Below are 115,343 nucleotides of genomic sequence, written 5' to 3' on the forward strand. Positions count from 1 at the left end.
TGGAAGGCGGCCTGCATGGTGATGTGCTCTTCCGGGGTGATGTCGTGGGCAGTGACGAACACGTCGCGCACGTCCTCGGGGATGGCGCTGATGTCGTGCACGGTGCCGTGCTCGGCGATGCGCTGCATCAGTTCCTCGCTGTAGAAGCCCTGCTCCTTGGCGACCTTCTCGAAGAGCGGGTTCACCTCGACCAGGATGTTCTTGTCCATCACCTGGCGCACGAAGCTGACCGCGAAGAGCGGCTCCACGCCGGAGGAGGCGTTGGCGATGATGGAGATGGTGCCGGTCGGGGCGATGGTGGTGACGGTCGCGTTCCTGATCGGATCGGCGCCGGCCACGTCGTAGATGCTCCCCTTGAAGTTGGGGAAGGGGCCGCGGGTCTTGGCGAGTTCGCGGGAGGCAGTCTTGCCTTCCTCGTTGATGAACTGCATCACCTTCTCGCCCAGCTCCACGGACTCCTCGGAGCCGTAGGGGATGCCGAGCATGATCAGCATGTCGGCCCAGCCCATGACGCCCAGGCCGATCTTCCTGTTGGAGCGGGTCATCTCGTCGATCTGCGGCAGCGGGTAGTTGTTCACCTCGATGACGTTGTCCAGGAAGTGCACGGAGGTGCGCACGGTTTCTTTCAGCTTGTCCCAGTTCACCTTGCCGTGGGTGACGAACTTGCCCAGGTTGATGGAGCCCAGGTTGCAGGACTCGTAGGGCAAAAGCGGCTGCTCGCCGCAGGGGTTGGTCGACTCGATCTCGCCGATGTGCGGGGTCGGGTTGTCCTTGTTCAGGCGGTCCAGGAAGATGATGCCCGGCTCGCCGTTCTCCCAGGCCTGTTTCACGATGCGGGCGAAGACTTTGCGGGCGTTCAGCGTGCCGGCGGGCTTCTTGTCGCGCGGGTTGAACAGGGTGTAGTCCTTGTCCGCGTCGACCGCCTTCATGAACTCCTCGGTGATCCCGACCGAGATGTTGAAGTTGTTCAGCTGGCGCTGGTCGTTCTTGCACATGATGAAGTCCATGATGTCGGGATGGTCGACACGCAGGATCGCCATGTTCGCGCCGCGGCGGGTGCCGCCCTGCTTGATGGTCTCGGTGGCCACGTCGAAGACGCGCATGAAGGAGAGCGGGCCACTGGAGATGCCGGTGGTGGACATGACCACGTCGTTGGCCGGGCGCAGGCGCGAGAAGCTGAAGCCGGTGCCGCCGCCGGACTTGTGGATCAGCGCGGTGTACTTGACCGACTCGAAGATTTCCTCCATGCTGTCGCCCACCGGCAGCACGAAGCAGGCGGAAAGCTGCCCCAGTTCGCGGCCTGCGTTCATCAGGGTCGGGGAGTTGGGGAGGAACTCGAAGTTGGTCATCATGTTGTAGAACTTGTCCGACAGCGCGGAGATGTCCGCCTTCTTGTCGAACACGGCGTCAGCCTGCGCGATGGCGGTTGCCACGCGGCGGAACATGTCGGAGGCAGTCTCAAGGGGTTTCCCGGCCTGGTCCCTCTTCAAATAGCGCTTCTCGAGCACCGTCAATGCGTTCTTGGTGAGACCCGGGATTTGACCCTTCTCGACTGTTTTCTTCATAACCTTTCGTCCTCCTTGAGATATTCAACGTGTAGCCATGTCATTTGCCTGGGGCCCTACATTTTGTGGGCGGCCAGAAATAAACCACAAGATGTATGACGAAGTCAAGCGTTAATAGATTAAAATTTCGGCCTGTCATAAAAATCGAAATTGCCGGCGTTTATACCGCTCCGCCATTTACAAGCGGGGCGCCGCTGTGCTATTGATGTGACGTCAATTTTCCTGCCGGGAGCCTCCATGACCCAGTGTGATTGCAACAGCCAAAAAGAGTCGCTTGAGTCCCAAGTCAAGTCGCTCAAGGACCTGATCGAGGTCGCCAAAGCCGTGGTGTCGACGCTGGACCTGGACACGGTGCTGCAGGCCATCCTGACTTCTGCCATGAGATTTGCGGAAACTCCGGCCGGCAGCGTCGCGCTCTACTACGACGCCAAGCGTGAACTGAGCCTGCACGCGCACTCGGGGCTGACGGCGGATTTTGTGAAGAAGGAGCGCTGGGAGGTGAGTGCCGGCGGGCTGACCGAGCAGGTGCTCCGGGCGGGGGAGATCTTCTATATAGAGGACACCGAAAAAACTCCCTTCTTCAACAACCCGATTGCGCTGAACGAGGGGATTCGTTCGCTGGTCTGCGTGCCGCTCATCTTCCAGGAGCGCATTGTCGGTATCCTCTACCTGGACGATTTCGCCCCGAGGCAGTTCGACCGCGAGAAGCTGAACCTCCTCTCCGTCCTGGCCTCCTTTGCCGCTATGGCGATCCACAACGCCACGCTGCACAAGCAGACCAAGCTTTTGGCGATCACCGATTCGCTTACCGGTCTGCACAACCACCGCTACTTCAAGCAGTACTTCCGGCAGGAGATGGCGCGCGCCAAGCGCTACCACAAGCCGTTCTCCATCATCATGATGGACGTGGACGACTTCAAGTCCTACAACGACAGTTACGGCCACGCCGCCGGCGACCGCCTCCTGGAGCTGATGGGAGAGCTGATTATGCAGACCATCCGCGGCGTGGACGTCGCCTTTCGCTACGGCGGCGAGGAGTTCATCGTGCTGCTGCCCGAGACCCGGCTGGAGCAGGCCATCCTGGCCGCCGAGCGCCTGCGCGACGCTGTGCAAAACGGTACCGCCACGAGGCTCGTCGAGGGGACCAACCGCGGCGTGACGGTGAGCATCGGGGTGGCGAGCTATCCCGAAAACGCCGACAAGATGGACGAGCTGTTCAACATCGTGGACTCCCTGCTCTACCTGGCCAAACGCTGCGGCAAGAACAAGGTCTACCACCAGGAAAGTCTCCAGATCCCAACGACATGAAAAGACATCTCCTCGCACTTATCTTCGGCGGGCCGCTTCTGGCGGCCCTTTTGCTTCCCACCTCCGCTAAAGCTTCGGCCTTCGCTGAAGCTACGGCCGGCAAGACGGCCGACGAGTCGGTTGAGGGGGAGGTGGGCACGTCTCGCTTCGCTGACAAGGCTTTGGTCCTTGTCGCGGCGGCGGGAGAGACGATGGTTCCGGCGGCTACGGCTCCGGTTGTGACGGCTCCTGCCCAGACGATACTCCTGCGGCTCGAGGCGCCCTTCAAACCGCAACTTTCCTACGGGGACCAGGTGCTGGCGGAGGACACGGTCTGGCGCGGAGAGGTGCTGGTGGAGGGGGCGGTGACGGTAGCCTCCCAGGCAACTCTCACCGTGGAACCGGGGACGGTGGTGCGCTTCAAAAAGAGTGAGGGGCACAATCCGGCCTTGGTTGTGCAGGGGCGTATCGCTGCTTCCGGTACCAAGGAGGAACCGATCCGTTTCACTTCGAACTTCGCCACTTCGGCCGCGGGGGACTGGCTGGGGATCACGCTGCTGGGCAGCGAAAAGAAGAATGTCATGGAGAACTGCCGCATCGACGGAGCCCAAACCGGGCTGGAGGCGCTCTTCTCCAACCTGACCCTGAAAGGGGTGCGCGCCGAGCGATGCGCCCTCGGGATGCGTTTCCAGGACGCCCTGGTGCAGATGGAAGCCGGCGGCGCCTCGGACTGCGATGCGGGCCTGGTCTTCGCCAACAGCGAGGCGACCCTGCGTGGTCTGAACCTGATCGGCAACCGGGTGGGGATCTCGGCGCAGAAGAGTTCCATCTACCTGCAGGACGCCAGTCTCGCCATGAATCGCTCTGCGCTGTCGTGTGACAACTGCCGGGTCAAGCTGGCCGGCGGGGCCGTGCTGGACAACGGACGCGGCGTGACCCTTTTGGAGAGCGAGGGGAGTGTCAGCGGCATGAAACTCGCGCGCAACACTGATTACGGCATCTCGCTGACCGGGTCGCGGGTCCGGGTGGAGGGGAACCTGATCACCGGCAACGGCACGCAGGGAATGATCGTTTTCGACGGCGCGGCCGTGGCGTGGGGCAATATCATCAGCGGCAACAGCGGGCACGACATCTACAACGCCGGGACCGAGGAGTTCCGCGCTCCCAACAATTTCTGGGGCGAGATCGGCCCGAGGATCTACGACAACGGCGGCCGCGGCAAGGTGAGCATCGTGCCACAGCTCAAAACAGCGCCTAACGGCAATTGAAAAACCTCAAACCTGTCACAGGGAAAATCTGAGGAAATCTGAGAAAAGCAGGCAGTATATTGAACGTTGAACATCTTTTGGGAGAGAGCATGACACGCACAAACGGCCGCGCGGCCGACGCACTGAGAGAAGTAAAAATCACCCGCAACTACCTCAAACACGCCGAAGGCTCGGTACTGATCGAGTTCGGCGATACCAAGGTCATCTGCAACGCGACCGTCGAGGGGAAGGTGCCCTCGTTCCTGAAAGGGAAGGGGACCGGCTGGGTGACCGCCGAGTACTGCATGCTGCCGCGCGCCACCCACACCCGCAACCAGCGCGAGTCCGCCAAGGGGAAACTCTCGGGACGCACCCACGAGATCCAGCGCCTGATCGGCAGATCGCTGCGCGCGGTGGTGGACATGGAAAAGCTGGGTGAACGTTCCATTCTCATCGACTGCGACGTGATCCAGGCCGACGGCGGCACCCGCACCGCTTCCATCACCGGCGCCTACGTGGCGCTGGCCGACGCGCTGCAGACCCTGGTGAAGAACGGAGAACTGGCCGAGAGCCCGCTGCGCGAGGCGGTGGCCGCGGTGAGCGTTGGCATCGTCGACGGCGTCCCCTTCCTCGATCTCGACTACCCCGAGGACTCCAGCGCCGAGGTAGACATGAACTTCGTGATGACCTCGTCCATGCGCTTTGTCGAGGTGCAGGGAACCGCAGAGGCGGAGCCGTTCACCCTCGAGCAGATGGACGCCATGCGCAGCCACGCCATGCTCGGGCTGTCCCGGCTCTTCGAATTGCAGCAGGAGGCGCTTCAGGCATGAAAGAGCTGCTGGTCGCGTCGGGCAACAAGGGGAAGTTGAAGGAGTTCGCCGAGCTGTTGCGCGGGGTGGTGGGCACCATCCTGTCTCCTGCCGATTTCCCGGAACTGCCGGATGTCGTCGAGGACGGCGACACCTTCGAGGCCAACGCCATCAAGAAGGCGCTCTCCGCGGCGCAGTTCACCGGGAAGCCGGTACTGGCCGATGATTCCGGCCTCTGCGTCGACTACCTCGGCGGGCGTCCCGGCGTCTTCTCGGCGCGCTTTGCTGGTGAGCACGCCAGCGATGCCGACAACAATGCGCTCCTTCTGAAGGAGATGGCCGGCGTGCCGCGCGAGGAGCGCACCGGTGCTTTTCACTGCGTCATCGCGCTCTGTCTTCCGGACGGGACCTGCCAGACCTTTGATGGCATGCTCGCCGGTGAGATCCTAGAGGCACCGCGTGGCGAGGGGGGCTTCGGGTATGATCCGCTGTTCCTGGTACCCGAGTACGGGCAGACCTTCTCGGAGCTCCCGATGGAGGTGAAGAATTCCATCAGTCACCGCGGGCGCGCCATGCAGATGCTGAAGGAGGCGCTGTCCTTGCAACAGGGGTAAGGCAAGCTGCTTAACGCAAAGGCGCCAAGACGCGAAGATGAGGCAAAGGCGAAAGACTGGATTTAACGCAAAGCCGCCAAGACGCAAAGGGTGAAGCAAAGGCATAAAGCGTGGTGGAAAAGCAGAGACAAAGATACCAAGGGACAGGACAAAGTGCTCCTGGTTGTCTTTGCGACTTTGCGGCATTGCGTTAAATTGGGGGGCGTTTCAAGATGTGAAAAAAATGCTGCGGGGGCTCAAAAAAAGGGCTTGCGCGGCATCAGAGGCTATGCTATAAACGTGGTTCTTGAATCGGGGTGTAGCGCAGCCTGGCTAGCGCACCTGCCTTGGGAGCAGGGGGCCGGAGGTTCGAATCCTCTCACCCCGACCACTCATTGCAGGCTTTACTTCTGCGCCTGTAGCTCAGCTGGATAGAGCAACGGCCTTCTAAGCCGTAGGTCAGAGGTTCGAACCCTCTCAGGCGTGCCACAATTGAATATGGTGGGTATGGTGAAGCGGTTAACACAAACGACTGTGACTCGTTCATGCGTGGGTTCGAATCCCACTACCCACCCCAACCTATAAGAACAACCCCGTTTACCAGCGGGGTTTGTTGTTTCAGCTGTTCGATTTTGCGAGAGTGGCGGAATTGGCAGACGCACCAGACTTAGGATCTGGCACCGCAAGGTATAGGGGTTCAAGTCCCCTCTCTCGCACCACAAAGTTGTAAGATGATGTGCGGAAACGTAAGTTAAGCCCTGAGAAATCAGGGCTTTTTCTGTTTTGGCTTGTTCGGTGTAGTCCGGTGATGTAAGATAAAATTCGGTTGTTTTGATGGTAGTCGAAGCCTAAGGTACCATCAAGCCCCAAAATGGATACCATCAAACCCGGAGGTTCTTATGCCGAAGCGGATTCAGCCACTTACCGACATGAAGATCAGGGCTGCCAAGCCCAAGGACAAGGAGTTCAAGCTGTCGGACGGCTTGGGGTTGCATTTACTTGTGACCCCTTCAGGAGGAAAGCTGTGGCGCCTTCAATACCGGTTCGCTGGCAAACAGAAACTGCTGTCTTTCGGCGCGTACCCAACCGTTTCGCTGACTGATGCCAGGAAGCGGCGGGACGACGCCAAGGAACTCTTGGAACAGGGTACCGATCCAGGTGAGGTGAAGAAGGCAAAGGCCGCGGCAGTTGCGGCAGCCGCCAGCAACACCTTCAAGGCAATAGCTGAGGATTGGTACGCAGGGCTCAAAGAAGACTGGTCTGAGAGTCACGCGGTCCATGTGAGGCGCTGGCTCGACCAGAGGATTTACCCCGTCATCGGTGACAGGCCAATTTCCTCCCTCGAAACCGTGGAACTCGTTCAGATCCTGAAGGCAGTCGCCTCAAGCAGTCTCGAAACAGGCCACCGCATCAAGACCATCTTCCATCAAGTATTCCGCCATGCCACATTCACTGGGAAGCTCAAGCACAATCCCGCGACCGACTTCAAAGGTGCAATCAAACCGAAGAACCCCAAGGGGATGGCCGCACCGGTGGAGCCCAAGGACGTGGCCCCGATGTTGAGGGCTTTCGAAGGCTTCCGGGGCTCTTACGTGGTGCAGTGCGCGCTGAAACTTGCACCGCTGTTGTTTTGCCGGCCTGGCGAGCTGCGTCAGATGGAGTGGGCAGAGGTCGACCTGGACGCGGCGATCTGGAGTATCCCCGGAGAGAAGATGAAAATGGGGCTGCCCCACCTCGTCCCGCTGTCCACTCAGGCCTTGTCAATTCTGAAGGACATCAGGGTGCTGACCGGTCACGGCCAGTACGTGTTTCCCTCCGCGAGATCCTTCACCCGCTGCATGAGCGAGAACGCGGTCAATGCCGCTCTGCGCAGGATGGGGTTCGAGAAGGACGAGATCACCGGCCACGGGTTCCGCGCCATGGCACGAACCATGATCCGAGAGCAACTGCATGTCGAAGCGGAGTTCATCGAAATTCAGCTAGCTCACAAAACCAAAGCCCCCAACGGAACAGCCTATGATCGGGTTGCTTTTCTCAAAGAGCGCAGACAGATGATGCAGAACTGGTCCGATTATCTGGACCAGCTCAAGGCCGGTGCTAAAATCGTCCGTTTCGAAGCTAGGGCCACAATGTAGGTCGATACCGATTTGGCTGGATGGCCGATAGGCCGTCAAACCGCCTTTCCTGGGCGGTTTCCCGCAGGCTAATACCAGGACATGCGACAGGAGGCATGTGATGCCCATTCCAGGTGATCTTTACCCCATGCTGCTCAAGTACCTGTCCTCGTAACGAACTATCTTGAAAAGTACCTGACGAAGGAACAAATAAGGCGATTCGAGGCCGTGCACTTTGTACCAGGAGCACCTTATTTACCATCCCGCCCAAAAAACCTATAGAAATCCGCCTAAATCAAATAGCACCTGCATCTAGCTGTGATAACTGAGCGCAGGTGCTATTTTTACTTTCCCCCAAAAAAATCTCTATTGGTTGTTCCCATCGAATGTGGCCGGACCACAGCTAATGCGCGGCAGGCACACCACAGGGAACGTCCTTCCTAAAGCAGCCCTCCCACGTCGGTTGCTGGCCTGCACAAGAAAGGCAGGAAACATGATCACCATAGTGATGGTATCCGCCACTGAGCCGGAATATCCACCGTAGGGGAGGTAAGACATGGACAACGCCATCCAGCTTTATCGAATGAAGGATCTCACGAGCATGCTCAAGCGATCCAGAACGCAGATCTACGACGACATTGCAGCCGGTAAATTCCCCCGCGGGATTCTCCTCGGCGAACGCACACGCGCTTGGACGCGGAAAGAGCTCGAGGAGTGGCTGGCGGGCAGGCCGGTCGCCTAAACTATGGATCGGCGTTGAATTTTGACCCAGAATTGGCGCTCAAGGCGGACCCATGCAAAAAATGAAAAGGCTCAATCCTTAGATTGTTAACGAATTAGGCGGGAATCGTATCCATATTTTCCCTTCATTTAACTGGCGGAAGTTGATCAGCGCTGCCGGTCCAACTTCCTGGTTGTGACCTTTCACTTCCACTTAGTCCCGCTTCCAAGGTGGGCTTCCCTCGTTATTAACACTTAGCCTCAAACTGGCAAAGCTCGGTAATCTTAGTCGGCCATGGATATGTAACACATGGGGTACAGTGAGAAGGCATATTATTTTTTAGTAGTCTCTTAAGATGTTCGCTGTCATCGCCTACCGCCATCCAAGCTGTCCGGCAGTCCTCCCAATATTGCTGGTAGTTCGCCCATCCACGTTTGACAAGCGTGTTGTCGAATACGAAGAATGCGCTAGGTAGTAGGAAGTGGCATAGTTTACTGGCAAACATAGGGCCGTCGACTCCCTTGATGTCTTTGGCTACCAGGAAGAGGGGCTCAATATCCTTCCAAGTGACGTTTTCGATAGTTGGTAGAATAAGTTGTTGCCCCACAAGGATGTTGAATCGTTCACGGAGGATCGGTAATAGCTGCTGTCCTTTCTCTCTAATAGACTCCTTTGTGTGGTCTGCAGTCCCACGTATTGCCTTCCATTGCGCAAGGCTGTCCATCAAAAACGACCAACATCGGGTGTCGATACCGCTTGAGCGATATTCTTCCATCTTGCTATACAAATCATTGTGGAACAGCCAGATGCCTTTACTACCTCTACGCTGGTTGAGTCGACGAAATACAATGTCGATTCCCTGTTGTAGATTTACTGCCGTAACTTGTTTCACAGTCATACGGACCTCCCGTTCCACCCTTGTACAACGTCGTGGGGGCGCAGCGGCAAGCGAAGCGCAGCCCGTATGCCGCCTCCTGGTTGAAGCTATTTGCGTTTAGCTGTTCTCTTCAGCTCTGCATGTGTCGTAATGCTTCCAGCGAAAAAAGCACAGACCATATTTGTGAATAGACTCAGAAGGTCCTTAACGTCAGTGGGAAGTTCACTCTTTCCTTTGGTACACTTTTCTAAACAGTGACGAAAAGGCAGAAGATCCTTATCAGTTACTGTTGCGCTGATATTATGACTGAACTTATTGCGCAGTGAATTCAGGTGTTTGATGGCTGGATTGAAGTCGTATGGTTCTGGGAAAGGTAACTTTGAAACAAGAGAGATCTTCTGTCCAAAAGTAAGTTTTGCCTCTTGCCAGCCGAAGGAAGCGCTAGTGCAGGTTGCAAGATAGTTATCAAGGTAGTGCTCTATGATCAAATGGCAACTTAGCAGATAACCGAGAGTATCGTAGTCAACCGTTTCTATCCTCTGCCATGTGACTTTACCGTCTGTGAAGCCTCCCACAAGTGGTGGTAATCCATGCTTTGTCATTTATCCTCTCGTATTGTTTGGACCTATTTGTTTTTTTCTCCGCTTCAACAGTTGAGGGCTGACCGGCCGGTTTTGCTATGGCCGGTCCAGCTTTTTGTTGAACTGTTAGTCGACCAGATCAACAAATTGGCAGTTCCTGCTCCACGACCTCCCCATTTTCGACTCGAAGTTCAATAAAATGATCTTTCTTTACTTCTCTACTTCCGATTTGAAATTGACCTGAAAAAGCTATAGATTTATGGAACTCAATTAAATTCACATAGAGATTCAGAAGATAACCAAGAAAGTTCAAGTCGAAGTGGGGAGTGTGCTCCAGAATTTTTTTCTTGAGATAATTTTGGTCTTTCCATTTGCTGGCTTTATATCTACACACTGTCTTAACGAATTTGAAAAACCTTTCCATGTCCGCCCAATGTCCTGAATCCGGAAAATTGTTCATCCATTGGTAGAAACTGTATTCAACAGGATTTTTTATTCTAAAAAGGCTCACGTTGGTTTCCCTTTTCATAAGATAACGGGGTACCCGGTTGACCGGCCATCAGGCCGCGTCTAACTGGCTGGTTGAACTATACTTGCCGCTGAGATTGTCTTATCTTGTCATACACTGTCCTCGCGTTTTCGATATTTACAAAAGCGGGCGGAGCATTCCGACCGCCTCCGGGGATGGAACTTACGGAAGATATCATCAAGCAGGGAAAGGGCCGGTAGTTCCAAAAATAATCGTACCGGTGCGATCTCCTTTTTCTGAGAGTGATATTTCACACAGCGTTTTCAAAGAAAGCGACCTGAGACTACGACTGAAAAGCCCGCCACTGATCAGAACGCGCTCGTTAGTGATGGCATAGTTTTCTCACGAGACTTTGTATCTGCAAAGAACCGCCCAATGACCATATAAAGACCGACCAGCACAAAAGGGATTCCCCAAAGCTTAAAGAAGAACGGCGCATTGGTGGCAATCACGGAACTTTCCCAAAATATGGCAAACCCGCACCAAAGGTTGCTAAATGGAATGAAAAAGATGTCTCCTGGAGACAAACTACAGGTACTCTCAAGTCAGAAAAATTCAGGCCTACAAGAAATCAACAAACAACATCATCCCCGTAACTCACTGTATTAAAGCGTTTGTCTCTCGGAGCAAATGTTCCATTTGGCCTGATGAGCGGTTTTATGCTCAATGACCTGCGCCACTTTCACCGCACCAAATGTATAACTTATTTTTAACTGTGGTCAATGTCCAAGATTTCATTCTAACTGTTGCCTGGAAGAGATTAGCGGGGCGGAACTCATCTCTAGGTACGCGACCATTGTGCCCCTGCAGTCGAATCCTCCTTAGATGTAGGTCCCTTACCATTTTGATCCTCTTGTATCCCGTGGGATCCACTTGATAGTTTTACCCACGCGATAGCGATTCCTTCATAGGATTGAGAAAGGCGTATTCCCCGTGATGGAAGTTTTCGGACGAAGATGCCTCTATTAGATGGGGAGGATTTATGAAACAGAAAAACATCGACTCTCGGCGCGCTTTTGAGGTTGTTCAAGGTGGCAAAAATAGTGGTGGTTCGAACCAGCTTGCCCTTAGCCGACTCATTGAGCGCGCAGGCACCATAGCTCATCAGTGGTCGAATGGCGAAATAGGGCCTAAGGGCCAGTTGCGCCTGGTCGAGGCGTTCCGCGAGCGTATGCCTGGGCTTCCTGATGAGGTGATCCAGATCAGCGGCCCGGCGATTCTTCAGGCGATCGTCGACCGTGCGGGGGAGGGGGGGGGGGACCATGAGGTTATTGCTTTTCTTGCCCACGTCCTCGCGACGCCGAGGTCGCCTAGGGCGAAGGCCGAAGGAGAGGGGTTTGAAGGGGAGGTTCAGCGGGTCCGCGCCGAGCTCGCACTGATATCCGAGAACTGGGGGCTGCACGTCGACTCTGATGGCGGCTACATCGACGTTTTGGGCGAACCGCGAATGCCGGCGGGGGGGCAGGAAGGGGAGGGGGGAGAACTACACCCTGTGTACCTACCACACCACCGCATTGCCAGGATCCACCTCCATGGCCCTGAAACGGAGCAGATTACCAACGCAAAATTTATTGCGATGGCGCCGCGCCGGGTAGAATGGCTAATTGACTTGATCACGCGGTTGATGGCGGCACTACCAAATAGGGGAGGGAAGAATGGGTGTGATCCAGCTGGCTAAGAAGTGGCGGGAAGAGAAGGGATACATCGACAAAGGCGGCGTCATCGTCATCTTCGATGGTACTGTTAATAGCTGGGTCAACGAACTCAGCGATCCGAAGCACTGGGCACCCGGCTGCATCGCCGTCGATGAAGCGGGAAACCAGTGGATAACAAAGGACGGTAATCCGCAGGGCGGTGCCGAGCGGTGGGAGCCGCCGAAATAGACGAAAAGAAGGGCCCGGGTTATTTGCCGGGCCTTTCGTCTTTTAGATTTCTTCTTCTGGGGGCTGTGGATTCAGGCGAGGGGGCAAGGTGCTGCGTGCACCATGTGTTCCTCGAAGTTGCGCAAATACCTTTCTACCAGCGGCCTATTACCCTTCATCACCAGCAGGTTCTCCGCGTTTTTGACCTCAGCAGCTTTGGTGAAATTAAAACTCCCAGTGATCAGCACCCGCTTATCGATGATCATGATCTTGTTGTGCGCGATCGCGTGCCGATCGTCGATTAAGACCTGAACGCCAGCGTTTCGTAGGAACGTCGCGGAAGTATAGCGTTCCGAGCGTTGGCTCTTGTCTAGAACCACCACCACTTTTACCCCTCTTTTATACGCTCCGAGCAAGGCTTTGGCGATCGGAACCGACGTGAAGCTGTAAGCCTGCACCAGGATCTCAGTTTTGGCTCCGGCGATTTCTTGGACAACAGCCTCAGTTGCTCCACCTCGTGGGGAGAAGAAGACTTCAACTGTGCCCATCGAAGGCATAGGCGTAGCGAAGGCCAGATTGGTGACTATAGCGAGAATGATAAAGAGAATTCCGGGCTTCAATGGGCGCATAACACCTCCTTGTGATTAACGAAATAGCTTGCCACTATACCTTAAAAATAATATAAAAATCTTGGCCAATGTCAGTTAGTAAGGAGAACCGCATGCAGAGCAAGTACGCCCATTTATCCAAGGAAGAGCTGATTGCCCAACTTATGAAACGCGATGCCGAGCGCAAGCTTGGACTGGTTTGGGAGCGCAACGCAATAGAGCACGACAGAGCATTGAACGGAGACTTTGTTGCTTTAAATCTTGTTCCTGATCTATCGGTAGGAGGAGCACCTTACCAAAATCTTGTGATTGAAGGGGACAATTTTGATGCGCTTAGGTATCTCAGTATCGCCTACCGAAGCCGGGTAAAGTGCATCTATATTGACCCCCCGTATAATACCGGCAACAAGGATTTCATTTATAATGACCGTTTCGTCGAGAAAGATGATGCATGGAAACACTCCAAGTGGCTCGAGTTTATGTATCGTCGACTGGTACTGGCGCGGGACCTCCTTAAAGAAGACGGAATCATTCTTGTTTCGATCAATGACGAGAACCGCGCCAAGCTAGAATTATTATTGGACCAGGTTTTTCCCGGACGGCGGCTTGGGAGTTTTGTCTGGCGAACAAAGGATACTGGAAACGATGCTGGAGGAAATTTTAGCCAAGTGCACGAACATGTGCTCGCGTACGCGAATCCTCAGTTCACGTTTAACGGAAAATCTCTAAATCTGGAGAAATACCGGTATGAGGACAAAGATGGCTACAAATACACCCTCAACCCCATTACCAAAGCGCATACCTATAAGGAAAGGGAAAACACCTATTATCCTATCCAGGATCCTAAAACCGGCTACTGGTACCCTTGCGATCCCAATGCTGTCTGGCGTTTTGCCACCAAGGCCAAGCTAAAACCAGGACAAAAGATCCGCACTGAAACCATCGAAGAACTCATCGAGAAAGACCTGATCTTCTTTCCCGCATGCAAACCTTCAGAGGTCATGCAGTGGGAGAGTATGGAAGAGCTCCTTGAGTCGATTCGTAAAGGGAAAGGACCTGTCCTTCCAAAGAAAAAAACACCGCTTCTGCGCGAGGAACTCCCGGATTTAGCGTTCTGGGTCGGTAAGCCAATAGCTCCAGGGCGTCCGTCGAAAAAAGGGTATCTCCATGTAAAAGACAGCCTCATTGCGCCAATAAGCAGTTGGATCGCGGGCCTGAACGAAGAATTGAATTTAACTGAAGAAGAAATGGAGGGAGAAATCGAGTATCTCCGGTCAGCTCGGGGGGGGGAAGGGACGGATACCATCAATGAAATTCTCGGAACTAAGGCGTTCAGTTTCCCAAAGCCGCCATCACTGATCCGTGGGCTCATAAGCCAGGCTACTAAAGAAGATGACATTGTCCTCGATTTCTTTGCCGGGTCAGGAACCACCGGCCACGCGGTGCTCGGGTTGAATGCAGAAGATCGGAAAAACAGGAAGTTCATCCTAATTTCCAATACCGAAGCTACCTTGGAAGCCCCGGGTAAAAACCTGTGCCGCGATGTCTGCGCTAAGCGAATATCGCGCGTTATTGAGGGGTACAACGGCAAACCTGGCACCGGAGGAGATTTTGCCTATATGGTGGCTCAGCGCATCCCCTTCGACAATCTGCTGCTAGATATCCAGCACGGCCAGGTCTGGTACACCCTACAACTGGCCCACAACCAGGGTGTAACTCCCTTTATCGAAAATGCCCCTTTCCAACAAGCGCATGGAGCGTCTACGGTGATTTATATCCCTGAACTCAATCCGGACAGCCGTGCCGCCGTGGTCTCTGCAGCAAACGAAACAAAAATTCCGATGGTCATTTATACCTGGCAGCCCGGGGCACTTGCTCAGAGCATCTTCAACGAGCATGTTTGCGTTGAGCAAGTTCCCGAGTATCTCACCGAGCGCTTTTTGGGGGGGATCGCATGAGCAGTGTGACGACGCCGAAAAGGTTCCAGCAAGATGCCATTGATAGCGCGGTAAAGGTCCTATCCTCTTGTCTCTCTGACCTAAAAAAAGTCGAAGGGACAGCAAATGAGAAAGCCAGCCGAGAGCTTCTTTTTGCAAACCGGGGGTGCATACTGATTGAGGCGCCAACAGGGACCGGAAAGACGCTGATGGCAGGCAACGCCATCGAACAGCTTGCCCTGAAGCACAAGGTGATCTGGTTCTGGTTTGCCCCTTTTGCCGGCCTTATTGAACAGACCATCAAGTCTATCCGAAGGGAGTGCAGGAACTTGAGGGTGAAAGACCCCACTGTAGAGAGGACGCTTGATAACTTACGTTCTGGCGACATTTTCGTGACTACCTGGCAAAGTGTGGCCGTAGCCAATGCTGAAAGTCGGAAGATACGGCAGGAATCTGAAACTATGATGTCACTTGATCTTTTTATTGATCAAGCGAGGGCTCTTGGTTTTCACATCGGAGCAGTTATCGACGAATCTCACCACTCTTTCCGTGGCCAAACCCAAGCATCCGCATTTTTCCATGACGTACTGGAACCATCTGTTGCGATTCTTGCGACAGCTACTCCGAAAGATCATGATGTCGAGGACTTCACGCGCAAAAACGGGATCAAGAAGCTTAATCGTATTGCCATTGCGAGGTCACACGGAGTCGATGCCAATCTCATCAAGAAGGGGGTCAAAGTAGCCGTATTTAAGGCCCCACAGCCCGGCACTGAGGGGTTGATCAACTTTGAACAGACCGCGATCAGGTGCGGCGTTGCCGCGCACAAGCGCATAAAGGATCAACTAACCGAACAACAACTTCCGGTCACACCCCTGTTGCTGGTTCAGTTTGACAAGGACAAAGACCACATCATTCAGTGGCTGAAAGACCTCGGCTTTAACGAGGACGGCATCAAGGTTCACACAGCGAAAGAACCTGACAAGGACCTCATGACTATCGCCAATGACGAGCGAGTCGAGGTGCTGCTGTTCAAGATGGCCGTCGCTACCGGTTTTGACGCACCACGAGCCTTCACCCTGGTTTCTCTGCGCACTTCGCGCGATCCCGACTTCGGTACTCAAATCGTCGGCAGGATAATGCGCGTCGACCGCCGCCTGCAGCCTATCCAGGATCTCCCGGAGACGTTGAGGCATGGGTACGTCTTCCTCGCCTATAATGAAGCCCAAACGGGTCTCTCGACGGCTGCAAATCGCATCAACGCCATAAAAGACGAACTCGCTGAGATCACAGACAATATCGCGATTGTGTCTGTCGGTAATGAGGAGCCTGTGGCACACGCCACCGAAAAGGGGCAACTGCCGGTGTATATCCCTGAGCCCACACCGCCCCCCCCCGTGGAGACCGAAAACCAGCCGGTACAGGTCCCCCCTGTGACAGAGACGGCAGAGCAGCAGGTTTTGGAAGGGTTCGAGCTGGTGCCGCAATCGTGGACCTCAGGGGGGGCAGTTCCTTCGGCCACGTCAGAACGTAAGACAGCTGTGCAGTTTGGCGGATACTCGTACCCGTTGCGCACAGACCTTATATTCCCCAAGGCGTTTCGCAGGGCCATCATTGCCCCCGATCAAACCAACCTTCTAGCCGAAGTCGTAAGCCTCTTTAGATTTGACGACGCTCTGATCAATGTAGCTCAACAAAGTGCCACGAGAATCCTAATGGAACAGACGGAGATCTTTGGCAACAGCAAGGAGCGCACAGAAGAAATACAGGCTCTTTTGGCCCAAAAAGAGGTAGACAGGGCGGCTCAGCTCACACTCGAGTTCGCGAATAAGGATGGCATGCTGGACATTCGGAAACTTCACGAAGCCCTCGAAAAACAGCTGAGTGTTGAGTTTGGCAATCGCGGCCTGATCCACTTGCAGACCAAGGAGCAACTGCGGGCGGGCGTCAACAAAATTCTAGCTCTGAGGAAAACTGCTCTGAAAGCCGCAATCATAGAGGCGACAAAACGGCATGTCGAGGTGCAAGACGCAGATCCTATCCCTGAAAGGATCTGCAGCGATACCCAGTTGGACTGTTCGCGTCTAAACGTCTACGGCGTCTATCCATCTGATTTGAATCCGTGGGAAAGGGCCTTTGTTGAGGATCTGGACAATGACATGTCGGACACCGTCCTTTGGTGGCACAGAAACCCGCCTAGAAAGCCATACTCTGTTGGGATTCCTCTCCCTGGACAGGAAAAGCAAAAGAACTTCTTCCCGGACTTTATCGCCGGAATTAACGGACGTACCTTGGGTACCGGAATTCTGCTGGTGGAAACGAAAAGGGACCTGAACGATGAGGAGGGAAATGCACAGGCTAAATCCAAGATCGAGCATCCTGAGTACAAGAAGGTGATGATGCTGTACTGGGAGCGTGAGGAACGATGGATGGTCGTCGAATACGACCCTACCCAAGACAAGAACCTCCTGGACAGGGTTTGGTATCCGGGACTAATGGTAGGGTACTGAGGCGAATCCCGATTTTGTCTTCTAGGGGGTTTTGTGGTTGATCATCTTAGGACAGTCGGATGCACCTGCCCTGATCCTTCACAGCGGACGCACTGTTTCCCGTCTATCTTTCCTTCTCCGTCACACGTCCTACACGGAACCTTACCCCGCTCCGCGACGTGCAGGTGGATCCAGTCCTCCCGCAGCTGCAGGAAGATTTCGCTGCCGTTGTCGATGACCTGGTGTGGCTCATAGCAGGTGTCGCGCCGGCCCCGAATCACGGTGATGGCCAACTCGAAGTCGCTGCGATCAAGGTTGTTGAGATCTGTGAGGTTCGCTTGGAAATCGTAGCCGTTGTAACAGCTGAGCAGGACCTGCGCCGCAGCCTGTCCGCCGTAGGTCGACGTCTGGGCCCGCTCCACGAGCTTATTAACCGCCGCAGCATACACATCGCGGCTCACGAGGCCCTTTTCTTCCTCTGCGACCTGCCCTGCTAGAGCCTTAGCCCCATCTTGTGCATCGGTTTGCATGGTCTTTCCTCCCCCCCTATTTTTTGTCGCTTTTCTGAGCGAAAAAGTTCTGTTCGTGGTCTAGCTGGTTAAGTGCCGCTTCGAGCACCCATTTGGATTTTGGGACGCCTATCCGTTTGCAATGCTCGTCCACGCTGTTCCACACGTTTTCTTTCATCCTCATAATAAACGGCTTGTCGAGCTTTTCGCTGCCGTCCAGGAGCACCGGTTTCCCGCGCTCCCGAATAGGCCAAGAAATAGGGTGTACTTTTTCGTATGTGAAATCGGTTTTTTCCATGATGTATCCTCCTTGGTATGTGTGTATTGTATGGTATATGCAAATGAAAGAGATAAAACAAGCCATACTTCCGCGTTAAGGAAAAAGCAAGGCGCGCGCCTGGCTCGCTTCGATCAGAATGGCACCTCTCCATCCTGTACTCCTGCCCCAGCAGGCGCTCCTGCAGCCGGGCGTTTCCCGTTAGTCTGCCTGGTCCGCGGTCATGATGATGGCCAGGGTGAGAAAGTGGGGAACGTTTCTCACTTTGCTCTCCGGTGTGTCGGCCTGTACGCGGCTGGCGGGTAGAGAGAGCTCACCCTTTGCGACAGTGTATCGTCCGTCTGGATCGACCTCGTAAACATCGAATCGGCTGTCTTCTCCCTCGATCTTGAACTTTGACAACGTACCTCCCTTTGTTGTATCAACTCCTCGCCCTCGAGCATCCAGGCGTAATCCGGAGTCTCTTCGTGCTCGTATAGGTCGTCAAGGACGCTGCGCCAATATTCCTCGTCGCATAGCGGTATTTCGCACTCAAGGTCCAGTTCGTATTCCTCTGCTTCCATCGTTCCCTCCTTGTTGATCCACTTTCTTGTTGCGAACGTCGAAGTTGTGCACTCCGTGGGCAGCGTTTTCCCCGCCTTTTTCGCGAGGGCCTGCCCGTACTTCAAAGCTCTCTCACTTGGCTCTTAGTCTGCAGCCTTCGCCGACGGCCCAGCGTATCCGTTCTTCGCAGGCGCGCGGTCACAATTAGTATTGTGCAGTGCGGCAACAGTTGGGGCATTCGCCCTCTTGATACAAAGAGCGGATCCGCACAAAAAAATTCCAAAATAGATATGTCAATTTGAGGTACACCCCAAAACAGCAGGCAGGACATCCTATATTTGCTGTCAGGATAGGGTCTTTTTGAAATTAAGTTGACATGTGAAAGGAAATGTCTTAGAGGAAATCTGACACTTTTGTAGGAGGGACGCGTGAAAGGACAAAAAGTAGGGTATGTCAGGGTATCAACCGAGGACCAAAATACCGATAGGCAGCTCGAGGGAGTGGAACTCGACAAGACCTTCACCGACAAGATCTCGGGAAAGGACACGAACCGGCCCGAGCTTCAACGGATGCTCGAGTTCGTTCGCGAAGGCGACATCGTCATCATTCACAGTATGGACCGTCTCGCGCGTAACCTCGACGACCTGAGGAAGATGGTGAAGGACCTCACCGGCAAAGGGATCAAAGTTCAGTTCATCAAGGAGAACCTGATCTTCACCGGCGAGGACTCTCCGATGTCGAACCTTCTCCTCTCCCTCCTGGGCGCCGTGGCCGAATTCGAGCGCGCGCTGATCCGTGAGCGGCAGAGAGAAGGAATCGCGGCTGCGAAGAAAAGGGGGGCGTACACCGGCCGGAAGAGGGCGCTACAGCCTGAGCAGGTAGTTGAACTGAAGCGTAGGGTAGGGGAAGGGGAGAAGAGGGCGGTGCTGGCACGCGAGCTCGGGATCTCGCGCGAGACCCTGTACCAGTATCTGCGGGCCTAAAGCGATATGACAAGAACAGCATATTTTGCAAATATGACTTCTTTGCCATACTGTCAGGGCTCGTGACCGAAAAACGTTGCATGCCTAAATCCTGTGCAAAAAGCTAGGCGGCCGAAACTGTCTGAGGTAGGCCCGGCGATCAGAGACAAAATGAGACAGCTTTCCACAGCGATTGTGGAAGGGGAGGGGAGGAGAGAGTATGTCGATGGCGGAAGTTCAGAGCCTGTCTTTCCTGATTTTGTCTTCTAGGGGTCGTTGAGGGGTGCTGACCTCTCGGTCCTCCCCCGACTCCTTCATCTTAATCGTCAAACCCAATCCCGCATCCGATAGAATCGGTCCCAAACGAATCACAGCTGCCGATCGAATCGGTACCAAACGAATCGAAACTGATGCTGCCGAAGTCATCATTACTGATGAAGCCGCTGTCGAACGGGTCGCTAAAGCTAAACGACTCGCCAATGTGATCAGGGTTAAAATCCCCGGCCATCCCCCCTTGTCCGGTGGGATCAATACCACCGTGTATTGTGTCAATAAAGCCATCTGACGGAATAAAGTCGTTGGACTCCATAAAGTCGTGACCAAGAAAAGAGGATTCATCCGATCCTATCCCGATCTCATCTTCCGCAAAGAGAGACTTGTTAAAATCCGAGCTCCAGCCACCCATTAAAGCCGCTCCGGTGACAGCTGCTCCGGCTCCACGGTACGCCTGGCGACGGGATTGTCGCGGTGGCGGCAGGTAAATTTTCGGCCACTCCGTCGGCTCATCCGGTGCTGGCTCTGTTGCCGCAGATACCTTTTCCTTCTCTTTCGACTTTCCGGGTAGAACGATTGCCCCGAAAATGAACGGAATTGAAAACCACCCGATGAGAATCAGCCATATCTGTAAGTCACTCATACCTACCTCCTCGCCGGCGCCGGGCCGGTGATCATCGCGTGCAGCTGGCGCAGAAGACCCACCGCTTGCGGTTTGCTGTTGAGGTGGTTCTTTATGGTCGTGAGAGCGCTCACCGCATCGTCCCTGGTCGGTTTCGCATCTTGCCAATTGCAGGAGACCGACAGCGCTTTGAACACCTCGGCGGCGTACAGAAACCCGCCTTCCCTCAGCGACACATTGTGGGAAACCTCCCCCCGCTGGCAGGCGAGGGCATATCCGCTTTTCTCGCCGCGCACCCACTTCTCGATGGTGAGGTTTGTCATGGTGTCCTTGCCGTCTTTGGAAAACTTGTGCGGCTGGAGCTTGTCCTTGACGGCCACCTGGGAGCGGGAGACCTTGATCATCCGCATGTAGACCTCGACGGCCTCGGCCGGCTCCATGGTGTAGCGGATCTGGGTCTCTTTCAGCATGGTCGTATTGAAGAAGCGGACGACCACGCGGCCTTCCTGGTCGGCATAGCTGTCAGTGAGCTTTTTGCTGACTCGAGGCCGACGCGCTGTTCCTTGCCGGCCTTGTCTCGAAATTTACAGTAGAACGGATAAATGGCTTTTATCACGGTCGGCCCCTCCATGATTTTTCTGCCCTATACAGATAGGAGGGAAATATACGGGAAAAATTCCAAAAAAATGAAAAAAACTTTCTCTGCTCTACTTCTAATTTGTTGCTGTCACGCACAATAAGAAATAGAAGCCGGAAACGAGGAAAGTGCCCTCCCACTCGCCAACACAGCATTGAGGGAGGGTGGCATGAAAGCGGTCAAGATCTGCAAAACAACTGGCGAAGTGAAATTTTTTGAATGCTCGGAACTCAGGAAGGTGAAGGGCTTCGTGGTCGCTGAGATCACCGCCGACGGCTGCTGGGTGCCGAAAAAGAAACCCACTCCCGCCGGCTATATGCTCGCCTCCTGGGGCGACGTTTCCCACCCTGGCGCACAACATCGTGAAGCAGTTCGTGGACATGCCGGCGATCACCGCGGCCCTCAAGGACCCCGAGCTGATCCGGATCGTCGAGACCACCCGCTCCCTGCCGACCGGCTGGGAAGGGCACCATATCTGCCGTATCTGGTTATCTACTTCGCTCAAGTTGGCGATAGGCCCGAGGTCACGAGAGCGCCTGTGATTGGTTTTGAGGCAGCCGCGAACTGAGCAATGCGCCAGAACCGTTTGCCAGGAGATTTTGTGCTCCGGCGATTGAAACGAAAGACATATTCGTCTAGGTACCTCTGTAGATACTTTACTTCATAACGTCCCTGGAACGTTCCAAGGATTAATCGCTTCACTAACGAGGCAACCAGATGGACTCCAGGCAATACAGATTCTTTGTCTTCAGTTTTGGTCTGAAAGATTCTTCTGTGTTGGAGTCCCTCTTTCTCAAGTCCGTTATACCCGGCCCAACCATCGGTAGTAACGGTGCTACCGGAAGTAACATTATTGGCCACGAAAGGAACCAGTTCTTGTGCAGAACATCGAGTAATGACCTGCATTCTAAGCCGGCCCAGCTTCTTTCCTTTCCGCTCAACAGCGATTGCTACAGCAGACTTAAACGGAGAGCCACGGCCTTTTTTGCCACGTACGCCTCCAAGATAGAATTCGTCTACTTCGATAAGCCTTGACATCTGCAGTGGACAAATCATGGGGAGGCTTTTTACACAGGAACCGTAGAAATTTCCGGGTCCACAGTGCATAGGTCTTGAGGGTCTTTCGGGAATAATGTCGCACCTTGATTTCAGCTGCCAGCGCCGCGAGCGCCTCGTCCCATTCAGGGGAATCGGATTTTGGCTCGTACCCAACATCAGAATAATGCGACTTTCGAATGAGTACAGGTTCGGGGATCAAAGCAGACGTAATGTCCCCTGGCGTTGCTGTGTTCGGCTCAGCTTTGTCGCCGTTCTTGTCCAGAGGCACATTCAGCCTTAGCAGGCCGAAATAGAGTGAGATGGCATTGGCGGCTCGATTCAGCTGTACTTGGGACCGATTTTCGGCTCGCAGTTTCTGAATAAATAGACGTACACGCTCTGATTTTGTTTCTGGGGCCGGGGTTTCATTGAAGAATTCTAGGTAGAGGCGAAGCCACCTAACGTACTCCTGTATGAGGGGGCCAGTAAGTTTGCGTTTGTTGAGATGTGCAACATACTTCACATAAAGGGCATTCGGAATTAGAAACATAAGCCACCTCTCATGCTGGAGCTAGGGCAGGTAAACAACGATTCTCGTTATCGCGCTGAACCGGGACAGAATATGTCCCAAGCAAAAGGTGGAAGGTGATCTCAATACGACAATAAGCAATTTTTCATTGACCGAAACCTAAAGCCGTTATAAATTCGGCTTGCTGAAGGTGTCACGGCATGTTGTACAGAAAACCGCTTCATCAAGCCAGCTAGAACATTTATCCCGAGAACAAAGCCTTTTAATACAGTGACCTATCGAAATGGCTCCCTTTGGGACATCTTTGCAGAACGGGATTTTGTCGAACTTGTAAGGACCCGGTGAATAACCGATTTACGAAGATCAGCGGTTCACGCGCGCGTGAACCGCTCAATAAGTAGTTGGCGATGAACAAAGAGGAGGAAGGAATGATAGAAGCAGCATTAAAAGGCGCAGTCTCTGCGGCTCTAGTGGTAGGCATTATGTCCTTTGCCCGTTTTCTCAAGAGTAAGCCGGTTAACCGAGAGGAAAAGCCGGTCGAACCTCAAAGTGAAATTCGTGATGAAAGGCCAGAGTATGTCAAAGAGTTAGAAAAGAAGCTCGACGATCATGGAGTTGAGTCAGAACGAGACTTACTTTAAGCTGACATCCAAGAGGTCCCAACCAAAACGTATTTCGAGGATTTCGCGGTGCCGGGCATTGATAATTGATAAATGGCTAACTGCCTGTGCGGTGTTCCATCCTTCCCTCTATCATGAAGACGGAGGGCCTTTGTCCCGCGTACCGTCAGGGTGAGTTTCGGAACGCGCCCCGGAACAGCCCGGTACTATTACCCCCTGTAGTAAAGCAGGCGGGGCGCAGGAGATATGGGGGCAGCCATTGATAATCGGATAACTTCTCGCCCTGAGGGGAGACCAACAGAAAACGCCAAAAAGCAACGCCCAACCAGCGCCTTGGACGCGGACGGCTGACGCCGCCGGTCAAGGCGGCGCGCCGTTGGATTGAGAAATGATGAAAAAGAATTTTTTCGTAATAGTTGCTGGAGCTATGGCAATTCCGTTCTTCATTTGGGGATGGGACCGCTATCAGGACCAGCAAATCAAAGTCTCCGTCGTTTCTGCAACTCCACTTTATTCCAGCGAAGTTGATGCCGCATATGGTAGCCAAAAGCCTGTCAGGACACTAAAACCCGGAGAAAAGCTGCAAGTAATTCGTGCGACTTACGGAAAGGACTATTGGGCGATACTTGTTGAGACTGATGCTGGGATTCATGCCTGGGTTGCATCAGGGCAGCAGGCGCTTATCATCCCGCGTCCAAAGTGATCCTCTATTGGAGAAATCTGTGTATTGCTGTGACCGTTTTCGAGAAAGTGTGGCAGAGGGGAAGATCGAAAAGGCAAATGATTTGCCTGATGAAACAGAATGGCTTCTTCCAGAGTGGCTACACATCTATTATTGCCCGTTCTGCGGGAGTTTCATAAAAGGTGAAGGATTCGGTACCTATCATGAAGAAGCAAAGAAAGCCAGAATCCAACAAGGACAGATGCACCTGACCGAAAAGCCGTCAGGTGATCTCCCGGCCCGTTAGCTGCAACAAAAATAATGGACGATCACAATGAATGTTACTGATGCTGAATTACGAAATTACGTCGAAAAATTTATTAAGACTCTTGAGGAAACCGCCCAGCAGTATCTTCCAGAGGAGCTTCAGAAGAAGCTTCTACACTTATCCCTTCTCCCGTCCAAAATTACTGGCTACGTGTCCACTCAGTTTGGCGTGGCTATTGAGTACACTCCAAGCGCGAATACAGAAATTGTCATCGTAAGGGGAAGCGCACGAGTCGAAGATTTGTTCCTACAAGCACCCGCTCGTCTGAGGGGTACTGGTCCAATGTTTTCAATAGGTGGCGCTGATACAGGTATCTATAAACTTACCCTGTCTGGTGCCTTCCCCTTCAGGCTCACACGAACCCAAGCCAATGTCTCTATTGGCGATGTACAATTTGAAGCGGGACCGTGGAAACGAACCATCCACTTTGCAGAAGTCTTCGGCGACCGATCATCCGAGATGTGGAGCCTAGAAAAAGCTGTTTTGCGTGCCAAGGATGAGGTCTTGGCTGCCATGGTTGAAGTGAAACGAGCGGATGAGAAACACGTTTCCGTTTCAGAATATATCGACCAATTCAAGATGAAGACGGTACTTGTCCTTGGTGACTATGATGAAGCGGGTTTAGCTCGTCTACAGAATATTTCGCGATGTCTCGCAAAACTAGGTTATGAGCCATTGTTTATAAAAGACATCCCTGATCATCCTCACCAGGATTTGCCACAAAAGGTCGTAGCGATCGGTGCTATATCTCGTTTTGTAGTTGTCGACGATTCATCAAAATCTGGACATTTACTTGAAGTCCAACTGTGCAAACAGAACAACTGGGTTACTATTTTACTTCGCGCTGGTGGCCAGGGTGGCTCTTGGATGAGCGCAGGCGCGGCTCATCTGAGTAATGTAATCCTTGAAAAACCTTACGATCCAGACTTTCCAGATGTTGCCATAACAGAGGTATCTGAATGGTCCGAAAGTAAGCTGAAAGAGCTTCAAGTGAAATTTGACTCCACCTATCCATGGCGTGCCAACACCAACAGCTAACCATCGGCGGCAGACGGTCGTCGCGATAAGGCAGCGCCGCCGCTGCGCCTCACTACCGTTGTACAAAAGGGAAAAATGATGTGGACGAGTTTCATTGAAATCCGCAGAAAGTGTACACTGTGCAGTTGTGACGGACTCTTGAATGAGGGAGCTTTCGTAGTATTTCAGAAAAATGCTCCGCGATCATTCGACATCCTGTTCATCCTTGAAGCACCAAATCGCGATGACACCTACAACCCAAAGAAAGGCTACCTGACGGTTGACCCCAATACAGATCCGTCAGGTAAATTTTTCTGTGATCTATTCACAAACGAACTCAAATTTCCTTTGAACGACCTGTTTGTAACGAATAGCGTCCTTTGTCTGCCAGCGGAGAAATCAGGAAAATTTCCGGTCTCAGCGCTACAAAGAAAAAATTGCCTACTAAATCTACGACTATTAATCGACACATTTAACCCCATGATTGTTTGCCCTATGGGGACTAAGGCATTGAAAGCTACAGACGGAATATGCAACCACGGCCTCAGAACTATGGCGACGGCGGTGGCGAATCCGTTGAATTGGTACGACAGGGTTTTATTCCCTCTGTTTCACACAAGTGCTCAAGCAAGAAATCCTAGAAATGGTCGCATTGAGCCGCAGCAACGTGCAGATTGGCGTAAGCTGCGAGCCGTTTGGGATCAGACACAATGCACAACCAGCGGCGACAGCGGTCTCCGCTGACGTTCCGCTGCTGGCGCCTCGAAACGTTGGACGCAAGAAAAGGAAGATATCATTCTATGCTGCCGCCTTAGTTATAGGGGAGGAATAATCTGCACAAGGTGAGGTGGCTATGACATTAAAAGATGAAGAAGTGTACCGCAGAAAAAAGGAACTACTTGCCAGAGCGTTGCACAAAGCCGATGAAGCCGATCTTCTTGACCGGTCTGCAACGAAAGCCAAGACAGCATCATGGGAGAGTAGTATGAGGGATGGAATGGGCCTTGCGACAAATCAATCTGCATGGGAACCGATAGTCGAAGTTGGAGCCGAAGGCGGCTCCATTACACTTTATGGGCACCCGGACGTAAAAGGGCAATGGTGGTTTTGCCTCGATTGGGATGAACGCACCCTCGCAATGTTTCTTGATGAGATTAACCACGACCTTCTCTCAGACCGTTCAGGAGTTGTCACCGGGTGGGAAGAAGGGCTGAAACTTCTGTACCAATATCCGTGGTGCCATCTTCATCCTTGTTTCGTTCACCATGAATTTCGGAAACTAGTACTTGCTGAAATTGTAGCCAGGCAATCTGAGTTGGATGACTACGAGGTGCAGGCGTGGCAGAGAATATGTTCAGATAGTTCAAATAATACAACTTCAAATAATACAAAAGACGATCAAGTATTCCGTCTTGTGGAAGAGAAGCCACGTCGCAAGATGGCGACTTTGGTTAAGGAATACCTCAAGAAAAAGCGACCGCTGACGGTGGTGAAACTCACTGACGTGTACACACTCGCCCACAACAAAAAGGAACAGGATAGTATCAGGGCAGCGCTGCATAGGGTCAGCGTCGGCACGGCCGTTTTTAAAAACTCTACTCCCTCGACGTCCTATGCAGTCCGTCTTTGCCTTCTCAATAATGAGGAAGTGTTCCTATCCCTACCCGGTGTTCCCACGAGAGAGCTGCGTACTGAAAAAGCGGAAAAACAATACACAAAGGAAATATTCAAAAGATTTGCCGAAAAATACGGGGCCGAAACTATCAAGTATTGGGTTCAATCTGCCCAGCATCGTTCGGTGGTGCAAGCGGCGTGTGGGATGAGGCATGCCAAGAAACGGGATGGCCGGAACTGTATTCTATGCGAGGTGGAAGGAATCGCGGACGGTAGGGACGTTTTCGCTTGCCATGTTGTTTCGAGAAAAGTCCTATTTTGGGAGGCCATAGAGGAGGTAGAGAACATCAAAAAGACTATTTTCACCGATGAGGCCGTTTTGCTGCTCCGAAAGAAGTTGAAGAACAGTCCACGCCATTCCGACTCAGAATATATTGTGACGCTGTGCCGCGAGCACGATAATTTATTGGCCAATACAATCTCAGAGTCAATAGGGAAAAGTCAGTAACAAAAAGGAACCTGAATTTGCAGGAAAGATGTCCCAACGAGAGCAGTGGACCCGATCGCGTTAAACCCGCGCCGGGTCACCGGCCGGCCCGTTGAAGGATAAAAGAGGGAATTATGGACTCGCACTATTGGGAAGGACCAGAAAACAATAAGATTGGATTCGTATTAAGCACTCCCGGCCAAGATGAAGAAAATGCAAAACGCCCAGCTGCAGGCGCGACAGGTGAGAATATGAATTCTATTTTGACCCATTTGCACAATTGGAATGCTGCCCTTTTCCCGAGTACTGATCGGTACCAATATCGTATTACAAATGCATCTACAAAAATTATGTATGCTGGAAAAGGAGATGGTAAAACCCAAGATGAAGACAGTAACATTATCACAAAAACTAATATTGATCGCATAAACGAGCAGATGTCCATCTGTGAGGTCATAATCCTCTGCGGAGCCAAGGCACAATTAATAGAGAACCACATAATAGGCAGAATTGTTGTCAAGGCACCTCATTTGGGAGCAAAGGGATTACACAATGAATACAACAATAGACACCCAGACCTTATAGTTATTAACGACGGGAAACTGCGTGAAATTACTAGACATAAACTATGCGCCGAAAGAATCATAAGTCAGATTGAAGAGCAACTGACGATTAATAACAAAAATAAGTACTAGGGGGAAGAATGAAAACCTTGAATTTGTCCGTTTGCGGACTGTTGCTACTCGTGCTTATGTCAGGGTGTGCGACAATTGATGCAACAACTACTCGCTTCTATTCACCTGACTACAAAAATAACGGAACAATTGCTGTTCTCGCTTCTGCTGCAGAGGTAAATAATTCTTTAGAATTCTCCTTTTATAAAGCAAAGGTAGAAAAAGCGTTTGCATCTAATGGCTATACGATCGTTAGCAGTTCTTCTGAAGCTAAATATGTTGCTTTAGTAGCGTATGGAATTGACGAAGGTCAAAGTGGGGTTGTTTCTACTCCTATATTTGGTCAGACCGGTGGTGTAACTACTACTTTTTCTTCTTTTGGTGCCAGCTACTACACCATGCCAACCTATGGAATTGTCGGATCATCCACCCAATCAGTAAGCAGATATAGTCGAGCAATAGCAATAGATATCGTTGAGACAGCTACCATAAAAGAAGGAAAGCCCAAAAAAGTTTTTGAAATACGGACTAAAAGTGTTGGTTCCTGTAGTTCTATTGCCGGAGTATTCGACGATATGTTGAAAGCTATGTTTATAGATTTCCCCGGTGAAAACGGAAAAGCAATATCTGTTACATTACAATACACCGGTGACTGCTAACCCCTATCAAGGGAATGTTCCTAAAGTGTGCTCTCCAAATCCCAAAAGGGCAGCGTTCAACCAAGCGCGGCAGACGGTCGGCTGACGCCGCCGCTGCGCTCTCAGCCGTTATGTGTTAGAAATCAGCCCAAAGGACGACCTATGGAAGATTCGACAGTAAATTCAATAATTGCCCTCTTAGGCGTGCCTATTGGTGTTCTGACATATTATTTCAACAAGTTATGGATGGAACCGTACTTTGAGTACGAAAAACTACGAGCAAGAATAAACTCAGATTTGCTGTACTACGCCGACGCGGTTGAAATAGACATGAAGAATACAGAGTGCCTACTTTACAAAAAGTATGGTGAGCGTATGAGCGCCTTTCACAGACACGCAGCTGATCTCTTGGCCCTCTACCCTCTGCTGCCCGCATGGCATCGCATCAACTATTTTGAGACTCGGGAGTACCCCGACAAAGCCGTCGGGCAGCTTCTTCGCTACGCCAAACACCCCGACCCATTTGAGGCAAGAGAAGCCGAAAAAGAAATAAAAGGACTCTTGAGATTACCCACGATACTGTCTTAAACTTTCTGCATCCTATTCTTCCGGTGTCATTGTATTCTTTTCTATTGGAGGCATGTTGTGTCTGAAACCAGTCAATCTCTTTACAAAAAAGCTTACGACGCCCACTACAAAGAATGTGACTACGGAAAAGCACTACCAAGTTACAATGCCGTCATAGAAGAATTTCCTGACAGTGCAGAAGCAACATACGCTCGAACTCAGCTTGAAAATCTTGAAAACTCAAAAGACAAATTAAATAAGCAACGCATTAAAAGTGCCGAGGCCCCTCCTGAATCTTTCTATGAGCCCGCTGTTATTCTTACGACTGCTCCGTGGCTAGAAGGATACCGCGTAAAAGAAACAGTAGAAGTTATTACATCTGAGTGCGTACTTGGAATTGATTTTATTTCTGATTTCATCGCAAAAATCACTGACGTAGTAGGTGGTCGTAGTGGCATTACCCAAAATGCACTTAGAAATGCGCGTAAGGCTTGCCTATCTGAACTAAGACAAGAGGCAGGCAAGCTCGGAGCTAACGCTGTCATTGCCGTGACACTGAATTACAACGAATTCAGCGGCCAGGGGAAGTCAATGCTATTTCTTGTGGCGTCTGGAACAGCAGTAAAAGTAGAGAAGATGGCAGATTAGAGCCGCACATAACTTGCGCCTGGACCAGTCTCCACTTCGTTTCGCTTGGTCAGACTTGTGGCGTTGGCCGGAAAAAGACTAGAAAAAACCAGGAAATCATGGGCGCTTTTCAACTCGGCATGAAGATCTATGGTGTCATCGTAATGTACACCGCTTTTACACTGATGGCTGGAAGTTGGATAGGTTCGGTCGTTGCGGCGATGATCATTAGGAAACGATTTCCGGACCTATGGACCAAGCTAGGAAGTCCCACAAACTGGATTTACGGTAACATTACAGCGGTAACATGGTCCTTTGGCGCTGGAAGTAACATCGATAGTCACTTTTTCACGTTTCTGGACAAGAAAATATTTCAAGAAACAGAAAACAAGCCATTCATCCGATATTGCAAACTGCTTCGAATCGGCTGGTATGCGGGGCTGGCGCTATTTCTATTGATGTTTCTAACTGTCGCACCGTATCTGGTGTACATAAATACCTGAAAATAGGGAAAAACGTCCAACCAGCCGATTGGACGCCGACCGGGGCTGAGAGCCGCCCCGGCGCGGGTCAACCGGGCACCCCGTTATATCGCTAATCCCACCTCAAAGCATACTTAGTGTCCTTTAGCAGTTGTAGGTGCTACGCCTGTCGGGTCATCTCTGCCCCTCCAAGATTTTAGGCTCCTCTTATATCTCAAACCAAGATTGTGAGCTCGTGCGTGGGGAGAAGTGGAACCTTCACCGATTCATCACCACCAGGGCGACGGCCCGGAGCTCTACGCCGCGGCGTGCAACCAGGGGCCGAGGGGATCGTGAGCAAGCGGATTGACTCACCGTACCGCGCAGGCCGCCGGACGAAGACTTGGCTCAAGACCAAGGATCCGGAGTACGACCAAGCACTCGCGTGGAAGTGGTGGTTGAAGGTGGGGTGAAGTTCTGATAGATCCTGTCTGGGTAAAACCCATAAGTCGATCAAAGAGGGTACAGCAGGAAATCAAGCACTTACCCGATCATGCAAAGGCTGATTTCGCTGCATAGAAGAGGCAGAGCGGGCTTTCCTCTCCAATAGCTGGACCGCCCGCAGATCCCGGTCCATGTGCATGATGTCGAAGGCATGTTACACCAGGTGTCACCTGGTCGAGCTTGGCAATCGCGGTCTGCAGCGCACCGAAGGACGATCGGCCCTCCTCAGCCATCACCACGATTTCGCCATCGAGCCAAAGCTGGCCAGCCGGCAGGCGCCGGATCTCCGCGGCGATTGCCGAGAAGCTCCACCGGTGGCCGTTGCGGGTGTAGAAGTCCACCCGGCAGCCATCTTTCCGGCAGCAGAGGAGCCGGAAACCGTCCAGCTTGATCTCGTGCAGCCAATCAGGACCTTCAGGAGGGCCAGAAGGGGGGGGAGGAGAGTTGCGTTGACATGGTTGGGAAACAATGTGGGCCATCGTACCCGAAACGGGCGGAAAAGGGCAAGGAGGGGCTTTTTGGGTATATGGCGGACCCTCTCGCGCGGTGGCAAGAACTCCAGTTCTGCCGAAATATGCACCCAGTGGGCGGCTAACGAGCCGTAGACCCGACGAAGCAGACGGCCAATTCCTGCCACGAACTCGCTAAAGGGCGTAAGGGAGAAAGGGGCTAGGCGGGAAAGTCCCGTTAAAAGCGAAATTTGGAGGTTTCAGGTTTTAAGGAGGGCCGAAAGAGGGTGAGACGGGAAAGGAAAGCCCCGGGGAGGCCGGGGCGGTTCGTGTGGCGTCCTGGAGGTCAGTTCGCGCTGGGAAGAAAATCTGAGATGTCGAGTATTTCTTCTAGTTCCTCGTTGGAATACGGAGGGAAAATTTGTTCGTCCGGTTTGTCCATGGTCCTTCTCCTTTTCTCTTTAGCTCCGGGTCCGCCCGGTGCGCGTGCTCTGCTTTTATTGTCCGGTGCAGCAACCCCTAGGCTGCGAGCTAGACGGTTCCAGCGAAGTTCTTTCCGGCAACCAGAGCGCTGCGGCCGCCGTAGACAGTCTGGTGAGCCACCAGGGCCTCGGCGTGCAACTCGATGTAAGCCACTGCCATGTTTTTGCCGAATTTTTTGTAGTATTTGGTCGGCAGCGCAATGATGTGTTTTACGAGTTTCGCCCGAGACCGCAGTTTTTTCGCTCCCCACATCATAATCTTGGCGCAATCTTCTGCCATCTGGTACACGTCAAGCCTTTCCGCCTGGGTGAGCGGCCGCCTGTGGCGATATTCTCTTTCTAAGGTGCGCCTGGTCCGCAGGTAGTCGTACAGCGCGTACTTGTCCTCGGCAATATTGCTGTCGCCGTAGATCTCCAGTGCTGCCTTCTTCGCTTTCTGGAAAGATTCGTCTTGTGCCATCTCCTCACCCTCCCTGCCCGATCGGGCCTTAAGTGGTTGTTGCTTTGTGTAATTATTTGTACGGGTCAGCAACACCAAACGTTCACTTTGTGCCTTTTTTCCCTAAAAAAAAGTTGGCCACCCACGCATTTACGTTGCACAACTGCACATAAATCCCTGTTTTTGTTGCCAAGCTGCACATAATCGAAATTCGCTTAAATTCAAGTGATTCCAAACGCTAAGGCGCTGAAATAGCCACGAAACGGTCCTTTTGGCGAGGAATAGCCCGTAAAAGCCACGCGAAAAGTTGAATAATTACGAGTGATTGCGACAATGGGCCACGCAGGGGCGGGAAACGGCAGAAAAATGGGCATCAGGATCGCCCAGGGCGCGGGGATCGCCGGGATCGAGGAGGGGATCTGGATCGGGCAGGCAGGGAGGATTCGGAGGAAGGAGGCGGGCCGGGCGCACGGAAAGAGGAAAACGGGGGATTTTGAAAAACGCGGGACGCCGGTAGGGTGACGTACGGGGTCCCGCCAGGGAACCCGGGAGGCACCCCGGGTCGGAGGTTTTGCGGAGGTTTTTGGGGAAAGCGAGCGGGAGGGCGAGCCTCCGAGCTGGAGGGCGGCCGCAGCCGGCCGGAGGCGAGGGTAAGGAGGTGGTGTCTTCGGGAAAGAGTGGGACGGAGCGCCGGGAGCGCGACGGGGAGGAGGTGGCGCAGTTGGGCGGGAAGGCGAGGCCTTCGGCAAGGAGGCGCGGGTGGCGCGCCGGGGTGGACCGTCGGGAGGAGGTGCTAGCGGTGAGGCGCTGGCGGGCGGAGCTGGGGAAGTTGGGGCCGTTGGGGAGCGGTTGTGGGAGGTTCGGCGATCGGGCGCCTGGTGGCCAGGTGGCGGTGACCAGGTGGAAGGGAGTGGGCAGGTGGTGAGGCGCGTGGATCGCGCCGCTGGGAAACGGTGGGGATGCTGCGAGAGCGGAGGCCGCAGCCGGAGCTGGGATCGCGGGAGCAGGTGGTGAGCTCGGCGACGGCGGCCGGAGCCGCCGGCTTGGGGCCGGTGCCGCTGCCCGTTCGGGACGCCGGTGCCGTTGCGGGTAAATGGTGGCATTCGGCGGGAAGTGCGTGCAGAGGCTGAGTGCCGTGGGGGCGCGAGGGGCCCAGGGCGGCGGGTGGCGGTGCCTTGCGAGAAAGCCGGAGGTAGAGCCAGGGCCGGTTCCTTGCGAAAGCAGGCGGCGCGGCGGCGGGTATCTATTTCTTCCACAACTTCTACTCTCCTGCCGTCTTGCTGGGGCTGGTGGCTGGCGAGAACGGCGGGGGTAAGGCCAGCGGTGGTGCCTTGCGAAAGCAGGGCCGGTGGAGCAAACGCCAGATTTGGCGTTAGGCGGTGATGCGGTGCCTGCGTGCAGATCCGCGGCGTGCTCCGTGTCGATGCTTGTGCGTTCCAAAGGACTGGAGGACGTGCGCGGGTCGGTGCCTGACGAAAGGGCCGGAGGTCAAGCCAGTGTCGGTTCCTTGCGAAAGCAGGGGGTGGTGCCGGGGGTATCTCTCGTTTCCACATCTTCCGTCTGTTCGCCTCTATCTGCGTGCCTTCGGCCTGCGTTGGTGATCATGCTCCGTGTCGGATCTGTGCCTTGCGAAAAGAGTTGTGGACGTCGCGTCTGCTCGTGCCGTTGATGTTCTGCCTGTGCCGTTGTCCCGCTCCACTTTGGCGTCTAGCAAGCCGCCGTCGTTTCGCTCTACCCTGCCTTCGACTATCTCCCCCTGGTCGTTCGTTCCCCTTCGTCTCTCCATTCGTCCTCTCCTGTCGTGCTGTAGGTGGTGCGGTGGCGGGTTGATGGTGGTGATCTGCTCGGTGTGAGAGTTGTGCGTTCCAGTAGGCTTGTGGACCTGCGCGTCCGGTGCCGTTGGGGTGGGGTGGTGGTGCCTGCGATAGGCAGCGTAGAGCCGGTGAAATGCTCGGTGGGGAGAGTTGTGCCTACGAAAAGGGTGGGGGACCTGCGCGGGTGCAAACAGGCATATTTGGACAGTTGTTTATTAAAGCCGTGGATACCTTTTAGAAAGAGGCATGCAAAAGTGGCGAATGGTATCATTGGTGTACTGATTTATATCTTGTCCAGAAAGGCATGTTTGTACGGCTATTTATTAAAGGTGTGGATACCTTTCAAAATGTACTAAAAGGATTTTTGCTCAGCAGATCGGTGAGTAAAATGGATATATTTGCACAAGTAACATAAGGCCCCCGGAAGAGAAGCTGCTTAAAGCAGCACAGGAGGCCTGAAATGGGTTGGGAATCGCGATTTCTCTTCTAGGGGCTGTTGAGGTTTATCAGATCCCCTAGGAAGATCTTTCCTTAGCCGTAACTATTGGAAAAATAACAGGTGCTACATTGGTGTGTACAAGTGTGAAACTCGTACACATTGGTCGCACATTGGTTCACATGTGATTCACATTGGGCTCTTTCTGCATCCTTTTTTCGACCATGATCCGCAGCAGCTCGAGGCGATACTTGATGTATGCGGTCGGCTGGACCCGAAAACGCTTCTGCAGGTGACCCAGAACTTTACCGATGGTGACCTCTTCACCCTCCCCGGTTTCGAGATATGCGGCTATAAACATGCTAATTGCCCTGCGCTCCCACCTTTTGTACTTGGCAGCGTCGTCGCAATGCTCAACAAGTTGCCCACGCTCCCACTTTCCCAAGCGCTTCAGCTGGATTCTTAGCAGAATCGGGTCGGTCATGAGGGACTTCATCGCCCTCAGCACTTTGATGTGCTCGTCGGTGATTTCGGCAACGTTGCGCGGCACGACGTAGAGCCGCTGAAACACAGCCAGCGCGTTCTGGTGCAAACCACAACGCTTTGCTATCACCTGGTGCGGTGTCAGTTCTCTCTTTTCCATCTTAATGCCCCTCCCTTTTCTCTTTTTCGATCCCCCGCTGCGCCCTACCCCGGGCCGCCCGGCGGATCCCTCCCAGCTCTGCGACTTCAGCTGCCCCCAGGATAAGCGAGTCTTTCAACCAGGTTGTCAGCTCGCGGATCGACATGCCGTACTCATTGCCGCCCAGGGCCGCGTTGTAGTAATTTTCGTACTCCCAGGCCGCCGTTGCTCTCCAGCCGCTTTGCCGCGGTGCCAGCAGCTCGGCCCGATCTTCTTTAGCCACCATGGCGACGCCGGCCTCGATGTACTTCCGGTTGCCCCAGCAGCGGTTCAGGATCGCCACGATCCGCGGATCCTCGACCTGGAGTTCCTGCAACCGTTCCATGGCACCTTTCGGCAGCCTGTTTTCGTTCGTGATATGTCTACCCATTTTTCTTTCTTCCTTTTTTCCAAAGCCCGGTGTTGGGGTAAATTTTGGTGATGTTGCGCAGCAGGGGGCTTCCCTTTTTCCGTTTCTCAAGGGCTACGATGTCGCCGCCCAAAGACCTGGTACGAATGGGGATGTAGAACATTCCCACGCTCGTCTTGCTCGTGTTGTACTGCGTGATGACCCTAAACTTCCTGTGTGTGTATTTCTCGTTTGGCGGCAGCTCGTGCTCGGCCAGCGCGCCAAATTCGCGGAGTTGATGGCCGATGAAGTGCGCGACATTGTTTCTGCGATTCATATCTCGCGCGATTGCCTCAACGAGCTCGCCGTGACCAACCTCATGGCCCCATTCGCGGACGATCTTGAATGCGCGGTAAGTGGTGACGTAGCACACGCCGGACGGCATACTCACCGCTTCGGGCCCTTTGCCGGTGTAAGCGTCCATGCTGTTGATTTCAGGCAGGAGGCGCACAAGAAATTCGACAGGTTCGAAAAACGGCAGTTTCTCAGCGTAGGGATCAGGCGCTTGGATCGGCGGCAGATCGCACTCCCGTTTCACGGACTCCGGACCTTCGCCCCGCTCGATCATTCTGCGACCCTTCAGCTCTTTTGCGGGCATCTGGTTCAGCTCGTTCTGCCGCGCTGCTTTATCCGCGCGGATGAGGAAGCCGAGGACCGTTTTCTCTTGTTCGTGGCCCGGCTCGTGGTGTAAGTCGATCGCCTTCACCACCATATCCAGTTCCTCCTGATCTTGCAGATAATCGCGGAGCCATTCCTGACAGCGGCGGGCAGACACGATGGCGTGAACTCCCTCGTAATATTCGTCCTTTTTGCGGTTGATATACCCCCTCATCTTACAAATGTCGTGCCCCAGGGCGGCGAGGACGAGCAGCTGATAAGTCGAGAATTCTGGGTGTTTGTCGAGCTTCATGGCCATTCTGGCAACGCCGATGGTGTGGTCGATAAGGTTGACTTTAACGTACGGAGATTCGGACCAGAAGAATGTCACAACGGTCGAGATGTCCCCACCCTTGTCCAGCTTCCTAAGCAGGACTTCCGCAGCAGCCTTTCTGTCCTCCCTAAACCACTGGATCTCCCGCCAAAACTTTTCGATTTCCTCGTGCTTGAACATTTCTCACCTCTCACTATCAATTGTGCGAGCCAGCAACGCTTTTTGAGCGGATATGACATCAAAAAAACACTCCCCACGAAGAAAAGATCTGATCAACCCTTCTCTTCTTGCCTTCCTGTTCGGAACAACGCTATATTGCTGAGTATTTTTCAGACAGGAGGGGATTCATGACGAAGGCGGATATAGCGGAAAGAATGCAGAGGGAGCACGGGATCACCAAGCTCCAAGCCGTGGAGTTGGTGGAGAGCGTGCTGGATTTGGTGAAGGACGCCTTGGTGCAGGGCGAGGAAGTGAAAATCGCCGGATTTGGAAAGTTCACCGTGAAGGCGAAGGCGGACAGGAAGGGGAGAAATCCGCAGACGGGGGAGGACATCACTATTGAGGCGAGGCGGATCGTTACCTGGCGGCCGTCTACGATATTGAAGGGGCGGCTTAACTGATCGCTGTGGTCGAGAGCGATAAGCGAAAGAAGCCCGGCTTCCCGCACGATGCTAAGACCAACCTCATCCTTTGCCCTCACTGCGGTAAGAAGACGGACAATCTCTCCTCTCTCTCGAGCTACAAGACGGGTTCCAAGAAGAAAAAAGGCTCAGTTGTGGCGGTTTCTGGTGGTGGTACGAATGGGATCCGGAACAAGCGTTGACGGAAAGCCGCCTCAACCAGTGCGGCTAAGGCGGCCCATTTGCTCTCGGAGAGCGTCAATCCCCGCCTTGGGTTCCCTTCACGAGGGTAAGCCTAGCTTTAGCGATCTGTGCCTTCTCTTCAACGGCTCTGCTTTCCGCCATCTCGCTCCCGGCTCGCAGTGTGATGTAGTCGATGATCTCTTGGCGAGAATTCCAGATCCACGCTTCGAACATTTCCAGTCGTCCGCAACTGCAGCCGAACACCACCTTTTTGCCTTCCAATGCTCCCACTTCGAGTTGAGCTTCGTCCGGATGCTCAAAGACTTTTGCGTGACCTTTTGTCACTTGGGCAATGCCAAGGACGCCATGCGGCCATAGCGAAAGGTCGCTTGATGCATAGTTGAGGGTATGGCAGAACGGGCAAACCGCGTACAACTGCTCTTGTGCGTCAATTGCTAGTTTCCACTCGTAGCTCATTTTCTACCCCCTTCGTGTCGAACTTCTAGTCCCTTCGGCGAAATTTTACCGAAGTTAGCAGCTCGCATTCGCACAGAACACGGTGCTCGTATTCGTCAAGAAATGACATGGAAAAGAGCGGGATAGGAGGGAGTCTGCCGGCACAGTTTAAGAGAGTGACTGCGAGTGCAACTTTGATTTTGCACTCCGAGATGTAGCACTTCATGGGCTGGGCAATGATGTTACTGCCCACCTCCTCATGGAGCCTTAGCTTCAGTCCGAGGACCATCAGTTGCTGGAACTCATCTGGATTTTTTTTCGCCAGGTACAGTAGTGCTCCTGCCTCTTCCGGCTCTAGCTTGTCTAAAGTTATTATATAGTTGTTCATTGCCCACCCGACGATGTCGTACGGGGTCGGTGTTTTACGCGCGAGCATAGTGCACCTCGTGTGTTGGGGGTGTGAGTGGAGATCAGGCCGCATATTTGCAGCGTAAGATAGCAGGCCCAGGACGGCATCGTAATTCTTCGCATGGCCATATTCGTCGCCAGTTCTGGTTAGTGTGATAGGTTGCAGATAGATACGGCGGAACTGCGCGCGCAGCCAAGCGGCGGGGCCAAACGTCAGCCTGTACGACATCGCTGAATGGAATCTTCGTCGTAAAACGTGCTTCTGTAACTTCACCGGCTCTCATCAGGTGCTCAGAGATGTCGACGACTTTGGCCATTCGTGCCTGGGCCTCCATTTGGGGGGACTGGGCATCAAGATATAGCTCAATAGTCTCTTCACATACCACTTCTGCTTCGGCGATAGACTCCATAATTGCTATAGGAAGCGACACGGCCTTTGCAGTTTTCCTCGGTTTCCTTTTCACGTTGTTGACAACATAAAGAAGTTCCGGATCGAGCTCCTCCAAATCTTGGCGGAGGCGGCGATTTATGGTTTGGACACTGCACCCATGGCGCTCAGCCACCTCTGCGAAGGTGTCGCCGTTTAGAATTTGTAGGGCCATCGCTTTTACTTCAGGGGCAATGCGGGGATTTGCGAGGTACGCGGAAGTTCGTTCGTTGAGGCCGCTAGGGTTAAGAGGATTGAGCTCGGCTACAGCCTGATCCCACCCTTCTTCTTTTAAGGCTTCGTAGGATATGTGAGTTACCCGTGGGCGGTAAAGGTCCTCAACCTTCTCGATCTCTTCTCTAGTCGGGTTGTAGCCTAGCTCCCGCAAGGCCGAGGTATAGGAACCAGTCTCGGCAATGCAAAAGCGGCCTAGCGTAGTCTCCTCTGTAGCGAGGGCCTGTTTGAAAAGGAAGGTGATGGCGTAGTTATAAGCCTGAGCGATGTGCTTGTACGGGAAATTGCGGGTAAGAAACAAAACCTTCACCTCGGAAAAGACATCTTCGGAGGCTACTTTATCCGACATTCGCAACCTGATTTTTCTCTCTACCTTGAGCTCGATCTCTCCCCAAATTCTCAACGTCTCAGCAGAAATTGCCATGCGGTAACCCCTTCGCCCTCGGGCCCTCTCGGTGGTGCATTATTGATCAGTATGTTGCATATTATACCATATGATTGTATATACAATCAAGTTTGTGGTTCTGCTCCTGCGGCAGTAACCATGAGTTTACAGTTTAGATCAACGCCTCAGCCCTGCTCGGTGGGGGGGCTCAGATCTCAACCGGCATGCTCTAAACAAGAACGCCAAGCACCCCGGCCCTCGGGGGGGGAGAAACCTTGGCAGCTAAAAACATTAATAAAAAAGACCAACAGCAAAGGCCACCGCGGATCTCTCCTCGGTGGCTTGCTCATTTGTGGTGTCGTGCTGATTTTCGTAAACAGGCAACCCGAGGAAGGAGTGTAGAAATTTTAGGAGTGTGCCTAAACTAAATGTCTTGGCTTAAACCACCGAGGTGGACGTATCCCTCTTACCCACTTTAATATCATCTCCCCGGCCGCCCGGTCGGGGGATCCCCCCCCATTTTCAGTCTCGTCGTTGCCGGCCTGTCCAATACCAAATGTGCCCCCTATCAACACATCTTTCAAGCAATCCAGATAAATTGAACAAAAGTGGCTGAGAGGGCCACTTTTTTCGTTGCTGTCCCGCCCAATAGCTCTTGAAGAGTCCTTCTTCACCCGAATCCTATTTGCTCCCTGGACCGGCCAGTCCAGGGAGTACCTCGAATGGGCATCGGGGCATTGGGATCCGGGGATCTTAACCCCCTTGAAAAAAATCTGACAAGGCTGCACACGCTACCCGCGAGTTTTCCTCGTGATTTCGGGCATTACGTGCCAACGCCGTCACGAGGGAGATTATGATTCCTGTATTAAACACTGCCAAAACCCTCACAGAACCGCACCAGCTTGAACTTTTTGGTTACCACTCACTCCATCGGGGTGGCTTTTTCTCCCTCGTCACCAAAACGAACGTAACACGACAAAAATCCTATCCGATGAATGCCCTTCCTGTCGTTATAAGGTCAGTTAACCCTAAAATCGATACCTACCTCTCCCAGGCTGAATTTTTCCGGCCGAATCGGCGAATCGTTAACCTGGCCCACCTTGGTGTTTCGTTCGTCGACCTGGATTCCTACAAGACGATCACGTACAAGGAAATTTCGTCTGATCAAATGGTCGGAGAATTGCTTCTGCATTGTATTGACTGCGACATACCTATGCCGTCTGTGATTCTATTCAGTGGGCAAGGTTATTACGCCAAGTGGTTTTACACTAGAGCCATTCCGCGCCAGGCGCTGCCTCGCTGGAACGCCCTACAAAATGAGCTCTGCCAACGATTCGTGAAGTTTGGTGCTGATCGGAAAGCGCGAGATGCTTCCAGGATCCTCCGTCTCGAGGGTACCTGTAACACAAAAACGGGTGGCTATTGCCGGGTGATCTGGCCTGACGCTGGCAAAGAGCCAATACACTACGATTTCGATGCGCTTTGTGACGCTGTGCTGCCGTTCTCCCGTGACGAACTCACCGACCTGCGTGACGAACGTGCTGCAAAAAAAGTCATCAGGGATGCGGAAGTCGCCGCTAGGAGGGCCAGCCTTACCTTGGTCAAGGGGGGTGGCAAGGCAGGAAACCTGCGGCGGTTTAACCCACTCCAGCTTTCATGGGACCGTTTGGAGGACCTTCGTGCTCTCGCTAAGCTGCGCGGCGGCGTCCAGGTCGGAATGCGTGACGAGTTCCTTTATCTTGCGACATGTACTCTCGCCCACATTGTCGATCCTGGGACGCTAAAGTTAGAACTGCACCAACTCGCGCATGAGTTTGCGCCGAGTCTCACAATCTCCGAGGTCGTGGGGTATACCTCAACGGCTGTCAAACGCGCAGAAGACGCTGCCACGGGTTCCAAAATCAATTTTAACGGCAAGCTTGTAGATTCCAGATATAAGTTCCGAAACTCCACGCTGGTTGACCGCCTGGAAATCACGCCAGACGAGGAGCGCCACCTCAAAACCATCATTTCCGAAGCAGAAGCTCGTCGCCGTGACGCTGCCCGTAAATACGACCTTCGTCATGCAGCCGGCGCGACCACCCGATCCGAATACCTCGCCCAAGCCGAGCGCAACCGAGAAAGGGCCATCATCCTCCGCAGTCAGGGGCTCAAGATCAAAGTTATTGCGCAGGACCTTAAGGTTAGCGTGAGTGCGGTGGAAAAGTACCTGAAAGCGTAAAAGACAGAAGCACAGGGTCCCCACTTATATACATACGGACGGACTTTACGGGGTCATGAATCAGGTTCTGAGGGGCATTCCTCTAACCGTCAAAATTAGATAGCTCCCTCTCCATGCGGTCTTTGAGAGCCGCTTCTCTTGTTGCACGGGCAGTAGTGATTTCGTCTTTGCTTAATCTCCTGCCTCCAGATTTAGACAACGTTATCTCTCCGGCGGTCTCGGCAGCATGAGAGGCATACAACCAAAAGCGATTGGTGCAATCTTTCATATAACGTATATTATTGTTAAGGCATCGTATTTCGCCAAGAGTGTCTGTAAAACGAGTCTTATATTCGCGCACGACCTTCTTAAAGTACCGCTCATCCAAGACGGTAAGGCGCGGTTCCAACCGCGTGAGAATATCTTCGACGCTGGCTTGTTGATATTCGATAATTTTTTGTCGCGACATCGATTCCATCTGCAACTCAACTATGTAGTTGGACACAAGAAAATAAATCTCTTCACGTCGACGATCTTCCCCCCTGATTTTACGGATGATACGACATATGATCTCAGTGCAAACTAGGGATTGATTGATACTTGTATTAGGCATAACTAAGAAGTGAAGCCATGTGTCAGAAAGGTGCATTGGCAGATAACATTGTGGCTCAGGGATACCCGCCTCGCCTATCTCTTTAAAAAAATCTTCGATTATTTCTGCAAGCATGTACTCCCCCCTCTGTCCCTCGGTTTTCTACCCTTATCGTCCATTATCACCATTTCTTGAAGTGCGCCTGAATTCTGTGAATCGGATTCAAATTCTGACTCAGGATGGGCACCATCGTTGACCCACCACAACATGCGCTCATCTAGCCAGTTACGCATCAAGCTGGTTACGGTTCAGTGCCTTTGCAGGGTAGATTGGTAGCCGGATCACAATAGCCTCATCGACGTGATCAACGAGTGCGAGCTGGCGCCTGAGGAAAATCAACTTCTCCTGAATACGCAAGCGGCACACTACTACAACTTCATCCTGACCAACCTGGGCCAGGGGGGGGGCACGAGGCAAAGATCTCCAACAGCGGCAGACGTAAACGGCTCCGCCAGCGCCTCGGCTCTGCTCGACAAGGGCTCCCTGAGTGTCGAAGAAGTCCAGGCCGTTAACTCTACTAATGGGATCGTGCTTCAGTAGCGCCTGTTTCCCAGTGGGCTTCAGCGGCTCAGGAAGCCGGGGGGACAACGGCCGGCACCTTAGAACGGAAGATGCCGGCTGCACAGATGGCAGCCGGCATCTTCATCCTTCTTGGCGTCTTTTCAAAGCCACCTAAGCCCCGTATGGAGCACTGCATCCATGATGCCTTTCCCTTTTTTCATCTTATCCCAGGTGTTTTCGAGATTCTTCATGCCTTAGTCTCCTGAGTGTGTCCTCCCGCGCGGCTGGGATTTCGAGCAGGTGCAGAACGAGGAACACTAGGACAGCTGAAGGACTGGAGGTCATGGGGGAGCGTACGTGACTTAGCCACGGTCGCCGGGATTGCCCATGGCTGCGGAAGGCTCCCATAGTTCCACCATGGGAGGTATGCCGCCGGGATGAACGCTCACTGGGGGGATGTGTTCGTCTCCGGTATTGTCGTGGGGCGGCTGATTGACATGCAAGCCGCAGCAGTAATTGACGCTGTGAAGAATCATCATTTCCTGTCGGGGGGGCTGTTCACTTGGTGCTTCGGGAAGCGGACTGGCTCGCCCGGGAAATGGAAGATCTGCAGGTTGTTGACTTGCTGGCCAAGGGGAGCTGTTGCTGGCCTCACCAGTAAAGAGAAACAACAGGAAGGGAGGATTGTATGGGTGAGGAGAGAAATAGACGCGCGGCTGCCGGCCCGCGCTGTAGGGTGTGCCACAGAAGGCTTACCTCCAGTGCCACAATCGCGGCTGGGATTGGCAAGCAATGCTCGAGGAAAGAAAGGGGTATCACAAGCAGGTCCCCCAGGCTGAAGATCGGCAGCGCGATGGTAGAAAGCCACCCTGATCAGCTAGAATTCTCGTTTGCTGAAGTCTATATCAAATCGGATTGAGCTTTGCTCCGGAGCTCTTAAGGGTGCAAGCTTCCGGCGTTGAAGGAGCATCGGCATTGTAATTTGGGTTGATGCCGCCAGACTGGAAGACCCAGTATCAAAGTCGATTTGATCTGAGTAAGGGTAGTATCAGCTACTTCTAGTAGCGGGTTTTTATTAATGCATTTTTTGCTTATTGCTGTTATAAAACGTCCGTTGTGGTCCGTTACTGTCGGACATATTTTCTAAACAAAAGGCAGAATGAGCAATGGAGCGTTCCATCGATGGGTTTGGAGGTGGTGGGCCGGCAGATCTTAAAGGAGACCTGCAACACATCCAGGATGTGTCCCTCGCCATTAAGGCAGATAGGAATTACTGGTTTATCAGAACTGACGGTGGGTTCTACTACCGCCTCTTTGTCGAGAAGGGTATCGTGGCCATTGGCTACACCAAAATTCAGGTGCCGGAACCGGCGGACGGGACCACGAAAAAAAGTATCCTTGGTGATGTCCTAGAGCAGGTCCGAAAGCGGCATCCAGAAGCGAAGCGGCCTGGGCAGATTGCCAAGCAGGTCATGACCTTCACAAACCTTATACAGGCGGGAGATGTCGTCATCATCCCAGGAGTTAACTCCACAGTATTAAGTTTCGGCATCGTCGTTGATGATTTGGTTGAGGACGCTGTGATCCGCGAAGGTGACGATGCTTTTGAGCTTCGCACCAGGAAGGTCCACTGGGTTAAGTCGATACCCAAGCGAGCCCTAAATCCTTACCTCTACAGCATGTTCTTTGCTCACCAGACGATCTCCAACGGGAACGAATACGGCAAGTATATCGATAACACGCTCAGCGACTTTTTCGTAAAAGACGGGAAGGCCCATCTGCAGCTCCAGGTTGAAAAGAGCGACGACATCAATGCCCGGGCACTCTTCCAGGCGTGCCTCGACCTTTTGAACCTCACGGATGATTGTCTCCAGTATGTGGGGCTTCCGGAGCGTACGGACAATGTTGAAGTGAAGGTCAACATAAATTCCCCTGGAACCGTAGACTTTATGGCCCACAGTTTCAACGCCATTGCGGTTCTGGGCATCCTGATTTTTGCCGTGACTGGTGCTAATTTCAGCCTAAAAATCGGCGGAAGTGTGGTAGAGTTTAAGACCGAGGGATTGATTTCTAAAGTGAGGGAGTTCCTTGCTCAAAGGAGTAAAAACCAAGCCCTCGACGCAATGGTGAAAGAACTTCAGTCGTTAGAGATGAAGAGCCCGAAGGATATCGTTGAGGTCATCAAAAAAGTGGTGAAATGAGCATGGCCTTTTCAGACATTATGGCAAAAATCGGTATGTCGATGGCCTATTACGGGAGCTTTGGGGCAGCTGCTTCCTTCTTCGCCAAAATAATACCGAACGAGGTGATTGGGGGGGCAGTGGTTCTGTCATCCTTATGCCTTGCGTACATCCTCAAAAGGACCCTGCACATTACATTCATCGGTTCAGGGATGAACCGGCAGACACACTAATGCTTTGATGGTGTTTTTGGTGGTATCACGAACAACTAAATATGTAAAAACGTTAAAAGTTGAGGTGTTATCTAGTTAGTGTGATACCCCTCTCTGCACCATATTGAAATTTTTAGGTAAAGAAGCGGGATTGGTCTTATGGCTAATTCCGCTTTTCCGTTTTTTGGATGAGTGCCCACGCACGGCGCTACCCGCTGCGCTCACCCAATGCTGTGATCGTGGATAACGGTTCCGGTAGTGGGCGCATCCTCCCCTCATGTTTGACACACGAAGAGAGACTGATACATTCTTCGTTGTGGTAATTCGAACACCCCTCCTCCAAATCCCCTAATAACAGTACAGCCTCGTGCAGAGTCATGAAGTGTTGAACCGGTTGTCGTTAAAACATAGTAATGGAGGTTTCCATGAACGTGCGCGATAAAAACTTGGTTCTCTCACCCCGGTGGCTAGTGACTGCAGTGGTCACTTTCCTCTTCGGATTTTCCGTGATGGGCTACCTCGCCTACCGCAACGCCTACGAGGGGCCGCCGGTCCCGCGGGAGGTGCGGGTGACGGACGGCACGGTGCTCTACACCGGCGACGATGTCATGGCCGGACAGCAGATCTTCCAGAAGCTGGGGCTCATGCAGTACGGGACCATTTTCGGCCACGGCGCATACCTGGGCCCGGACTTTACCGCCCAATACCTGCACTTAAGCGGCGAGAAGCAGGTGGGGTACTATGCGGGGCAAGGACTTTCCGCAGCGGATGCGGCAGCCAAGGTGCGCACCGAGTTCAGGGGTAACAGCTACGTCCCGGAAAGCGGCCAGCTTACCTTTTCTCCTGCCAGGGCACGCGCGCACTCGGAACTCATCGACTACTACCGCGGCTGGTTTGGACCGCTGCAGACCCAGCAGGGTTTGAAGCGTCCTTACCTGAGCGACCCGGAGGAAATCAGGAAGCTCACGGCCTATTTCTCTTGGGCCGCCTGGACCAGCACCGCACAGCGCCCCGGCACCGAACACTCCTATACCAACAACTGGCCCCCGGATGATCTTGCCGGCAACCGACCTACATCGGGGGCACTGCTTTGGAGCGTGCTGAGCCTGATCGCCCTGCTCTGCGGCACCGGTGCCACCCTCTTCGTATTCGGGCGCTACGAGTTCCTGGGGTGGCATACGGCAGACGAATATTCGTCGAAGATGGGCGCGCCGGAAAAGGTGCAGCTCACCCCGTCGCAACGCACGGTGGCCTGGTACTTCCTGGTGGTTTCCGGGCTATTCCTCCTGCAGGGGCTTCTGGGCGGTGTGAACGCCCACTATCACGTCGAGCCGGCAGGTTTTTACGGCTTCTCGCTGGGTGACATCCTGCCGTATAACCTCTCCCGCATGTGGCACGTGCAGCTCGCCCTCTTCTTCGTGGCCTCGAGCTTTCTCGCCATGGGGATCTTCCTGACCCCCATGATCGCGGGAAAGGAGCCGCCGCATCAGGAGAAACTGGCACTCGTCCTTTTGGGTGCGCTCGTGGTGGTGGTACTGGGGAGCCTCGCCGGGGAGGCGATGAGCCTGAAGGGGATCCTTTCCACTGGCGGCCCATGGTTCTACGTGGGGTCACAGGGGTGGGAGTACCTTGATCTCGGGCGGTTGTGGCAGATACTGCTGACGGTTGGGATGCTGATCTGGCTGGTGATCCTGGTGCGCGGCATGAGGGAACGGCTGCATGGGGAGCATCCGGGAAACATGCCGTGGCTTTTCGTCTACAGCGCCATCTCCATCCCGCTTTTCTACGCAGCCGGCATGCTGTACGGCAAGACGACCCATTTCAACCAGGTGGAGTTCTGGCGCTTCTGGGTGGTGCACCTGTGGGTGGAGGACTTTCTGGAGCTCTTTACCACCATCATGGTTGCCTACGTCTTCATGCTGATGGGGGTGGTGCGCGTGAGGGTCGCCACCACCATCATCTATCTGGACATCATCCTCTACTCCATCGGCGGGGTGCTCGGCACCATGCATCATCTCTACTTCAGCGGCCAGCCCGAAGTACACATGGCGTTCGGTGCGTTCTTCTCCGCCATGGAGGTCATCCCCCTGCTGCTTTTGACCTACGAGGCGTGGAAGTTCATGGGCCTTGGTGCTCCGGCCGGTACTTCCATGCTCAGCACCACGGCGGACATGTTCCCGCACAAGTGGGCGGTGATGTTCCTGATCGCGGTCGGGTTCTGGAACTTCCTGGGCGCGGGGGTGTTCGGCTTCCTGATCAACCTTCCCATCGTGAGCTACTACGAGATCGGCACCCAGTGGACCGCCAATCATGGCCATGGCGCCATGATGGGGGTGTACGGCATGCTCTCCCTGGGCTTTTTCATGTTCGTGGCGCGTTACTTCGTTCCACTTGACCGGGCAAGCAATCGCGCCATGGCCATCGCCTTCTGGTGCACTAACCTGGGGCTCGCCTGCATGCTCTTTCTGAACCTCTTCCCGGTGGGGCTGCTCCAGTTGAGACAGATCCTCACCACTTCCTACTGGCAGGGGAGGCAGCCGGACTTCTTCACCGATCCCATGGTGCGCGTATTTGAGTGGCTGCGCCTGCCGGGTGACACCCTCTTCATCATAGGGATCTTGCCGGTGGTCTATCTTGCCGTGCGCATGTTCCTGAACCGGAACCGGCCGCGTGTCATGTAGGCATCGCGGTAGCGGCTCGTAGCTCTACTAGTGAAATCATGGGACATTTGTGAATTGTTTCGTGGACAGACGTCGTTGATGGAGGCGTTAAAAAGGAAAGGCAAAGCCCCATAAAGTTCAAGTCCCCTCTTTTGCACTACCTACCATCCACAAAGGGCCGCCCGGTATCGGGCGGCCCTTTTGCGTTGTCTGTTCTTGTCATCGCCCTATCTGCAAGCAGGTCCGAAAATAGCCGGTTTTTTGCGAGCGGATGTTGTATCTTGCTACAAGAGGTGGCGTATGGCACAGCATGAAGAACGGATATGGTATGCAGCACTGAAGGCGAAGGACGCGAGGTTCGACGGACACTTTTTCGTCGGGGTCTCCTCGACGGGCATCTATTGCCGGCCGATCTGCAGGGCGAAACTCCCCAAGCCGGAAAACTGTACCTTTTACACGACGGCTGCCGCTGCGGAGCAGGCGGGTTTCCGTCCCTGCCTTTTGTGCCGGCCGGAACGCGCCCCGGGGACCGCTCCGGTCGATGCCACTCTCGCCCTGGTCCATCGCGCCAAGGTACTGCTGGAAGAAAACTGCGGCAGCGGGGTGAGCGTCGAGGCAATCGCCGAGCAACTCGGCTGTACCGACCGTCACATGCGCCGTGTTTTTTCGGCCGCCTACAACGTCACTCCTGTTCAATACCTGCAAACCTGCCGGTTGCTGCTGGCTAAAAGCCTGCTTACCGATACCGACCTTTCGGTCATCGACGTGGCGATGGCGGCCGGTTTCGGCAGCTTGCGGCGCTTCAACGACCTCTTCAAGACGAGGTACCGCATGGCGCCCACGGCCTTTCGCCGGCAATCCCCCACTACCAAAAGCCGGGATAACGCCATCGTGCTCGCCTTGGGGTATCGTCCTCCCTACCAGTGGCGGCAGATGCTGGACTTTCTCGCCCAGCGCGCCATTGCCGGGGTGGAGACGGTAATCGACGGCGCATACGTGCGCACGGTGCATCTCGTCAGCGCAGAGAAGGGGCACGTGTTTGGCTGGGTACGGGTGGGGCACCGGCCGGAAAGCAACGTGCTGACGGTAACGGTGGACGGCGCGCTGCTGCCGGTACTGACCCAAGTGCTGACCCGGATCCGGCACCTCTTCGATCTGTTTTGCGATCCCGATGCGGTGTATGAAGTCCTTGCCGCAATGAACACCATTAGCCCCAACCTGTGCACGCCGGGAACCCGCCTGCCCGGTTGTTTCGATCCCTTCGAGATGGCGGTGCGGGCGGTGCTGGGACAGCAGATTACCGTGAAGGCGGCCCGCACCCTGGCTGCCAGGCTGGTCTCCGCCCACGGCACCCCCGTGGCGACCGGTATCGAGGGGCTCACCCACGCTTTCCCGTCACCGCAACAGGTCATCGCGCTGGATGGCCCCATCGACGGTCATCTCGGCCCCCTCGGCATCACCGGGGCACGGGCGCGCACCATCCTCGAGTTGGCGCAGGCCATGGTGTGGGAAAAGATAAATTTCAACTTCGGCGCCGAACCGCACACGGAGCTGAAAAAGCTGATGGCGATTCCCGGCATCGGCCCCTGGACCGCGCAGTACATCGCCATGCGAGCCATGGGATGGCCCGATGCCTTTCCCGACACCGATTTCGGGGTCAAAAAGGCATTGGCGCCGCGCACTGCAAAGGAAATATCGGCCTTGGCCGAAACGTGGCGCCCCTGGCGCAGTTATGCAACGGTTAATTTATGGAACTCGCTGTAAGCGCACCAGACGGTGCAGGAGGTGGATAGATGTTTGTCACACGTTATGACTCACCCTTGGGTAGGATCATGCTCGCCAGCGACGGGGACAGCCTGGTCGGATTGTGGCTGGAGGGGCAGAAATATTTTGCGGCGACCCTGGCGGAAGAGACGGAGGAAAAAGCGGACCTCCCGGTATTCGTGGCGGCGCGACGCTGGCTGGACGGCTATTTTCGAGGGGAGCGACCAGCCGTTACCGACCTCCCACTGGCACCCAAGGGGGGAGCGTTCCGCAGGGCCGTCTGGGACATCCTGTGCGAGATCCCCTACGGTGAAGTCGTCAGCTACGGCGACATCGCCAAAAGGATCGCCGCGCGGACCGGCAAGGCGAGCATGTCCGCGCAGGCTGTCGGCGGGGCGGTGGGGCACAACCCCATCTCGATCGTGATCCCGTGTCACCGGGTGGTGGGGGCAGATGGCAGCCTGACCGGTTATGCTGGGGGCATCGGCAAAAAGATCACACTGCTGCAGCACGAGGGCGCGGACCTGTCGCGGTTGCGCACGCCCGCGCGCGGGACGGCTCTTTGAGCGGCAGATCCGTCCAGAACGGGCGGTCCCTCAGTACTCATCGGACATAGAGAGGGCGCGTTCTACCTTCACGGAGAGGGTGGCTTCGCGCAAGGGCTTGGGGATGAAGTCGAAGAAGCCGCGGCGCAGGGCAGTGGCTTCTTCATCGACGGTGGCGGTGGAGGTGATCAGTATCACTGGGACGCTGGCGGTCTCGGGGAAGGTGCGCAGGCTCTCCAGGACGGCGTAGCCATTCAGCTTGGGCATCTCCTTGTCCGTGATCACCAGGTCGAAGCGGTTGGACATGATCTCTTTGAACGCTTCCATGCCGTCGCCGGCACAGACGACGTGGTACCCCTTGCGCCTGAGCGACGAACTGATGAACTGGCTCACCGCCTGGTCGTCGTCCACGATCAACACGCTCTTCTTGTCGGAGGCGGCCGCCGGAGCGGATTTGAGGTAGTGCACCTTGATCGCCAGCATGATCTCCCGGCGGGGGGCCACGAAGGGGACTATGCCCACGTTGTGTTCCTCGGCGATGCTGCGCAGTACCTCGGTAAGGGTCGGATCGCCGATGGCGACGGCGAGTTTGCCGTCCTGATGCTTCAGCGGGAAGATCAGGTTGGCCATGGCCACCCTAGCCGGGACCATCTTGAGCAGGTCGTTGGCATACCGGTAGTGGTGGAAGTCCCCCAGGTATTTCATACCGTGCTGCTGCGCCAGCGCCTGAGCCAGTTCGTCTGGCGTGACCAGTTCCAACTCCTCGAGCACTGTGCCGAAGCGCTTACCTTTCTTGCGTGCGTAAGCTACCAGTCTTTCCACGGTAACGGCGGAAAGTATCCCCCTCTCCACGAAGATCTCTCCCAGCTTCTTCCTGGTGCTGTGCTCGTTGCGCGGTACCGCCTGTTGTGCAAGCTCCATGAGATCCCCTTGGTCGCCGCCGACTCCCGCGTCTGGACGCAAAAAAGCCGGGGCCGAATATCGTGTGATATTTCGGCAACCCGGCTGTCTCGTGGAGACCCTTTAGGCTTTCCGTCCCATCCTCGCGAATGGTTTAGTATTATCGTATATCGCTAATTAAGTTTTTACCGTGCTTACACTCACAAGCACTCGCTTGTCAAGCGTAAACAACTGAGGACACTGGCAAAGAAGGAATCAGCACGACATTGGCGCTGGTTTTTGTGGTTAATAGTGGGAGAAGATTTCCCTTTTCCTGACTTAAGAATGAAGTCGTCGGTCCGATGAGTGAATCTTGATGCAAGAACTGTCAAATAAACTCATCCAGGAGGGACGATGAAACGACTGGCTTTATTCGTGTTGCTGTCCAGCGCCGTAGCTGGCTGTGCCACAACCACCCCCGTGGTACTCAATGACGGTGTCAGGAGCCGCACCTTCATTCCCTGCACTACCGATTCTCTGTGCTTTCGTGACGGGTACAACGTGACCTGGGACAACTGGTGCTCTAACATCAACCGCGACTACCCTGTCTCCTACCGGTTGAAGCAGTTCGAGTACATGTCCAACCGCGTCGAGTACATCCTGCAACCGCGCACAGAGATCGGGCGCGAGGGAGGTGACCTGTGAGATACCACGTCAAGGCACTGGCACTTATAGCCGCCGTCGGGCTGTTTTCGGCCTGCGCCAACTCCGCCACCATGGGCCCTGCTTCCATGCACCGGGACGCTGACAGCTACCAGAAAGAGAGCCTCGCTTCGGACCAGCGCTACATCGTGGACGAGCCGCTGCAGGTTCAGGACAGCCTCACCCAAGTGGGCAAATTCAACGCCCGGATGATCTTCATGACCGACCAGCTGGAGAGAAACGCCGACCGCAAGAGCCTGGAGAATACCTTCATCGTCACCAGTTTCGTCAATCTCGACAACCTCAACGAGACCACTTCCTTCGGTAGGCTGGTCGCCGAGGACGTCATCCACGAGCTCCAGGTGCGCAAGTGGAAGGTCTACGAGGTGAGGCTTGCCAAGGACACCACCGTCAACGAGCACGGCGAGTTTTCCCTGAGCCGCGACATTCAGAAGATCCGGGCCCTGTACAAGATCGGCGGCGTGGTCACCGGTACCTATTCCGTTGCCGACAACCACCTGGTCGTCAACGCCAGGGTCATGGACATCGGCACCGGCCTGGTGATCTCCTCGGGGCAGATCCATCTCCCCAGGAACCACTACATTGACAGCCTGCTTTTCCGCGAGGACAGGCTGAGCACCATGAAGATCGTCGGCGATACCCCCTACAGCTGCCGGGACATCCCGACCTGTTGGGGCGGCCAGAGTCCGGCCGGCGAGGGGAGCCGTAAATGAAACCGGTGCGCCTGGTGCTCCTTGCCCTCATCGCCGGTTCCCTGTTGTCGGGATGCGCGGGTACTCTTCCCGTCAACGTGGGGGGGGACTGCCACAACAAGACCCTGCCCATGCTGCTCGACGCTACCGACATGAAGACCCTGTTCCATGACATGGCCCTGGAGCTGTGCACCGACAAGTGCGCCGACCGACAGACCTGCGGCGCGCCCGCCTCCTGCCAGGAGCCGACCGGGGGGAGGGCGACGGTCATGGTGACCGATTTCGCCGACCTGCAGAGCCTCGTCCCCAGCCAGTCGGGGATGCTCATGGGCGAGCTGATGCGGGGCGGGCTGAATTCGGTGTGCTGCTACAAGATCGTGCAGGCGGAGTTCGCCAAGTACTTCAAGCTGTCCGAAAACGGGCTGGTGGTGCTGACCCGCAGGGCCACCGAGGTGAAGAAAAACGAGTACCAGCAGCCCGAGGCGGTGGTGGGGACCTATACCTACCTGAGCAACAACAAGGTCCTCATCTTCGCCCGCAAGATGGACACCGAGACCGGCACCATCTCCAAGATGGTGACCAGGGAGCTCACCTATTCCTGCGGCGGGAGCTCGGTTATCAACTACACCGTCAAGTAAACGGGGTGCCATGCACAGCTAAACGATAAAAGGCTTACCTTCTGCGAGGTAGGCCTTTTTTATAGATGTTTCATTTTGAGGACTTTCGGTCACAGTGGATCACGTTGTAACTAATGCTCAAACTGATAATCTCTAGCATGACCTCGCTCATATAGTTGCTCACACTCAAGTAGGAAGCATGATGGACATAAAGACCCTGATACTCACCTTGTCGTTCGGAAACGCCATCTTTTGTCTGGTGCTTTACATCTTTCAACGAGCTGAGGCCCGGGAACAAAGGAATAGCGACTGGACGCGGGGCAAGCTGCTCCAGTCATGCGGGTGGTTTCTTCTGTACTGGCGCGGTACCATCCCGGAGCTGCTCAGCTTCACTATCGGCAACATCATCCTTATCCTCGGTTTTGCTTACGAGACATGGGCCATCTTGCGCATAGCGGGAACGACCGTCCCCTTAAGGTTGCGCACCGCCTCCTTCATCGCTGTCATCGCCATCTGTGTCTTGGTCACTCCGCTCCCCAGCCCGCTGCGCATCGCGGCCGCGTCCCTTTGCGCCGCCTTCTTCCTCGCTACCAGCGGTTGGGTCCTCCTGCAGCGCCCAGTCAGGAAATCGCCACTGCGCGCTACTCTTGGGTGGTGCATCTGCTTTCTTGCCCTCATCATTGCTGCACGCGGCATCCTCGCCTTCCCCAGCCATGAGTTCAACCTCTTCACCGACAACCTGATTCAGAAGGTTTCCTTTCTCACCATGCTGGCGGGACTTCTGGTCAACGGATTCGGGATCCTTTTGCTTACCAAGGAGGAGGCAGACCAGGAGATAGCGGAGCTTTCCAGGGAGCAACATGCCATCCTGGAAGCGCTGCCGACGGGGCTTTGCATCCTGAAAGACCGGGTCATCTACCGCTGCAATCCCGCTGTCGAGGCGATGTTCAGTTTTGCTGCCGGAGGGCTGAACGGTCGCGACGCCCGGTGCCTGTTCGAAAGCGAGGAGAAGTACCGGGACTACGGCGGGAAGCTGTATGCCGCCATCGAGGCGGTGGGGCGCTTCTCGGGCGAGGTGGAGTACATGCGCCAAAACGGTGAGACGTTCTGGGCCCTGGATCACGCCGTCAAGGTTTGTCCCGAGCAGGGGGATTCCCTGGTCGTCTTCTCGGTGACCGACATCTCGGCTCAGAAGCGGCAGCAGGAAATGCTGACGCGGCAGAAGGAGGAACTCCAGGAGACCCTAGCCAGGACCAAGCGGCTGGAAGGGATGATCTCCATCTGCATGCACTGCAAGAAGATCCACGACAACAACCAGAGCTGGGAGCAGTTGGAGAAGTACCTGACGGAAAACTCCGACGCCCAGTTCAGCCACGGTATTTGCCCTGATTGCTACAACAGGCATTATTCGGAGCAGGGGGGATGCAATTAGGGACACTGCAGGTGTGAAGAGCAACGGTTGGGATAGAGACAATCAACGCATTTCGACAACGGCGCGATGTGCAGAACCTTTCACTGCGAGGTGAAACCGTTTGCACCGACTTTGGGGGGAGCTGGCCCGGCAGGCCGCTGTAACTGTCGGTAATCACAACCGGCAACACAAATCAGCGTGCGTGGCATGGCTTGTGTAAAAAACAGACGCAGCAGCAACAATCCCTTCAAAGGAGTAGGACCCATGAAAAGAACGTTTGCGATTTATGCGGTGACCGCGATAACCTTGCTTTCATTTGCCAGCCAGGGCATGGCCCGGGGCGGGATGGGTGGTGGCGCTGGCCACGGTGGCGGAATGGGCGCAGGGTCCGGTGCCGGGACTGGTGCAGGAATGGGTGCCGGGACTGGTGCAGGAATGGGTGCCGGGACTGGTGCAGGAATGGGGGCCGGGAGCGGTGCAGGGATGGGAGCCGGGAGCGGTGCGGGAATGGGGGCAGGGAACGATGCGGCCGGTACAGGCGCAGGGATGAACGCCGGCATGTCCGGCGCCGCATCGAGCGGGATGGCCAAGGGATCCAAGGGGACGCACGCGAGTATGGCGTCCCAGGCGAAGACGACCATGCCGCAATCGATGCAGGACCGCGCACTCGCCATGCACCAAACTGCAACACAGACCCCGACTACTCCCTAGCAGGGCACAGCGTAGAGGAAAAATCCGCTTGAAGGGCAAGAACGGGGCCCGACAGCGAACCTCTCGGAACTGGATAAAAAGGCTTACCTCTCACGAGGTAAGCCTTTTTTCGTGTCGGGCGCTGTGTGACTTGGCCGTTCTTCCCGTCTCCTTCTCTCGATGATGGTTGTGAACTGGATATTTTTTAAAGTTATGTAATAGTTGTTGCGTTTGTCCCGCGACGACACCTTTACGCAAACTGTCAGGAGGTTGTCTTCTACTTCAGGCACTGATCACTGTGACAACCTGCTCATCGCCTCATCCCACATAGCTGCAGAAGTCATCCAACAGGAGGTTAAGCATGCAGAAGTTGATTCGCGTCGAGCCGTCCAAGTGTATCGGGTGCAAGAACTGCGAGATGTCCTGTTCCTTCAAGCATCGAGGGGAGTTCGCACCGAGCAAGTCCCGCATCGTGAACGAGGTCTTCATGGAGGAGGCCCAGTTCATCACTGTCACCTGCATGCAATGCAACGACCCGTGGTGCCTGAAGGCGTGCCCAAAGGGCGCCATCGACAAGGACGTCACCTCGGGCATCGTCACCGTCGATGACGTGAAGTGCGTCGGCTGCCGCACCTGCGTCAGCGCCTGCCCGTTCGGCATGATCAAGTACCTGGACGAAACCGGCAAGGCGGACAAGTGCAACCTGTGCGGCGGCGATTTCCCGGAGTGCGTTGCCTTCTGTCCGACCCACTGTCTCATGTATTCGGAGGAGGACCTCCCCTTGCGGGAGAAGGTGTTGCGATTCGCCAGGACCATGAAAGACGGACAGGGGGAGGTGTGATATGGGAAACGGCTGGCACGGTAAACTGCTGCGCGTGAATCTGACCGACAAGAGCTGCACCATTGAGCCGCTCAACCTGGAATGGGCCGCCGCCTACGTTGGCGGCCGCGGCCTGGCGTCGAAGTACCTGGCGCAGGAGGTCGATCCCGCCATCGATGCGCTCAACCCCGATAACAAGCTAATCCTCGCAACGGGGCCGCTCACCGGGACCTACGGGGCGGCCAACGGCCGCTACATGGTGGTGACCAAGTCCCCGCTCACCGGCACCATCGCCTGCTCCAACTCGGGAGGGTACTTCCCCTGCGAGCTGAAGTATGCCGGGTACGACCTGGTCATCATCGAGGGGAAAGCCGAAGCGCCCCTGTACCTGAAGATCCACAACGACAAGGTGGAACTGGCCGACGCCACGCACCTGTGGGGCAAGACCACCGACGAGACCGAGGACGCCATCCGCGCCGAATTCCACGGCGACGCCAAGGTCGCCTGTATCGGGCCGGCGGGCGAGAAGCTGGTCCACTTCGCCTGCATCGTGAACGACAAGCACCGGGCCGCGGGGAGAAGCGGTGTGGGCGCGGTGATGGGGAGCAAGAACCTGAAGGCGGTGGCGGTGCGCGGGACCGGCGGCGTGACGGCGGCTGACAAGGCGGCCTTCCGCGAGGGTGCGCGCGAGACCTTGAAGATGCTGCGCCAGCACCCGGTTTCGGCGCAGGGGCTTCCCGCTCTGGGGACGGCGGTCCTGGTCAACATCATCAACCAAAGCGGCGCGCTCCCCACCCGCAACTCGCAAAGCGGCACCTTCGACAAGGCCGAGGATATCTCAGGGGAACGCCTGGCCCAGACCTATCTCAAGCGCAACAAGGGATGCATGGGGTGCGTCATCGCCTGCGGGCGCGTCACCAGGCTCACCGACCCGCGCTTCTCCGGCAGCGGCGAGGGGCCGGAGTACGAGACCCTCTGGGCACTGGGGGCCGACTGCGGCGTGGCCGACCTGGCCGCCATCGTCAAGGCAAACTACCTGTGCGACGAGTACGGCATGGACACCATCACTATGGGGGCGACGGTGGCCTGCGCCATGGAGTTGTACGAGAAAGGGCTCTTGACCGACGCCGACACCGGCATGCCGCTGAAGTTCGGCGACGCCGACGCCATGGTGCGGCTGGTGGAGATGACCGGCAAGGGGGAAGGGTTCGGCACGAGGGCAGGGCAGGGCTCGTACCGGCTGGCCGAGAGCTGCGGCGCTCCCGAACTCTCCATGTCGGTCAAGAAGCAGGAGTTCCCCGCCTACGACGGCCGCGCCATCCAGGGGATGGGGCTCGAGTACGCAACCAGCAATCGCGGCGCCTGCCACGTACGCGGCTACCTGGTGTCGCCGGAGATCCTCGGTGTCCCGGAGAAGCTTGCCCCGGAGGCGGTCGAGGGTAAGGCTGCCTGGGCCAAGGCCTTCCAGGACGTGACCGCGGTGGTCGATTCCGCCGGGGTCTGCCTCTTCACCACCTTCGCTATCGGCATCCCGCAGGTGACAAGGCTCTTCAACGCGGCGACCGGGCACACCCTGACTGAGGAGCAGATGCTGGAGGCGGGGGACCGGATCTACACCATGGAGCGGCTCTTCAACCTGAAGGCGGGGATCGACCCGTCCCAGGACACCCTGCCCAGGCGCATCCTGAGCGAGCCCTTGCCGGACGGGCCGATGAAGGGGGCGGTGTCGCACCTTCCCGAGATGCTGTCGGAGTACTACCGCGCCCGGGGGTGGGAGCAGGGGATTCCGAGCGCGGAGAAGGTGAAGTCGCTGGGGATTTCGTAAGCACATTCTCCCTCTCCCTTTGGGAAAGGGGCGGGGTGAGGGCGCAGCATCATGCTCCGGAGTCACTTCGTGGCAGCGCCCTCACCCGGCTTTCGGCCACCCTCTCCCGAGGGGCGAGGGAAAAGACAGATGTTCCTGGAGGAACGTGGCATGCAGCAGTTTGATATCGTCATCGTCGGCAATTCGGCGGCGGGGTTGCAGGCGGTGCGCACCATACGCCGTCACTCGAGCCGGGTGAGCGTCGCCCTGGTGGACCGGGAAGCGTGCCCGGCCTATTCCCGGGTGCTGACGCCGTACTTCATCGGCGGCAAGACTGGCAGGGAAAACCTATTCATCGTCGACGAGACTTTCTACCGCGACATGGGGGTGACCACGTTGTTCGGGCAGGCGGCGCTCTCCCTCGATGCCGACCGGCGCGAACTGCGGCTGGCCGGCGGGAGCGTGCTCGGCTTCGGCGCGTTGCTCCTCGCCCTGGGAAGCGAGGCGCGCCAGTTCCAGCCGGGGCTCGAGCGGGTCAGCACACTGCGCCATCTTGCGGACGCGGACCGGCTTGCCGCGCTTTTGCAACGGGCCAGATGCGTCACCGCGCTCGGCGCGGGGCTGGTCAGCGTACCGGTACTCTCCCACCTCCCGCCCGAGGTCGAGCGGCACCTGGTGGTCGGCTCGGACCGGATCTTCAGCCGCCTGCTCGATGCCGAGTCGGCGGCGGTCCTGGAGGAGCATTTCCAGGCGGCTGGGGTGGTGCTACACAAGCGCGAGGATATCACCGGGGTGCGGGAGGGGGAGCGGCTGCGGCTGTCGCTCGCCTCGGGCAAAAGCCTCGACAGCGACGTGCTGCTGGTGGGCAAGGGGGTGCTCCCCAACACCCTGCTCGCCCGGGAGGCGGGGCTTGCCGTCGCCGACGGCATCCTCGTCGACGACTGCTGCCGGACCAGTTGTCCCGCTATCTATGCCGCGGGGGACGCGGCCCAGGGCAGGGACTATGTGACCGGCGCGACCACGGTCCAGGGCAACTGGATCACGGCGGTCGAGCAGGGGGAGGTCGCCGCACGCAACATGCTAGGTCTGCAGCAGTGCTATGAAGGGAGCATGAAGAACAACATCACCGAGGTATTCGGCCTTGACGTGGCGGCAATCGGCTATTGCTCCGACGACGCGCCGCGGACCGTTGTGCACGGCTCGCTGGCCTCGCGCCGCTACCGCAAGCTCTTCCTGGACGGTAAAGAGCGCGTCATTGGCGCCGTGCTAATCGGGGAGACCAACGACTCGGGCGTCTACTACCACATGGTGCGGACGCGGCTCTCCTTCCCGGGGCGGCGGCTCGTGCAGGGGGATGCCGGCTACGGAGCCTTCACCCGGCAGATCGCCTGAGGGGAGACGCAATGGTACGGCTCCAGTTTTACGGCACGCTGCGGCTGGCCCTGTCCGGCAGGGAGTACGCCGAGCTTCCCTGGCAGGAGGGGGACACGGTGGCCTCGCTCCTGGAGCGCTTCCAGGCGACCGAGCGCGTTCCGGTGACGGGGAAACTGTTCAGCGGCGACAACCTGCTGCACATCGGCACCATCATCCTTTTGAACCGCAGGAACATCCTGCACCTGGACAAGCTGGAGACCGAGGTCAAGGACGGAGACGTTCTGGCACTCTTTCCGCCGGGAGCGGGAGGGTGAGTCATGGCTGACGACCGCTACGCCAGGCAGCAGCTGTTCTGGGGAGAGGAACAACAGCGCAGGATCGCATCGACGACGCTGGTGGTGGCAGGGGTCGGCGGGCTGGGGGCCACGGTGAGCCAGGTGATGGCGCGCGCCGGCGTCGGCAGGATGCACCTCATCGACGACGGCACGGTCGAGCTGTCCGACCTGCACCGGCAGAGCCTGTACGGGGAATGCGACCTGGGACAAAAGAAGGTACTGGTGGCGCGGCAGCGGTTGCAGGCGATCAACTCCTCAGTCGAGATCGTCAGCCATGACCTTAGGATAGACGGGAGCTTCCGCGTGCCCGGGGAGGCCGTGGTGGTCGCCGACTGCCTGGACAACTTTGCCGGCCGCTTTGCCCTCTATGCCGCACTGCCGGACGGATGCCGCTTCATCCACGGCGGAGTGCAGGGTGATCGCGGCCAGGTGCTGACCCTCATCAAGGGCGAGTCCCAGCCGCTGCAGGAGATCTATGCCGGGAGCCGCCAGCCGGCGGGACCGATCGAGGTGACCCCCTACAGCGTGTTCGTGCTGGGGGGCTTGATGTGCCACGAGCTCTGTGCCGTCATGGCGGGTGCGCCAAGGCTCCTGAACCGGCTGCTGGTGGTCGACCTCACCGACCTTTCCCTTTCCTTCATCGAGGTGTGAGAACGCCGGACCCGATGGCGCAGGACGCCAGCGTGGATGCACGGTGCCGAAGTGCTTGCCTTTCTTGCGTGCGTAGGCGACCTGTCTTGCCACGGTAACGGCGGAAAGTATCCCCTCTCCACCAAGACCTCTCCCAGTTTTTCCCTGGTGCTGCGCTCGTTGCGCGGCGCCGCCTGTTGTGCAAACTACATGAGATCCCCTTGGCCGCCGCCGACTCCCGCGTCTGGACGCAAAAAAGCCGGGGCTGAATATCGTGTGACATTTCGGCAACCCGGCTGTCTCTTTCCGCCCCATCTTAACGAATTGTCTCGTATTATCGTCCATCGGAAATATGTCTGTAAAACAGGCTTGCACTCTTAGATACTTCCTCGTCAAGGTTAATCGCGGAAGGAAGACTGGCAAAGCGATAAACCATATGCATGAAAGCGTTCAATGTGCAAACCACTGCCGGATACGTCTGCGTGTCGGCGACACGGTCGAGATACGCACAAGGCGGCCCGGCAGGATGAACCTGCCGGGCCTAAGGGAGGTGCCGGGTGTGCCCCGGCACCAATCAGGGTGAGTGGAATACGGGTTAGGGAGCTATCAACGCAAAGGACGGGTCAATGGTGTGGTTCGCGTTAATGTCGCTGAAGGTGTAGGAAGTAAGCGGGCCTTGGAAAACGCCGTCCACCTCCACGTTCAGCACCTTGTACCCCGCGTCTGGAGTGATGGTGTAGGTAATGCTTTCACCGCCATTTACAATGGTTTTCCCGGCCGGGGTAATGGTGCCATTGGGTTCCGTGACGGCGTTGATAGTATAGGTGTTCTCGGTGAAGGTTACCGCAATGTCATGGTTTGCTGCGATCTTGCTGAAGGTATAGCTGGACGGAGTCCCGACGGAGTTGCCGTCCACGGTAACAGCGGCGATGCGGTACCCGCTGTCTGGCGTGAAGGTGAAGGCCGGGCTGGTCCCGGTAAGCACGCTCACGGCCCCGGAGGGGGTGATAGTCCCTCCTGCCCCGGCACTTGCCGTCACCGTGACTGTGGGATTCGCCTCAAAGATCGACTCGATCGTGTGGTTTGCGGTGATGTTGGTGAAGTTGTAGCTCGTCACCGGTCCCACGGATGTACCGTCGACCAGTACATCCTTCACGTGGTACCCCGGGTTCGCGGTGATCGTGCAGTACTGGCTGGCACCGTAGGTGGGGTACAGCGGATAGGCCGGCGACATCGAGCCGTTGGCGCCGATGATCGGGGTTATCGTGAAGGTTTGCAACCTGAACGTGGCGCTCAGGACGTGGTTCGCGGTGACGTTGGTGAAGGTGTAGGTATAGGGTGCGGTGGGGCCCTTCGCCAACGGTTTCCCGTTATCTCCGACCGATACGATCAGGTAGCCGAGGTCCGGGGTTACCGTGTACATGGGGCTGTCCCCCCCTTTGGCGACGGTGACATTGGCGGAAGGAGAGATGCTCCCTCCTGCTCCGGCGGTGGTACTGATGATGTAGGAATCGAAGGTGAAGGAAACCGTGATGGTGTGGTCCTGAGCGGAGACGTTGGTGAAGGTGTAGCTGTTCAGCGCTCCCTTGGAGACGTTGTCCACCACCACGTCGGCAACGCGGTACGCTGCCGCAGGGGTGAAGGTGAAGGTGATGCTCTTGCCGGAAACGACGGACACTGCTCCGGCAGGGCTAATGGTGCCGTTGTCACCGGCAGTCGCGGTGATGATTACGGTGGGGTTCAGCCCGAAAACGGACTGGATGGTATGGTCAGCGGTCACGTTCGTGAAGGTGTAGGTGGACACGGCGCCAACCGACACGCCATCCACCAGGACATCGGTCACGTGATACCCGGGACTTGGCTGAATGGTGTACGTCGCGTTGCCGCCGTAGCCGATGTAGGCTGTGGTGTTGGGATAGTTCACGCCCCCCTCGCCCGCGGACTGGGTGATGGTGTAGGTGATCTGCGTGAAGCTCACACTAATGGTGTGGTCGGCCATGATGTTAGTGAAGGTATAACTATCGGCCGCTCCCTTAGATGAACCGTCGACGACGATGCTGGCCACTTTGTACCCGAGTGCAGGGGTGAAGGTGTAGGTGAGCGATGCACCCGGGGCGATGTTGGTGGTGACGCCTGAAGGCGTGATGGCCCCGTTAGCGCCGGCGGCAGCAGTGATGGTGTAGACATTGAGCGTGAAGGAGACCGCGATGGTGTGGTTGACCGCGGACACCTTGGTGAAGGTGTAGCTGGTGAGGGCCCCTTTGGAGACGCCATCGACGACCACGTCGGCTACCCGGTACCCGGGCGCCGGTGTCATTGTGTAGGTTACGTTGCTGCCGCTCAGCACGGAGCTGTCACCTACAGGGCTGATGCTGCCGTTAGGCCCAGCGCTGGCGGAGATGGTGATGGAGGCGTTTGCTTCGAACTTGGCCTCTATGGTGTGGTTTGCGGTGATATTGGTGAAATTGTATCCGTCCACCGGCCCAAGCGAGGTGGTGCCGTCGAGCACGACGTCGCCGATGTGGTATCCGGCGGCGGGCGTGAACCGGAAGTAGTAACTCGACCCGTAGGTCGGGGAAACCGGGTACGCCGGCGAGATGGTGCCATTGCCGGTGGCAATGGGGGTAAGGGTGAAGGTAGCGAGCTGGAAGCTCGCGGTAAGCGTGTGCGCCTTAAGGACGTTGGTGAAGGTGTAGGTGTACGGCGCTGCAGGGCGCCTGGCGATCTGTACCCCGTTGTCCCCTATGGATACAATGACGTAACCGGTATCCGGAGTTACCGTATAGACGGGGCTGTTGGCTCCCTTGAGGACATTGGTGGTCCCTGCGGGGGTGATATTTCCGCCCGAGGTGGTCGTGCTGGCGGTGATGGCGAAGTAGTCAACCCCGGCCACCAGCGGTTCGAAGCTGGCGCTGATGGTGTGGTCAGCAGAGACGCTGGTAAAGGTGTAACTTGACAGCTTGCCGGCGGAGACGCCGTCCACCTGCACGTCCGCGATCCGGTACAGGCCGATGGGGGTAATGGTGTACGTTATGCTCGCGCCACTGTTCAGTACGCTCTCCCCTACCGGGGTGATGCTGCCGTTCGCATCGGCAGAGGCTGAAATGCGGTAGGTTATCGGAACGAACGCCGCCGTGAGGGAGTGGTTTGCCGTAACGTTGCTGACGGTGTAGCTCTGGACAACGCCGAGTGACTTGCCGTCAAGCTGGACATCAGCAATCCGGTAGCCGGCAGCAGGGGTGATGGTATAGGTGACGCTGCCTCCGTAGGGGACCTCGCTGGTGCCGGCGGGGGTCACGTTTCCGTTTGCCCCGGCTGTCGCAATCACTTCGTAGGTCTTGATGGTGAAGGATGCGGTGATGGTGTGGTTGGCTGTGACGTCGACGAAGCTGTAGCTCGTTATCGGCCCCATGGCAACACCATCGACGGTGACCTGGGCAATGTCATATCCCTGGGCGGCTGCGATACTGTAAACCGGGCTGTTTTCGTGGGGATAGAGCACGCTGTCACCTGCGGAGCTGATGCTCCCTCCGAAGCCGGCAGTGGCGGTTACGACGAAGTAGTCGAGGCTCGCCTCCAGCGGAGTGAAGGCGGCAGTGATGGTGTGATCCGCTGTGACGTTGGCGAAGGTGTAGCTTCTTAACGCCCCCACCGACTTGCCGTCGACGAGGACCGCGGCGACCTTATAGCTGTCGGTCGCGGTGCTGCCGGTGCTGGGGGTGATGGTATAGGTGATGGAGGAACCACTGGCTATGCTGGTCGCCCCTACGGGCGTGATGCTCCCGTTGGTACCGGCGCTGGCGCTGATCTGGTACATGATGGGCGTGAAGGTCGCGGAGATGGTGTGGTTAGACGCGACGTTGACGAAGGTGTAGCTGGTGACGGCGCCGACGGAAGAGCCGTCCACCAGGACGTTGGCTACCTTGTAGTTCGGCGACGGGGTGATGGCGTAGCTATGGGTGGAGCCGCTGACGACATCGGTGGAGCCCGCCGGGGTCACGCTGCCATTGGCGTCCGCGGCGGCAGTGATGGTGTAGATGATGGGGGCGAAGGTCGCCGCGATGGTGTGATCGCCGGTGATGTTACTGAAGGTGTAGCTCGTGGTGGCGCCCACTGACTTCCCATCGACGACGACATCGGCGATCTTGTAGTTGGGGAGCGGCGTGATGGCGTAGACCGCGCTGGTACCGCTGTTCACCTCCCTCGGTCCCACCGGGTCGATGGTGCCGTTGGGGCCGGCGCTAGCCGTTACGGTGTAGACGATGGGGGTGAAGGTTGCGGCAATGGTGTGGTTGGCGGCGATGTTTTCGAAACTGTAGCTTGACACCGCGCCTACGGAAAGTCCGTCGACCTGGACATCGGCAATACGGTAGTGTGCATCGGCGAGGATGGCGTAGACCTTGGCGGTGCCGCTGTTTACGCTGCTAGCTCCGGCCGGATCGATGGTACCGTTTACCCCAGCTGTTGCCGTGATCGTGTAGACAATGGGGGTAAAGGTGGCGCTGAGCGTGTGGCCGGCACTGATGTTGGTGAAGCTGTAGCTCGTAACAGGCCCAACCGAGGCCCCGTCGACGAGCACGTCGGCCACCGTGTAGTTGGCGGCGGCGGTGATGGTGTAGCTTTGGTCGGAACCGGCGTTGACCCCCAAAGCCCCGGCGGGGTCGACCGTTCCATTGGGCCCGGCGCTGGCCGTGATGGTGTACACGATGGGGGCGAAGGTGGCTGCAATGGTGTGGTTAGCGGTTACGTTGGCGAAGCTGTACGTCGCCACCGGCCCCAGGGATACACCGTCCGCTACCACATTGGCCACTTGGTAGTTGGCTGCGGCGCTAATGGAATAGCTCTGGCTGCTACCGCTGTTCACTTGGGTAGTCCCGGCGGGGGTGATGCTCCCGTTGGCTCCAGCAGTGGCCGTGATGGTGTAGATGATGGGGGTGAACGTTGCGGCAATCGAGTGGTTGGCGGTGATGTTTTCGAAGCTATAGCTTGTTACCGCACCTACCGAAACGTTGTCAACCACGACATCGGCCACCTTGTAGTTGGGGGCGGCAGTGATGGTATATATCCGGCTCGTGCCGCTGTTGACACTCGTCGTTCCTGCTGGGCTGACACTCCCGTTGGGGCCTTCAGTGGCCGTGATGGTGTACACGATGGGAGTGAAGGTGGCGGCGATGGTGTGGTTTGCGTTCACACTGAAGAAGGTGTAGCTTGTCACCGCCCCAGCGGAAACGCCGTCGACGACGACGTCAGCCACCTTGTAGTTCAAAGCGGGGGTGATGGTGTAGCTCTGGTCAGTGCCGCTTTTGACCCCGGTTGCCCCCTCGGGGGTGATGCTCCCGTTGGCGCCGGCGCTTGCCGTCACGGTATAGACAATAGGGGTGAAGGTGGCTGCGATGGTGTGGTTCGCGGTCACGTCGCTGAAGGTGTACGAGGTTACCGCCCCCACCGAGGTGCCGTCGACGACGACGTCCTTGACCTGGTAGTTTGCGGCGGCGGTGATGGTGTAGCTCTGGTTTGAACCGCTGGTGACACTGGTTGGCCCTTCCGGCGTGATGGTTCCGTCGGGTCCAGCCGTTGCGGTAATGGTGAAAACTGATCGGGCGAAGGAGGCGGTGATGCTATGATTCGCCGTCACATCGGTGAAAGTGTAGTCCGTGACCGCACCGACCGATGCGTTGTCGACGATAAGGTCCTGAATGGCGTACCCGGCAGCCGGGGTCGCGGTGAAGGATTGGCTGTTCCCGGTCTTGACCGAGACTAGTCCGGAAGGGGAGATGGAACCGGTGGCCGGGTCAGCAACTCCTGCAGTTATGGTGAAGGCGCCATCGAGGGCGAAGGTCGCCGAGATGGTATGGGATTCCTTGACGTTGGTGAAGGTGAACGTGTCAATGGCCCCGAGATCGTTACTGCCGTCTACCAGCACGTCTTCAATGTGGTAGCCGGTATCGGCAGTGATGGTGTAGGTCAAGTTTCCGAATCGGTCCACCAAGGTTATTCCCGCGGGGGAGATGGTCCCGTGGGGGCCAGCCGTTGCGGTAATGGCAACCTGGTTTGCACTGCCGGATGCTGTGACACCGGTGCTCTTCAGTTTGACCAGCCGGTTGTCGTTCATGGCCACGCTGCAGACGGTCCCCGACGTGGAGTCGCACCCTGACCACCCCAGAAACTGGGAGTTTTCCGAAAGGACCGGCGAGAGGTTCACCATAGTGCCGGCGGGGAACCACTGGTTGCAGGTACCTGAACATTTCTCACCGGGGGAGAACCCGACGGTGACGTCATCATTTCCCACCATATTCAGCAGGAGCTTGTAGGTTTTCTTCGGCAACTCCGGGTTGAAAATCTCTGCGCTACTCGCTGCGGAAAGGCCGTTCCAACCGCCAGTGATAAGGACGGTTCCGTTCTGAAGAAGGATGGCCGAGTGAACGTCGCGAACCGAGGTCATGTTTACCGTGGGGACAAAGGCCGCGCTGGCGGGGTCGAAGACCTCGGCACTGTTTAGGTAGCCTTTCTCGTCGCGTCCCCCGGCAACCAGGACCGTGCCGTTGGGCAAAAGGGTGGAGGTGCAGTCGGAGCGCCCTGAGCTCAGTGCAGAGACTGCGGTGAAACTGCCGGTGGCGGGATCAAAGACCTCCGCGGTTTGCAAGATGTTGGCCCCGTTGCGTCCGCCGACGATCAGTACCTTGCCGTCTGCGAGCAGCGTGGCGGAGTGGGCGGAGCGAGGTGTGGTCATGGAACCGGTGACTGCGAATTTACCGGTAGTGGGGTCGAAGATTTCTGCCGTTGCGACGTAGACGTCGTCTTGCAGGCCGCCGGTGATCAGGACCTTGCCATTTTGCAGTAAGATTGCGTTCTGGTTAATCCGCGGCGCGGATTTGGAGGGAAGCGCGACAAAGGAGTCAGTCTTGGGATCGTAAATTTCGGCTGTCGTTGCCGGTGCGTTTCCCGTGGTGCCGCCCGAAATAAGTACCTTGCCGGAGGGGAGCAGGGTGCTCGAGTGTCCGATACGATCGAGGGGTGTTCCTTTGGTCTTGTTGAAGACGCCGGTGGCGGGATCAAATATTTCGGCAGCGTTTACTGTCTCCAATCCATTGCGTCCCCCGACAATGAGGACTTTTCCGTTTGCCATGAGGGTGGCGGAATGATCCTTGCGGGGAAAGAGCATAGGGCGTGCCTTGGAAATAGCTCCGGTCTTGGGGTCGTAGATGTCGGCGGAGTTGAGGCACGAGGTGTCGTTGTAGCCACCGGCGATCAAGACCTTGCCGCTTGGCAGCAGCGTGACGGAGTGGCCGTAACGCATCGACCCCATCTCGGCCTGGTAGGTGAAGTTTTGCGCCAGCGCCGGTTGTGCCGTGAGAGTGACAGCGCATAGGGTAAGAATCAACAGATTGAGCAAAAGCCGAGGCCAGTCGGCAGTTTTGCCGTACCATCTACACCGTGCAATATCCATTCGTGTCTCCTGTTAAATAGTTTAAATGTGACTAAATTGAGTAAGCTGGTTTAGCAGTAAACATGCCAATGTAACGGTGTTCTGTAGGAAGAGTGTTTGTTGTCCATCCGAGCTAGGGATGTAGCGCATGGCAGTTGGGGGGCAAATGGGACTCTGGTTCAGCCTAAAGGCGGATTATTTTTCTATCTATTCCGTACCAGCTCAAAGTCTCAAAGGCAGCACCGGCAGGGTACACGTAAAGTTTTGCGAATTTTTTGTGTCGCAAAACCTTAGTTATTAAATGATTAAAACGTAATCGAATATTTTAATTAGTTGATATGTCGCTTGTTTTTGGTAACTAAAGCCCCCGGTGAAAAAACTGTGCTCTCCGCCACTTGACGGCATAACAATTTTTAATTGGAGAGTTTACCGATACGACTCCAACGGAGACGAGCTGGACGCCGTTGCGCGAACCCTTCTGCACCCCGCCTGAGTGCTTTTTCCTGTACTGCATTACGCCATTACACCATCGGCTCAAGCTCTGCCTGCACCCTGCCGATAAGACAGGCAATCTCAACCGCGCGGAGCCATCACATGCCTCACACCACCAACATACTTGCCGTCGATGACGAGCCCGTATTCCGCTTCCTGCTGGAGCGCCAACTGCGCGAGATCGGCTACAACGTACTGACCGCGGCCGACGGGCTACAGGCGCTGGAGGTCCTCGAGCAGCAGGCGGTCGACCTGGTGCTCTCGGACCTGATCATGCCCCGTTTGGACGGCCTGCAACTGATCGGTATGGTGCAGAAGCTCTATCCCGCGACGCCCGTCATCGTGATCACGGCGCACGGCAGCGTGGAGAGCGCCGTGGAGGCGATGCGGCGCGGTGCCTACGATTACCTGGAGAAGCCCTACAACCCGGACGACCTGCGCATCACCATCCGTCGTGCCCTGGATTACCAGCGCGTGGTGCAGGAGAACGAGCAGATCAAGGGGCTGTTGACCGAGCGCTACACCTTCCAGAGCGTCGTCACGGTGAACCCCGCCATGAAGCAGGTGCTGGAGCTGGCTTCTCGGGTCGCCGCGGCGCGGCAGACCACGGTGGCGATCTACGGCGAAAGCGGTTCGGGTAAGGAGGTGCTGGCGCGGGCGATCCACTTTGCCGGCAACGGGCTTCCTGCCGAGTTCGTTGCGGTCAACTGTGCCGCCATTCCCGAACACCTGATGGAGAGCGAGCTCTTCGGGCACGTGCGCGGCGCCTTCACCGGGGCCGACCGCGACCGTGAGGGGAAGTTCAGCCTGGCCAGGAAGGGGACCATCCTTTTGGACGAGATCGGGGACATGCCGCTCTCCCTGCAGGCTAAGCTGTTGCGGGTGCTCCAAGAGCGGGTCTTCGAGAAGATCGGCAGTAACACCCCCATTCCGGTCACCTGCCGCGTCATCGTCGCCACCAACCGCAGCTTGGCCGACCTGGTCGCGGCGGGGCGGTTCCGGGAGGACCTGTATCACCGGATCAACGTCTTCCCGCTGACCATCCCCCCTTTGTGCCAGAGAAAGGATGACATCCCGATCCTTTGTGGTCACATCCTGGAGCAGCTGCGCCAGCACCTGGGCAAGCCGCTGCCGGGGATCTCTCAGCAAGCCATGGACCTGATGCTGGAGTACCGCTGGCCGGGCAACGTTCGGGAGCTGCGCAACTGCCTGGAGCGGGCCGCCATCCTGACCGACAACGAGATGATCCGTCCCGTCCACCTGGGGCTTACCGGCGCCGCTCCGGAGGCGGTGCAGGAGGCAGGCGGAGATACGGGTGGCGCCGATGCGAGCCGCGTGAGCTATCATCTCACCCTTCCCGTCGAAGAGCTTTCTCTCGACGCATTGAACGAGCAGATCCTGGAAATCACCCTGGAGCGTTGCGGCGGCAACAAATCCAGGGCGTCTCAACTGCTTAAGGTTAACCGTAAGGCCTTTTACCGCAGCTGACCCCGCCTCGATTCGTCCTCCTGGCGCTGTTCCCTCTGTCTTTGGCTCTTCCGGAATTACTCAACTGCATCTTTATCCAGCAACCGTGCACGGCACAGGTGTTCCCCTTTGCGAATGCCGTCGTACAGCCGCGAACCGTGGAGTAGGGTGCCCACGAGGCGCTGTACGTGCACTTGGCCTCAGCTTGCGAAGGCTCACGCAGCAGATCCGAGACATGGATGTGCTGGCCATTAACCACTGCAGATGAACAAGAGTCCTCCCCTTTGCGAAAGGGGAGGACGCGGGGGCTCGTGCTGCGCTACGTGGACACAGATCCTCCCTTGATTTACCGGATGCATCTCTGCCGCGGGCAGGCGGATGTCCCGCTCGCGCACACTCTGTCCCGCTGCGGGACAACCGGGATGTCCCGATTTTGTTCAACGTGCCGGAATAACGCCGGTTATGTTTTTGGCACCGGCTATGCTCATACAAGATCAAGGTGGTCCTAATTGTCCCGCATGGGACAGGGCGACGGTACCGGCCACCAACCTCCCTCCGGGGGGGCTGCCGCCACTACTTCAGACACGGGAGACATGACATGAAAACGATCAGAGATCTTAAAGTAGGGGTCAAACTGGCAGCAGGGTTTGCCTGTGTGGCCATCATAGCTGCGGTTATCGGGTACATCGGCATCAGGGTCACCAACAACCTCAACAGGGAAGGCAAAAGAACCTATGAGACGGTGACAGTCCCCCTGAGCCAGCTGGCGAGCATGGCAGTGTCCTTCCAGCGGGTGAGGATCAATGTGCGAGACGCCCTGGAGACGACCGATACGGTCAAGCGCAAGGAGTACGTGGATACCGCGGTAGCGCTGCGGAGGAAAATTTCCGAGCTGTCAGCTCAGTACGAGAAGACCATCGCTAGTGAGGAGGGGCGCAGGCTCTACAACGAGTTCACTGTGGCGCGTGCGGACTACCTCAAGTACGTGGACCAGATGTTCGAGCTCGATCGTGCAGGAAAGGGCAGCGAGGCTAAGGAGATTCTCCACGGCGTGGGCAAGGATGCCGCCCTTCGCCAGCAGAAACTGCTCGACCAGTTGATCCAGCTGAAGGAAACCCAGGGGCAGCACACCGCGCGCAAAAACGAAGAATCAGCCACCCAGGCCGCGAGGATGATAGCAACATTGCTTGCGCTTGGGCTCATCCTTGCGCTGGTGCTGGGCGTGGTCATCACGAAGCTGATCACCCGCCCGCTGGACAAGGCGGTGCAGGTGGCGAACCGGTTGGCCGAGGGGGATCTGACCGTCGAGGTGGTGGTCGATTCCAAGGACGAGACTGGCCAGCTTCAGCAGGCCATGGGGCACATGGTGCAGGGCCTGCGGGGCCTGGTGTCACAAACCGTGCAGATTTCCAGCAGCATCGCGTCCGCTTCGACCCAGTTGCAGGGTACCTCCGCCCAGATTGCCACCGGCGCCGAGGAAGTCGCTTCCCAGACCGGAACCGTGGCCACCGGCAGCGAGGAGATGGCCGCTACCAGCGCGGACATCGCCCGCAATTGCGTCCTGGCCGCCGAGGCATCGCGCCAGTCCACCGAGTCCGCCAACCAGGGGGCCAAGGTGGTGCAGGAAACCATCGTCGGTATGGAAGAGATCGCCGGCCGCGTGCGCAGCACCTCGAAGACTGTTGAAGCGCTCGGGCATCGTTCCGAGGAGATCGGCGACATCGTCGGGACCATCGAGGATATCGCGGATCAGACCAACCTCTTGGCCTTGAACGCCGCCATCGAGGCGGCCCGGGCCGGCGAGCAGGGACGCGGCTTCGCGGTCGTGGCCGACGAGGTGCGGGCGCTGGCCGAGCGGACCAGCAAGGCGACCAAGGAGATTGGCACCATGATCAAGGCGATCCAGGACGAGACCCGCGAGGCGGTGCGCGCCATGGACGAGGGGGTGCAGGAGGCCGAGAAGGGTGCCGCATCGTCGCAGCGCTCCGGCCAGGCACTGGCAGAAATCCTCAGGTGCATCAGCGAGGTGTCGCTGCAGGTGAGCCAGATCGCCACCGCCGCGGAAGAGCAGACCGCCACTACCACCGAGGTCACCTCGAACATCCAGCAGATCACCGACGTGGTGCAGCACACCGCGAACGGTGCCGAGGAAACCGCCATGGCAGCTGCACAGCTGGCCCAGCAGGCAGACGAACTGCAGACGCTGGTCTCCCGCTTCAGGGTTGTTTAGTGCCCCAGCTGAAGGAAAACCGGGAACCGCGACATTGCCCTCAAGGGCGGCGCGGTTCCCCCCGAAATAAGAACTACGTCCCCCGGATCGGAGCGATGGCGACCGAGACAGGTTGAAACATACAGAGGTGGCGTCATGAACGCGGAACGCAGCCTGAAAATAACCATAGTAAGTACGCTGGCGCTGGTGGTCCTGCAGGGGGGACTCACCTGCCTTTTCCTGGAAAAGCTGAGGGGAGGGGCTGCCGGCCTCGACCTGAGGCAATCGGCCCTGCTGCTCATCGCCGTCGCCTGCACCGTCTTCGGATGGTTCTTGGCCTGGCACTACATGGTCCGGCGCGATGATCCCGGTGTCGCTGAGAGCGGGCCGCACGCCTCACTGCTGCTGCAGTCGGTCGAGGAGGGGGTGGTTTCGGTGGATGGCACCGGGTACGTCACCTTCGCCAACCAGGCCGCTCACGAACTGCTGGGGTACCGGGAGGGAGAATTGGTGGGGCGGGACCTGCGCGAGGTAATGCACCACGGCCAATCTCCCCACTGCAGTCATTGCGCCAAGGAGAGCTGCCTGCTGAACTCCGCCTTCGCCGGCGGCAGCCGGCAGCGTTCACGCAACGAACTGCTCTGGCGCAAGGACGGCAGCTCCTTCAGCGCCGACTTCAGTAGCAGCAAGCTGGCCGGTGGCAGGCGCCCCGGCGCAGTACTCACCTTCCGGGACGTCAGCGCACGGCGGGAGTTCGAGGACCGGTTGCGGCTGCAGGGTGCGGCGCTTGAGGCGGCGATGAACGGCATCATCATCGCCAACAGGCAGGAACGGATCATCTGGGTGAACCAGGCGCTATGCCGGATCCTGGGGCGCACCCCAGAGCAGTTGCTCGGCAAGGATCCGCGCTCGCTCTTCAGCACTGATGGCGACCCCGACGTCCTGGCAGGGCTTGTCGAGAGCCTGGAGGAGAGGCACCCCTGGCAGGGCGAACTGGCGGGGCGCCGCGGCGACGGGACCGTGCTGGAGCAGGAAGTAACGGTTACCCCGGTCCTGGACGAGGCCGGGGAGCCGACCGACTTCATCTGGATCATGCTGGATATCTCACAGCGCAAGGCCAGCGAGGCGGCGCTCCAGGAGAGCACCCGCATGCAGGAAGAGGCCAACCGGCAACTGGTCAGGACGGTGCAGCGCGCCAACGAGTTGGCGGTCAAGTCCGCCCGCGCCTCCGCCGCCAAGAGCGAGTTCCTGGCCAACATGAGCCACGAGATCCGCAACCCCATGAACGCCATCGTCGGCGCGGGGCACCTGCTGCAGGGGACAGAACTCACGCCGCGGCAGAACGAATACCTGCAGACGCTGATGGTCTCGGCGGACCTCCTGTTGGGGATCATCAACGACGTGCTGGACTTTTCCAAGATCGAGGCGGGCAAACTCATGATCGATCGGATCACTTTCTCGCTGCAGGACGTGGTGGCCGAACTGTTGGCGGTCTACGCGCCCAGGGCGCGTCAGCAGGGGGTCGACCTGCGCGTCGAACTGGACGCCCAGATCCCGGAACTGCTGATCGGCGACCCGATGCGGCTTGCCCAGATCCTCAACAACCTCTTGAGCAACGCCCTCAAATTCACCCGCCACGGCAGCGTACAGCTCGCGGTGAAGCTGGCGCGCAAGGAGCCGGGCTCCGCCGAACTGATCTTTGCGGTACGCGACTCCGGCATAGGCATCCTGGCCGAGGACCAGGTCCAGCTGTTCCAGGCCTTCACCCAGCTGGACGGCTCGATCACCCGCAGCCACAGCGGGACCGGCCTGGGGCTCGCCATATGCAAGCGCCTAACCGCCATGATGAAGGGCGAGATCTGGTGCGAGAGCATACCGGGGCTCGGGAGCACCTTCTCGTTCTGGCTCCCCTTCTGCATCGCCTCCGCCGACAGCAAAGTGGAGCGGAAGAAGGGCACGGGCTTCACCCGGTTCCGGCAGCAGCGGGTACTGCTGGTCGAGGATAACCCGTTCAACCAGAAGGTGGCGCTTGCCCTCCTGGAGCGGGGTGGGTTGCAGGTGACGGTTGCCGGCAATGGCGACGAGGCGGTGGACTTGGTGAGGACCAAAGAGTTCGACCTGGTGCTGATGGATGTCCGGATGCCGGTAAAGGACGGACTGACTGCCGCCCGGGAGATCCGGGCGCTGGACAAGCCGGGGACGGAATCGCTACCCATCCTGGCGGTTTCCGCCAACGCCATGGACGACGACGTGGCGGCGAGCCTCGCGGCCGGCATGAACGGGCACATCGCCAAGCCGTTCACGCCAGACTCCCTCTTCGGCGCCATCGCGGTCTGGCTCAATGGCCAGGGGCGCACCTCGGCGGGCGAGGAGGAGCAGGTCGAAGAGCGGCCGACGGTGGCAAAAGTGGACTTCGAGACCGGTGTGCGGCAGACCGGCGGCGACCGCAAACTTTACCGCGACCTCTTGAGGCAGTTCGAGCGCGAGTACCAGAACCAGGGGGCGGAAATCGAGCGCGAGATACGGGCCGGCAACAAGGAGGAGGCGGCTCGGCTCGCCCATTCGGTGAAAGGGATCGCCGGGGTCCTGGCGGCGCAGCCGTTGCACGGGGCCGCGCAGCGGCTGGAGACCGCCCTGAAAGGGGAGGGGGATCCGACCAGGGTGCTCGCCGACTTCCGCGAAGAGTTGATAGGGACCATTGCCTGCCTGCAGGCCGAGGGGTGGCAGAACCTGACCAGCAGCACCCCACGCCGGCCGACGGAGGCGAGCGCCGATAGCCCTTCCAGGGTCAACGCCTGAAGCTCTTTTAGATCACGGGAGGGAAAACGACGAAAGCGCCTGTTCCAGAAGGAACAGGCGCTTTTCTTTTGGGGACAACGGTCGTGCCGCGGGTTTACTTGGCCTTGATCATCTCGATTTCGAGGTTGATGTCGACGTCTTCGCCTACCGCGACGCCGCCGGTTTCCAGCATAGCGTTATAGACCAGGCCGAAGTCCTTGCGGTTGATCTTGGTGCTGGCGGTAACGCCGCTTCTCAGGTTGCCCCACGGGTCCTTACTCTCTTTGGCCGGTCCTTCCACGTTGAGCACCACTTCCTTGGTGACGCCGTGCAGGGTCAGGTCGCCGGTTACTTTGAGCTTGTCCTTGCCGGCCTTGGCCACCTTCTTGGAGGTGAAGGTCATGGTCGGGTACTTGGCGACGTCGAAGAAGTCGGCACTTCTTAAGTGCTCGTCACGCTTGGCCACGTTGGTGTTGACCGAAGCGGTGTCGATGGTGACGGAGACCTTGGACTTGGTGATGTCCTTGTCGTTGATCTCGACGGTCCCCTTGTGCTTCTCGAAGTTCCCTTTCACATTGGAAACCATGAGGTGACGTACCTTAAAGCCGACGTAGGAGTGGTCGGGGTCGATGTTCCAGGTGGAGGCGGAGGCGAGTACGGGAAGTGCCAGGGCGGCTACTGCGGCTATGGTTGCGATGGTCCTTTTCATGGTGGTTCTCCTTTTTGATCCGGTTGTCGGATTCTGTTTTAGTTGTTATCTTTTTAGTTGGCGTCTTTTGATGTTAAACTATTGCGTCAAAAAAAAGCTGCCGATATCTCTGAGTCCGCTATCCCTCCCGTAAGCCGAGTTTCTTGCAAAGTTTGCCCAAGGTTTCCTGTTCTGCATCGGTCAGCACCCCCATCTCGGCGACGATGGCCGCTTCGACCTCGGCGAAGGTGGCTTCGATCAGGCCGCGTCCCTTCTCCGTGAGCAGCACGGTGCAGTAGCGGCGGTCTTCCAGGGAGCGCTCGCGCTGCACCAGCCCCTGCTTTTCCAGGTTGTCGATGACCATGGTGATGTTACCGGTACTTTTCAAAATCTTCGACGCCACGTCGCGCTGGCACATGGAGCCCTTGTGCAGCAGGGCCTCCAGGACGCCGAACTGGCTGATGGTGAGGCCGGCATCGGACATCTTGCGTCCCACCCGTGCGGTCACCGACTCGGTGCCGCGCATCAGCTTGGTGTAGGTGTTCAGCGCGAGTTTTGACTTGGCATCCTGTTTCATGATCTACCTCTCCGTTGAGGTGTACTATTGTTTCGATGATTTAAAGTTAAACCCATGACGATTAAATGTCAAACTATTTTTTTCTGTTTGCTGCCACGAGGCAACTGCGCGCCGGGAGACAAGGGGAAAGCCTCGCCGCCCGAAGGCTCTAGCACAGCACTTCGCGCATCTTGGCGGCGAGTTCAGGGGAGGAAAAGGGTTTCTGGATGAAGTGCACCGAGTCCTCCAGCACACCGTGGCAAGCGATGAGATCCGCGGTGTAGCCGGAGATGAAGAGGCATTTCAGGTCGGGGATCTCGGCTGAGAGGAGCCCGGCGAGCTCGTGGCCGTTCATCTCGGGCATGATGACGTCGGTAATGAGAAGGTCTATCTTGCCGGTGTGATTCCTGGCGAGCTCCACTGCCTCTTTGGGCGAGGTGGAGGAGAGCACGTGGTACCCCTGCTTGGTGAGCATCATGGTAATTATGTTCAGGATGGCGCTTTCGTCCTCGACAAGCAGGACAGTTTCCTCCCCCTCCGGCGCGGGCGGCTCCGGGAGTGGGGCGCACTCCTTTTCCTGCGCGTCCTCGTGGCGCGGCAGATAAACGTTGACGGTGGTACCCCGTCCCACCTCGCTCTCCACGTTCACCCACCCGCCATTTTGCGTGACGACGCCGTAAACGGTGGCAAGCCCAAGGCCGGTACCCGCTCCCGTCTCCTTGGTGGTGAAGAAGGGCTCGAAGGCGTGGGCCAGGACCTCGGGCTCCATGCCGCAGCCGGTGTCGCGGACGCTCACGCACACGAAGTCGCCGGGAGGGACCTCCGCGCTCCCGCCGTGTTCACCGTCGAGGGTGCTGTTAGCAGTCTCGATGACGATGCGCCCGATCTCCTCGATGCTGTCGCGCGCATTGACGCAGAGATTGGCAAGGATCTGGTCCAGCTGCGACGGGTCGATCAGCACGCTCCAGAGCGAGCTTCCCGGCCTCCAGACCAGCTCGACACGTTCTCCGATAAGTCTTTGCAGCATGCTTAGCATGCGGCCGACCGTATCGTTCAGATCCAGCACCTTCGGGGAGATGGTCTGCTTTCGGGCAAAGGCCAAGAGCTGGCGCGTGAGGTTCGCCGAACGCTCCGCAGCCTTGTGGATCTCTTCGAGCCCGGCCCTCAGTGGTTCCCCGGGTGGGAGGTCCATGAGCGCCAGGTTCGCGTGCCCGAGGATCACGCTCAGCATGTTGTTGAAGTCGTGGGCGACGCCACCCGCCAGGCGCCCGACCGATTCGAGCTTCTGCGCCTGGAGCAACTGCGCCTCGAGCCGCGCCTTCTCCTCCTCGGCCCTCCTACGCTCGGTGACGTCCGTGGCCATGATCAAAATGACCCGTTTCCCCCTGCTCACCCTGCCAAGCGGCGTGGCCTGGAAGTCCCAGGTGCGGGTCGAGCCGTCCTTTGCCCTGAAGTCCCACTCTCCGTTGTACACGCTCATCTCGGTCGTGAAGAGCCCGTCAAGGTAAAGCATCGTGGCCGGGTTACGCTCCCGGAAGGCGGCCAGCGCCCAATGCTCAAGAGTGGGGATCTCCGTCATGGCATAGCCGGAGAGCCTGGTCCAGCCGGCGCTCAACTGCAGCACCCGCCCGTCCTCGTCGCAGATCATAATGGGGTAGGGGGAGCTGTCGATGGCCACCTGAAGAAGCGCCTGGGCCTCGCTCAGTTCGGCGGTCCGCTCCTCCACCCGTCGTTCCAGGGCGAGCGCCTGCTGCTCTATTACGCGGAAGGCGATGGCGTTTTTCAGGGCGAGGGCTATCGGGGCTGAGAGCAGGGCGATGATCTGGTTCACCTCCTCGATGCGGTGCAGCGTCTGCAGGTCGAAGAGGAGCAACAGGCCGATGGTCTCGCCCGCAGCCACGAGGCGGTAGCGCACCATGGAGCGAATCCCGGCGCGGTGCAAAGGGGCGCAAAGCGGATGGTGCTCGCTCAACCGGTCCGGGGTGAGCGGGAGTTGCTCCGGAGAGCTCTTGTAGCAGAAGAGATCCAGCTCCTCGGGGGTGAAGAGGTCCGCCCTGCGCTGCGGGCTTACGTTCAAAAGCTCGTGCCCCGGAGAGCGCGTCTCGTCGTGCAAAAGCACGATCACGGTCCTTGCCCCGGTCAGCTCGCGCAGATGCTCGGTCAACACCGCCCCCAGCTCGTGGGGGGACGACGAGACGAGCAGTTCGGCGATGACCTCGACGGCCATGAGCTGGGCTGCGGGCGAGAAGTCCCGGTGTTCTTGCTCCTTCACTGCTTTTCCCCCTCCATGATCGTCATGGCCCGGGCCTCCGCGTCCATCAGTCCGGTGAGCAGCGTGTCGAGCTCCACCCTCTCGGAGCGCCAGGGAAGACCGCTGTAGGCGGAGAAGGCCTCCATCTGCCGGACGGGAACCGGTACCATCCCCGTGTCGAGGTAAACCAGCACGGAGCGGTGCTCTTTGAGCAACTCACGCGCCGCAGCAGCGTCAGGCCCCAGTGCCTCTTCCATGACCTCTCTCCAGCGTTCCGCCCATTCCGGCAACACCAGGAAGGCCTCCTCGCGCATCAACTCGCGGTAGCGCTTCCTGCCGACCAGCAGCTGGGCGCAGTTGATCGAGTCCGTCCGGGCCGCCCGGAACTCCCGGGCAAGGTCGAGCATCCCCGCGCAGCAGTCGCCGTACACCAGCACGAGCCGGTCGCACGCCCCGCAGCGCTGCCGCAGTTGTTCGCGCAGCGTGCGTTCCAGGAGGGGAGGGGCCATGTGCAGCATGGAGTCGAGGAAGAAGAGCTCCCCCCCGATCATCTCGTCCCGGTGCAGTCGGGAAAGCTCGTCGCGCAAGACCCCGCAGGCAAGCCAGACCGTTTTCCTGATCACGTATTCCCTCCGGGGCTGGCTTTGTAGCTGGCGACACTCTCTTTCAGGGCCTTCAGGTTCGCCGCGGGGGTGTTCTGGGGGAGGTCTCCCCCCGAATTTGCCAGCACGAAGTGCCCCTCCGGCGCGTGAGCGGACAGGCGGTCGAGGGCGAGGCGGCTGATTTCGCAGGCGCTTGCGGAGGCGAAGGCGAGGTTGTCGAGGTTACCGATCAGGTTGAACCCGGCAGGAGTGAGCCGGCGCGACTCGGCGGGGTCATCCTTTGAGCCGATGATGGCGCCGACCACTCCCGGCAGCCCGGGGATGAGGTCGAGGGTGTGGTTCAGGCGCCCCCCGGTGCTGCTGACCACCTTGGGGCCGTTGATCGCGCCGAAGGTGGCGGTTAGGTGCGACAAAATGGCGTCGGCAAAGAGCCCGCGCGGCGCGATCTCGGCCGATGCCATCCCTTCGGTGAAGACGAGGCAGTCGGCACCCGCTTCGAGAAGGGTGTTGGCGAGCCCGACGAGAAAGGGGGAGCTGTGGTCGAGGAGCCTGGCCGCCTGCTCCGGCTCGAAGAGGAGCGTCTCCAGCCACTGCTCCAGCCCGGTCAGGAGTGCCGGGAGGATGCCGGGGCCGGGAAGCACCGCGATTACCGGGACTTCCTCCTTGTAGCACCGGGCAAGCCCCCTGGTAGCCTCGATCATCACCGGCAGGCGCGCCGCGGTCGAGGGGGCGGGGAGCGGCAGGGACAGTGCTTCGTTGACCGTTCTTGCCGGGTACCGCCTCACGTTCGGCGTCTGCAGCCCTCCCCAGACGGTTTCCCCGCCAAAGGCTTCCGAGATGGCGCTGAAGTCGAAGGGGGCCAGCACGAGGTCGAAGCCATAGCTCTCCTGGACGGCCCTTTGCCCGGCAAGGTAGGCCGCCGGGTCGCAGTACAGGGTGCGCAGATCGCAGCCGGTGAGCCCAGCACCGTAGGCCCCCAAAACGGCGAAGACCGGCGGGCGATCCACCGGGAGCCCCCCGAGGGTATTCATGACGCGCCGGTACGAGTTCATAGGGCACGCTCCGGTATCCGGGCCTGCTCCTGCAAGCAGGTGAAGAGCTCGTCGGCTCCGACCGCGTTTCTCGTCGTCCCGTCCCCTCCCACCTCGGTCACCAGTTCCGGGCGCCAGTTGAAGACCGCGCCGCCGACGGCAAGCTTGATCCGCTCCTGCTCCCCAGCCCCGTCGATCAGGTCGCGTAGCTTGCGGATGTTCATGGCGGTGGTCTGCATCATCGCCGAAACTCCGATGACACGGGCCCCGACCTCGCGCGCCTTTTCCAGGAACTGCTCAGCCGGCACGTCGTTGCCCAGGTCGACCACCTGCCATCCCGCGGCGTTCAGGAAGAGCCCAACCGTTCTGCGCCCAAGGCTGTGGAAGTCGTCCTCGATGTTGCCGATCACGGCAACCCCCTTGCGGTCCCGGTCCTTCTCGTGGTCGGGAAGGCAGCGCAGCAAGGCGTCCTCGGCGATCTTCGAGGCGATGAAGTTCTGGGCCAGCGACATCGACTCTCCTTCCCAGAGCGTGCCGAGCTGGACGATGGCGGGGTCGAGTACTTCCGCGATGACCCGGGCAGGCGGGATGCCGCAGTCAAGGGCACGTTCGATGATGGCAGCCGCTTTGGTGCGGTCCGCGTTGATCATGGCATCAAGCACCTGCCGGTAAAACTCTTCACAGTCACATGCAGCGCCACTTGCTGACTTCGCCATACGCCTCCCGGCCTGCTACTCTCTCAATAGGCAGCCATTGATTCGCTTGCAATACTCACTGGAGTTAAAACGGATCTGATTCCTTGTGCTTGATGAGTATATATGAGGCTTCCATGCAGTCAATAAACCATCACTAACAGATTGAAGCTGTTTCAGGTCCAGTTCCTGCGGCTTTCCTACGCTGCTTCTCTACGCTGGGGCCAAGTTCGAAGGGGGGCGCGTTGTGTCTTCCATGGATGGGAACGGTGCGGCTGCGGCAGGCACAACTTGCGAAGGCCATCATTTTAATGGAAAATAACGCGGTGCCGTGTTAACCGAAAAACAGCTCAAGGCACATGCCTGAACGCAAAGCCGCCAAGGCACTGAGACGCAAAGAGAAACAAGGGCTTTGACAAAAAAACAGAGGGGAGAAACAGGAACCACCTTGCGAGTCTGTACATTTAGCAGTTCGGCTTTGCGGCTTTGCGTTAACGATTTAGGTTTGCTGCCTTGCGTTGTTAGCCTTTTCCTGTTACGGGAGGTGCCGAAATGAAACGGCTGTTCCTGGTGCTGCTGATACTGGTCGTGCTGCCGCTGTGCCTGGGGGCGCAGGAGCCGCAGGTGGGAGTCATTTCCCTGCGCGGCCCCATCAACCCGGTCAGCGCGTCGTTCCTCAAGGAGAACCTGGACGCGGCGGGGAGACGGGGTGACCGGCTCGTGCTGGTGGAGCTGGATACTCCGGGCGGGCTGGACACGGCCATGCGCGAGGCGGTCCAGGCCATCTTCGCGGCGCCGGTCCCGGTGGCGGTCTACGTGGCCCCCGCCGGGGCACGCGCGGCCTCGGCCGGTGCGGTCATCGGCCTCTCGGCAGATATCCTGGCCATGGCCCCCGGCACCAACATCGGCGCGGCCCACCCGGTTGGCCTGGGCGGTAAACCCGACCCGGTCATGGAGGCCAAGGTGGTCAACGACGCCGAGGCCTACGTGGCGGGGATCGCGGCCAAGCGCGGCCGCAACGTGGAACTGGCCCGGAGCATGGTGCGCCAGAGCATTTCCCTCACCGCCGAGGACGCCCTCAAACAGCGGGTGATCGACCTGGTGGCCCCCTCCCGGCAGGAACTCTTGTCCAGCCTGGAAGGGCGGCGGGTGCAGCGCGGCGGCAAAGAGGTTGTGCTGCACCTGGCCGGTGTACGCGTGGTGAACCACGAGATGGGGACCCGCGACAGTATCCTGAACGCGGTCAGCAACCCGGACGTCGCCTACATGCTCATGCTCCTCGGCATCGCCGGGCTCTTCTTCGAGCTCGCCCACCCGGGGGTGATCCTGCCGGGGGTGATCGGGGGCATTTCGCTACTGCTCTCCTTTTTCGCGCTGCAGACCCTGCCGGTCAACTACGCGGGGATCGGGCTGATCCTTTTGGGCATCATCCTGTTCATCGCCGAGATCAAGGTGGTCTCCTACGGCATGCTCGCTGTCGGGGGCGTGGTGGCCATGGTGCTCGGGTCGCTGATGCTCTTCCCGTCGCCCGAGCCGTACCTGCGCCTGTCCTGGGAGGTGCTGGCGGGGACGGTTACGGTGACCGCGCTCTTCTTCGGTGTGGTGGTGGTCAAGGTGATCCAGGCGCACCGGGAGAAACCGATCACCGGCGTGGAAGGGATGATCGGGGAAGTTGGCGTCGCCGATAGCGACCTCGCGCCGGAAGGGAAGGTGCTGGTGCGCGGAGAATACTGGAACGCGACCGGCGAGGAGCCGGTGCGCCAGGGTGAAAAAGTACAGGTGGTCGCCGTGACCGGGCTCAGGCTGACCGTGCGCAAGGCAGGAACGAGAGGGGAGGGGCGAGCCGGGGTATGACTGGATCTGGCAAAACAAAGGAATCGGGGGACCTGCGGCTGGGGGATGCGCTGTTGGGGCTGCCCTGTCTGCAGCGGCAACGTGCCAACCTGACTGCGGGGGCGCGGGAGGAACAGGCGCATACCGGGGTACAGTGTCCGGTGTGCGGCATCGAGGTCCCCGAGTTGGTGCACCGGACTCAGGGGGCGGACGATAGTGGTCTTTCGGAGCGGGTTCAGGAGAGGTTTCCGGGGTGGCGGCCCGAGGAGGGCCTGTGCCTGCCCTGCCTCGAGCGTTTCAGTCATCCCCGCTGAGCGCTAGTAGTGCTTCGGGATGGGAAGGCACCCTTCCTCGTTGAGGGCGGTCAGGTAGGCGCTGCGCAGGCCGATGAAGGCCTGGGTGAGCCGGTCGATCAGGGTGTTGTGGTTGCACCCGATCAGTTCCAGGAGGCCGTTTTGCTTGTTGGCGATCAGCCGCTCGATGTGCGCCCCCCTGCGGTTGATGTCCACGTGGGTGTGCCCTTGGGCGTGGCTGACGAGGCTCAGCATGGCGTCGGTCACGAAGACGTCGATGGAGTAGACCGCTGCCACCTGGGGATGCTCTTTCAATTGGAAGACCACGCGGATTTCCGGGTGCGGGAACTCGATGCCGGGGAGGTGCTCCGGCCCCATGTAGTAGGACGCCGCCACCGGCAGCACTTCGATGTAGCAGTTGAGTAGGGTGGACTCGATATCGATCGGGGTCTGCACCGGAAGTTTCAGGGCGGCCCGGGAGAACTGTTCGCCGTGTTCGAGATAGAGAGATAGCCGCATGTCATCACCTATAGTAGATCCTGCAGTAGAGGGAATACGTCGGTTGTCACGATAAAAATAATACCGGCCCCCACCAAAAAGCAAGTGGGGGCATGCAATTATCTTGGTGACCTGCCAAGATTGCGACCTACCTGTGGCGGCTGATCGCGGTTGACATGACCCGCCGGTCTATGCCATTAATTTCCCATCGCCCTCATCCCGCTAATCCCCTGCTAAGGTGTCTTGCCCTTGCCCATTTTCCGCTTCATCCAGAGATTCCGTGCCGTCGGCTCCCGCTGCAAGCGGCTGTGCCTTTCCCGGGCCATCATGCCTCTCCTGGTACTGTTGCTGGCGCTGCTCCCTTCGGGGGGGGGCGCCGACACGCTGGGGCGCGGCGGAGTCGGCAAAGCGGTGATCGTCGTCGGCGGGGACTTCAACTATCCCCCTTACGAGTTCGTCGACCACGACGGCAAGCCCGCCGGCTTCAATGTCGAGCTGACCCGCGCCATCGCCGAGGTGATGGGCTTCAAGGTGGAGATTTCGCTGGGGCCGTGGGACGGCATGCGCCGCGCGCTGGAACAGGGGGACGTGGACATCCTGCAGGGGATGGCGTTCTCGCAGGAGCGTACCAACGAGGTCGATTTCTCCACGCCGCACGCGCTCTTGTTCCAGTCCATCTGGATCCGCCGGGACGACCGGCGCATAAAATCCATCGAAGACGTGCGCGGCAAGGAAGTCATCGTGATGAAGAACAGCATCATGCATGACTTCATGAAAGGGTACGACCCCAAGGCGCGGCTCATCCTTACCGACACGCTGGCCGAGGCGCTCAGGCTTTTGAACCAGGGGAGGGGAGACTGCGCCCTGGTGTCGCGACTGACCGGGATGTACCTGGAAAAGGAGATGGGGCTGAAGCGGATCGTGCCGGTGGCCGAACCGATCATGACCCAGGCCTACGGCTACGCGGTGAAGAAGGGGAACGCCGAGGTGCTGGCCCGCTTCAACGAGGGGCTCGCCATACTGAAGCGCTCCGGGCAGTTCCAGGAGATCCACAACAAGTGGCTCGGGGTGATGGAGCAGCAGCCGGTTTCCTGGGGGAGGGTGGTGCGCTACGTAACCTTGGTGTCCCTGCCGCTGCTACTGATCCTGGGGGGGACCGTGGTCTGGTCCCGGACCCTGCAGAAGCGGGTAGCGCAGCGCACCGAGGAACTGGCGCGCGAGGTGGCGGAGAAACAGGCCGCGCTGGAGAAACTGCGCATGCACCAGGACCAGTTGGTGCAGGCCGACAAGCTTGCCTCGCTGGGGACCCTGGTGGCCGGCGTCGCCCACGAGATCAACAACCCTAACGGGCTGATCCTTTTGAACCTGCCCCGTTTCGAGGAGGTGCTGCGCGGCTCGCAACCGATCCTGGACGAGTACCGCGAACAGCACGGCGACTTCAAGCTGGGGCGGCACAGCTACGACCGCCTGCGCGAGGAGCTGCCGCACATGCTCTCCGAGACGCAGGACGCGGCCAAGCGGATCAAGCGCATCGTCGCCGAGCTGAAGGACTTCGCGCGACGGGACAGCGCCGACCTCACCGACCACCTGGACCTGAACCTCTGCGCCCAGGCCGCGCTGCGCCTGGTCGAGAACACTGTTGCCAAGAGTTCGCACCAGATCGTGGCGCACCTGGCCGATGCCCTGCCGCGGGTCAAGGGGAACAGCCAGCGCATCGAGCAGGTGATCGTGAACCTCCTTTTGAACGCGGCCCAGTCTCTGGAAGGGAGCGGCAAGAGCATCCAGATCTCCACCCGGCACGACCGTTTCCGCGACCTGGTGCTGCTCACCGTGCGCGACGAGGGGAGGGGGGTGGAGCCCGAGCACCTGGCGCGGCTCACCGATCCTTTCTTCACCACCAAGCGGGAAGAGGGCGGGTGCGGCCTGGGGCTTTCCATCTCGGCGGGAATCATGAAGCAGCACGGCGGTGCGCTGAACTTCGAGTCGCGCCCGGGCTTCGGCACCACGGTTACTATGGAGCTGCCGGCGCTGCCGGCGGGGGAAAACACGGAACACAGAGGACTCTGAGATCCACAGCGGACACGAAGGGCTGCCCTCTCACCCCCCGCCCCTCTTCCCGGTGGGCGAGGGGAGCATGGGCTGTTCGGTGGTCCTGCGGGCGAAGCATTATGCCCCACACCTTTTTCAGGGAGCTGGCATCAGCGTTCCCGCCCCCGGAGGGGGAGGGACAGGGAGGGGGATTTCCTCTCTACCGGCGTTCCCCCCTTCCAAACTCCCCCCTCCAGGGGAGGAGCATGGACGGTGATATAGAAATGAAGAGGAGTCGCAGATGAGCGAAGCACTATATCCTGCCTTCGGCGTGCTGTTGGTGGACGACGAGGCGCCCTGGCTGCGCAGCCTGCGCATGACGCTGGAGGGACCGGGCGCCATTAGCAATATCACTGCGCTCACCGACAGTCGTCTGGTGATGGGGGAGCTGGACCGGGGCGACATCGGCCTGGTGCTGCTCGACCTGACCATGCCTTACCTCTCGGGGCAGGAACTGCTGGCCCGCATCGCGGAGGAACATCCCGAGGTGACCGTGGTGGTGCTGTCGGGACTGAACCAGATCGAAACGGCGGTATCGTGCATGCGCTTGGGCGCCTTCGACTACCTGGTCAAGACCGACGAGGAGGACCGCATCCTCGAATCGGTGCGGCGCGCAATCCGGATGCAGGAGTTGCAGCGGGAAAACAAGGAGATGCGGCGCCGATTCCTGAACGACCGCCTGGAGTGCCCGGAGGCCTTCGCCCCCATCGTCACCAACAACAAGGCGATGCGCTCTATCTTCCAGTACATCGAGGCGGTGGCCAAGAGTACCCAGCCCATCCTGGTTACCGGCGAAAGCGGCGTGGGCAAGGAACTGATCGCCCGCGCCATCCACACCCTGAGCCGCGGCGACGGCCCGCTGGTCCCGGTGAATGTGGCCGGGCTGGAGGACAACGTCTTTACCGATACGCTGTTCGGGCACAAGAAGGGGGCCTTCACCGGCGCCGACGAGAGCCGCAGCGGCATGGTGGAACAGGCCGCCGAGGGGACCCTCTTTCTCGACGAGATCGGCGACCTCTCGCTGCCCTGCCAGGTGAAACTGCTGCGCCTGCTGCAGGAAGGGGAGTACTACCCGCTGGGCAGCGACCAGCCCAAGCAGCTCCGGGCGCGCATCGTGGTGGCGACGCACCACGACCTTTCCAAGAAGAAGGACGCCGGCGGCTTCAGGAAGGACCTCTACTTCCGCCTGAGGGCGCACCACGTTCACATCCCCCCCCTGCGCGAGCGCAAGGACGACATACCGCTGCTTTTGGACCACTTTCTCAAGGAGAGCGCCGAGGTCTTCGGCAAGAAGGTGCCCAGCTACCCCAAGGAGCTGCTGACGCTCTTGGCCAATTACAGTTTCCCAGGCAACCTGCGCGAGCTGCGGTCGATGGTCTACGACGCCATGAGCGTGCACTCCTCGCGCATGCTCTCCATGAACAGTTTTCGGCAGGCGATGGAGGTGCAGGGGGAGGTCCCCGCGGAACAGGCTGCGATGGGGGAACAGAACGTCTTTTACTCCTGCCCCGATATCCCCACCCTGAGCGCGGCGGTGGACCAGTTGGTGGCCGAGGCGATGCGGCGCTCCGACAACAACCAGAGCATGGCCTCTCGCATGTTGGGCATTTCGCAACCCGCACTCAGTAAGAGGCTCAAGCTGCAGAGAGACGGCAAGGCAGAATAGCGGGGGCAGAGAGCCTCCCCCTGGAGGGGGGAGGTTGGAGAGGGGCGCTGGCAATGGCAGGATTTCCCCCTTCCCCCTCCCTGACCCTCCCCCTCCGGGGGAGGGGAATTGGACCTGCCTATATTCGAGGCATTGTTTTAGGACCGCCCTCACCCCCGGCCCCTCTCCCGATGGGCGAGGGGAGGATGTTTTGCCGCTTTTTTCATCAAACTAACGCCTATCATAAACCGGCTTTCCTGGCGGTCCATCTTCTCGTCCACCTCAAGGGGTATAACTTTCGTTAAGCTTATAATGAATGTTATACCTGCCGTAAAATCCCCTTTCTTCGTTATTTCCCACCTTCTCTCAAACAGCTTTCCATCACTGGTTATACCCCATTGTTTCTAATGTTAGGGTCGTAAATGGCGTATTCGGATAACAATCCGAGTTGTTAGCTGTTTACGCCATGTTTGGCACCGGCTTTGCTGTATATGAAGACACACTGCACGCTTATTCGCGTTCCATCTTTCGAAACGACGGTTGGGTGTGAACGGCCGGCAGGCAAACTGCCCATATCCTGTGCAGCAGCTTTGAGTGACTCGATTGGCAACAAATAGAAAAGGAGCAGCAGATGATCAAGTTTGAAGGGGTCCACAAGTGGTTCAAAAAGCTTCACGTGCTTAACGGGATCGATCTCCACGTCAAACAGGGAGAAGTGGTCGTGGTTTGCGGTCCCTCGGGGTCGGGCAAGTCCACTCTGATCCGCACCATCAACCAGTTGGAGCCGATCGAGGAGGGGAGCCTGATCGTCGACGGCATGGACCTCAGGAGCAAGAAGACCGATCTCAACAAGCTGCGCGCCGAGGTGGGCTTCGTGTTCCAGCAGTTCAACCTGTACCCGCACCTCTCGGTCATCGACAACATCACCCTGGCCCCGATCAAGATCCGCAAGACTCCCAAAAAGGAAGCGCAGGAGCAGGCCATGGAGCTTTTGGAGCGCGTCGGCCTCGCGGTCAAGCGTGACGCCTACCCGACCCAGCTCTCCGGCGGTCAGCAGCAGCGCGTCGCCATCGCCCGCGCCCTGGCCATGAAGCCGCGCATCATGCTCTTCGACGAGCCGACCTCCGCACTCGACCCCGAGATGATCGGCGAGGTTCTCGCGGTCATGCAGGACCTTGCCAGCACCGGCATGACCATGGTCTGTGTCACCCACGAGATGGGCTTCGCCCGCGAGGTGTCCGACCGCGTCGTGTTCATGGACCACGGCATCATCCTCGAGGAGGCACAGCCGGAAGAGTTCTTCCGCAACCCGCAGCACGACCGCGCCAAGCAGTTCCTGAAGCAGCTGCTGTCGCCGATGCACTAGAGAACTTGTTCACCTGTCGAACGCCGCATTCCTGCGACGCGGGTGCCTGTTAATACAGAAATCAAAAGGAGAGTACTGTGAAAAGATTGGCTGCTGTTGTTATGGGTTTGGCCCTGTTGGGTTCTTTCGGTAAGGCGATGGCCGCGGCTCCCGCCGATACCCTTGCTGAGGTTAAGAAGAAAGGCGTTCTCGTTGCGGGTGTCAAGGACTCCCTTCCTCCTTTTGGTTACGTTGACGAGAAAAGCCGCGAGATCGTGGGCTACGACGTGGACTTCGTCAAAGCCATCGCCAAGAAGCTGGGCGTGAAGGTCGAGCTGAAGCCGGTTACCTCCGCTTCCCGCATGCCGCAGCTCACCGAAGGCAACATCGACATCATCGCCGCCACCATGACCAAGAACCCGGAGCGCGCCAAGCAGATCGGCTTCAGCCACACCTACTTCGCCACCGGTCAGAAGTTCATCACCGTGAAGGGCAAAGTGAAGAGCCTGAAGGACCTGGCCGGCAAGAAGATCGGCACCGCCAAGGGTTCCACCTCCGAGCAGAACGTGAAGGCCGCCCTGCCGACCTCCACCGTGCTCTCCTTCGACGACTACCCGCAGGCGTTCCTGGCCCTGCAGCAGGGTAAGGTGCAGGCCGTGACCACTGACGAGGCGATCCTCGCCGGCATCCTCGCCAAAGCTCCCAACAAATCCAAATTCGAGATCCCGAACGTCCAGATCTCCAACGAGCCGTACGGCCTCGGCATGAGGAAAGACGACGCCAAGTTCATCGCCTTCGTGAACAAGACCATCCTCGACATGGAAAAGAGCGGCGAAGCCAAAAAGATCTTCGAGAAGTGGTTCGGCAAAGGTACCGAATTCCAGCTCAAGCGTAACTTTAAGATCGTAGCGGACAAGTAACAAACAGGTTGAGGTTAAGGTTGAGGTTGAGTTAATCGCTCTTCTCTCAACCTTGACCTCGGCGTGTCGTTTAAACAGTAAACCGGGTTGCAGATTGAGCTCCGGTTGAGAAAGGATATTTAGCTGGTAGTTTTTCTCTCAACCTTGACCTCAACCTCAACCTGCCTCTAAGGGGTTTCACGTGCTAAAGTACACATTTGACTGGTCCATCGTCACCTCCGGCAAGTATTTCGAATGGCTGGTTTCCGGGCTCAAGGTAACACTGGAGCTCTCCGCCGTCGGCATCGTCTGCGCCTTTATCCTGGGGCTCCTGATCGCCGTGCTCAAGATGAGCCACTACCGCCCGGTGCGCTGGATCGCCACCGCCTACCTGGAGTTTTTCCGGAACACGCCGCTGCTGGTCCAGATCTTCTTCTGGTACTTCGGCTCGTACAAGGTGCTCCCGGCGGCGGTCAACGAGTGGCTTAACAGCACGAACTTCGAGTTCGCCGCGGCCGCCATCGCCCTAACCATCTATACCTCGGCCTTCATCGCCGAGGACATCAGGTCGGGCATCCTTTCCATTCCCAAGGAGCAGATGGAGGCGGCCAGGAGCGCCGGCTTCTCCTATCTTCGTTCCATGCAGTACATCATCCTGCCGCAGGCGGTGCGCATCACCATCCCGCCCCTGGTGAACCAGTTCCTGAACTTGGCCAAGAACTCTTCGCTCGCGATGAGCATCGGGGTCATGGAACTCACCTACCAGGCGCGCCAGGTCGAGAGCTACACCTTCAAGGGGTTCGAGGCGTTCACCGCCGCCACCGTGGTTTACCTCGGGCTCTCCGTGGTCATCACGGCGCTCATGGACGTGTACAACAAGAAGGTGCTCAACCCGCACCGTGCCTAGGGACGGCGACAGGATAGCAACGAGATCGGCGGATTTTCCCGCGGGAAACGGAGAACACAATGGAAGAAGGACTCAACTTTCAAGTAATCATAGATAACTTCACCTACTTCATGATCGGGCGCTACCCGAACGGACCGCTGGGCGGGCTCGGGCTCACCATGTACCTCGCGGTGGTCTCCTGCATCCTCTCCTTTTTCGGGGGGCTGATCCTGGGGCTTTTGAGCATGTCGCGCTACGCGGTGATCCGTTACCCGGTGAACCTGTTCATCAACGCGGTACGTGGCATCCCGCTCTTGATGGTGATCTTCTGGATGTACTTCCTGCTGCCGGCCCTGATGGGCAAGACGGTGCCGGAAGCGACCACAGTCATCATGGGGCTCACCATCTTCACCTCGGCCTACATGTCGCAGATCGTACGTGCCGGTATCCAGGGGATCCCCAAGGGGCAGACCGAGGCGGCCGTCTCGACGGGCTTGAAGCACTGGCAGGCGATGCTCTACATCGTGCTGCCGCAGGGCTTGAGGAACATGATCCCGTCGTTTGTGAACCAGTTCGTGTCGCTGATCAAGGACACCTCGCTCGCCTTCATCGTCGGGGTTTCCGAACTGACCCACGTCGGCACCCAGATCAACAACCGGACCATGGCCTTCCCGACCGAGATCTTCATCTTCATCGCGGCGGTCTACTTCGTGCTCTGCTTCGCTTTCACCAGCTTCTCGCGCTGGCTGGAGGGACGGCTGGCATGGAGGAAGTCCATCTAGCCGCAACCTGACACAGAATTTGCTGACGCCCCCCTTGGCTTTGCCTTGGGGGGCGTTTTTGTTATGCTAGTGCTCTGGCCGGATGACCGGCTATTGCAGACAGGGGGGCATCATGGAGGTTCAGGTCGTATCGGTTCGTTACCGCATCCCGCTCACGGAAAACCAGACACAGAAACTGCGCCGCACCTGGCCTAACGGCGACCCGTTCTACCCCTACGAAAAGATGGAACGCTACCTGGAACCGCTCCTGGTCGAGGACCTCAACTGGCACCACTACTCGGGAAACTACCTCTACTTCACGGTCTACGGCGACGAGATCGAGGCGACCCTGGCGGACGCGCTCAAGGTGTTCGAGACGAGACTGGCTCTCCTGGAGGGGAAAAAATGACCCGCACAACGTTGACGCTATCCTGCCTGCTGATCCTGCTCCTTTACTGCACGGCACACGCCGAACCGGCCGACCTCGCCCAGCAGATTCTCGCCGAGACCAACGCGGCACGCCAGCACCCACAGCGCTACGCACAATACATCCGCGACTTCAAAAAGTACTTCATCGGCAAGGCGTATCGCCTGCCGGGATCGCTGAACATGGTGATGACGTCGGAAGGGAAGGGGGCACTGAACGAGGCGGCACAGTTCCTGTCACGCCAGCGCCCGCTGCCGGCACTGTCCTGGTCGCCGGGACTGGCGAAGGCGGCGGCGGACCTGGTGCGGGAACAGACTGTTTCGGGGGAGACGGGCCACGACGAGCGCGGCGACATGAAGAAGAGGATCGCGAGGTACGGCTCCTGGCGCTCCTCGTTCGGGGAGAACATCAGCTACGGACCGGACACGGCCAGGCAAGTGGTGATGGGTTTGATCATCGACGACGGGGTCCCCGACCGGGGCCACCGGAAGAATATCTTCGACCGCTCCTTTGGGACCATGGGCGCTGCCTGCGGTCCGCATCCCCGCTACCGCACCATCTGCGTCATGGACCTGGCCAGCGATTTCCAGAGCCGGTAGCGCCGGCGCAACCTACCCCTGGTTGACCAGGAGCGCGAGGCTCAGCCGGTTGCCGGCGGGGAGCTTGCCGTAGATCGAGGTGAGGTGGGCCTTCACGGTGCGCTCCACGATGCCCATGTCAGCTGCGATTTCCAGGTTGGTTCTTCCCGCCGCCACCATCTCGGCCACCTTGCGCTCGGTCGGGGTCAGGGGGGCCAGGACCTGGTCGGCATTTCTCGCTTTTCCCGTCGCCGCGCCGTTCTGCGCAGCTTCCAGGATCAACTGCTGGATCACCTGCTGTCCCATCCACACCCCACCGCTTGCTACCGCGCGCAGCGCTTCAAGAAGGTTGTCACGGGCGATGTAGCTGTTGGCGTATCCCACGATGCCAACCTTCAGGAAGGCGAGCCCCTCCTCGGGGTCGGGACGGTCCGAGAGGAGAAAGATCCGGGCCTTGGGTGCCGCAGTGCGCAGTTCTGCGCAGGCGGCAACGTCCACCAGCTCGCGATGCAACAGCACCAGATCGAACTCTCCCGTTGCAGCCAGCTGCTTCAACTCGCCGAAGGTGCGGCATTCCCTGACCTGGTTACCTTCCGCGACCAGACCCTGCCACCTGTTGGACAGGGATCCGTTGGCACTTGCCAGCAGGATCAGCATGTAATCACCTCTCGCGCAACGCCGAGTACTTCGCCTTGAGAATCGGTTTCAGGAGATAGGAGAGGATGGTTCGCTTGCCGGCCAGGATGTCCACCGTGGCCACCATGCCCGGGATGATGGGGAGCGGCTTGTCCTTGGTGCCCAGGTAGTTGCGGTCGGTCCTGAGGGTCACCGTGTAGTAGCTCTCCCTGGTTTTCTCGTCGATGATGCTGTCGGCGCCGATCTGCTCCAGGCGCGCCTCCAGGCCGCCGTAGATGGTGTAGTCGTAGGCGGTGAACTTGACCATGGCCTTCTGGTTCGGCTTCAAGAAGGCGATGTCGGCCGGCTTGATCTTGGCCTCGATGAGCAGGGTCCCCTCGGTGGGGACGATCTCCACGATGTTCATGCCCGGCTGGATCACGCCACCGATGGTGTTGACCAGGATCCGGTTCACGGTGCCGTTCACCGGGGAGCGCACCAGGGTACGGTCCAGCCGGTCCTTGAGCGCCAGCGACGAGGCGGCTTCCTCGCCGACCTTGGCCACGGTGTCGTTGTACTCGACCTTGGCCTTGTTGGCGAAGTTAAGACGCAGCTCCTTCATGGCGGCGTAGCTCTCGTCGATCTTGGCCTGGGTGCGCGGGATGGACTGCTTGATGGTCTCGATCTCGCCCTTCATCTCGCTCGCCTTGCGCTCGAGCTGCAGCAGCTCCATGTCGGAAACCGCCCCCTTGGCGACCAGGGGCTTGGTGATGTTGATCTCTTTCACGTACAGTGCGTAGGTCTGGTTCAGCTCTCGCAGTCGGGTGTTCAACTCCCTCAGCTCGCTCTGGCGCTGGTCAATCTGCGACTGCTTCACCTCGAGCGCGTGCTTAAGCTCGGAGCGGCGCGATTCGAAGAGGGCCCGCTCGCTGGCGGCGATGCTGGCCGGGACGTCGCTGGGCATCGAGAAGCTGCCGCTGCCAGCCGCTTCAGCGCGCAGGCGGGCCGCCTTGGCCTTGTCGGCGCCGGATTTGGCCTGGCTCTGCTCCAGCGAGGAAATGAAGCGGGTCTCGTCGATTTTCAAAAGGAGCTGTCCCTTCTTGACCGTGTCCCCCACCTTCACGTGCAGCTCGGAGAGGATCCCCCCTTCGAGGTTCTGGATCACCTGGACCTGGCTGGCTGGGATCACCTTCCCTTCGCCCCTGGTGGTCTGCTCCACCTCGGAAACCGCCGCCCACCCGATGAAGATGACGAAGAGCGCCAGCGTGGCCCAGAGTATGGCCCGGCCGCCGCGCGGGGTCTGCACCAGGATCGAAGTCCTGATGTCGGTGACGTAATCGACGTCGTCTTCGGGCATCCTGCGGAATACCCCGTTACCCTTGTTGTTGGCTGCTTTTATCTCCACGTCGTATTCTCCGCTAGATGTTCAGGTGCCCGCGCTGCAGCGCTTCGAGGACGGTTGCCTTGGGGCCGTCGGCGATGACGGTGCCGTTGTCGATGACTATGATCCGGTCCACCAGCTCCAGGAGCGAGGCGCGGTGCGTGATGAGGACCATGGTCTTCTCGCGAGCGTTCTCGGCCAGGTGGTTCTTGAGCCTCACTTCGGCGCGGCTGTCCATGTTGCTGGTCGGCTCGTCGAAGACCAGAACCGGCGGGTCCAAAAGGAGCGCCCGCGCGATGGCCACGCACTGGCGCTGTCCGCCAGAAAGGCCGCGGCCGAACTCGCCTACCTCCATGTCGAAGCCCATCGGGTGTTTCTTGACGAAGTCGCCGACCCCGGCCAACTCCGCCGCGCGCATGATGGCGTGGTCGTCGATATCGGCCGCACCAAGGGTCAGGTTCTCGCGCACGGTCCCCTTGAAGAGCGAGATGTCCTGCGGGACGTAACCCACGTAGTGCCTCAGTTCCGCCGGGTCGATCTGCCTCAGATCAGTGTCGTCCATGGTGACCATGCCGCTGGCCGGCTCGAAGAGCCCCAAGAGGAGCTTACCCAGCGTGGTCTTGCCTGAGCCGATGGGGCCGATGACGCCGACCTTCTCGCCGGGGGCGATCTGCAGGGAGATGTTGTTGAGCGCGTTCACCGTCTGGCCGGGGTAGGCGAAGGTGAGCCCCTTCACCCCGATCCCCCCCTTGAAGCGTGGACGGTGCAGGAATGTCTTGCCGGCCGGGCGCTCCACCGGGAGTTTCATGATGTCGTCGAGAGCGTGGTAGGCCTCCTTGGCGCGGTGGTAGCGGGTGGCGAGGTTAGCCACCTGGGCCACCGGCGCCACTACCTGCCGGGACAGGATCACCAGCGCCACCAGACCGCCCTGGGTCAGTTCGCGCATGGCGATGGCGTACACCCCGGCCACCACCAGGGCAACCACGGCCAGGTTCTGCACCAAGTAGGAGACGTGGTTCACCGAGGAGGAGAGGAAGCGGGAACGGGCGCTCCAGGTGGAGATGTAGCTGACGGCGTCCTCCCAGCTTCTCTGCACGTGGGACTCGGCTCCCAGCATCTTCACCGTCTCCAGTCCGGCGAGCCCCTCGACAAGGATGGCGTTTTTCTGGCTCGACGCGGCGAAGGTGTTCTCGACGGCGCGGCGCAGCGGCGCCTGGATGCAGGCGGAGTAGATGAGCATGAGTGCGATGCTGACCAGGAAGATGGTGAGGATGGCGCCCCCGCCGATGTACCAGATCACGATGAGCCCCAGGATGACGAAGGGGAGGTCGATGACGGCGGTGATGGAGAAGGAGGTGATGAAGTCGAGGATGGTCTCGAACTCACGGAGGTTGTTGGAGAAGGAGCCGATCGACTGGGGGCGCGCCTCCAGGCGCAGGTTCAAGACCCGCTGCAAGAGCAGCGAGGAGATCTTCAGGTTGGCCTTCTTGCCCGCCTCGTCGACGAAGTAGCCGCGCAGCCCCTGCATCAGCACCGAGAAGAGGTAGACCACGCTGACGCCGATGGAGAGGACCCATAGGGTCTCGTAGGCGCTGTTGGGAATGACCCGGTCGTACACGTTGAGGATGTAGAAGGTGCTGACCAGGGCGAAGACGTTGATCAGGAAGGAGGCGATGAGGACGTCTCGGTAGATGCGCCAGGAGGAGGTGATGGCACTCCAGAACCAGTTCCCTTTCCCTTCGTCGCGGGTCACGCTGGTCGACTTGCCGATGCGGTAACGGGGACGGACGAAGATGGCGAAGCCGGTGTAGAGCTTCTCCAGTTCGGCCCGGGTCACCGTTCTCTCGCCGGTCCCTGCCTCGGGAATGAGGATCCTGAAGCTGTCCTTCTCCGGGAGCCGATCCACCACAGCGCAGGCCTGCCGGTTGTGCAACAGCAGGATGGCGGGGAGCTGCAGCTGTGAGATGCGCTCCAGGGGGCGCTTCACCAGCCGCGAGGAGAGCCCGGCGCGCTCGGCGCAGCGGGGGAAAAGCTCGACGGTGGTGCGGTTTTGCACCAGGGGGAGGCCGGCGGTCAGCCCCGTGCGCGACGCCGGCAACCCGTGCAGCTTGGCCACCAACAGCAGCGAGTCGAGAAGGGGGTCATCGTGGCGATCGCTGTCTTCGCCCACGTTCCACTGTGCTTCTAGTTTACGGTTTTCAGTCTCTGGCACGTCTGCTCCTCAAAGCTTTATAAGGGGGCCGCTGAAATGAGTGGGAAATATTCTAGCATAATACCTTTCACATTGGTAAACGTTTTGCGTTATACTTGCGGCTGTCATCCCAGTGTCAATAACTAACAGCTACACTGTCATTCAGCCGGGTCAAAGAAAGGATACTCCATGTTTTACGTAGAAAGAGACGGCGAGGGCAAGATCGTCGCCTTGCACAAAAGCCCCGCCGCGTCGGCCACCGAACAGAAACCCCCGATGGACGAGGAGGTGCTCGCCTTCTTGAACGAGGCCGGGGCCTGGGGGGAGGCGCTTGCCTTTTCCGACGCGGCCACGGTGCGCGTCATCGAGGACCTTGTCGACCTCCTGGTCAAGAAGAACCTGATCAACTTCACCGAACTCCCCGAACAGGCTCAGCAGAGGATCAAGGCGCGCCAGAGTCTGCGCGAGAAGATCTCCTCCACCGACCTGTTGGTGCACGACATCATCTGACGGTGGGGTAGGAGGCCAGGGGCTGCGGCCTGCCGAAGAAGTACCCCTGCATGCCGTCCAGGTTGAGCTCTTTGAGGATGGCTGCCTGCGCCTCGCTTTCCACCCCTTCGGCCACCACCTTGATGTCGATGCTGTGTGCCACGCTGCACAGCGACGCGACGTAGAACCTGCTGTCGTTCTCCCCGCCGGAGAGTTCCCCGGTGTAGGCCCGATCGATCTTCACGTATTCCGGGTGCAGGGACTGCAGGTAGCCCAGCTTGGAGAAGCTGCGGCCGTAGTGGTCGAGGCCGATGCCGTGGCCGCAGGCACGGACCGCGGCGCCGAACTCCCTGATGTTCTGCAGGTGCTGCACCGCAGCGAATTCGGAGAACTCGAAGCTGACGCGGGGGGTGCCGGTCGGCAGCGCCTTTAAATAGGCGTAGAGCCAGTTGCGGAAGGCCTCATCCTCCAGCGAGGTGGGGGAGAGGTTGATGGCGAGCCGTTCCACTCCCAGGCGGCGGTAGTCGACCTTCAGGGCCTCCTCGATAACCATGCGGTCGATGGCGGACACGAGCTTCAGCCGCTCGGCGACCGGCATGAACAAGGCGGCGTCCAGCGCCTTGCCGTCCTCCTGCAACACGCGGGCGAAGAGTTCCAGTTGCAGGAGCTTGCGCCCCGGCCCGTTCTCGATCACCCCCTGCGCGTCGAGCCTGATGCGCCTCTCCTCGAGCGCCCGTACCAGGGCGTCCTTCCAGTGCTGCTGCCCCTGCGGCAGCGTCTCGGTTTCCCCGGTAACCGCCCTTACTTCCCAGCTGTTGGGCCCCTTTTGCAGCGCCGCGGAGAGCGCCAGGTCCGCCTCGGCCAGAAGCCTGGTCAGCGTGGTGCCCCCCTGGTAGGTAGCAACACCCAGGTGGCCGATGTCGTCGGTGAGCGCGATCTTCTCCATGGCGACGCGGCCCAACTGCGTAGTGATCTCGGTGGCGATGATGGCCCCTTCGGCAGGGGAGACGTTGGGCAGGAAGATGCCGAAGTCGCCGCCGGTGAGGCGGGAGAGCGCGGTGTCGGCGTAGGCGTTGACGGCGCTCTTCAACAGTGCGGCGACCCGCTTGACCAGCTCGTCGCCCGCCTGCAGCCCCTTCTTCTGGTTCAGTGCCTCCAGGCCGTGGATGCGCAGCAAAAGAAGCAGCCCGCAGCCGTTTTGCTCCTGGCGGCCGAGGTCGGCGTTGACCTGGCTCTCAAACAGGCGCCGGTTGCCCAACAGGGTGACCGGGTCCTGGTAGGCGCGTTCCTGGAGCCCCTCGGCCGTGGCCGCCTGCTCCTCGAACATCTCCTTTACCTTCACCGTCATCCGGTTCATCGCCTCGACCACGCTTTTGAACTCGCGGGTGCGCGGCAGGGTCTCCTGGAGCTGGTACTCCTTGCGGCACAGGGCGTCGGCCTGGCGCTCCACCGCGGCCAGGGGCTTCAGGAGGATCCTGAGCCCTACCGCCGCCGCCAGCAGCAGGAAGGCCGCGCAGGCGGCGAACCAGATGGTCATGCTGATCACCTCGCTCCACAGGGTCGCGTAGGCGTAGCCGGGATGACTCTTCACCAGGATGGTCCCCCCCTGGTTCCACCCTGCCATCACGTCCGAGGCGGCCTCCGGGGTCTTCAGCGGCACCAGCGCCACGAACCACTGCGGCACGTCCTCGACCCGGACCGGGAGGGTCCGCTCGATGAGCACCTTGCCGCGCGGATCGGAGTAGGTGATCTTCTGGTAGTAGCCCCGGTCGAACAGGGCGCTGATCATACCCTCCACCACGGTGAGGTCTTTCTGAGCCACGTGGGGTGAGATGGAGAGCGCCAGCGAGGTGGCGGTGTCCTGCACGTGGGATTCCAGCTGGTTGGTCAGGAAGGTGCGGGTGTTGGCCAGCTTGGCGTACCAGGTGCCGGTGAACAGCAGCAAAAAGAGCACGACCGTGAAGATGATGAGCTGTCGATACAGTGTCATAGGGTTACCCTTGGTCCGTTACAGTTTGTTCTCGGACATCTTTTGCAGAAGGTCCTGCCACAGCCTGAGCCGGCTGGATTTGCCGGCGGCCTTGCCCATCCCCCTTTGCTTGGCGAGCCACAGCCCGGAGCCGTTGAAGCTCAAAATCGGCATCAGGTCGTTGCGCTTGGAGGCGTGATCTATGGAGTCGACCAGGTTGTCGAGCACGAGCGGCTCGGCCTCGGGGGTGCTGTAGTAGGTGAGTACCATGTGGTGGACGTTGAGGCGCAGCGCTCTGACGTAGGTGATGCGGAGCTTGTCGTCCTCCACCCCCATCGCTTTCAGGGTGAAGTACTTGGCGATGGCGAAGTCCTCGCAGTCCCCCGCCCCCTTGGCCAGAAACTCGATCGGCGTGGCCCAGTAGTCCTCGACCCCCCAGACTTCCCAGTCGCTGGCGAAGCGGATCCTCTCGTTGAAGAAGCGGTTCACCTTGTCGAGCTTGTCCCGGTCGGTGTGGCTCTTGTCCCGCGCGATGAGCTCCTCCCACGCGGTCAGGCGGCGCAAGGCTTCCCTGCCGTACTTCCTCTCGGCCGTTTGCAGCACCGAGCGGTCGACGCTGAAGTTGCCGGCGGGGAGCACGGTGCCGGTAACAACAAGCGCTGCCAGCACGGCGGCCAGGGAAAGCGATGTCAGTCGTTTCAGGTAGATGCCCACGTTGATCCCGGCGCAGATGCCCTTTCTTTAAAAAAAAGCCCGGACCGTCCCTAAAGGTAGCGGCGATCCGGGGCTCTATCATACAGTGCGCTCTCGGGATAGTCTACGGCGTTCCGGCGGCCGTGGTCACCTTACCGTTGTAGTCGGGAGCCTGCAGCCCCAGGGTGGGGAGCAGGCGGGACATGCCGTTCAGCACCCGGAACTCGGCGTAGCGCTGGTCGTACTGTGCGTTGACCAAGCTCGCCTTGGCGTTGATCAGCTCGGCCTGGGTGTCCAGAAGGTCAAACATGGTCCTTCTGCCGATGGACCACTGGGCGGCGAAGGCGTCGGCGGTCTGGCCGGCGGCCTTGACGTAGTCCTCGAGGTACTTGATGCGCTCCTGGGCGGAGCGGTTGGCCTCCCAGGAGAGACGGATCGACTGCACCGTCTGGCGCTTGGTGTTCTCGAGGATTTCCTCCGCCTCGTACACCTCGCTCTGGGTCTGGCCGATGCGCGCCTTGTTCCAGCCGCCGTTGAGGATGTTGAAGGTGAGGGTGGCGGTGCCGAGGAACTCCTCGCGCTGGCCGGGGAGGTCGTTGTAGTCCTTGAGCCAGCGGTAGTCCAGGGCCACGTCGAGGCTCGGGTAGAGCAGGCTCTTGGCCGCCTCGTGCTGCGCGGTCCTCTCCTGCACCCCTTCGCGGGCGGACTTGAGCGCCTGGTTACCGCCGACGGCCAGTTCCTCCGCCTCGTCCTTGTTCTTCGGGAGCAGCGCCACGACCGACTGCGGTTCGGTCAGTTCGCCGGGGACGTAGCCGATCACCGCCTGGTAGTCGGCGAGGCTGTCGGAGAGGTTGGCCTGGGCCGCGGCGAGGTTGCTCTCGGCGAGCGCCACGCGTCCCTTGACCTGTTCGAAGTCGGCGCGGCGGTCGACGCCGGACTCGCTTCTCAGCTTCACCTGGTCATGGATGCGCAGGTGGTTGGTCAGGTTCTCTTGGGCCAGCGCCAGCAGTTTCTCGCTTCTCAATACGTTGATGTACACCTTGGAGGCCAACAGGGCGTTGTTCTCGGCGGAACTCCCCAGTTGGTACTGCTGGGCACGGGCCCGGGCCTCCTGGCGCTCCACTTCGCTTTGGGTGCCGAAGAAGCGGAAGACGTTCTGACGCACGCTCACGATGGCCGTGTTGGGGTAGACGGTACCGAAGGTCGGCTCGTGCTGGCGGGTCACCCCGGCTGCCAGCGAGACGTCCATGGTGGGGAGATAGCCGGCCTTGGCCTGGCGCACTTCCTTCTCCCGCGCCACCTTGTTGTAGTAGTTCGCCCTCACTTCCGGGTTGGAGCGCAGCATGTACTGCACCGCGTCCTGGAGCGTCTCCGCCTGGGCGGCTGCGACTCCGGACACCAACATCCCCAATGCCAATACTGTCACTAATTTCTTGTTTTGTGGCATAGCACCCCTTCCTGTGGTCTCATATTAATTGAAACAAATTAAAATAACTCAATGTATATGCGGTTGATCCATTATATACCGAGTAGTTGCTAATGTCGATACACATATTATGTTCGAATAATAAATTTGCAAATACTATTTTTTATGTCTAATATATGTCCCGCCGCGAGCCAAACATAAAGAATCAGATGGCATTTGACACGGCGGAATTTAATAGTAGCTTAATAGTACCTTTTGGCAAGCCCGTGAGAGTAAAGCAGTAATTTAATGCAATCTAATAAAACCCAAACGGAGAAGAAGATTTGAAACGACATGCATTGGTGATGATGGCAATGGCGTTGCTTCTCGCCTCCCGTCCCGGTCCGTCGGCGGCAGCCGACGCACCGCCAGGAGGGAGCCCGGCAAGCAACAGGGTGGGGACATTCTCGATATCCCCTATGGTCGGTGGGGTTTCCTTTGACGGGGAACAACACCTTGAAACCGCGCCGGTATTTGGCCTGCGCGCCGGCTACAACTTCACCCGCAACCTGGAGGCGGAGGCGCTCTTCGACTACGCCAAGACCCGCTCCACGCTCACCGACAGGACCACGGACTTCCTGCGCTACGGGGCGGACCTGCTGTGGAACTTCCAGCCCGACGAGAAGTTCGTACCCAACATCGCCGTTGGGTACGCCGGCAACCAGCTGAAGTCGGACACCAAGGGTGCCTTCGACTTGGGCGCCGGCTTCAAGTACTTCGTGACCGAGGACATGGCCTGGCGCGGCGACGTGCGGGGCATCTTCATCGACAACAAGATCGATCGCTACGCCATCGAGTACACCACCGGGATCTACATCCCCTTCGGTGTGACCCCGCCGGTGGCGAAGCTCCCGGCACCGCCGCCGCCACCTGAACCGGTAGCGCGCCCGGTCCCCGCGGCGCAGCCGACCCTTAACCTGACGGTGCCGCCGCCGGCACCGGTACCGGTGGCCGCTCCCGAGGTTTCGCTCACTGCCGCTCCCGACAGCATCAAGAAAGGCGAGAAGTCGGTGCTGACCTGGCAGAGCAAGCGGGCCGACAATTGCGAGATGCGCCCCGAGGTCGGCAAGGTGGCCGCCAGCGGTTCCACCACCGTCAGCCCGGCGGCCGACACCATCTATACCATCACCTGCCAGGGCAAAGGGGGCACCGCTTCCGCAAACGCCTCGGTCATGGTGGCACAGCCGGCGGCAGCGGAGAAACGCTTCTGCAACCAGCCCGCGGTGCTGATGATCAACTTCGACACCGACAAGTGGAACGTGAAGCCGCAGTACCACGCCGAGCTGAAGACGGTGGGCGACTTCCTGAACGAGTTCCCCGAGGCCCACGGCGAGATCTCCGGCCACACCGACGGAACCGCCAGCGTCGCCTACAACCAGAGGCTCTCCGAGCGGCGCGCCCAGTCGGTGCGCGACTACATCGTCAAGAACTTCAACATCGATCCCAAGCGGCTCACCTCCAAGGGGTACGGCAAGTCCCGCCCGGTAGCCACCAACAAGACCGCCGTGGGGCGCGCTAAGAACCGTCGCATCGAGGCCAACCTCGTGTGCGAGAAAAACGGTGCCCCGAAGGGAGCGGCAGCCCAGCCGGCAGCAGCCTCCAAAGCTGCGGCGAAGCCCGCAGCAAAGAAAGGTGCTACTGGAAAAAAGCCGTTAGCCCTGGTGCCAGCGCAAGGTAACGTCGCCAACAGCGACGTTGCCCCTGCACAACGCCAGGGCGAACCCGAAGCACGTTTTTTCCCGCAGGCCGCCGATCCGGGTGTGACCGCATCCGGATCGGCCCTCCTGCCCGCAGCACAAAGAAAGGGGGAAGAGGAACCACGCTACTTCCCCCAGGCAGCAGCAGCCGAAGTGAAGGAGGGGGCTGTGTCCCCTCCGCTTCCCCCGGCCAAGCGCCAGGCACCCGACATGGCTGCCTACCCGGACCAGCCGCCTCAGCAGTCGGTGCCGGCGGTACCGGTGCCGGGTAGCGTCCCGGCGGCGCAGATGGTGCCGTCCCCCGGTCCCCTGGTCGATGGAGCCGCGCCGGCGGCCATGATCGCCAAGGCGCCGACACCGCCGGAGCTGCCGGCGGCACAAAGAATGAAGCAGGCAGCCCTGCCTACCCCCGATACCCCCGCCACCGCAGCGCCGAACGCGCTCCCCGCCCCCTCCGTCGCGCCGGCCGCACCCGAACAGGCTGCCGCTACCGAAGCAGCATCCGTCGCTTCCGCACTCAGAAAGCAGGAGCCCGAAGCACCGGCTCCCGATGAAGCGCCCTTCGTGCTCAAGGCCACCACCCCCACCCCCGTGCCCGATGGCCGGATCGCCCTGACCGGCATCACCATCGACAAGGACGGCCTCAGCCTGTACACGAGCGGCAAGGTGAGCGAATTCAGCCTGATCACCATGGTTGAGCCCTTCAGCCTGGTCATCGACCTCTACGGCGCGGTAAACGGCATCGGCCTTCCCAAGGCGCCGGTGGAGAAATTCGACCTCACCAACGTTCGTTTCAGAGAGTTCCCCGACCACCTCCAGATCACCCTCGACGCCGGCCGGGAGGAAATAATCCCCTACCGCAGCTTCAAAACCGACACCGGGTTGAGGATCAATATCAAGCCGAGAAGCAGTCACCACATAGGCCCCTGACGCGGCGCGCAGGCGCGCACCCGGCAGCGGCTCACGATACATGCTCTAAGTAGCTCATCCGTAAGGAGGAGTCTGACATGGACCACGGTATTGCATTGCGATGGAAACAGGCTGTCGTAGTGACGGGATTGGTGTCTCTTCTGGCCGCGCCGGCGCTTTTTGCCGCCGAGGCGCAGCCCCCCGCCCCCCCGCAGGAAGCACCCACCGAGCAGGCGAGCGACCTGGGCCTCGAGCTCAGGTTACAGACGGTGAAGAAGGACCTCCTGGTCATGCTCAACTTCGCCGAGCACTTCATCGCCAGCGGCGAGACCAAGACCGCCGCACAGCTGCAGGCACCCCTCGACGACTACCTAAGGCGCCACGCCGACTACCTGGTGACCCAGGCGGTGGACGGCTCCAACATCGAGATGACCCAGCTTTCTGCCGAGATCGCCCTGGTGAAGACGCGCCTTCTGATCGTGCTCAACTACCGTGACGATGCCGGCAGCGTGCTCACCGAGATGAAGTCGCTCTACGCTCCCTACCAGAAGATGTCGGTGCAGATCCAGGGCAAGACCACCACGCTGGACGAAGCCATCCGCCAGTTGGACACCGACCTGGCACGCATCGCCAAGAAATAACCGCCAAGGAGCCGCCACCATGGACATTCTGGGCCTGATCACCATCAACCCCAACAGCTTCAACATCTGGTCGCTGAGAGTCTCGCTTACCCTGACCACCAGCATCTTCATCATCGCCATGATCCTCGCGGTGCGGGCTTTCCAGCACGCCAAGGCGCTGGACCACAAGCACCTGGACAGCGTCAAGGACCAGCACGCAACCCCTGGGGACACCCTTTCCGAGAGCGTTGCCAAGATGCTTTGGGCCACCAGCCAAAGCGACAACACCACCGGTGCGGCGGCCCCCAAGGAGTTCCTCTACGACGCGACCCGCGAGGTGGCACAGAATAACTTCAACGGCACCTTCGTAAACCGCATCTACATGTGCGCCAACCTGCTGCCTCCTATAGGGCTGTGGGGGACCGTTGCGGGGATGATCGTCATCTTCCTCTACACCGGCGACCCGGGGAGCGCCATCAACAACGGCGCCATCGGGGCGAAGCTGTGGTCCACCTACTTCGCGCTCATGTACTACGTGCTGTTGCAGGCCATCTGCGTCGGCCTCGACGTGATCGCCAAGCGCTCCATCAACCGCGGCCTGCAGGTGAAGATCTAGGAGGGGACCATGCGCTCGGTGGGAACTTCGAGGAACCAGTGGCTCATCTCGTTCACCGACGTCGCCTTTTTGCTGCTGCTGGTGTTCACGCAGATGGCGCGTATGGACACCTCCAGTAGCCAAGTGGCGGAGATGCAGCTCCCCGCACCGGTGGTGGCCAAGAGCCCCGAGCTGGTGGCGATGCAGTCCAACCCCGACTACCACCAGCTCCTGGTGGAGAAGCACGGGGCGAAACCGTACCGGCTGGCGCACATCGTGCGCGGCAAGGAGGCGGCGCGCACCGACCCGCTTTGCTATGACGAGCTTTGCTCGGCGCTCAAGCACCTGCAGGGAAACCGGGAGCAGCCGCGCCCGGTCGTGGTGCCGCTGCCCGAGTCTTACAGCAGCGACCTTCTCTCCGCGGCGGCGGTGGTGAGCAAGTACTGGAGCTCCAACGGCCTTGCGGTGGTGCACACGTCACGTACCGGGGACAAGCCATGACCCTGCGCATCCAGAACGCCTGCGGCCACGGCGGCACGCGGCTTCGGCACATCCTGGTCTGCGCCGAGCACGAACTGCGCCCTCCGGTGCCATTGTGGCTGCGCCTGGTGGTGGTGACTGCGCTGGGGCTGGTGGCATTGTGTGTGAGCCGCTTCCAGATGCCGGGGGCGCCGGTCTCCAAGCGCACCATCATGGACGTGAGCCGGCTGGAGCTGCAGGCTCCCCCGGCGCACCCGAAGCAGGTGCCCCCCATGGAGAAGCCGGTGGTGGCGCAGCAAAAGCCGCGCACCGTGTATGCGCTGGACGTGAAGCCGCCGCAGTACCGCCCGCCGGTATCGGTGGACCGGGAGCATCCAGGGGAGCCCGGGCGGACGAAGAGCGCGCCGCTTCGGCACGAACTGGACTACTCCGCGGAGCAGCCCCGCCCCGCCATCGCCCGTTCCTACGGCTACCAGAGCGGATCGGAGGTGTACATGTACCCGACGGTATCCCGGGAGCGCAAGGGGACGGAACCGTTCGACCTCGCCGCGGGCGATGCCGCCGCGCGGGTCCCGGCCACGAGGTTCAGGAAGGAAGCGAGTGCCGAGGTGGGGGCGCGGCCGACACCCAAGAGCACCTACATCTACCGGGTGCGGGGTGGGCCAGTGAGTGCCGTTGCCGTCGACGACCCGGTCGCCCGGCCGCAGCGCCCGATTCGCGCCGTCGAGGTGGGGGGGAGCGCAGCGGCACCTCGAGTGGCGGCGGTCAGGAGTGCACCGGAAGTGACCATCGAGGAGCCCAAGGGGGCGCAGCCCCTGACGGCACGGCAACGCAGCAAGAGCCCCGCCGGAAGCGGAGCGGGCGGGTCTGAAGTGGCACTGGCGCGCGGAGTCTCGCTGATGAGCCTCAAGATCTGCGACAGCGCGCTGCAGCAGGAGGAAGCGATCAAGGCGGTTTTGAGCGTGGTAGGAGCGCGCGCAAGCTGCACCAGTGACAAAGGTGAGTTCCAGTTCAAGGGGACCAAACGCGTATCGTCCTTCAACCTCATGATCTACCCGTCCAGGGGACGAGAGCCATCCCAGCGATGCGAGGAGTTGGATTATGCCTACGACTGCCTTAAGAAGAACTGACGCCAGACGGATCATCGCATTCATCTTCTGCTGCCTGCTGTGCCTGCTGATGGCGGCCGCCCCCTCCTGGGGCGCCCAAAAGAAGAAGCACGCCGCACCGGCCAAGAAGCAGTATAAAACGGCCGCCGTAGCCGCCCCGGCCGCCGCTCCCCAGGTCAAGGAGTGGGGGCCCTACCTCGACGTCGCCTACGAGCTCACCTACTGGGACAAGAACGAGATCAAGGAGTGGCGTGAAAAGCGCGACCAGGAGATCGGCGAAACGCTTGCCTCCTACATCGCCACTTGGAACGGCAAGCTGATGGCGGTGCAGAAAGGGGAACAGCCGCAGTTGTTCCGCGACCGGGACTACCTGCGCCTCGCCATTGCCCAGACCATCGATTACCTGCAAACCGACGCCCCGGAGAGCCTGGCAGCCGCGGCCAAGACCATGGAGAGTCTGAAGGGTAAGGCATCCATGCCCGAGGTTGCCTACTGGTCCGGCATGGTGAAGGCGCTGCAGGCACTGGAGCGTGATGACGCCGACGACTTCGTCACCCAGGTCTACGGCATCTGGAACGGATCGATCCTCTACATAGAGAAGAACGAAATTGCCACCGGCGCGACCAGCGGCAGCGTCCCTACCAACACCCCCTTCTACTACCGCAACCTGATCAGCCTGGTAGTGAACCGGGCCATCATCGCACGGAAGCTGGACGGTCTTAACGCGCTGGGGCCCCTGTTCGTGATGATGAACGAGCGCAACCTCGGCGAGAAGGACAGCGAAGGGAAGTACACCAAGACCCTGGTGCAGCGTATCGTGGACGGGCTGAACGCGCCCGACTCGGACCGCTTCCGGCTGAACTTCACCGTCGCCGCCATCGAGTCCAAACGCCTGCAGCAGGTGGCAAGCGCCAAGCTCGATGCCGAGGGGATGACCGAGGCGGTTCAAAAGACCTACGAGCGGGCCAGGACCTACAACGACCTCTGCTTCAAGTGGGCGGCGGGCCCGAGGTCGAGCGGCGTGGTCATGGCGGCGGTGGACTACCTGGACATGACCAGTTTCGCCATCCCGCGCCTGGCCGACAACGAGAACGCGGCCGCCTACAAGTTCTTCGCGACGCTGCCGGACCAGGAGGGGAGGAGTGCCCTCCTGAAGTCGATGGCGATCTTCAACGACATCGCGCCGTATTCGGCGGGGGGGTGGGAGCGCGCCGGCTACCAAAGCCGCGAGCTGTATCTCAAGTCGGCGCACCGGCTCTGGCGGGCCATCATGGAGCTTGCCCTGTGGACCGGCGACTTCTACCTGGTCAAGCTGAACACCACCCAGGACTCGCAGAATATCCAGAGTTACGCGACCTCGATGCAGATGGCGCTCAATTCCTACCTGAACTTCCTCACCGCGCAGCAGGGTAGGGGATACAACGACGTGATCCCGGATTCCGCCTACTTCGGTGCCTTCGAGGCGAGCGACAAGGTTTCCTACGCCTACCGCAAGGTGAGTGAGTTCAGCACCGACAACGGCGCCTACAACCTGTGGTTCACGCACCGGCTCCTTTCCGCCGAACTGTTCCCGCTTTCGTTGCGTGAGGTGCGCCAGACCTCCGCCACACTCAAGAAGGACGGGCGCTACAACCTGTACCTCGACTACTACCTGCCGCTGGCCAGTCGCATCAAGCAGTCACCGGCGATCAAGAAGTGGGTGAGCGCGCAGCGCCCCGAGACGGCGACGGCGAGTCTTGCTTACATCACCGCTATCGACAAGCTTTTTGCCGGCACCGCGGCCGCCGACGCGCCCTCGGACACCCAGCTGATCGCATCGTTCCAGAGCATGCGCGAAGAGATGCAGAGGAATCCGGACCACCCGACCCACAACCTGTTGAAGCTCTTCTACCTGGAGGAGATCCAGAAGAACTCCAACTTCACCAAGCTGGTCAAGGAGCCCAACCGTCTGGACCGGCCATTCTAATGCAGTCTTAAAAGTGCCGTACGTGCCCAGCGTCCCTCGCTGCCCACCAAGCGACGTCCGCGAACAAGCGTCCCCCCCTTTTGCGAAGGGGGGACAGGGGGGATTTAGCTCTGGATTTGCCTCCCCCCTAAAATGATAAAAAGCCCTCCATGTCACGGAGGGCTTTTTTTTATCCCATGCTTGGCATTCGCCTAGACACAGGTAATATATCCACTCTCATTGTGCTTTCAGGCGTCATGTTAAAACAAAGTGAGATTTATGTAATCTTGATCACTATGTCAGTGTAGTACCAAGGTACAATAGACATGCTTTACCCTCAGAGATATCTTTACCATAACCAAATTTAGCAGCTCCCTCTCACGCCTCACTATCATAGATACAATGGAGAATGGTCATGGCACAGAACAATCAGGCAGCAGGGCACCAGGTGGTCGGTAAGGTTGTCATTCTGTACGGCACGGTGAAAGCTATATCCCCCGATGGCGCGGTTCGTCTGCTCATGCCGAACAGCCCGATCTTTGCCGATGACCGCATCGTCACCGAGAGCGACGGCAGCGCGTCCATCGTGTTCGACGGCGCGCAGGGGAACCAGCTTGACCTGGGCCGGATGATGAACGTCACCATCGACCACGACGTTTACGGCACCGTCATGTCGGGTGATACCACGGATACCACCGCCGAGGTGGCCCAGATCCAGCAGGCATTGCTTACCGGCGATCAGCCCATCGAACTGGAAGCCCCGGCAGCCGGCGGCCCCGCCGATGCCGGCGGTACCCACCCGGTCTTCATCGTTACCCCCACCGGCGAGGAGGTTCTCCCCACCGGCGGCGTCACCACCACCGGTGTCACCTTCGGGACGACTGGGACCCTCGATTCAGTCATTACCACGGTTCCAACGCCGCCGCTCACGGCAACCATAACCGTCAATCCCATTACCAGTGACAACATCGTCAACAACGTCGAAGCTACCGGCCAGATCCCTGTCTCCGGTACCGTCGGAGGCGATGCCCACCCGGGTGACACGGTCACCATCGTGATCAACGGCAACACCCATACCGGCACCGTTGCCGGCGACAACTCCTACATCATCAACGTACCGGGATCCGAACTGGTCAACAACCCGAACCAGGTCATCACTGTCAGCGTCACCACCACCGGGCCCAACGGCAATACCGCCACCGCGGTCGTCACGCCTACCTACACGGTGGACACGACCACGGCTGACATCCACATCACGAGCATCGCCGGTGACAACATCGTCAACAACGTTGAAGCGGGCAATGCCAACGTCCCGGTGACCGGTACCTTTGGCGGCGGTGTTCATGCCGGTGATGTCATCACTCTCACCGTCGGCGGCCAGACCTACAGCCACACCGTGACCGATGCCGATGTCAGCAGCCACAGCTTCATCGTCAATGTTTCCGGTGCGGACCTGACCAACAACGCAGGCCACGCCATCACCGCTTCGGTATCGACCACCGATGTGGCTGGCAGCACCGCGAGCGCCAGCGACACCGCGGGTTACACTGTCGACAATACCACCGCGGAGATCAGCATAACGAGCATCGCCGGTGACAACATCGTCAACAACGCCGAGGCGGGGAGCACGACTGTCCCGGTAACCGGCACCATCGGTGGCGGAGTCCATGCCGGCGACGTGATCATCCTGACCATCGGGGAGCATACCTACACCCACACCGTCACGGACGCCGATGCCGGCAGCCACAGCTTCACCGTGAACGTTCCCGGCAGTGACCTGACCGGCAACGCGGGGCACCAGGTCACTGCCTCGGTGACGACGACCGACGCGGCAGGGAGCACGGCGAGCGCCTCGGCCGTTGGTGAATATACCGTCGATTCGACGGTTGAGACTCACGTCGATACCGCTCACTCTGTCGGCAGCGTCGACGAGGGCGCCTTGGCCGGGGGGAGCCATCCCGGTACCGGCTACATCGCCGAGGGGAGCCTTGTTTCCAGCGGCGGTACCGGTTCTTACACCTACGCCCTGGTGTCCGACTCGGTCGCGCACGAGGGTACCCTGGTCATCGACCCGGCCACTGGTCATTACACCTACACCTTGAATGGTCCGACGCTCACCAACAGCCCGGATACCTTCACCTACCAAGTGACCGACGCCCACGGCAACACGGCGACCAACACGGTTACCATTACCATCGCCGATGACGCTCCGATCGCTAACGCCGACAGCGGCAGCGTGGTCGAAGGCGCAATCCTGTCCGGCAGCGTGGTCGGCAACGACATACCGGGCGCCGACGGCTCCGTCGTCGTGGTCGGTGTGGCGGCAGGCGTCAGTGCGACGGCGGTGAGCGGCCAGGTGGACAGCGTCATCACCGGAGCCCACGGCACCTTGACCCTGCATGCGGACGGCAGCTACGACTACCACGCCAACCCGAACAGCGAGAACACCAGCGATACCTTCACCTACACCATTCAGGATGCCGATGGCAGCAAGTCCACCAGCACCCTGACCGTCAACCTGACCGATAGCGGCCTCCATACCCAGCTCGATACGCTCACTTCCGTCACCGGTGTCGACGAGGGCGCCCTTCCGGTGGGGAGCCACCCGGGCAGCGGCTACATCGCCGAAGGGAACCTGATCTCCACCGGCGGCGCCGGCCCCTACAGCTACGCGCTGGTCTCCGACTCGGTAGCCCACGAAGGGACCTTGGTCATCGATCCGGCTACCGGGCATTACACCTACACCCTGAGCGGCCCGACCGGCACCAACACCCCGGATAGCTTCACCTACCAGGTGACCGACGCGTACGGAAACACGGCGACCAACACGGTGACCATCACTGTCGCCGATGACGCGCCGGTGGCCAACGTCGACAGCGGCAGCGTCATGGAAGGGGCGACCGTGGCTGGCAGCGTGGTCACTAACGACGTCCCGGGTGCCGACGGTGTGGCCCCCGGCTCCATCGTCGTGGTAGGTGTGGCGGCAGGCGTCAGCGCGACGGCGGTGAGCGGCCAGGTGGACAGCGTCATCACCGGTGCCCACGGCACCTTGACCCTGCACGCGGACGGCAGCTACGACTACCACGCCAACCCGAACAGCGCCAACACCAGCGACACCTTCACCTACACCATCCAGGATGCCGACGGCAGCAAGTCCACCAGCACGCTGACCGTCAACCTGACCGACAGCGGCCTGCATACCCAGCTCGATACGCTCACTTCCGTCACCGGTGTCGACGAGGGCGCCCTGCCGGTGGGGAGCCATCCGGGCAACGGCTACATCGCGGAAGGGAACCTGGTCTCCACCGGTGGCGCCGGCTCGTACACCTACGCCCTGGTCTCCGACTCGGCCGCCCACGAAGGGACGCTGGCCATCGACCCGGCTACCGGGCATTACACTTACACCCTGAGCGGCCCGACCGGCACCAACGCCCCGGACACCTTCACCTACCAAGTGACCGACTCCAACGGCAACACCTCGACGAACACGGTGACCATCACCATTGCCGATGACGCGCCGGTGGCCAACGTCGACAGCGGCAGCGTGGTGGAAGGCGCGTCCGTGTCCGGTAGCGTGGTCGCTAACGACGTACCGGGTGCCGACGGTGTGGCCCCCGGCTCCATCGTGGTGGTCGGCGTGGCGGCAGGCACCAGCGCCACGGCGGTCAGCGGCCAGGTGGACAGCGTCATCACTGGCGCCCACGGCACCCTGACCCTGCACGCGGACGGCAGCTACGACTACCACGCCAACGCGAACAGCGCCAACACCAGCGACACCTTCACCTACACCATCCAGGACGCCGACGGCAGCAAGTCCACCAGCACGCTGACCGTCAACCTGACCGACAGCGGCCTGCACACCCACGTCGACACGCTCACTTCAGTCACCAGCGTCGACGAGGGCGCCCTGCCGGTGGGCAGCCACCCGGGCAGCGGCTACATCGCGGAAGGGAATCTGGTCTCCACCGGCGGCGCTGGGTCTTACACCTATGCCCTGGTCTCCGACTCGGCCACCCACGAGGGGACGCTGGTGATTGATCCGGCCGGGCACTACACCTACACCCTGAACGGCCCGACGCTCACCAACAGCCCGGACACCTTCACCTACCAGGTGACCGATGGGGAGGGGAATACCTCGACCAACACGGTGACCATCACCATCACCGATGACGCGCCGGTGGCACAGATCGACAGCGGCAGCGTGGTTGAAGGCGCGACCCTTTCCGGCAGCGTCGTCACCAACGACATCCCGGGAGCGGACGGCTCGATCGTCGTGGTAGGCGCTGCGGCCGGTGTCAGTGCAACGGCGGTCGCCGGGCAGGTGAATAGCGTCATTACCGGCGCCCATGGCACCCTGACCCTGCACGCTGACGGCAGCTACGACTACCACGCCAACCCGAACAGCGACAACACCAGCGACACCTTCACCTACACCATCCAGGATGCTGACGGCAGCAAGTCCACCAGCACGCTGACCATCAACCTGACCGACAGCGGGCTGCACACCCAGGTCGATACCGTTCATTCCGACACCAGCGTCGACGAGGGCGCCCTCTCCGTTGGCAGCCACCCTGGCAGCGGCTACATCGCCGAAGGGAACCTGATCTCCAGCGGCGGCGCCGGCTCCTACAGCTACGCCCTGGTTTCCGACTCCGCGACTCACGAAGGGACCCTGGTCATCGACGCCAACGGGCATTACACCTACACCCTGAACGGCCCGACGCTCACCAACAGCCCGGACACCTTCACCTACCAGGTCACCGACGCCCATGGCAACACCGCCACCAACACGGTGACCATCACCATCGCCGATGACGCGCCGGTGGCGCATACCGACAGCGGCAGCGTCATGGAAGGCGCGACCCTCTCCGGCAACGTGGTCGCTAACGACGTACCGGGCGCCGACGGCGTGGCCCCCGGCTCCATCGTGGTGGTCGGTGTGGCGGCAGGCGTCAGCGCGACGGCGGTGAGCGGGCAGGTTGACAGCGTCATTACCGGCGCCCACGGCACCCTGACCCTGCACGCGGACGGCAGCTACGACTACCACGCCAACCCGAACAGCGACAACACCAGCGACACCTTCACCTACACCATCCAGGATGCCGACGGCAGCAAGTCCACCAGCACCCTGACCGTCAACCTGACCGACAGCGGGCTGCACACCCAGGTGGACACCGTTCATTCCGACACCAGCGTCGACGAGGGCGCCCTGCCGGTGGGCAGCCATCCGGGTACCGGCTACATCGCCGAAGGGACCCTGGTCTCGACCGGCGGCGCCGGCTCCTACAGCTACGCACTGGTCTCCGACTCGGCGACTCACGAAGGGACCCTGGTCATCGACGCCAACGGGCATTACACCTACACCCTGAACGGCCCGACGCTCACCAACAGCCCGGACACCTTCACCTACCAGGTCACCGATGCCTACGGCAACACGGCAACCAACACGGTGACCATCGCTATCGCCGATGACGCGCCGGTTGCCAACACCGACACCGGCAGCGTGGTGGAAGGCGCGACCCTCTCCGGCAGCGTGGTCACTAACGACATCCCGGGCGCCGACGGCTCCATCGTCGTGGTGGGAGCTGCCGCCGGTACCAGCGCGACGGCGGTAAGCGGGCAGGTCGATTCCGTGATCACCGGTGCTCACGGCACCCTGACGCTGCACGCCAACGGAAGCTACGAGTACCACGCCAACCCAAACAGCGAGAACACCAGCGACACCTTCACCTATACCATCCAGGATGCCGACGGCAGCAAGTCCACCAGCACCCTGACCGTCAACCTGACCGACAGCGGGCTGCACACCCAGGTCGACACCCTCACCTCCGTCACCAGCGTCGACGAGGGCGCCCTGCCGGTGGGTAGCCATCCGGGCAGCGGCTACATAGCAGAAGGGAACCTGGTCTCGACTGGCGGCGCCGGGTCTTACTCCTACGCCCTGGTCTCCGACTCGGCCACCCACGAGGGGACCCTGGTCATCGATGCGGACGGGCATTACACCTACACCCTGAACGGCCCGACGCTCACCAACAGCCCGGACACCTTCACCTACCAGGTCACCGACGCCAACGGCAACATCGCCACCAACACGGTCACCATCACCATCGCCGATGATGCCCCGGTGGCCAACGTTGACAGCGGCAGCGTGGTGGAAGGCGCGGCCCTCTCCGGCAGCGTGGTCACTAACGACATCCCGGGCGCCGACGGTTCCATCGTCGTGGTCGGCGCAGCCGCAGGCGCCAGCGCGACCGCAGTGAGCGGCCAGGTGGACAGCGTCATTACCGGCGCCCACGGCACCCTGACCTTGCACGCCAACGGCAGCTATGAATATCACGCCAACCCCAACAGCGCGAACACCAGCGACACCTTCACGTACACCATTCAGGACGCTGACGGCAGCAAGTCCACCAGCACGCTGACCATCAACCTGACCAACAGCGGGCTGCACACCCAGGTCGATACGGTCCACTCCGACACCACCGTTGACGAGGGCGCCCTGTCTGTCGGCACCCACCCAGGTACCGGCTACATCGCAGAAGGGACCCTGATCTCCAGCGGCGGCGACGGCTCCTACACCTACGCCCTGGTGCCCGACTCGGCCACCCACGAAGGGACCCTGGTCATCGACCCATCCACCGGCCATTACACCTACACCCTCAGCGGTCCGTCGAGCAGCGACAGCCCGGATACCTTCACCTTCCAGGTAACAGACGGCCACGGCAATACCGCAACCAACACCCTCACCGTAACCATCACTGATGACGCGCCGGTGTTGAATGTCACCAACGGTATCTTCCAAAACACCGGTGACACCGACACGACTGCTCATACCGGCGGCACCATTGTCGAAGGCACCCTCGCCACTATCGGTGCCGATCTCAACAATGCGCATGTAACGCTGACGGGGACTCCGCCCAGTGGCCTTACCTCCTATGGCCAAGCTGTTACCTACAGCGTCTCGACGGACGGTTCTACCATCCATGCCACGGCCGACGGCCATGAGGTCTTCACATTGACCGCCCACTCGGATGGTACGTACACCTTCGACCAGCACCAAATGCTCGACCTCGCGGTACTGAACAGCAACCTGCAGGGGAGCATCGGGGCCGGCGGACCGCAGACCGCCTTCTACGTCTACACCGACGGCTCTTCCGGGTTCGATGCCACCGCCAAGCCGTGGTCCCTCCAGATCACCGCCGACGGCCACAGCGTCAACCCGAGTACCCAGGGGATGGGGGTCGACAACAACTGGTTGAACCTCACCAGCAACGCCGGCACCACCGAAACCCTTCACTTCAACTTCGACAATGAAGGGGCCAGCGGTGCGGCTAACTTCGCCTACCAGGCCAAGATCGGGATTAACGATCTCGGCGCCGGCGAGAAGATCGTTTGGGATGCGACCTACACCGATGGGGCAGGACACACTTACACCGACCATGGCGAAGCGACCACCAGCAGCCTCGACTCCACGGGTCACCTGGTGTTCACTGCTCCGCAGAACAACATGTACATTGACCACATCGACTTCACCGGCGGTGCCGGCGCTGTGAGGGTCACTTCCTTCACCGCGTACACCATCGACACCAACGTGACCCAGACTCTGAACTTTGGCTTCACCGCGACCGACGGCGACGGCGATCATGTCTCTGGCAACTTCAGTCTCCTGGCCCAGAACGGTTCCACCCTCACCGGCGACAGCAGCAACAATGCACTTGGCGGTGGCCATGGCGATAACGTCATGTCTGGTGGGGCTGGGGCTGATATCTTTACGGTGAACGGCGGTAATGACACCATAAAAGACTTCACCGCCCATGTGGACAAGATCGTTATCGAGCAAACCCACACCGATGGCCTGTTCCAACACACTGATGGATCCAACACGGCCACTCTGACGATCACCAATAACG

98 protein-coding genes, 4 tRNA genes and 1 riboswitch (2 of these 103 running past the window's edge) are annotated in these 115,343 nt (G+C 58.8%); of the genes, 65 read left to right on the top strand and 37 right to left on the bottom strand.

Features of this window, described 5'->3' with window-relative positions:
• Positions 1–1,565: the 5' portion of a vitamin B12-dependent ribonucleotide reductase gene (locus K7R21_RS00545; protein ID WP_224981255.1), read on the bottom strand. The gene continues 670 nt to the left of window position 1, outside the view; the window shows 1,565 of its 2,235 coding nt (coding positions 1–1,565); its start codon is at positions 1,563–1,565; the stop codon falls past the left edge of the window.
• A gap of 237 nt (positions 1,566–1,802) precedes the next feature.
• Here K7R21_RS00545 and K7R21_RS00550 point away from each other — a divergent pair, with 237 nt between their 5' ends.
• The 10 genes from K7R21_RS00550 to K7R21_RS00595 all read left to right on the top strand — a co-directional run bounded on the left by K7R21_RS00550 (position 1,803) and on the right by K7R21_RS00595 (position 8,357).
• A complete protein-coding gene (locus K7R21_RS00550) occupies positions 1,803–2,873 on the top strand; it encodes a sensor domain-containing diguanylate cyclase (protein ID WP_224981257.1) in 1,071 nt (356 codons plus the stop codon).
• The gene (locus K7R21_RS00555; protein ID WP_224981259.1) at positions 2,870–4,120 is read left to right on the top strand and encodes a right-handed parallel beta-helix repeat-containing protein; all 1,251 of its coding nucleotides are present in this window, start codon (positions 2,870–2,872) and stop codon (positions 4,118–4,120) included. The genes K7R21_RS00550 and K7R21_RS00555 overlap by 4 nt, the downstream gene beginning before the upstream one ends.
• Positions 4,121–4,209: 89 nt before the next feature.
• Entirely contained in the window at positions 4,210–4,929 is a 720-nt protein-coding gene (gene rph / locus K7R21_RS00560) for a ribonuclease PH (RefSeq protein ID WP_224981261.1), read from the top strand.
• The gene (locus K7R21_RS00565) at positions 4,926–5,522 is read left to right on the top strand and encodes an XTP/dITP diphosphatase (RefSeq protein WP_224981263.1); all 597 of its coding nucleotides are present in this window, start codon (positions 4,926–4,928) and stop codon (positions 5,520–5,522) included. The genes rph and K7R21_RS00565 overlap by 4 nt, the downstream gene beginning before the upstream one ends.
• 292 nt (positions 5,523–5,814) lie before the next feature.
• Positions 5,815–5,892, top strand: a tRNA-Pro gene (locus K7R21_RS00570).
• Positions 5,893–5,913: 21 nt separating this feature from the next.
• Positions 5,914–5,990 (top strand) — tRNA-Arg (locus K7R21_RS00575).
• A gap of 12 nt (positions 5,991–6,002) precedes the next feature.
• Positions 6,003–6,078, top strand: a tRNA-His gene (locus tag K7R21_RS00580).
• A gap of 57 nt (positions 6,079–6,135) precedes the next feature.
• Positions 6,136–6,220: transfer RNA gene (locus tag K7R21_RS00585), tRNA-Leu, on the top strand.
• Between the two features lie 180 nt (positions 6,221–6,400).
• Positions 6,401–7,636, top strand: a complete 1,236-nt coding sequence (locus K7R21_RS00590; protein WP_224981265.1) for a tyrosine-type recombinase/integrase — start codon at positions 6,401–6,403, stop codon at positions 7,634–7,636.
• A 535-nt stretch (positions 7,637–8,171) separates the two neighbouring features.
• Entirely contained in the window at positions 8,172–8,357 is a 186-nt protein-coding gene (locus K7R21_RS00595) for a helix-turn-helix transcriptional regulator (RefSeq protein ID WP_224981267.1), read from the top strand.
• Between the two features lie 226 nt (positions 8,358–8,583).
• Here K7R21_RS00595 and K7R21_RS00600 read toward each other — a convergent pair whose 3' ends face one another.
• The 4 genes from K7R21_RS00600 to K7R21_RS20880 form a co-directional block, all read right to left on the bottom strand.
• Positions 8,584–9,234 (bottom strand): hypothetical protein, encoded by a 651-nt coding sequence (locus K7R21_RS00600; protein WP_224981269.1) that lies wholly within the window; start codon positions 9,232–9,234, stop codon positions 8,584–8,586.
• 86 nt (positions 9,235–9,320) lie between these two features.
• Positions 9,321–9,815 carry a hypothetical protein gene (locus K7R21_RS00605; protein WP_224981270.1) on the bottom strand — a complete coding sequence of 165 codons (495 nt, stop codon included), beginning with the start codon at positions 9,813–9,815 and terminating at the stop codon, positions 9,321–9,323.
• A gap of 118 nt (positions 9,816–9,933) precedes the next feature.
• A complete protein-coding gene (locus K7R21_RS00610) occupies positions 9,934–10,305 on the bottom strand; it encodes a hypothetical protein (RefSeq protein WP_224981272.1) in 372 nt (123 codons plus the stop codon).
• A 195-nt stretch (positions 10,306–10,500) separates the two neighbouring features.
• Positions 10,501–10,653, bottom strand: coding sequence for a hypothetical protein (locus K7R21_RS20880; RefSeq protein ID WP_224983391.1), 153 nt, complete (start codon positions 10,651–10,653; stop codon positions 10,501–10,503).
• Positions 10,654–11,305: 652 nt separating this feature from the next.
• Between K7R21_RS20880 and K7R21_RS00620 the strand changes: the two genes are divergently transcribed.
• On the top strand, positions 11,306–12,001 hold the full coding sequence (locus K7R21_RS00620) for a hypothetical protein (protein ID WP_224981274.1): 696 nt from the start codon (positions 11,306–11,308) through the stop codon (positions 11,999–12,001).
• Entirely contained in the window at positions 11,979–12,206 is a 228-nt protein-coding gene (locus tag K7R21_RS00625) for a hypothetical protein (protein WP_224981276.1), read from the top strand. Before K7R21_RS00620 ends, K7R21_RS00625 begins: the two co-directional genes overlap by 23 nt.
• A 71-nt stretch (positions 12,207–12,277) precedes the next feature.
• Here K7R21_RS00625 and K7R21_RS00630 read toward each other — a convergent pair whose 3' ends face one another.
• Positions 12,278–12,814, bottom strand: a complete 537-nt coding sequence (locus K7R21_RS00630) for a phospholipase D family nuclease (protein WP_224981277.1) — start codon at positions 12,812–12,814, stop codon at positions 12,278–12,280.
• A 92-nt stretch (positions 12,815–12,906) separates the two neighbouring features.
• On the opposite strand from K7R21_RS00630, the gene K7R21_RS00635 reads away from it, so the two are divergent.
• Together K7R21_RS00635 and K7R21_RS00640 are read left to right on the top strand one after the other, a co-directional pair.
• Positions 12,907–14,751, top strand: coding sequence for a site-specific DNA-methyltransferase (locus K7R21_RS00635; RefSeq protein ID WP_224981279.1), 1,845 nt, complete (start codon positions 12,907–12,909; stop codon positions 14,749–14,751).
• A complete protein-coding gene (locus K7R21_RS00640; protein WP_224981280.1) occupies positions 14,748–17,240 on the top strand; it encodes a DEAD/DEAH box helicase in 2,493 nt (830 codons plus the stop codon). The genes K7R21_RS00635 and K7R21_RS00640 overlap by 4 nt, the downstream gene beginning before the upstream one ends.
• 41 nt (positions 17,241–17,281) lie before the next feature.
• On the opposite strand, the gene K7R21_RS00645 is transcribed toward K7R21_RS00640, so the two are convergent.
• From K7R21_RS00645 to K7R21_RS00655, 3 genes are all read right to left on the bottom strand, one after another.
• A complete protein-coding gene (locus K7R21_RS00645; protein ID WP_224981281.1) occupies positions 17,282–17,749 on the bottom strand; it encodes a DUF7673 family protein in 468 nt (155 codons plus the stop codon).
• Between the two features lie 16 nt (positions 17,750–17,765).
• Positions 17,766–18,026, bottom strand: coding sequence for a hypothetical protein (locus tag K7R21_RS00650; RefSeq protein ID WP_224981282.1), 261 nt, complete (start codon positions 18,024–18,026; stop codon positions 17,766–17,768).
• A gap of 180 nt (positions 18,027–18,206) precedes the next feature.
• Positions 18,207–18,407 (bottom strand): hypothetical protein, encoded by a 201-nt coding sequence (locus tag K7R21_RS00655; RefSeq protein ID WP_224981283.1) that lies wholly within the window; start codon positions 18,405–18,407, stop codon positions 18,207–18,209.
• Positions 18,408–18,976: 569 nt separating this feature from the next.
• Between K7R21_RS00655 and K7R21_RS00660 the strand changes: the two genes are divergently transcribed.
• Positions 18,977–19,531 (top strand): recombinase family protein, encoded by a 555-nt coding sequence (locus tag K7R21_RS00660; protein ID WP_224981284.1) that lies wholly within the window; start codon positions 18,977–18,979, stop codon positions 19,529–19,531.
• Positions 19,532–19,829: 298 nt separating this feature from the next.
• Here K7R21_RS00660 and K7R21_RS00665 read toward each other — a convergent pair whose 3' ends face one another.
• Both K7R21_RS00665 and K7R21_RS00670 read right to left on the bottom strand, forming a co-directional pair.
• The gene (locus K7R21_RS00665) at positions 19,830–20,426 is read right to left on the bottom strand and encodes a hypothetical protein (protein ID WP_224981285.1); all 597 of its coding nucleotides are present in this window, start codon (positions 20,424–20,426) and stop codon (positions 19,830–19,832) included.
• A gap of 2 nt (positions 20,427–20,428) precedes the next feature.
• On the bottom strand, positions 20,429–20,902 hold the full coding sequence (locus K7R21_RS00670) for a hypothetical protein (RefSeq protein WP_224981286.1): 474 nt from the start codon (positions 20,900–20,902) through the stop codon (positions 20,429–20,431).
• 502 nt (positions 20,903–21,404) lie between these two features.
• On the opposite strand from K7R21_RS00670, the gene K7R21_RS00675 reads away from it, so the two are divergent.
• Positions 21,405–21,584: a hypothetical protein gene (locus K7R21_RS00675; protein ID WP_224981287.1), complete on the top strand. Its 180-nt coding sequence runs from the start codon at positions 21,405–21,407 to the stop codon at positions 21,582–21,584.
• On the opposite strand, the gene K7R21_RS20885 is transcribed toward K7R21_RS00675, so the two are convergent.
• The gene (locus K7R21_RS20885) at positions 21,544–22,098 is read right to left on the bottom strand and encodes an IS1595 family transposase (protein WP_404813615.1); all 555 of its coding nucleotides are present in this window, start codon (positions 22,096–22,098) and stop codon (positions 21,544–21,546) included. The two genes, K7R21_RS00675 and K7R21_RS20885, sit on opposite strands and share 41 nt — an antisense overlap.
• Complete coding sequence (locus K7R21_RS20890) at positions 22,004–22,630, bottom strand: phage integrase N-terminal SAM-like domain-containing protein (RefSeq protein ID WP_224981291.1); 627 nt, start codon at positions 22,628–22,630, stop codon at positions 22,004–22,006. Before K7R21_RS20890 ends, K7R21_RS20885 begins: the two co-directional genes overlap by 95 nt.
• Before the next feature lie 407 nt (positions 22,631–23,037).
• Between K7R21_RS20890 and K7R21_RS00690 the strand changes: the two genes are divergently transcribed.
• The 10 genes from K7R21_RS00690 to K7R21_RS20800 all read left to right on the top strand — a co-directional run bounded on the left by K7R21_RS00690 (position 23,038) and on the right by K7R21_RS20800 (position 29,863).
• On the top strand, positions 23,038–23,250 hold the full coding sequence (locus tag K7R21_RS00690) for a hypothetical protein (protein ID WP_224981292.1): 213 nt from the start codon (positions 23,038–23,040) through the stop codon (positions 23,248–23,250).
• A 367-nt stretch (positions 23,251–23,617) separates the two neighbouring features.
• Positions 23,618–23,932: a hypothetical protein gene (locus K7R21_RS00695; RefSeq protein ID WP_224981293.1), complete on the top strand. Its 315-nt coding sequence runs from the start codon at positions 23,618–23,620 to the stop codon at positions 23,930–23,932.
• A 49-nt stretch (positions 23,933–23,981) separates the two neighbouring features.
• On the top strand, positions 23,982–24,197 hold the full coding sequence (locus K7R21_RS00700) for a hypothetical protein (protein WP_224981294.1): 216 nt from the start codon (positions 23,982–23,984) through the stop codon (positions 24,195–24,197).
• 27 nt (positions 24,198–24,224) lie between these two features.
• Positions 24,225–25,256 (top strand): hypothetical protein, encoded by a 1,032-nt coding sequence (locus K7R21_RS00705; protein WP_224981295.1) that lies wholly within the window; start codon positions 24,225–24,227, stop codon positions 25,254–25,256.
• A gap of 75 nt (positions 25,257–25,331) precedes the next feature.
• A complete protein-coding gene (locus tag K7R21_RS00710) occupies positions 25,332–25,979 on the top strand; it encodes a uracil-DNA glycosylase family protein (RefSeq protein WP_224981296.1) in 648 nt (215 codons plus the stop codon).
• A 109-nt stretch (positions 25,980–26,088) separates the two neighbouring features.
• A complete protein-coding gene (locus K7R21_RS00715; RefSeq protein WP_224981297.1) occupies positions 26,089–27,357 on the top strand; it encodes a hypothetical protein in 1,269 nt (422 codons plus the stop codon).
• A 113-nt stretch (positions 27,358–27,470) separates the two neighbouring features.
• On the top strand, positions 27,471–28,031 hold the full coding sequence (locus tag K7R21_RS00720; protein ID WP_224981298.1) for a uracil-DNA glycosylase family protein: 561 nt from the start codon (positions 27,471–27,473) through the stop codon (positions 28,029–28,031).
• An 8-nt stretch (positions 28,032–28,039) separates the two neighbouring features.
• The gene (locus tag K7R21_RS00725; RefSeq protein ID WP_224981299.1) at positions 28,040–28,669 is read left to right on the top strand and encodes a DUF4136 domain-containing protein; all 630 of its coding nucleotides are present in this window, start codon (positions 28,040–28,042) and stop codon (positions 28,667–28,669) included.
• Positions 28,670–28,810: 141 nt separating this feature from the next.
• On the top strand, positions 28,811–29,236 hold the full coding sequence (locus K7R21_RS00730; protein ID WP_224981300.1) for a hypothetical protein: 426 nt from the start codon (positions 28,811–28,813) through the stop codon (positions 29,234–29,236).
• A 57-nt stretch (positions 29,237–29,293) separates the two neighbouring features.
• The gene (locus tag K7R21_RS20800) at positions 29,294–29,863 is read left to right on the top strand and encodes a heavy metal-binding domain-containing protein (RefSeq protein ID WP_224981301.1); all 570 of its coding nucleotides are present in this window, start codon (positions 29,294–29,296) and stop codon (positions 29,861–29,863) included.
• A 991-nt stretch (positions 29,864–30,854) separates the two neighbouring features.
• On the opposite strand, the gene K7R21_RS00745 is transcribed toward K7R21_RS20800, so the two are convergent.
• The 5 genes from K7R21_RS00745 to K7R21_RS00765 form a co-directional block, all read right to left on the bottom strand.
• A complete protein-coding gene (locus K7R21_RS00745) occupies positions 30,855–31,286 on the bottom strand; it encodes an ATP-dependent DNA ligase (protein ID WP_224981303.1) in 432 nt (143 codons plus the stop codon).
• A 501-nt stretch (positions 31,287–31,787) separates the two neighbouring features.
• Entirely contained in the window at positions 31,788–32,198 is a 411-nt protein-coding gene (locus tag K7R21_RS00750; RefSeq protein ID WP_224981304.1) for a hypothetical protein, read from the bottom strand.
• Positions 32,199–34,605: 2,407 nt separating this feature from the next.
• Positions 34,606–35,070, bottom strand: a complete 465-nt coding sequence (locus K7R21_RS00755) for a hypothetical protein (RefSeq protein ID WP_224981305.1) — start codon at positions 35,068–35,070, stop codon at positions 34,606–34,608.
• Position 35,071: 1 nt separating this feature from the next.
• On the bottom strand, positions 35,072–35,479 hold the full coding sequence (locus K7R21_RS00760) for a hypothetical protein (RefSeq protein ID WP_224981306.1): 408 nt from the start codon (positions 35,477–35,479) through the stop codon (positions 35,072–35,074).
• Positions 35,472–36,608 carry an HD domain-containing protein gene (locus tag K7R21_RS00765; protein WP_224981307.1) on the bottom strand — a complete coding sequence of 379 codons (1,137 nt, stop codon included), beginning with the start codon at positions 36,606–36,608 and terminating at the stop codon, positions 35,472–35,474. The genes K7R21_RS00760 and K7R21_RS00765 overlap by 8 nt, the downstream gene beginning before the upstream one ends.
• A gap of 167 nt (positions 36,609–36,775) precedes the next feature.
• Between K7R21_RS00765 and K7R21_RS00770 the strand changes: the two genes are divergently transcribed.
• On the top strand, positions 36,776–37,048 hold the full coding sequence (locus K7R21_RS00770; RefSeq protein WP_224981308.1) for an integration host factor subunit alpha: 273 nt from the start codon (positions 36,776–36,778) through the stop codon (positions 37,046–37,048).
• A gap of 258 nt (positions 37,049–37,306) precedes the next feature.
• On the opposite strand, the gene K7R21_RS00775 is transcribed toward K7R21_RS00770, so the two are convergent.
• From K7R21_RS00775 to K7R21_RS00785, 3 genes are read right to left on the bottom strand one after another with little or no spacing between them, the layout of a single operon-like run.
• On the bottom strand, positions 37,307–37,708 hold the full coding sequence (locus K7R21_RS00775) for a hypothetical protein (RefSeq protein ID WP_224981309.1): 402 nt from the start codon (positions 37,706–37,708) through the stop codon (positions 37,307–37,309).
• Between the two features lie 25 nt (positions 37,709–37,733).
• Positions 37,734–38,123, bottom strand: a complete 390-nt coding sequence (locus tag K7R21_RS00780; RefSeq protein ID WP_224981311.1) for a hypothetical protein — start codon at positions 38,121–38,123, stop codon at positions 37,734–37,736.
• 34 nt (positions 38,124–38,157) lie between these two features.
• Complete coding sequence (locus K7R21_RS00785) at positions 38,158–39,180, bottom strand: hypothetical protein (RefSeq protein ID WP_224981312.1); 1,023 nt, start codon at positions 39,178–39,180, stop codon at positions 38,158–38,160.
• An 814-nt stretch (positions 39,181–39,994) separates the two neighbouring features.
• Here K7R21_RS00785 and K7R21_RS00790 point away from each other — a divergent pair.
• Positions 39,995–41,362 (top strand): helix-turn-helix domain-containing protein, encoded by a 1,368-nt coding sequence (locus K7R21_RS00790; RefSeq protein ID WP_224981313.1) that lies wholly within the window; start codon positions 39,995–39,997, stop codon positions 41,360–41,362.
• 82 nt (positions 41,363–41,444) lie between these two features.
• On the opposite strand, the gene K7R21_RS00795 is transcribed toward K7R21_RS00790, so the two are convergent.
• Complete coding sequence (locus K7R21_RS00795) at positions 41,445–42,068, bottom strand: hypothetical protein (protein ID WP_224981314.1); 624 nt, start codon at positions 42,066–42,068, stop codon at positions 41,445–41,447.
• Between the two features lie 1,114 nt (positions 42,069–43,182).
• Between K7R21_RS00795 and K7R21_RS20895 the strand changes: the two genes are divergently transcribed.
• The 5 genes from K7R21_RS20895 to K7R21_RS00820 all read left to right on the top strand — a co-directional run bounded on the left by K7R21_RS20895 (position 43,183) and on the right by K7R21_RS00820 (position 49,876).
• The gene (locus K7R21_RS20895; protein WP_224981315.1) at positions 43,183–43,413 is read left to right on the top strand and encodes a DUF6011 domain-containing protein; all 231 of its coding nucleotides are present in this window, start codon (positions 43,183–43,185) and stop codon (positions 43,411–43,413) included.
• Positions 43,414–43,660: 247 nt separating this feature from the next.
• Positions 43,661–44,695: a hypothetical protein gene (locus tag K7R21_RS00805; RefSeq protein ID WP_224981316.1), complete on the top strand. Its 1,035-nt coding sequence runs from the start codon at positions 43,661–43,663 to the stop codon at positions 44,693–44,695.
• Between the two features lie 616 nt (positions 44,696–45,311).
• Positions 45,312–47,567: a nitric-oxide reductase large subunit gene (locus tag K7R21_RS00810; protein WP_224981318.1), complete on the top strand. Its 2,256-nt coding sequence runs from the start codon at positions 45,312–45,314 to the stop codon at positions 47,565–47,567.
• Positions 47,568–47,846: 279 nt separating this feature from the next.
• Entirely contained in the window at positions 47,847–49,310 is a 1,464-nt protein-coding gene (locus tag K7R21_RS00815; RefSeq protein ID WP_224981320.1) for a DNA-3-methyladenine glycosylase 2, read from the top strand.
• A gap of 29 nt (positions 49,311–49,339) precedes the next feature.
• Positions 49,340–49,876, top strand: coding sequence for a methylated-DNA--[protein]-cysteine S-methyltransferase (locus K7R21_RS00820; protein ID WP_224981321.1), 537 nt, complete (start codon positions 49,340–49,342; stop codon positions 49,874–49,876).
• Positions 49,877–49,906: 30 nt separating this feature from the next.
• Here the strand turns inward: K7R21_RS00820 and K7R21_RS00825 are convergent, their stop codons facing one another.
• Entirely contained in the window at positions 49,907–50,776 is an 870-nt protein-coding gene (locus K7R21_RS00825; protein ID WP_224981322.1) for a response regulator, read from the bottom strand.
• Positions 50,777–50,847: 71 nt separating this feature from the next.
• Positions 50,848–50,924: riboswitch (cyclic di-GMP riboswitch) on the bottom strand.
• Between the two features lie 224 nt (positions 50,925–51,148).
• On the opposite strand from K7R21_RS00825, the gene K7R21_RS00830 reads away from it, so the two are divergent.
• The 11 genes from K7R21_RS00830 (at position 51,149) to K7R21_RS00880 (ending at position 59,851) form a co-directional block, all read left to right on the top strand.
• Positions 51,149–51,439 carry a hypothetical protein gene (locus tag K7R21_RS00830; protein ID WP_224981323.1) on the top strand — a complete coding sequence of 97 codons (291 nt, stop codon included), beginning with the start codon at positions 51,149–51,151 and terminating at the stop codon, positions 51,437–51,439.
• Positions 51,436–52,170, top strand: coding sequence for a FlgO family outer membrane protein (locus tag K7R21_RS00835; protein WP_224981324.1), 735 nt, complete (start codon positions 51,436–51,438; stop codon positions 52,168–52,170). The genes K7R21_RS00830 and K7R21_RS00835 overlap by 4 nt, the downstream gene beginning before the upstream one ends.
• A complete protein-coding gene (locus K7R21_RS00840; RefSeq protein WP_224981325.1) occupies positions 52,167–52,787 on the top strand; it encodes a FlgO family outer membrane protein in 621 nt (206 codons plus the stop codon). Before K7R21_RS00835 ends, K7R21_RS00840 begins: the two co-directional genes overlap by 4 nt.
• Positions 52,788–52,968: 181 nt before the next feature.
• Positions 52,969–54,198, top strand: a complete 1,230-nt coding sequence (locus K7R21_RS00845; protein WP_224981326.1) for a PAS domain-containing protein — start codon at positions 52,969–52,971, stop codon at positions 54,196–54,198.
• A gap of 295 nt (positions 54,199–54,493) precedes the next feature.
• Complete coding sequence (locus K7R21_RS00850; RefSeq protein ID WP_224981327.1) at positions 54,494–54,727, top strand: hypothetical protein; 234 nt, start codon at positions 54,494–54,496, stop codon at positions 54,725–54,727.
• The gene (locus K7R21_RS00855) at positions 54,724–54,888 is read left to right on the top strand and encodes a hypothetical protein (protein WP_224981328.1); all 165 of its coding nucleotides are present in this window, start codon (positions 54,724–54,726) and stop codon (positions 54,886–54,888) included. The genes K7R21_RS00850 and K7R21_RS00855 overlap by 4 nt, the downstream gene beginning before the upstream one ends.
• Positions 54,889–55,228: 340 nt before the next feature.
• Positions 55,229–55,708 (top strand): 4Fe-4S dicluster domain-containing protein, encoded by a 480-nt coding sequence (locus K7R21_RS00860; protein ID WP_224981329.1) that lies wholly within the window; start codon positions 55,229–55,231, stop codon positions 55,706–55,708.
• A 1-nt stretch (position 55,709) separates the two neighbouring features.
• Complete coding sequence (locus K7R21_RS00865) at positions 55,710–57,512, top strand: aldehyde ferredoxin oxidoreductase family protein (protein WP_224981330.1); 1,803 nt, start codon at positions 55,710–55,712, stop codon at positions 57,510–57,512.
• Positions 57,513–57,662: 150 nt separating this feature from the next.
• Positions 57,663–58,883 (top strand): NAD(P)/FAD-dependent oxidoreductase, encoded by a 1,221-nt coding sequence (locus tag K7R21_RS00870; RefSeq protein WP_224981332.1) that lies wholly within the window; start codon positions 57,663–57,665, stop codon positions 58,881–58,883.
• Between the two features lie 11 nt (positions 58,884–58,894).
• Positions 58,895–59,179 (top strand): MoaD/ThiS family protein, encoded by a 285-nt coding sequence (locus tag K7R21_RS00875; protein ID WP_224981334.1) that lies wholly within the window; start codon positions 58,895–58,897, stop codon positions 59,177–59,179.
• 3 nt (positions 59,180–59,182) lie between these two features.
• Complete coding sequence (locus tag K7R21_RS00880; RefSeq protein WP_224981336.1) at positions 59,183–59,851, top strand: HesA/MoeB/ThiF family protein; 669 nt, start codon at positions 59,183–59,185, stop codon at positions 59,849–59,851.
• A 574-nt stretch (positions 59,852–60,425) separates the two neighbouring features.
• Here K7R21_RS00880 and K7R21_RS00885 read toward each other — a convergent pair.
• Positions 60,426–67,277, bottom strand: coding sequence for an InlB B-repeat-containing protein (locus tag K7R21_RS00885; protein ID WP_224981338.1), 6,852 nt, complete (start codon positions 67,275–67,277; stop codon positions 60,426–60,428).
• A 573-nt stretch (positions 67,278–67,850) separates the two neighbouring features.
• Between K7R21_RS00885 and K7R21_RS00890 the strand changes: the two genes are divergently transcribed.
• The 3 genes from K7R21_RS00890 to K7R21_RS00900 all read left to right on the top strand — a co-directional run bounded on the left by K7R21_RS00890 (position 67,851) and on the right by K7R21_RS00900 (position 74,223).
• Positions 67,851–69,236: a sigma-54-dependent transcriptional regulator gene (locus K7R21_RS00890; RefSeq protein WP_224981340.1), complete on the top strand. Its 1,386-nt coding sequence runs from the start codon at positions 67,851–67,853 to the stop codon at positions 69,234–69,236.
• A 577-nt stretch (positions 69,237–69,813) separates the two neighbouring features.
• A complete protein-coding gene (locus K7R21_RS00895; RefSeq protein ID WP_224981342.1) occupies positions 69,814–71,445 on the top strand; it encodes a methyl-accepting chemotaxis protein in 1,632 nt (543 codons plus the stop codon).
• Positions 71,446–71,580: 135 nt separating this feature from the next.
• Positions 71,581–74,223, top strand: coding sequence for a PAS domain-containing hybrid sensor histidine kinase/response regulator (locus K7R21_RS00900; protein WP_224981343.1), 2,643 nt, complete (start codon positions 71,581–71,583; stop codon positions 74,221–74,223).
• Between the two features lie 94 nt (positions 74,224–74,317).
• On the opposite strand, the gene K7R21_RS00905 is transcribed toward K7R21_RS00900, so the two are convergent.
• From K7R21_RS00905 to K7R21_RS00930, 6 genes are all read right to left on the bottom strand, one after another.
• Positions 74,318–74,911 (bottom strand): YceI family protein, encoded by a 594-nt coding sequence (locus tag K7R21_RS00905; protein ID WP_224981344.1) that lies wholly within the window; start codon positions 74,909–74,911, stop codon positions 74,318–74,320.
• Positions 74,912–75,029: 118 nt separating this feature from the next.
• Complete coding sequence (locus tag K7R21_RS00910; RefSeq protein WP_224981345.1) at positions 75,030–75,467, bottom strand: MarR family winged helix-turn-helix transcriptional regulator; 438 nt, start codon at positions 75,465–75,467, stop codon at positions 75,030–75,032.
• A gap of 148 nt (positions 75,468–75,615) precedes the next feature.
• A complete protein-coding gene (locus K7R21_RS00915; RefSeq protein WP_224981346.1) occupies positions 75,616–77,718 on the bottom strand; it encodes a hybrid sensor histidine kinase/response regulator in 2,103 nt (700 codons plus the stop codon).
• The gene (locus K7R21_RS00920; protein WP_224981347.1) at positions 77,715–78,320 is read right to left on the bottom strand and encodes a DUF1638 domain-containing protein; all 606 of its coding nucleotides are present in this window, start codon (positions 78,318–78,320) and stop codon (positions 77,715–77,717) included. Before K7R21_RS00920 ends, K7R21_RS00915 begins: the two co-directional genes overlap by 4 nt.
• Positions 78,317–79,351, bottom strand: coding sequence for a uroporphyrinogen decarboxylase family protein (locus K7R21_RS00925; protein ID WP_224981348.1), 1,035 nt, complete (start codon positions 79,349–79,351; stop codon positions 78,317–78,319). Before K7R21_RS00925 ends, K7R21_RS00920 begins: the two co-directional genes overlap by 4 nt.
• A complete protein-coding gene (locus tag K7R21_RS00930) occupies positions 79,348–80,046 on the bottom strand; it encodes a cobalamin B12-binding domain-containing protein (RefSeq protein WP_224981349.1) in 699 nt (232 codons plus the stop codon). The genes K7R21_RS00925 and K7R21_RS00930 overlap by 4 nt, the downstream gene beginning before the upstream one ends.
• Before the next feature lie 528 nt (positions 80,047–80,574).
• Between K7R21_RS00930 and K7R21_RS00935 the strand changes: the two genes are divergently transcribed.
• Positions 80,575–81,876: an NfeD family protein gene (locus K7R21_RS00935; protein WP_224981350.1), complete on the top strand. Its 1,302-nt coding sequence runs from the start codon at positions 80,575–80,577 to the stop codon at positions 81,874–81,876.
• On the top strand, positions 81,873–82,169 hold the full coding sequence (locus tag K7R21_RS00940) for a hypothetical protein (protein WP_224981351.1): 297 nt from the start codon (positions 81,873–81,875) through the stop codon (positions 82,167–82,169). Before K7R21_RS00935 ends, K7R21_RS00940 begins: the two co-directional genes overlap by 4 nt.
• 3 nt (positions 82,170–82,172) lie before the next feature.
• On the opposite strand, the gene K7R21_RS00945 is transcribed toward K7R21_RS00940, so the two are convergent.
• Positions 82,173–82,667, bottom strand: coding sequence for a hypothetical protein (locus K7R21_RS00945; RefSeq protein WP_224981352.1), 495 nt, complete (start codon positions 82,665–82,667; stop codon positions 82,173–82,175).
• A 228-nt stretch (positions 82,668–82,895) separates the two neighbouring features.
• Between K7R21_RS00945 and K7R21_RS00950 the strand changes: the two genes are divergently transcribed.
• From K7R21_RS00950 to K7R21_RS00985, 8 genes are all read left to right on the top strand, one after another.
• Positions 82,896–84,713 (top strand): transporter substrate-binding domain-containing protein, encoded by a 1,818-nt coding sequence (locus K7R21_RS00950; RefSeq protein WP_224981353.1) that lies wholly within the window; start codon positions 82,896–82,898, stop codon positions 84,711–84,713.
• A 262-nt stretch (positions 84,714–84,975) separates the two neighbouring features.
• Complete coding sequence (locus tag K7R21_RS00955; RefSeq protein WP_224981354.1) at positions 84,976–86,400, top strand: sigma-54-dependent transcriptional regulator; 1,425 nt, start codon at positions 84,976–84,978, stop codon at positions 86,398–86,400.
• A 610-nt stretch (positions 86,401–87,010) separates the two neighbouring features.
• On the top strand, positions 87,011–87,745 hold the full coding sequence (locus K7R21_RS00960) for an amino acid ABC transporter ATP-binding protein (protein ID WP_224981355.1): 735 nt from the start codon (positions 87,011–87,013) through the stop codon (positions 87,743–87,745).
• 77 nt (positions 87,746–87,822) lie between these two features.
• A complete protein-coding gene (locus K7R21_RS00965) occupies positions 87,823–88,644 on the top strand; it encodes an ABC transporter substrate-binding protein (RefSeq protein WP_224981356.1) in 822 nt (273 codons plus the stop codon).
• Between the two features lie 181 nt (positions 88,645–88,825).
• A complete protein-coding gene (locus K7R21_RS00970) occupies positions 88,826–89,530 on the top strand; it encodes an amino acid ABC transporter permease (RefSeq protein ID WP_224981357.1) in 705 nt (234 codons plus the stop codon).
• Positions 89,531–89,589: 59 nt separating this feature from the next.
• Positions 89,590–90,291, top strand: a complete 702-nt coding sequence (locus tag K7R21_RS00975) for an amino acid ABC transporter permease (RefSeq protein ID WP_224981358.1) — start codon at positions 89,590–89,592, stop codon at positions 90,289–90,291.
• Between the two features lie 112 nt (positions 90,292–90,403).
• Positions 90,404–90,679 carry a hypothetical protein gene (locus K7R21_RS00980; RefSeq protein WP_224981359.1) on the top strand — a complete coding sequence of 92 codons (276 nt, stop codon included), beginning with the start codon at positions 90,404–90,406 and terminating at the stop codon, positions 90,677–90,679.
• Entirely contained in the window at positions 90,676–91,296 is a 621-nt protein-coding gene (locus K7R21_RS00985; RefSeq protein WP_224981360.1) for a CAP domain-containing protein, read from the top strand. Before K7R21_RS00980 ends, K7R21_RS00985 begins: the two co-directional genes overlap by 4 nt.
• A gap of 12 nt (positions 91,297–91,308) precedes the next feature.
• Here K7R21_RS00985 and K7R21_RS00990 read toward each other — a convergent pair whose 3' ends face one another.
• The 3 genes from K7R21_RS00990 to K7R21_RS01000 are packed head-to-tail and all read right to left on the bottom strand — an operon-like array spanning position 91,309 to position 95,483.
• Positions 91,309–91,932: a response regulator transcription factor gene (locus K7R21_RS00990; protein ID WP_224981361.1), complete on the bottom strand. Its 624-nt coding sequence runs from the start codon at positions 91,930–91,932 to the stop codon at positions 91,309–91,311.
• 4 nt (positions 91,933–91,936) lie between these two features.
• Positions 91,937–93,295, bottom strand: a complete 1,359-nt coding sequence (locus tag K7R21_RS00995; RefSeq protein WP_224981362.1) for an HlyD family type I secretion periplasmic adaptor subunit — start codon at positions 93,293–93,295, stop codon at positions 91,937–91,939.
• 13 nt (positions 93,296–93,308) lie between these two features.
• Complete coding sequence (locus K7R21_RS01000) at positions 93,309–95,483, bottom strand: type I secretion system permease/ATPase (protein ID WP_224981363.1); 2,175 nt, start codon at positions 95,481–95,483, stop codon at positions 93,309–93,311.
• 168 nt (positions 95,484–95,651) lie between these two features.
• Between K7R21_RS01000 and K7R21_RS01005 the strand changes: the two genes are divergently transcribed.
• Positions 95,652–95,972 (top strand): hypothetical protein, encoded by a 321-nt coding sequence (locus K7R21_RS01005; protein ID WP_224981364.1) that lies wholly within the window; start codon positions 95,652–95,654, stop codon positions 95,970–95,972.
• On the opposite strand, the gene K7R21_RS01010 is transcribed toward K7R21_RS01005, so the two are convergent.
• The 3 genes from K7R21_RS01010 to K7R21_RS01020 form a co-directional block, all read right to left on the bottom strand.
• Positions 95,965–97,941, bottom strand: a complete 1,977-nt coding sequence (locus K7R21_RS01010; RefSeq protein ID WP_224981365.1) for a bifunctional diguanylate cyclase/phosphodiesterase — start codon at positions 97,939–97,941, stop codon at positions 95,965–95,967. The genes K7R21_RS01005 and K7R21_RS01010 overlap by 8 nt on opposite strands.
• Before the next feature lie 18 nt (positions 97,942–97,959).
• The gene (locus K7R21_RS01015; protein WP_224981366.1) at positions 97,960–98,634 is read right to left on the bottom strand and encodes a transglutaminase-like cysteine peptidase; all 675 of its coding nucleotides are present in this window, start codon (positions 98,632–98,634) and stop codon (positions 97,960–97,962) included.
• A gap of 103 nt (positions 98,635–98,737) precedes the next feature.
• Positions 98,738–100,012 carry a TolC family outer membrane protein gene (locus K7R21_RS01020; protein WP_224981367.1) on the bottom strand — a complete coding sequence of 425 codons (1,275 nt, stop codon included), beginning with the start codon at positions 100,010–100,012 and terminating at the stop codon, positions 98,738–98,740.
• A 350-nt stretch (positions 100,013–100,362) separates the two neighbouring features.
• On the opposite strand from K7R21_RS01020, the gene K7R21_RS01025 reads away from it, so the two are divergent.
• From K7R21_RS01025 to K7R21_RS01055, 7 genes are all read left to right on the top strand, one after another.
• The gene (locus tag K7R21_RS01025; protein WP_224981368.1) at positions 100,363–102,705 is read left to right on the top strand and encodes an OmpA family protein; all 2,343 of its coding nucleotides are present in this window, start codon (positions 100,363–100,365) and stop codon (positions 102,703–102,705) included.
• Positions 102,706–102,782: 77 nt separating this feature from the next.
• The gene (locus K7R21_RS01030; RefSeq protein ID WP_224981369.1) at positions 102,783–103,325 is read left to right on the top strand and encodes a hypothetical protein; all 543 of its coding nucleotides are present in this window, start codon (positions 102,783–102,785) and stop codon (positions 103,323–103,325) included.
• A gap of 19 nt (positions 103,326–103,344) precedes the next feature.
• On the top strand, positions 103,345–103,920 hold the full coding sequence (locus tag K7R21_RS01035) for a hypothetical protein (RefSeq protein WP_224981370.1): 576 nt from the start codon (positions 103,345–103,347) through the stop codon (positions 103,918–103,920).
• 9 nt (positions 103,921–103,929) lie between these two features.
• The gene (locus K7R21_RS01040) at positions 103,930–104,400 is read left to right on the top strand and encodes a hypothetical protein (protein WP_224981372.1); all 471 of its coding nucleotides are present in this window, start codon (positions 103,930–103,932) and stop codon (positions 104,398–104,400) included.
• Positions 104,397–105,509, top strand: a complete 1,113-nt coding sequence (locus K7R21_RS01045) for a hypothetical protein (RefSeq protein ID WP_224981373.1) — start codon at positions 104,397–104,399, stop codon at positions 105,507–105,509. The genes K7R21_RS01040 and K7R21_RS01045 overlap by 4 nt, the downstream gene beginning before the upstream one ends.
• A complete protein-coding gene (locus tag K7R21_RS01050) occupies positions 105,481–107,454 on the top strand; it encodes a hypothetical protein (RefSeq protein ID WP_224981375.1) in 1,974 nt (657 codons plus the stop codon). Before K7R21_RS01045 ends, K7R21_RS01050 begins: the two co-directional genes overlap by 29 nt.
• 394 nt (positions 107,455–107,848) lie before the next feature.
• A protein-coding gene (locus K7R21_RS01055) for a retention module-containing protein (RefSeq protein WP_224981377.1) crosses the window boundary here: on the top strand, positions 107,849–115,343 show its 5' portion. 95 nt of this gene lie beyond the right edge of the window; 7,495 of the gene's 7,590 nt are visible here — the first part of the coding sequence; the start codon lies at positions 107,849–107,851; its stop codon lies beyond the right edge, outside the window.

Source organism: Geomonas agri (assembly GCF_020179605.1).
Lineage (GTDB): Bacteria > Desulfobacterota > Desulfuromonadia > Geobacterales > Geobacteraceae > Geomonas > Geomonas agri.

What these genes read in the sequence shown, in the direction of transcription:
- K7R21_RS01045 (WP_224981373.1), top strand. Translation starts at nt 104,397, where the DNA reads ATGACCCTGCGCATCCAGAACGCCTGCGGCCACGGCGGCACGCGGCTT.
- K7R21_RS00855 (WP_224981328.1), top strand. Translation starts at nt 54,724, where the DNA reads ATGAACGCCGGCATGTCCGGCGCCGCATCGAGCGGGATGGCCAAGGGA.
- K7R21_RS00825 (WP_224981322.1), bottom strand. Translation starts at nt 50,776, where the DNA reads ATGGAGCTTGCACAACAGGCGGTACCGCGCAACGAGCACAGCACCAGG.
- K7R21_RS00705 (WP_224981295.1), top strand. Translation starts at nt 24,225, where the DNA reads ATGAATGTTACTGATGCTGAATTACGAAATTACGTCGAAAAATTTATT.
- K7R21_RS00630 (WP_224981277.1), bottom strand. Translation starts at nt 12,814, where the DNA reads ATGCGCCCATTGAAGCCCGGAATTCTCTTTATCATTCTCGCTATAGTC.
- K7R21_RS00595 (WP_224981267.1), top strand. Translation starts at nt 8,172, where the DNA reads ATGGACAACGCCATCCAGCTTTATCGAATGAAGGATCTCACGAGCATG.
- K7R21_RS00750 (WP_224981304.1), bottom strand. Translation starts at nt 32,198, where the DNA reads ATGGCACAAGACGAATCTTTCCAGAAAGCGAAGAAGGCAGCACTGGAG.
- K7R21_RS00790 (WP_224981313.1), top strand. Translation starts at nt 39,995, where the DNA reads ATGATTCCTGTATTAAACACTGCCAAAACCCTCACAGAACCGCACCAG.
- K7R21_RS00990 (WP_224981361.1), bottom strand. Translation starts at nt 91,932, where the DNA reads ATGCTGATCCTGCTGGCAAGTGCCAACGGATCCCTGTCCAACAGGTGG.
- K7R21_RS00795 (WP_224981314.1), bottom strand. Translation starts at nt 42,068, where the DNA reads ATGCTTGCAGAAATAATCGAAGATTTTTTTAAAGAGATAGGCGAGGCG.
- K7R21_RS00640 (WP_224981280.1), top strand. Translation starts at nt 14,748, where the DNA reads ATGAGCAGTGTGACGACGCCGAAAAGGTTCCAGCAAGATGCCATTGAT.
- K7R21_RS00895 (WP_224981342.1), top strand. Translation starts at nt 69,814, where the DNA reads ATGAAAACGATCAGAGATCTTAAAGTAGGGGTCAAACTGGCAGCAGGG.
- K7R21_RS00890 (WP_224981340.1), top strand. Translation starts at nt 67,851, where the DNA reads ATGCCTCACACCACCAACATACTTGCCGTCGATGACGAGCCCGTATTC.
- K7R21_RS00780 (WP_224981311.1), bottom strand. Translation starts at nt 38,123, where the DNA reads ATGCTCGCGCGTAAAACACCGACCCCGTACGACATCGTCGGGTGGGCA.
- K7R21_RS00620 (WP_224981274.1), top strand. Translation starts at nt 11,306, where the DNA reads ATGAAACAGAAAAACATCGACTCTCGGCGCGCTTTTGAGGTTGTTCAA.
- K7R21_RS00690 (WP_224981292.1), top strand. Translation starts at nt 23,038, where the DNA reads ATGATAGAAGCAGCATTAAAAGGCGCAGTCTCTGCGGCTCTAGTGGTA.
- K7R21_RS00845 (WP_224981326.1), top strand. Translation starts at nt 52,969, where the DNA reads ATGGACATAAAGACCCTGATACTCACCTTGTCGTTCGGAAACGCCATC.
- K7R21_RS00760 (WP_224981306.1), bottom strand. Translation starts at nt 35,479, where the DNA reads ATGGGTAGACATATCACGAACGAAAACAGGCTGCCGAAAGGTGCCATG.
- K7R21_RS00635 (WP_224981279.1), top strand. Translation starts at nt 12,907, where the DNA reads ATGCAGAGCAAGTACGCCCATTTATCCAAGGAAGAGCTGATTGCCCAA.
- K7R21_RS00975 (WP_224981358.1), top strand. Translation starts at nt 89,590, where the DNA reads ATGGAAGAAGGACTCAACTTTCAAGTAATCATAGATAACTTCACCTAC.
- K7R21_RS01040 (WP_224981372.1), top strand. Translation starts at nt 103,930, where the DNA reads ATGCGCTCGGTGGGAACTTCGAGGAACCAGTGGCTCATCTCGTTCACC.
- K7R21_RS00550 (WP_224981257.1), top strand. Translation starts at nt 1,803, where the DNA reads ATGACCCAGTGTGATTGCAACAGCCAAAAAGAGTCGCTTGAGTCCCAA.
- K7R21_RS00720 (WP_224981298.1), top strand. Translation starts at nt 27,471, where the DNA reads ATGGACTCGCACTATTGGGAAGGACCAGAAAACAATAAGATTGGATTC.
- K7R21_RS00710 (WP_224981296.1), top strand. Translation starts at nt 25,332, where the DNA reads ATGATGTGGACGAGTTTCATTGAAATCCGCAGAAAGTGTACACTGTGC.
- K7R21_RS00880 (WP_224981336.1), top strand. Translation starts at nt 59,183, where the DNA reads ATGGCTGACGACCGCTACGCCAGGCAGCAGCTGTTCTGGGGAGAGGAA.
- K7R21_RS00935 (WP_224981350.1), top strand. Translation starts at nt 80,575, where the DNA reads ATGAAACGGCTGTTCCTGGTGCTGCTGATACTGGTCGTGCTGCCGCTG.
- K7R21_RS00715 (WP_224981297.1), top strand. Translation starts at nt 26,089, where the DNA reads ATGACATTAAAAGATGAAGAAGTGTACCGCAGAAAAAAGGAACTACTT.
- K7R21_RS00885 (WP_224981338.1), bottom strand. Translation starts at nt 67,277, where the DNA reads ATGGATATTGCACGGTGTAGATGGTACGGCAAAACTGCCGACTGGCCT.
- K7R21_RS00645 (WP_224981281.1), bottom strand. Translation starts at nt 17,749, where the DNA reads ATGCAAACCGATGCACAAGATGGGGCTAAGGCTCTAGCAGGGCAGGTC.
- K7R21_RS00960 (WP_224981355.1), top strand. Translation starts at nt 87,011, where the DNA reads ATGATCAAGTTTGAAGGGGTCCACAAGTGGTTCAAAAAGCTTCACGTG.
- K7R21_RS00555 (WP_224981259.1), top strand. Translation starts at nt 2,870, where the DNA reads ATGAAAAGACATCTCCTCGCACTTATCTTCGGCGGGCCGCTTCTGGCG.
- K7R21_RS20885 (WP_404813615.1), bottom strand. Translation starts at nt 22,098, where the DNA reads ATGATTTGTCCACTGCAGATGTCAAGGCTTATCGAAGTAGACGAATTC.
- K7R21_RS00590 (WP_224981265.1), top strand. Translation starts at nt 6,401, where the DNA reads ATGCCGAAGCGGATTCAGCCACTTACCGACATGAAGATCAGGGCTGCC.
- K7R21_RS00650 (WP_224981282.1), bottom strand. Translation starts at nt 18,026, where the DNA reads ATGGAAAAAACCGATTTCACATACGAAAAAGTACACCCTATTTCTTGG.
- K7R21_RS00900 (WP_224981343.1), top strand. Translation starts at nt 71,581, where the DNA reads ATGAACGCGGAACGCAGCCTGAAAATAACCATAGTAAGTACGCTGGCG.
- K7R21_RS00600 (WP_224981269.1), bottom strand. Translation starts at nt 9,234, where the DNA reads ATGACTGTGAAACAAGTTACGGCAGTAAATCTACAACAGGGAATCGAC.
- K7R21_RS00910 (WP_224981345.1), bottom strand. Translation starts at nt 75,467, where the DNA reads ATGAAACAGGATGCCAAGTCAAAACTCGCGCTGAACACCTACACCAAG.
- K7R21_RS00945 (WP_224981352.1), bottom strand. Translation starts at nt 82,667, where the DNA reads ATGCGGCTATCTCTCTATCTCGAACACGGCGAACAGTTCTCCCGGGCC.
- K7R21_RS00665 (WP_224981285.1), bottom strand. Translation starts at nt 20,426, where the DNA reads ATGAGTGACTTACAGATATGGCTGATTCTCATCGGGTGGTTTTCAATT.
- K7R21_RS00730 (WP_224981300.1), top strand. Translation starts at nt 28,811, where the DNA reads ATGGAAGATTCGACAGTAAATTCAATAATTGCCCTCTTAGGCGTGCCT.
- K7R21_RS00695 (WP_224981293.1), top strand. Translation starts at nt 23,618, where the DNA reads ATGATGAAAAAGAATTTTTTCGTAATAGTTGCTGGAGCTATGGCAATT.
- K7R21_RS00925 (WP_224981348.1), bottom strand. Translation starts at nt 79,351, where the DNA reads ATGAACTCGTACCGGCGCGTCATGAATACCCTCGGGGGGCTCCCGGTG.
- K7R21_RS00565 (WP_224981263.1), top strand. Translation starts at nt 4,926, where the DNA reads ATGAAAGAGCTGCTGGTCGCGTCGGGCAACAAGGGGAAGTTGAAGGAG.
- K7R21_RS00770 (WP_224981308.1), top strand. Translation starts at nt 36,776, where the DNA reads ATGACGAAGGCGGATATAGCGGAAAGAATGCAGAGGGAGCACGGGATC.
- K7R21_RS00605 (WP_224981270.1), bottom strand. Translation starts at nt 9,815, where the DNA reads ATGACAAAGCATGGATTACCACCACTTGTGGGAGGCTTCACAGACGGT.
- K7R21_RS00775 (WP_224981309.1), bottom strand. Translation starts at nt 37,708, where the DNA reads ATGAGCTACGAGTGGAAACTAGCAATTGACGCACAAGAGCAGTTGTAC.
- K7R21_RS00875 (WP_224981334.1), top strand. Translation starts at nt 58,895, where the DNA reads ATGGTACGGCTCCAGTTTTACGGCACGCTGCGGCTGGCCCTGTCCGGC.
- K7R21_RS01035 (WP_224981370.1), top strand. Translation starts at nt 103,345, where the DNA reads ATGGACATTCTGGGCCTGATCACCATCAACCCCAACAGCTTCAACATC.
- K7R21_RS00985 (WP_224981360.1), top strand. Translation starts at nt 90,676, where the DNA reads ATGACCCGCACAACGTTGACGCTATCCTGCCTGCTGATCCTGCTCCTT.
- K7R21_RS00840 (WP_224981325.1), top strand. Translation starts at nt 52,167, where the DNA reads ATGAAACCGGTGCGCCTGGTGCTCCTTGCCCTCATCGCCGGTTCCCTG.
- K7R21_RS00955 (WP_224981354.1), top strand. Translation starts at nt 84,976, where the DNA reads ATGAGCGAAGCACTATATCCTGCCTTCGGCGTGCTGTTGGTGGACGAC.
- K7R21_RS00905 (WP_224981344.1), bottom strand. Translation starts at nt 74,911, where the DNA reads ATGAAAAGGACCATCGCAACCATAGCCGCAGTAGCCGCCCTGGCACTT.
- K7R21_RS00820 (WP_224981321.1), top strand. Translation starts at nt 49,340, where the DNA reads ATGTTTGTCACACGTTATGACTCACCCTTGGGTAGGATCATGCTCGCC.
- K7R21_RS01030 (WP_224981369.1), top strand. Translation starts at nt 102,783, where the DNA reads ATGGACCACGGTATTGCATTGCGATGGAAACAGGCTGTCGTAGTGACG.
- rph (WP_224981261.1), top strand. Translation starts at nt 4,210, where the DNA reads ATGACACGCACAAACGGCCGCGCGGCCGACGCACTGAGAGAAGTAAAA.
- K7R21_RS00870 (WP_224981332.1), top strand. Translation starts at nt 57,663, where the DNA reads ATGCAGCAGTTTGATATCGTCATCGTCGGCAATTCGGCGGCGGGGTTG.
- K7R21_RS20890 (WP_224981291.1), bottom strand. Translation starts at nt 22,630, where the DNA reads ATGTTTCTAATTCCGAATGCCCTTTATGTGAAGTATGTTGCACATCTC.
- K7R21_RS01010 (WP_224981365.1), bottom strand. Translation starts at nt 97,941, where the DNA reads ATGACACTGTATCGACAGCTCATCATCTTCACGGTCGTGCTCTTTTTG.
- K7R21_RS00980 (WP_224981359.1), top strand. Translation starts at nt 90,404, where the DNA reads ATGGAGGTTCAGGTCGTATCGGTTCGTTACCGCATCCCGCTCACGGAA.
- K7R21_RS20895 (WP_224981315.1), top strand. Translation starts at nt 43,183, where the DNA reads ATGGGTGAGGAGAGAAATAGACGCGCGGCTGCCGGCCCGCGCTGTAGG.
- K7R21_RS00755 (WP_224981305.1), bottom strand. Translation starts at nt 35,070, where the DNA reads ATGGAAAAGAGAGAACTGACACCGCACCAGGTGATAGCAAAGCGTTGT.
- K7R21_RS00625 (WP_224981276.1), top strand. Translation starts at nt 11,979, where the DNA reads ATGGGTGTGATCCAGCTGGCTAAGAAGTGGCGGGAAGAGAAGGGATAC.
- K7R21_RS00860 (WP_224981329.1), top strand. Translation starts at nt 55,229, where the DNA reads ATGCAGAAGTTGATTCGCGTCGAGCCGTCCAAGTGTATCGGGTGCAAG.
- K7R21_RS00815 (WP_224981320.1), top strand. Translation starts at nt 47,847, where the DNA reads ATGGCACAGCATGAAGAACGGATATGGTATGCAGCACTGAAGGCGAAG.
- K7R21_RS00830 (WP_224981323.1), top strand. Translation starts at nt 51,149, where the DNA reads ATGAAACGACTGGCTTTATTCGTGTTGCTGTCCAGCGCCGTAGCTGGC.
- K7R21_RS00745 (WP_224981303.1), bottom strand. Translation starts at nt 31,286, where the DNA reads ATGGCCCACATTGTTTCCCAACCATGTCAACGCAACTCTCCTCCCCCC.
- K7R21_RS00940 (WP_224981351.1), top strand. Translation starts at nt 81,873, where the DNA reads ATGACTGGATCTGGCAAAACAAAGGAATCGGGGGACCTGCGGCTGGGG.
- K7R21_RS00805 (WP_224981316.1), top strand. Translation starts at nt 43,661, where the DNA reads ATGGAGCGTTCCATCGATGGGTTTGGAGGTGGTGGGCCGGCAGATCTT.
- K7R21_RS00930 (WP_224981349.1), bottom strand. Translation starts at nt 80,046, where the DNA reads ATGGCGAAGTCAGCAAGTGGCGCTGCATGTGACTGTGAAGAGTTTTAC.
- K7R21_RS00725 (WP_224981299.1), top strand. Translation starts at nt 28,040, where the DNA reads ATGAAAACCTTGAATTTGTCCGTTTGCGGACTGTTGCTACTCGTGCTT.
- K7R21_RS01050 (WP_224981375.1), top strand. Translation starts at nt 105,481, where the DNA reads ATGCCTACGACTGCCTTAAGAAGAACTGACGCCAGACGGATCATCGCA.
- K7R21_RS00785 (WP_224981312.1), bottom strand. Translation starts at nt 39,180, where the DNA reads ATGGCAATTTCTGCTGAGACGTTGAGAATTTGGGGAGAGATCGAGCTC.
- K7R21_RS00765 (WP_224981307.1), bottom strand. Translation starts at nt 36,608, where the DNA reads ATGTTCAAGCACGAGGAAATCGAAAAGTTTTGGCGGGAGATCCAGTGG.
- K7R21_RS01005 (WP_224981364.1), top strand. Translation starts at nt 95,652, where the DNA reads ATGTTTTACGTAGAAAGAGACGGCGAGGGCAAGATCGTCGCCTTGCAC.
- K7R21_RS00865 (WP_224981330.1), top strand. Translation starts at nt 55,710, where the DNA reads ATGGGAAACGGCTGGCACGGTAAACTGCTGCGCGTGAATCTGACCGAC.
- K7R21_RS00810 (WP_224981318.1), top strand. Translation starts at nt 45,312, where the DNA reads ATGAACGTGCGCGATAAAAACTTGGTTCTCTCACCCCGGTGGCTAGTG.